Annotated in this window: 103 protein-coding genes, 1 rRNA gene and 1 riboswitch (1 of these 105 running past the window's edge); of the genes, 40 read left to right on the top strand and 64 right to left on the bottom strand. The window is 34.6% G+C overall.

Features of this window, described 5'->3' with window-relative positions:
• On the top strand, positions 1 to 363 hold the 3' end of the coding sequence (locus tag MQX03_RS10810) for a TlpA family protein disulfide reductase (protein ID WP_242803122.1). It extends 1053 nt beyond the left edge of the window; only the last 363 of its 1416 coding nucleotides appear in the window; the start codon falls outside the window, past its left edge; the stop codon is at positions 361 to 363.
• 220 nt (positions 364 to 583) lie between these two features.
• Here the strand turns inward: MQX03_RS10810 and MQX03_RS10805 are convergent, their stop codons facing one another.
• Both MQX03_RS10805 and MQX03_RS10800 read right to left on the bottom strand, forming a co-directional pair.
• Positions 584 to 1315, bottom strand: coding sequence for a hypothetical protein (locus MQX03_RS10805; protein WP_242803120.1), 732 nt, complete (start codon positions 1313 to 1315; stop codon positions 584 to 586).
• A gap of 135 nt (positions 1316 to 1450) precedes the next feature.
• The gene (locus tag MQX03_RS10800) at positions 1451 to 2215 is read right to left on the bottom strand and encodes an enoyl-CoA hydratase/isomerase family protein (RefSeq protein ID WP_242803118.1); all 765 of its coding nucleotides are present in this window, start codon (positions 2213 to 2215) and stop codon (positions 1451 to 1453) included.
• 222 nt (positions 2216 to 2437) lie between these two features.
• On the opposite strand from MQX03_RS10800, the gene MQX03_RS10795 reads away from it, so the two are divergent.
• The 7 genes from MQX03_RS10795 (at position 2438) to MQX03_RS10765 (ending at position 7515) form a co-directional block, all read left to right on the top strand.
• The gene (locus tag MQX03_RS10795; protein WP_242803116.1) at positions 2438 to 3166 is read left to right on the top strand and encodes a hypothetical protein; all 729 of its coding nucleotides are present in this window, start codon (positions 2438 to 2440) and stop codon (positions 3164 to 3166) included.
• Positions 3167 to 3381: 215 nt separating this feature from the next.
• Positions 3382 to 3822: a hypothetical protein gene (locus MQX03_RS10790; RefSeq protein WP_242803114.1), complete on the top strand. Its 441-nt coding sequence runs from the start codon at positions 3382 to 3384 to the stop codon at positions 3820 to 3822.
• 74 nt (positions 3823 to 3896) lie between these two features.
• Entirely contained in the window at positions 3897 to 4622 is a 726-nt protein-coding gene (locus MQX03_RS10785; protein WP_242803112.1) for a sensor histidine kinase, read from the top strand.
• The gene (locus tag MQX03_RS10780; protein ID WP_242803110.1) at positions 4612 to 5286 is read left to right on the top strand and encodes a response regulator transcription factor; all 675 of its coding nucleotides are present in this window, start codon (positions 4612 to 4614) and stop codon (positions 5284 to 5286) included. Before MQX03_RS10785 ends, MQX03_RS10780 begins: the two co-directional genes overlap by 11 nt.
• A gap of 239 nt (positions 5287 to 5525) precedes the next feature.
• Positions 5526 to 6074, top strand: a complete 549-nt coding sequence (locus MQX03_RS10775) for a phage tail protein (protein ID WP_242803108.1) — start codon at positions 5526 to 5528, stop codon at positions 6072 to 6074.
• 41 nt (positions 6075 to 6115) lie between these two features.
• Positions 6116 to 6658, top strand: coding sequence for a phage tail protein (locus MQX03_RS10770; RefSeq protein ID WP_242803107.1), 543 nt, complete (start codon positions 6116 to 6118; stop codon positions 6656 to 6658).
• 29 nt (positions 6659 to 6687) lie between these two features.
• Entirely contained in the window at positions 6688 to 7515 is an 828-nt protein-coding gene (locus MQX03_RS10765) for a T9SS type A sorting domain-containing protein (RefSeq protein ID WP_242803106.1), read from the top strand.
• A 130-nt stretch (positions 7516 to 7645) separates the two neighbouring features.
• Here MQX03_RS10765 and MQX03_RS10760 read toward each other — a convergent pair whose 3' ends face one another.
• The 19 genes from MQX03_RS10760 to MQX03_RS10670 all read right to left on the bottom strand — a co-directional run bounded on the left by MQX03_RS10760 (position 7646) and on the right by MQX03_RS10670 (position 25394).
• The gene (locus tag MQX03_RS10760; RefSeq protein WP_242803105.1) at positions 7646 to 8410 is read right to left on the bottom strand and encodes a methyltransferase domain-containing protein; all 765 of its coding nucleotides are present in this window, start codon (positions 8408 to 8410) and stop codon (positions 7646 to 7648) included.
• A gap of 100 nt (positions 8411 to 8510) precedes the next feature.
• On the bottom strand, positions 8511 to 9215 hold the full coding sequence (locus tag MQX03_RS10755; protein ID WP_242803103.1) for an SMUG2 DNA glycosylase family protein: 705 nt from the start codon (positions 9213 to 9215) through the stop codon (positions 8511 to 8513).
• 1 nt (position 9216) lies between these two features.
• On the bottom strand, positions 9217 to 9951 hold the full coding sequence (locus MQX03_RS10750; RefSeq protein ID WP_242803101.1) for a DUF4241 domain-containing protein: 735 nt from the start codon (positions 9949 to 9951) through the stop codon (positions 9217 to 9219).
• A gap of 44 nt (positions 9952 to 9995) precedes the next feature.
• Positions 9996 to 10532, bottom strand: a complete 537-nt coding sequence (locus tag MQX03_RS10745; RefSeq protein WP_185145188.1) for an SMI1/KNR4 family protein — start codon at positions 10530 to 10532, stop codon at positions 9996 to 9998.
• Between the two features lie 347 nt (positions 10533 to 10879).
• Positions 10880 to 13375 carry a phenylacetic acid degradation bifunctional protein PaaZ gene (gene paaZ, locus MQX03_RS10740; protein WP_242803099.1) on the bottom strand — a complete coding sequence of 832 codons (2496 nt, stop codon included), beginning with the start codon at positions 13373 to 13375 and terminating at the stop codon, positions 10880 to 10882.
• A gap of 88 nt (positions 13376 to 13463) precedes the next feature.
• Positions 13464 to 14291, bottom strand: coding sequence for an alpha/beta hydrolase (locus tag MQX03_RS10735; RefSeq protein ID WP_242803097.1), 828 nt, complete (start codon positions 14289 to 14291; stop codon positions 13464 to 13466).
• Positions 14292 to 14310: 19 nt separating this feature from the next.
• Complete coding sequence (locus MQX03_RS10730) at positions 14311 to 14904, bottom strand: acyltransferase (RefSeq protein ID WP_242803095.1); 594 nt, start codon at positions 14902 to 14904, stop codon at positions 14311 to 14313.
• A gap of 147 nt (positions 14905 to 15051) precedes the next feature.
• Positions 15052 to 16260, bottom strand: a complete 1209-nt coding sequence (gene pcaF, locus MQX03_RS10725) for a 3-oxoadipyl-CoA thiolase (protein WP_242803093.1) — start codon at positions 16258 to 16260, stop codon at positions 15052 to 15054.
• Between the two features lie 139 nt (positions 16261 to 16399).
• A complete protein-coding gene (locus MQX03_RS10720; RefSeq protein ID WP_242803091.1) occupies positions 16400 to 16813 on the bottom strand; it encodes a PaaI family thioesterase in 414 nt (137 codons plus the stop codon).
• Positions 16814 to 16822: 9 nt separating this feature from the next.
• Positions 16823 to 17239: a hypothetical protein gene (locus MQX03_RS10715; RefSeq protein WP_242803089.1), complete on the bottom strand. Its 417-nt coding sequence runs from the start codon at positions 17237 to 17239 to the stop codon at positions 16823 to 16825.
• Positions 17240 to 18373: a 3-hydroxyacyl-CoA dehydrogenase NAD-binding domain-containing protein gene (locus tag MQX03_RS10710; protein ID WP_242803087.1), complete on the bottom strand. Its 1134-nt coding sequence runs from the start codon at positions 18371 to 18373 to the stop codon at positions 17240 to 17242. It lies immediately after the preceding gene.
• 100 nt (positions 18374 to 18473) lie between these two features.
• Positions 18474 to 19274 (bottom strand): enoyl-CoA hydratase/isomerase family protein, encoded by an 801-nt coding sequence (locus MQX03_RS10705; RefSeq protein WP_242803085.1) that lies wholly within the window; start codon positions 19272 to 19274, stop codon positions 18474 to 18476.
• A 121-nt stretch (positions 19275 to 19395) separates the two neighbouring features.
• A complete protein-coding gene (gene paaD, locus MQX03_RS10700) occupies positions 19396 to 19860 on the bottom strand; it encodes a 1,2-phenylacetyl-CoA epoxidase subunit PaaD (RefSeq protein WP_242803083.1) in 465 nt (154 codons plus the stop codon).
• 177 nt (positions 19861 to 20037) lie between these two features.
• Complete coding sequence (paaC, locus tag MQX03_RS10695) at positions 20038 to 20787, bottom strand: 1,2-phenylacetyl-CoA epoxidase subunit PaaC (RefSeq protein ID WP_242803081.1); 750 nt, start codon at positions 20785 to 20787, stop codon at positions 20038 to 20040.
• On the bottom strand, positions 20787 to 21068 hold the full coding sequence (paaB, locus tag MQX03_RS10690) for a 1,2-phenylacetyl-CoA epoxidase subunit PaaB (RefSeq protein WP_034679196.1): 282 nt from the start codon (positions 21066 to 21068) through the stop codon (positions 20787 to 20789). Before paaB ends, paaC begins: the two co-directional genes overlap by 1 nt.
• Positions 21069 to 21179: 111 nt before the next feature.
• Positions 21180 to 22118 carry a 1,2-phenylacetyl-CoA epoxidase subunit PaaA gene (paaA, locus tag MQX03_RS10685; protein ID WP_242803079.1) on the bottom strand — a complete coding sequence of 313 codons (939 nt, stop codon included), beginning with the start codon at positions 22116 to 22118 and terminating at the stop codon, positions 21180 to 21182.
• An 87-nt stretch (positions 22119 to 22205) separates the two neighbouring features.
• Complete coding sequence (locus tag MQX03_RS10680; RefSeq protein WP_242803077.1) at positions 22206 to 23291, bottom strand: 2Fe-2S iron-sulfur cluster-binding protein; 1086 nt, start codon at positions 23289 to 23291, stop codon at positions 22206 to 22208.
• Positions 23288 to 24607, bottom strand: a complete 1320-nt coding sequence (locus tag MQX03_RS10675) for a phenylacetate--CoA ligase family protein (RefSeq protein ID WP_242803076.1) — start codon at positions 24605 to 24607, stop codon at positions 23288 to 23290. The genes MQX03_RS10680 and MQX03_RS10675 overlap by 4 nt, the downstream gene beginning before the upstream one ends.
• Positions 24608 to 24818: 211 nt before the next feature.
• Positions 24819 to 25394: a TetR/AcrR family transcriptional regulator gene (locus MQX03_RS10670; protein ID WP_129535014.1), complete on the bottom strand. Its 576-nt coding sequence runs from the start codon at positions 25392 to 25394 to the stop codon at positions 24819 to 24821.
• Between the two features lie 361 nt (positions 25395 to 25755).
• Between MQX03_RS10670 and clpB the strand changes: the two genes are divergently transcribed.
• Positions 25756 to 28350 carry an ATP-dependent chaperone ClpB gene (gene clpB / locus MQX03_RS10665; protein WP_242803074.1) on the top strand — a complete coding sequence of 865 codons (2595 nt, stop codon included), beginning with the start codon at positions 25756 to 25758 and terminating at the stop codon, positions 28348 to 28350.
• A gap of 237 nt (positions 28351 to 28587) precedes the next feature.
• Here the strand turns inward: clpB and MQX03_RS10660 are convergent, their stop codons facing one another.
• From MQX03_RS10660 to MQX03_RS10650, 3 genes are all read right to left on the bottom strand, one after another.
• Positions 28588 to 29292 carry an FKBP-type peptidyl-prolyl cis-trans isomerase gene (locus MQX03_RS10660; protein WP_242803072.1) on the bottom strand — a complete coding sequence of 235 codons (705 nt, stop codon included), beginning with the start codon at positions 29290 to 29292 and terminating at the stop codon, positions 28588 to 28590.
• A 91-nt stretch (positions 29293 to 29383) separates the two neighbouring features.
• On the bottom strand, positions 29384 to 31249 hold the full coding sequence (locus MQX03_RS10655; protein WP_242803070.1) for a M1 family metallopeptidase: 1866 nt from the start codon (positions 31247 to 31249) through the stop codon (positions 29384 to 29386).
• A 132-nt stretch (positions 31250 to 31381) separates the two neighbouring features.
• Positions 31382 to 33754 (bottom strand): outer membrane beta-barrel family protein, encoded by a 2373-nt coding sequence (locus MQX03_RS10650; protein ID WP_242803068.1) that lies wholly within the window; start codon positions 33752 to 33754, stop codon positions 31382 to 31384.
• A 144-nt stretch (positions 33755 to 33898) separates the two neighbouring features.
• Here MQX03_RS10650 and MQX03_RS10645 point away from each other — a divergent pair, with 144 nt between their 5' ends.
• Entirely contained in the window at positions 33899 to 35218 is a 1320-nt protein-coding gene (locus tag MQX03_RS10645; RefSeq protein WP_242803066.1) for a sensor histidine kinase, read from the top strand.
• The gene (locus MQX03_RS10640; RefSeq protein WP_242803064.1) at positions 35208 to 35894 is read left to right on the top strand and encodes a response regulator transcription factor; all 687 of its coding nucleotides are present in this window, start codon (positions 35208 to 35210) and stop codon (positions 35892 to 35894) included. The genes MQX03_RS10645 and MQX03_RS10640 overlap by 11 nt, the downstream gene beginning before the upstream one ends.
• A gap of 220 nt (positions 35895 to 36114) precedes the next feature.
• Here MQX03_RS10640 and MQX03_RS10635 read toward each other — a convergent pair whose 3' ends face one another.
• From MQX03_RS10635 to MQX03_RS10620, 4 genes are all read right to left on the bottom strand, one after another.
• Entirely contained in the window at positions 36115 to 36942 is an 828-nt protein-coding gene (locus MQX03_RS10635; RefSeq protein ID WP_242803062.1) for an endonuclease/exonuclease/phosphatase family protein, read from the bottom strand.
• Between the two features lie 159 nt (positions 36943 to 37101).
• Positions 37102 to 39300, bottom strand: coding sequence for a M1 family metallopeptidase (locus tag MQX03_RS10630; RefSeq protein ID WP_242803060.1), 2199 nt, complete (start codon positions 39298 to 39300; stop codon positions 37102 to 37104).
• 74 nt (positions 39301 to 39374) lie between these two features.
• Positions 39375 to 40256, bottom strand: coding sequence for an SDR family oxidoreductase (locus tag MQX03_RS10625; RefSeq protein WP_129535027.1), 882 nt, complete (start codon positions 40254 to 40256; stop codon positions 39375 to 39377).
• A gap of 274 nt (positions 40257 to 40530) precedes the next feature.
• Positions 40531 to 40941, bottom strand: a complete 411-nt coding sequence (locus tag MQX03_RS10620) for a DUF1573 domain-containing protein (RefSeq protein ID WP_242803058.1) — start codon at positions 40939 to 40941, stop codon at positions 40531 to 40533.
• 170 nt (positions 40942 to 41111) lie between these two features.
• On the opposite strand from MQX03_RS10620, the gene MQX03_RS10615 reads away from it, so the two are divergent.
• The 4 genes from MQX03_RS10615 to MQX03_RS10600 all read left to right on the top strand — a co-directional run bounded on the left by MQX03_RS10615 (position 41112) and on the right by MQX03_RS10600 (position 46733).
• A complete protein-coding gene (locus MQX03_RS10615) occupies positions 41112 to 42365 on the top strand; it encodes a sensor histidine kinase (protein ID WP_242803056.1) in 1254 nt (417 codons plus the stop codon).
• Positions 42366 to 42375: 10 nt separating this feature from the next.
• Complete coding sequence (locus MQX03_RS10610; protein ID WP_242803210.1) at positions 42376 to 43056, top strand: response regulator transcription factor; 681 nt, start codon at positions 42376 to 42378, stop codon at positions 43054 to 43056.
• Between the two features lie 86 nt (positions 43057 to 43142).
• Positions 43143 to 45440 (top strand): GH92 family glycosyl hydrolase, encoded by a 2298-nt coding sequence (locus MQX03_RS10605; RefSeq protein ID WP_242803054.1) that lies wholly within the window; start codon positions 43143 to 43145, stop codon positions 45438 to 45440.
• 285 nt (positions 45441 to 45725) lie between these two features.
• Positions 45726 to 46733: an aldo/keto reductase gene (locus tag MQX03_RS10600; protein ID WP_242803052.1), complete on the top strand. Its 1008-nt coding sequence runs from the start codon at positions 45726 to 45728 to the stop codon at positions 46731 to 46733.
• 5 nt (positions 46734 to 46738) lie between these two features.
• Here the strand turns inward: MQX03_RS10600 and MQX03_RS10595 are convergent, their stop codons facing one another.
• Positions 46739 to 46885, bottom strand: coding sequence for a hypothetical protein (locus MQX03_RS10595; RefSeq protein WP_242803050.1), 147 nt, complete (start codon positions 46883 to 46885; stop codon positions 46739 to 46741).
• Between the two features lie 160 nt (positions 46886 to 47045).
• On the opposite strand from MQX03_RS10595, the gene MQX03_RS10590 reads away from it, so the two are divergent.
• Positions 47046 to 47942 carry a helix-turn-helix domain-containing protein gene (locus MQX03_RS10590; protein ID WP_242803048.1) on the top strand — a complete coding sequence of 299 codons (897 nt, stop codon included), beginning with the start codon at positions 47046 to 47048 and terminating at the stop codon, positions 47940 to 47942.
• Here MQX03_RS10590 and MQX03_RS10585 read toward each other — a convergent pair.
• On the bottom strand, positions 47939 to 48316 hold the full coding sequence (locus tag MQX03_RS10585) for a winged helix-turn-helix transcriptional regulator (RefSeq protein ID WP_242803046.1): 378 nt from the start codon (positions 48314 to 48316) through the stop codon (positions 47939 to 47941). The genes MQX03_RS10590 and MQX03_RS10585 overlap by 4 nt on opposite strands.
• Positions 48317 to 48426: 110 nt before the next feature.
• Here MQX03_RS10585 and MQX03_RS10580 point away from each other — a divergent pair, with 110 nt between their 5' ends.
• Complete coding sequence (locus MQX03_RS10580; protein WP_242803045.1) at positions 48427 to 49029, top strand: FMN-dependent NADH-azoreductase; 603 nt, start codon at positions 48427 to 48429, stop codon at positions 49027 to 49029.
• Between the two features lie 185 nt (positions 49030 to 49214).
• Here the strand turns inward: MQX03_RS10580 and MQX03_RS10575 are convergent, their stop codons facing one another.
• Entirely contained in the window at positions 49215 to 50555 is a 1341-nt protein-coding gene (locus MQX03_RS10575) for a dihydroorotase (RefSeq protein ID WP_242803043.1), read from the bottom strand.
• Positions 50556 to 50677: 122 nt separating this feature from the next.
• Between MQX03_RS10575 and MQX03_RS10570 the strand changes: the two genes are divergently transcribed.
• From MQX03_RS10570 to ribA, 8 genes are all read left to right on the top strand, one after another.
• Positions 50678 to 52132, top strand: coding sequence for a lipopolysaccharide biosynthesis protein (locus MQX03_RS10570; RefSeq protein WP_242803041.1), 1455 nt, complete (start codon positions 50678 to 50680; stop codon positions 52130 to 52132).
• Positions 52133 to 52154: 22 nt separating this feature from the next.
• Positions 52155 to 53174 carry a sugar phosphate nucleotidyltransferase gene (locus tag MQX03_RS10565; protein WP_242803039.1) on the top strand — a complete coding sequence of 340 codons (1020 nt, stop codon included), beginning with the start codon at positions 52155 to 52157 and terminating at the stop codon, positions 53172 to 53174.
• Positions 53175 to 53262: 88 nt separating this feature from the next.
• Complete coding sequence (locus tag MQX03_RS10560) at positions 53263 to 54108, top strand: DUF4292 domain-containing protein (protein WP_242803037.1); 846 nt, start codon at positions 53263 to 53265, stop codon at positions 54106 to 54108.
• A complete protein-coding gene (locus tag MQX03_RS10555) occupies positions 54105 to 55658 on the top strand; it encodes a murein hydrolase activator EnvC family protein (protein WP_242803035.1) in 1554 nt (517 codons plus the stop codon). Before MQX03_RS10560 ends, MQX03_RS10555 begins: the two co-directional genes overlap by 4 nt.
• 27 nt (positions 55659 to 55685) lie before the next feature.
• Entirely contained in the window at positions 55686 to 55901 is a 216-nt protein-coding gene (locus MQX03_RS10550; RefSeq protein WP_129535039.1) for a twin-arginine translocase TatA/TatE family subunit, read from the top strand.
• Positions 55902 to 55915: 14 nt separating this feature from the next.
• A complete protein-coding gene (locus MQX03_RS10545) occupies positions 55916 to 56527 on the top strand; it encodes a DUF4254 domain-containing protein (RefSeq protein ID WP_242803033.1) in 612 nt (203 codons plus the stop codon).
• Positions 56524 to 56985, top strand: coding sequence for a hypothetical protein (locus MQX03_RS10540; RefSeq protein ID WP_242803031.1), 462 nt, complete (start codon positions 56524 to 56526; stop codon positions 56983 to 56985). Before MQX03_RS10545 ends, MQX03_RS10540 begins: the two co-directional genes overlap by 4 nt.
• Positions 56986 to 56996: 11 nt before the next feature.
• Entirely contained in the window at positions 56997 to 57590 is a 594-nt protein-coding gene (gene ribA / locus MQX03_RS10535) for a GTP cyclohydrolase II (protein WP_242803029.1), read from the top strand.
• A gap of 91 nt (positions 57591 to 57681) precedes the next feature.
• On the opposite strand, the gene MQX03_RS10530 is transcribed toward ribA, so the two are convergent.
• Positions 57682 to 58233 carry a hypothetical protein gene (locus MQX03_RS10530; RefSeq protein WP_242803028.1) on the bottom strand — a complete coding sequence of 184 codons (552 nt, stop codon included), beginning with the start codon at positions 58231 to 58233 and terminating at the stop codon, positions 57682 to 57684.
• 115 nt (positions 58234 to 58348) lie between these two features.
• Between MQX03_RS10530 and MQX03_RS10525 the strand changes: the two genes are divergently transcribed.
• The 5 genes from MQX03_RS10525 to MQX03_RS10505 all read left to right on the top strand — a co-directional run bounded on the left by MQX03_RS10525 (position 58349) and on the right by MQX03_RS10505 (position 63573).
• Positions 58349 to 60079 (top strand): glycoside hydrolase family 3 protein, encoded by a 1731-nt coding sequence (locus MQX03_RS10525; protein ID WP_242803026.1) that lies wholly within the window; start codon positions 58349 to 58351, stop codon positions 60077 to 60079.
• Between the two features lie 60 nt (positions 60080 to 60139).
• The gene (gene bshA / locus MQX03_RS10520) at positions 60140 to 61288 is read left to right on the top strand and encodes an N-acetyl-alpha-D-glucosaminyl L-malate synthase BshA (RefSeq protein ID WP_129535045.1); all 1149 of its coding nucleotides are present in this window, start codon (positions 60140 to 60142) and stop codon (positions 61286 to 61288) included.
• A gap of 178 nt (positions 61289 to 61466) precedes the next feature.
• On the top strand, positions 61467 to 62741 hold the full coding sequence (locus MQX03_RS10515) for a DUF2851 family protein (RefSeq protein ID WP_242803024.1): 1275 nt from the start codon (positions 61467 to 61469) through the stop codon (positions 62739 to 62741).
• Positions 62734 to 62955, top strand: a complete 222-nt coding sequence (locus MQX03_RS10510) for a PspC family transcriptional regulator (protein ID WP_034678114.1) — start codon at positions 62734 to 62736, stop codon at positions 62953 to 62955. The genes MQX03_RS10515 and MQX03_RS10510 overlap by 8 nt, the downstream gene beginning before the upstream one ends.
• Positions 62956 to 63060: 105 nt before the next feature.
• The gene (locus MQX03_RS10505; RefSeq protein WP_242803022.1) at positions 63061 to 63573 is read left to right on the top strand and encodes a GNAT family N-acetyltransferase; all 513 of its coding nucleotides are present in this window, start codon (positions 63061 to 63063) and stop codon (positions 63571 to 63573) included.
• A gap of 15 nt (positions 63574 to 63588) precedes the next feature.
• Here the strand turns inward: MQX03_RS10505 and MQX03_RS10500 are convergent, their stop codons facing one another.
• The 3 genes from MQX03_RS10500 to MQX03_RS10490 are packed head-to-tail and all read right to left on the bottom strand — an operon-like array spanning position 63589 to position 65945.
• Positions 63589 to 64398, bottom strand: coding sequence for a hypothetical protein (locus MQX03_RS10500; RefSeq protein ID WP_242803020.1), 810 nt, complete (start codon positions 64396 to 64398; stop codon positions 63589 to 63591).
• The gene (locus MQX03_RS10495; protein ID WP_242803018.1) at positions 64395 to 65192 is read right to left on the bottom strand and encodes a carboxypeptidase regulatory-like domain-containing protein; all 798 of its coding nucleotides are present in this window, start codon (positions 65190 to 65192) and stop codon (positions 64395 to 64397) included. The genes MQX03_RS10500 and MQX03_RS10495 overlap by 4 nt, the downstream gene beginning before the upstream one ends.
• A 6-nt stretch (positions 65193 to 65198) precedes the next feature.
• A complete protein-coding gene (locus tag MQX03_RS10490) occupies positions 65199 to 65945 on the bottom strand; it encodes a carboxypeptidase-like regulatory domain-containing protein (RefSeq protein ID WP_242803017.1) in 747 nt (248 codons plus the stop codon).
• 158 nt (positions 65946 to 66103) lie between these two features.
• Between MQX03_RS10490 and MQX03_RS10485 the strand changes: the two genes are divergently transcribed.
• Positions 66104 to 69265, top strand: a complete 3162-nt coding sequence (locus tag MQX03_RS10485) for a UvrD-helicase domain-containing protein (protein WP_262916934.1) — start codon at positions 66104 to 66106, stop codon at positions 69263 to 69265.
• 179 nt (positions 69266 to 69444) lie between these two features.
• Here MQX03_RS10485 and MQX03_RS10480 read toward each other — a convergent pair whose 3' ends face one another.
• From MQX03_RS10480 to MQX03_RS10460, 5 genes are all read right to left on the bottom strand, one after another.
• Positions 69445 to 69954, bottom strand: coding sequence for a ferritin (locus MQX03_RS10480; RefSeq protein WP_242803013.1), 510 nt, complete (start codon positions 69952 to 69954; stop codon positions 69445 to 69447).
• Between the two features lie 138 nt (positions 69955 to 70092).
• Positions 70093 to 70554 (bottom strand): hypothetical protein, encoded by a 462-nt coding sequence (locus MQX03_RS10475; protein ID WP_242803011.1) that lies wholly within the window; start codon positions 70552 to 70554, stop codon positions 70093 to 70095.
• Between the two features lie 184 nt (positions 70555 to 70738).
• Positions 70739 to 71743, bottom strand: coding sequence for a hypothetical protein (locus MQX03_RS10470; RefSeq protein WP_242803009.1), 1005 nt, complete (start codon positions 71741 to 71743; stop codon positions 70739 to 70741).
• Positions 71744 to 71884: 141 nt separating this feature from the next.
• The gene (locus MQX03_RS10465; protein WP_242803007.1) at positions 71885 to 74536 is read right to left on the bottom strand and encodes a 4-alpha-glucanotransferase; all 2652 of its coding nucleotides are present in this window, start codon (positions 74534 to 74536) and stop codon (positions 71885 to 71887) included.
• A gap of 129 nt (positions 74537 to 74665) precedes the next feature.
• A complete protein-coding gene (locus MQX03_RS10460; RefSeq protein WP_242803005.1) occupies positions 74666 to 75829 on the bottom strand; it encodes a T9SS type A sorting domain-containing protein in 1164 nt (387 codons plus the stop codon).
• Positions 75830 to 75927: 98 nt separating this feature from the next.
• Here MQX03_RS10460 and MQX03_RS10455 point away from each other — a divergent pair, with 98 nt between their 5' ends.
• Positions 75928 to 76479 carry a hypothetical protein gene (locus MQX03_RS10455; RefSeq protein ID WP_242803003.1) on the top strand — a complete coding sequence of 184 codons (552 nt, stop codon included), beginning with the start codon at positions 75928 to 75930 and terminating at the stop codon, positions 76477 to 76479.
• A gap of 99 nt (positions 76480 to 76578) precedes the next feature.
• Here MQX03_RS10455 and cysS read toward each other — a convergent pair whose 3' ends face one another.
• From cysS to folE, 3 genes are all read right to left on the bottom strand, one after another.
• The gene (gene cysS / locus MQX03_RS10450) at positions 76579 to 78045 is read right to left on the bottom strand and encodes a cysteine--tRNA ligase (RefSeq protein ID WP_242803001.1); all 1467 of its coding nucleotides are present in this window, start codon (positions 78043 to 78045) and stop codon (positions 76579 to 76581) included.
• A 150-nt stretch (positions 78046 to 78195) separates the two neighbouring features.
• Positions 78196 to 78627, bottom strand: coding sequence for a DinB family protein (locus MQX03_RS10445; RefSeq protein ID WP_242802999.1), 432 nt, complete (start codon positions 78625 to 78627; stop codon positions 78196 to 78198).
• A 10-nt stretch (positions 78628 to 78637) separates the two neighbouring features.
• Positions 78638 to 79306 (bottom strand): GTP cyclohydrolase I FolE, encoded by a 669-nt coding sequence (gene folE, locus MQX03_RS10440; protein ID WP_047447041.1) that lies wholly within the window; start codon positions 79304 to 79306, stop codon positions 78638 to 78640.
• Between the two features lie 99 nt (positions 79307 to 79405).
• Here folE and MQX03_RS10435 point away from each other — a divergent pair, with 99 nt between their 5' ends.
• Together MQX03_RS10435 and MQX03_RS10430 are read left to right on the top strand one after the other, a co-directional pair.
• The gene (locus MQX03_RS10435) at positions 79406 to 80560 is read left to right on the top strand and encodes a hypothetical protein (protein ID WP_242802997.1); all 1155 of its coding nucleotides are present in this window, start codon (positions 79406 to 79408) and stop codon (positions 80558 to 80560) included.
• A gap of 18 nt (positions 80561 to 80578) precedes the next feature.
• On the top strand, positions 80579 to 81064 hold the full coding sequence (locus tag MQX03_RS10430) for a hypothetical protein (protein ID WP_129535056.1): 486 nt from the start codon (positions 80579 to 80581) through the stop codon (positions 81062 to 81064).
• Positions 81065 to 81120: 56 nt separating this feature from the next.
• On the opposite strand, the gene metF is transcribed toward MQX03_RS10430, so the two are convergent.
• The 6 genes from metF to MQX03_RS10400 form a co-directional block, all read right to left on the bottom strand.
• Complete coding sequence (gene metF, locus MQX03_RS10425) at positions 81121 to 82077, bottom strand: methylenetetrahydrofolate reductase [NAD(P)H] (RefSeq protein WP_129535057.1); 957 nt, start codon at positions 82075 to 82077, stop codon at positions 81121 to 81123.
• Between the two features lie 81 nt (positions 82078 to 82158).
• Complete coding sequence (gene metH / locus MQX03_RS10420; protein WP_242802995.1) at positions 82159 to 84825, bottom strand: methionine synthase; 2667 nt, start codon at positions 84823 to 84825, stop codon at positions 82159 to 82161.
• 94 nt (positions 84826 to 84919) lie between these two features.
• On the bottom strand, positions 84920 to 85930 hold the full coding sequence (locus MQX03_RS10415; RefSeq protein WP_242802993.1) for a homocysteine S-methyltransferase family protein: 1011 nt from the start codon (positions 85928 to 85930) through the stop codon (positions 84920 to 84922).
• Between the two features lie 206 nt (positions 85931 to 86136).
• The gene (locus MQX03_RS10410) at positions 86137 to 87342 is read right to left on the bottom strand and encodes an O-succinylhomoserine sulfhydrylase (RefSeq protein WP_242802991.1); all 1206 of its coding nucleotides are present in this window, start codon (positions 87340 to 87342) and stop codon (positions 86137 to 86139) included.
• 39 nt (positions 87343 to 87381) lie between these two features.
• Positions 87382 to 88923: an ACT domain-containing protein gene (locus tag MQX03_RS10405; protein WP_242802989.1), complete on the bottom strand. Its 1542-nt coding sequence runs from the start codon at positions 88921 to 88923 to the stop codon at positions 87382 to 87384.
• A complete protein-coding gene (locus MQX03_RS10400) occupies positions 88924 to 89862 on the bottom strand; it encodes an alpha/beta fold hydrolase (RefSeq protein WP_242802987.1) in 939 nt (312 codons plus the stop codon).
• 60 nt (positions 89863 to 89922) lie between these two features.
• Positions 89923 to 90035: riboswitch (SAM riboswitch) on the bottom strand.
• Between the two features lie 187 nt (positions 90036 to 90222).
• Here MQX03_RS10400 and MQX03_RS10395 point away from each other — a divergent pair.
• From MQX03_RS10395 to MQX03_RS10385, 3 genes are all read left to right on the top strand, one after another.
• Positions 90223 to 92835, top strand: a complete 2613-nt coding sequence (locus tag MQX03_RS10395; RefSeq protein ID WP_242802985.1) for an MGH1-like glycoside hydrolase domain-containing protein — start codon at positions 90223 to 90225, stop codon at positions 92833 to 92835.
• A gap of 237 nt (positions 92836 to 93072) precedes the next feature.
• The gene (locus MQX03_RS10390) at positions 93073 to 96186 is read left to right on the top strand and encodes a DUF7619 domain-containing protein (RefSeq protein WP_242802983.1); all 3114 of its coding nucleotides are present in this window, start codon (positions 93073 to 93075) and stop codon (positions 96184 to 96186) included.
• 493 nt (positions 96187 to 96679) lie between these two features.
• Positions 96680 to 98362, top strand: a complete 1683-nt coding sequence (locus MQX03_RS10385; RefSeq protein WP_242802981.1) for a T9SS type A sorting domain-containing protein — start codon at positions 96680 to 96682, stop codon at positions 98360 to 98362.
• Positions 98363 to 98432: 70 nt separating this feature from the next.
• Here the strand turns inward: MQX03_RS10385 and MQX03_RS10380 are convergent, their stop codons facing one another.
• The 9 genes from MQX03_RS10380 to MQX03_RS10340 all read right to left on the bottom strand — a co-directional run bounded on the left by MQX03_RS10380 (position 98433) and on the right by MQX03_RS10340 (position 106556).
• Complete coding sequence (locus tag MQX03_RS10380; protein ID WP_242802979.1) at positions 98433 to 98852, bottom strand: OsmC family protein; 420 nt, start codon at positions 98850 to 98852, stop codon at positions 98433 to 98435.
• Positions 98853 to 98860: 8 nt separating this feature from the next.
• Complete coding sequence (locus MQX03_RS10375) at positions 98861 to 99517, bottom strand: phosphodiester glycosidase family protein (protein ID WP_242802977.1); 657 nt, start codon at positions 99515 to 99517, stop codon at positions 98861 to 98863.
• A gap of 81 nt (positions 99518 to 99598) precedes the next feature.
• Entirely contained in the window at positions 99599 to 100921 is a 1323-nt protein-coding gene (locus MQX03_RS10370) for a DUF58 domain-containing protein (RefSeq protein ID WP_242802975.1), read from the bottom strand.
• A 54-nt stretch (positions 100922 to 100975) separates the two neighbouring features.
• Positions 100976 to 102004 carry an AAA family ATPase gene (locus MQX03_RS10365; RefSeq protein ID WP_394801744.1) on the bottom strand — a complete coding sequence of 343 codons (1029 nt, stop codon included), beginning with the start codon at positions 102002 to 102004 and terminating at the stop codon, positions 100976 to 100978.
• Positions 102005 to 102094: 90 nt separating this feature from the next.
• Entirely contained in the window at positions 102095 to 102562 is a 468-nt protein-coding gene (gene tnpA, locus MQX03_RS10360; RefSeq protein WP_242802973.1) for an IS200/IS605 family transposase, read from the bottom strand.
• A gap of 86 nt (positions 102563 to 102648) precedes the next feature.
• Positions 102649 to 103806, bottom strand: coding sequence for a DUF4350 domain-containing protein (locus MQX03_RS10355; RefSeq protein ID WP_242802971.1), 1158 nt, complete (start codon positions 103804 to 103806; stop codon positions 102649 to 102651).
• A 12-nt stretch (positions 103807 to 103818) separates the two neighbouring features.
• Entirely contained in the window at positions 103819 to 104628 is an 810-nt protein-coding gene (locus MQX03_RS10350) for a DUF4129 domain-containing protein (protein ID WP_242802969.1), read from the bottom strand.
• Complete coding sequence (locus MQX03_RS10345) at positions 104621 to 105583, bottom strand: DUF4013 domain-containing protein (RefSeq protein WP_242802967.1); 963 nt, start codon at positions 105581 to 105583, stop codon at positions 104621 to 104623. Before MQX03_RS10345 ends, MQX03_RS10350 begins: the two co-directional genes overlap by 8 nt.
• Entirely contained in the window at positions 105567 to 106556 is a 990-nt protein-coding gene (locus tag MQX03_RS10340; RefSeq protein ID WP_242802966.1) for a stage II sporulation protein M, read from the bottom strand. The genes MQX03_RS10345 and MQX03_RS10340 overlap by 17 nt, the downstream gene beginning before the upstream one ends.
• A gap of 27 nt (positions 106557 to 106583) precedes the next feature.
• Between MQX03_RS10340 and MQX03_RS10335 the strand changes: the two genes are divergently transcribed.
• Both MQX03_RS10335 and MQX03_RS10330 read left to right on the top strand, forming a co-directional pair.
• Positions 106584 to 107327 carry an RDD family protein gene (locus MQX03_RS10335; protein WP_242802964.1) on the top strand — a complete coding sequence of 248 codons (744 nt, stop codon included), beginning with the start codon at positions 106584 to 106586 and terminating at the stop codon, positions 107325 to 107327.
• A gap of 146 nt (positions 107328 to 107473) precedes the next feature.
• Positions 107474 to 107764, top strand: coding sequence for a GNAT family N-acetyltransferase (locus MQX03_RS10330; RefSeq protein WP_129535070.1), 291 nt, complete (start codon positions 107474 to 107476; stop codon positions 107762 to 107764).
• Here MQX03_RS10330 and MQX03_RS10325 read toward each other — a convergent pair.
• The 5 genes from MQX03_RS10325 to smpB all read right to left on the bottom strand — a co-directional run bounded on the left by MQX03_RS10325 (position 107753) and on the right by smpB (position 112780).
• Complete coding sequence (locus tag MQX03_RS10325; protein WP_242802962.1) at positions 107753 to 108724, bottom strand: glycosyltransferase family protein; 972 nt, start codon at positions 108722 to 108724, stop codon at positions 107753 to 107755. The two genes, MQX03_RS10330 and MQX03_RS10325, sit on opposite strands and share 12 nt — an antisense overlap.
• 93 nt (positions 108725 to 108817) lie before the next feature.
• A complete protein-coding gene (locus MQX03_RS10320) occupies positions 108818 to 109642 on the bottom strand; it encodes a UDP-2,3-diacylglucosamine diphosphatase (protein ID WP_129535072.1) in 825 nt (274 codons plus the stop codon).
• A gap of 284 nt (positions 109643 to 109926) precedes the next feature.
• On the bottom strand, positions 109927 to 110667 hold the full coding sequence (locus MQX03_RS10315; RefSeq protein ID WP_242802960.1) for a YebC/PmpR family DNA-binding transcriptional regulator: 741 nt from the start codon (positions 110665 to 110667) through the stop codon (positions 109927 to 109929).
• Positions 110668 to 110762: 95 nt separating this feature from the next.
• A complete protein-coding gene (locus MQX03_RS10310; RefSeq protein WP_242802958.1) occupies positions 110763 to 112244 on the bottom strand; it encodes an OmpA family protein in 1482 nt (493 codons plus the stop codon).
• Between the two features lie 77 nt (positions 112245 to 112321).
• Complete coding sequence (gene smpB / locus MQX03_RS10305; protein WP_129535075.1) at positions 112322 to 112780, bottom strand: SsrA-binding protein SmpB; 459 nt, start codon at positions 112778 to 112780, stop codon at positions 112322 to 112324.
• Positions 112781 to 112895: 115 nt separating this feature from the next.
• On the opposite strand from smpB, the gene MQX03_RS10300 reads away from it, so the two are divergent.
• Positions 112896 to 114518 carry an ABC-F family ATP-binding cassette domain-containing protein gene (locus MQX03_RS10300; RefSeq protein ID WP_129535076.1) on the top strand — a complete coding sequence of 541 codons (1623 nt, stop codon included), beginning with the start codon at positions 112896 to 112898 and terminating at the stop codon, positions 114516 to 114518.
• Positions 114519 to 115221: 703 nt separating this feature from the next.
• Here the strand turns inward: MQX03_RS10300 and rrf are convergent.
• Positions 115222 to 115329 (bottom strand): 5S ribosomal RNA (gene rrf, locus MQX03_RS10295).
• Between the last annotated feature and the right edge of the window lie 14 nt (positions 115330 to 115343).

The following is a 115343-nucleotide window of genomic DNA, read 5'->3' as shown; positions in this document are numbered from 1 at the left end:
TCTAATCATAATTCTAAATATTATTTATTAGATTTTTGGGCTACTTGGTGTATTCCATGCTTACAAAATATAGAAGCAATGCATAATATGGATTTGCCAAAAGACCTTGAATTAATATACATTAGTATGGATAGAACAAAAGATAAAGAAAAATGGATAAAGAAAGCTCAAAATTTGCATCTTTCTAATTCTTATTTATTTGCTGAAACATTGAACAACAAAAATATCATTAAAAGAGTCAATTTGAATCAACTTCCTCGATATATCTTAATTGACAAAAATTATAACATTATAAATCCTAATTTAGCTACACCACAAGAAGCTGATTTTTTAAAGGAGTTAAAAATATATATGAAAGATTAGCAATGCTAATCTTTTCTTTTGATATATATCGTAAGCTGTTCTTGAAGTTGAATACATACTCTAAAATTCAAATTATTATGAAATCACGTAAAGAATTCATCACAATTATTAAATAACTGTGTTTTTATTATTTAAAAACAATCAGATTTATAAACGAGAACCCATTCTGGCTTTCAGAATGGGTTCTCGTGATTTGCATTTAGTTTTAATGCATTTTTCTTTAGTTAGGAAGTTTGGTTCCCGAAATTTCAAATGGGAAACTTACTCTTTGTCCGCCATCATCCAAATTTACCCATGTAGAGCCTGTAACTACAAACTGTTGCGCATTGTTTACTTTACCTGCATCATGAGGCAATTGTGGGTAGAAATGAATTCCTGTAGAAGTTTTTGAACCCCATTTTATCCAGTAAGTACCTGCTGCCAAATTAAGATCAGGTGAATTAATTTTCATCTTATAAATTTTTCTGTTCGTATTATCCGGTTGCCCTTGCAATATTCTGTACCACTTAGTTTCTTCAGATGAGGCGTATCGGTTTGTGGTTATATCGCCGTACACTTTCACAGCTCCTGCAACAGAGGGATCAGAAGAGTATATTTCAAAATAAAATTCACTTACAGGAAATGTAGTTAATGAAAAACCAGTTTGATAGGCATAGAAATAGAAGTTTTGTATATTCCATTTTTCACCTGCGGGAACCTGAAAATCGTCTGCAAGCATACGGTCAGTAATAGTTCCGCTAAGCCCCCAAGTACTCTGAGGTGCTTTCACTTCGCTCCAAGTATATCCTGCGGGTGCAGAAGTTCCTGCAACAGATGTATTCCCAGTACTCATCCCCGTTACCGCACTGTAAGTAAATGCTTCCGGCTGTGGTACAACTTCGTCATCGTCATTCTTACAGCTTATAACTAAAGTGACGATAGACATCAGGCATAAAAAAAATCTTGATTTCATAATAAAAAGTTTTATAAATTATTTGATACAAAACTACTTTGCCTGACAGCCTCATTATATAGGAAAACCACCCTTTTTATGGGGTGGTTTTCTTGTTTATTCAGTAATGATGGTTATTCTACAACCATTTAAAATTTATTTTGCTCTTAATTTTTCTTTGATTGCCTCGATATTTTTCTTGGCAGAATCTTCCAAAATAAGACTTGCACTCATATGGATTCTTGCAGGCATCAACTCATTAAAGTGCTCTGTGCCTTCCCAAGAAACTTTCTTGATTAGAGCTAATGCATCTTCGCTTCTTGAAGCCAAATTATTCAAAAACTTCTCTAATCTCGAATCCATTTCTGCAATGGTTTCAGAAACTGAATGATAAATATTATGCTGCTCTGCCCAATCTGCCGATCTGAAATCTGCATCAATTGCCATTGCTGAAAACTGAGATTTCCCGATTTTTCTTTCTACGTAAGGCCCAATTACAAAAGGACCGATTCCTAAATTGATTTCAGTTAAAGCTAATGCAGAATCCTTGGTTGCAAAACAGTAATCTGCACCACAAGCCAATCCTACTCCACCACCAGTGGTTTTCCCCTGAACTCTTACGACAACGATTTTACCACAATTTCTCATAGCATTTAAAACTTTAGCAAAACCTCCGAAGAATTTAGTGGAAGCTTCCAGTTCGTCAATTGCTAAAAGTTCGTCAAAACTTGCACCGGCACAGAAAGCTTTTTCACCTTCGCTTTTTACAAGAATTGCTTTCACTTCTTTCTTCGCGCCTTCTTCTAAAATTGTTTCAGCTAATTTTTCAAGAATTGCTCCAGGAAGAGCATTGCTTTTTGCAGTTCCGAATGTAATTTCGGCAATATTATTTTTAATTTCTGATGTTACAAAGTCACTCATTTCTTTTAAATATAGTTTGAGATTTAATAATCGCAAAAATAGTGTAATCTTGTTAAAATAATAAACAAACTTCTTTTTTTATTATTTAAATTACAATAAAACTATATATATAATATTATGATCCAATTTAACCAATAACACCCACTATATTATCAAAAAATTAAGGATAAATTATTGTTTTAAAAATTAAATTTATCTACTTTTATCGCTAAAACTAAACCTATGCAAAAAATGAATTATGAAGCCTATCTGTCAGCAATTAATGAATGGGATAATACCGTTTCAAACTTTGCTGAAATTGAAAGACTCATCCCTTTACCTTATGTTTTTGAACTTTCTGCAGAGCAGATTGAGAAACTGAACGAAGACGATGAATATCCTAAAAATTTCCGTCTGGATATGGGAATTCTAAAAGATCAGGTTGTTCTTATTTTAGTACCGAGAGATTCTAAAGGAGAACTAAAAACAACCGATTACAGTTATTCAGTTTTGGGAAGTCTTGAAAACGATATTGAATTAAAGGAAATAAAGCAATATACTCTGGTTAACAGAAGTATTCTTTCGAAGGATCTTACAAAAACTTCTACAGATTCAGATATGAGCTTTCCAATTCTCAGCCAACCGGCTGTAGAACAGCAGGTAGCGGTAAAAGAAATTGAAGACTGGAGAGAAAGTGGTATGGAATGGTTCCAGAGAGAAGATCAGGATTTTGAAGGAAAAAGAGTTTTCAGACGTTTTTTCATTTCAAAAGATGATCTCCTGCATGATCAGAGCAGCACAACAAACATTATCTGCTCTTTTGCACTTAAGTTTTCAGATATTTACCAGAGAGTATTGGTAAGTCTTGTTTTCATTTCTTTTCAGAAAAATTTACTTGGGGGTGAAATCAGTTCCGACTTCAGCATATCAAACACTTACAATTATGCGAGGCCATGTCCTCCGGTTTGCTAAATAATGGGATTGTATAAATCATGAATTATTTTTATTTCACTTCCTTATATATCTCTTATGGGCTGTTGGTTTTTGCATTCATATCCGGGTTTAAGAAATATCTTTTGTTGGGAAATAAAGAAAAATGGTATCTATACTATTGCGCTTTTTTGCTTTTAATAGAAATAGCCACAAATACATTGATTGAAGTGTTTGGTTTTAAAAACACTTCTTTCATGTATCCCATATTTATTGGTGGAGAGTTTTTTATACTGACCACTTTATACATTAAGAAATTGTCTCTGTCTGATTGGTGGTTACTACCGACAGCAATTTTAACAGCAGGACTTTTGATTATTAACCAATGTATTACTCTGACCAATGATTATATAAAGGTAATCTCTAATATTATCATTATTTGTTTTGCAGGATATACCTTACTGCAGGAAATAAAAAATGAGAAAAAGGCGAATCATTTTTTATCGGTTGATGCCTTTATTTTTATGTATTATACGGTTTCTGTTTTTATATTTGTTCTTCAGAATCAGTTGCCTTCATTGTCTGAAAGTACTTACTTTGTTATTTTGAGTACTAATAATATGTTGCTGATTGTATTTTATGCATCTTTACTCTACACATTTTCACGCTTGAAAAAAAACATATTAAACCAAACATAAATTATTAATTTTAAATATTTACAATTAAAGACATTACCCTTAATATCAGCTTTTTCATCTATTTAATTATCGTCTTGGTAATTATTATCACGTTTGTTTTACTGGCTTATAAGTTCTTTATCGACAGAATTATAAAAGAGAAAAGCATCCAGCACAAGGCAGAAATTCAGCATCAGAAAAACCTTACTCTCGAAAGCACAAAAACCCAGGAAGAAGAAAGAAAAAGAATGGCGATTTTGATTCATGATGATATTGGCAACAGGCTTAATATTCTTTCGCTTTGGCTTCAAAATCTAAACGCAGAGAACAAAGAAACTTCTGAAAAGATAATTTCAAATCAAATTTCTGAGCTTATAGACTCGGCGAGAAGTATTTCACATTCACTTTACCCTGTCAATCTCGAAAAATTAGGACTTGTTTTGTATGTTGAAGAATTGATTACCAATCTTTCGAATAAGATTAAAATCAATCTGCATGTGGTTCAGGAATATCAGAAAAAAGATATTTTTACAGAAGTGCAGATTTATAGAATTATTCAGGAATTTACAACCAATGTTATCAAGCATTCTAAAGCCGCTGAAATGAGTATCTATATAAAGGATATCAAAGAAAACAGAATCGTAATTTTATCTGATAACGGAGAAAGCTTTGATTACGACAATGCAAGCAAAGGAATGGGCTTGAAAAACATAGAATCGAGAATAAAATCGCTCAACGCCCGCTTCAAATGGAAGAATACAATAGGAAAAGGCAGCAGGTTGATTATCATAATTCCACAAAACAACGATCATGAAAATTAAAATAGCCTTAGTAGATGACGAGCAGCTTATTTTAGAAGGTGTAAAACTTTTGCTTTCTATTGAAAAAAGCATCTCTGTGACCATAACATCAAACAATGGCTCGGATTTTTTAGAAAATTTAGCCACTTTTAATTCTGAAGAGTTCCCGGATATTGCTCTTATCGACATTCAAATGAAACCAATGGACGGGTTTGAACTTGTAGAAAATTTAAGACAAAAATATCCTGCACTCAAAATAATCATTCTCTCTTCTCACTATAAAAGCAGCATCTTGGGTTACATGGTAAAACTAGGTGTTTCTGCATTTTTGCCTAAAAACTCTGATAAAAAAGCTTTCATCGAGGCTATAACAGAAGTCCATACAAAAGGTTTGTATTTCACCTCAGAAGATTACAAAATGCTTTTCTCGTACATGAATAATCCGCCGAAAACAAAATCATTGTTTGATCTGGAAGATGAACTTAGTGATCGTGAGAAAGAAGTCGTGAAATTGATCTGTGAAGAGATGACCAATCATGAGATTGCAGAAAAACTTTTCCTTAGTCCCAGAACAATTGAAAGTCACAGGCAGAGAATTTTAGATAAAATAGGTGCTAAAAACACAGTGGGCATCGTAATCTATGCTGTAATTAATGACATCTATTCTCTTCCGGTAAAGCTTTAATTATTTATACTTTTATTAAAAAATCAAAGCTTTCAAAAATATATTAAACCTTCAAAATTTGAAGGTTTTTTTATATCCCCAATTCTGATTACGTATAAATACTGAATGGCGCATTTGGTAATTTATACTCTACCATATTTCCTGTTTTCATTGTTCCTTTGGGGTATAATTAAAACGAAAACACATCAAGTTTGTTTTAAAAAAATCACATCAATATAAACCTAAAAACAAATATCATCATGGAAGAAATGATCGGAATAATCAAGTCATTTGCAGGAAACTTCGCACCTAGAGGATTTCTATTTTGCAACGGAGCTTTATTAAGTATTGCTCAAAACACTGCACTTTTCTCTATTTTAGGCACAACTTACGGAGGTGACGGTATTACAACTTTTGCATTACCAAACTTAAACGGACGTTACCCATTGGGAACAGGAGCGAACGGACAACAAACATATGTATTAGGCGAGATGTCAGGAACTCCACAGACTACCCTTTTATCTGCAAACTTGCCAAGTTTTTCAAGTCAATTAAAAGTTTCGAAATCTAACGCAACTTCATCTTCCCCAACTTCCACTTCATCGATTGCAGTGCCGGGAACTACAGTAGGAAGAGACTTTACAGCGATACCAAGCTTTGTAGACAACGCAAATCCCTCTACTGTTACCTCAATCAACCCACAATCTGTAATCTTTATGGGTCAAAATCTGCCTGTTAATAACATGCCTCCTTATTTAGGAATGAATTACATCATCTGTGTAGAAGGAATTTATCCTTCAAGACCATAATTAAGTGCAAATAAATTAATAACTAAAAAAACAAATATATCATGGACGAAATGATAGGAACCATTAAGATGTTTGCAGGTGATTTTACACCAAGAGGCTTTTTACTTTGCAACGGAGCGATATTAAATATTGCGCAAAACCAGGCTCTTTTTTCAATTTTAGGAACTACATACGGAGGTAACGGTACGACAACTTTTGCTTTACCCAACCTAAACGGACGTGCTCCTATCGGTGCAGGAACATCTAATACAGGGAAATCTGTTGTTCTTGGAGAAATCGCGGGAACTCCTACAACAACTCTTCTTAGTTCTAACATGCCTAGCATCATGAGCCAATTAAGAGTTTCCAGATCAAATGCTACGTCTTCATCTCCTTCCCCAACTTCATCAATTGCAGTGCCGGGAACGACTGTAGGAAGAGATTTTACATCTATACCAAGTTTTGTAGATGCAGCTCCTGATACGGCTATCAATGCTACTTCTGTATCATTTACAGGAGCAAATCAGCCGATTAACAACATGCCACCTTATCTGGGGATGAATTATATTATTTGTGTTCAAGGAATTTTTCCTTCAAGACCATAGAAAAAAATAAAAATTTAAAACCTAAAATTATGAGAAGTACTATATTCTTTACAATCTGCAGTCTTTTCATTTCGATCTTTTCATTTGGACAGACCAGTACAGAAGTTTTTGAAACTGAAAGTAACGGAAGCACCAGTTTTACTGACAACGGAGTGATTTTTAATATTCTTTCCCAAGTCGGAGGATTTGCCATTCAGGAAAGTTTCCCCAATACAGGATGGAACGGAACAGCGAATGACAATCGCTACATTGATAATAACGGAGCAGCAAATGTTACCACAGGAGCATCATTCAGTATTAAAACAACATCAAATCTTTTTAAAGTAAACAGATTCTGGGTGTTTTTATCTGCTAATAATCTGGACCAAACAGTTGCAGGAACTCTTACTGTAACAGGGAAATTATCCGGAGTAACCAAATATAGCCAAATTAAAACCACAGGCTTTGCGACGGGTCTCGGATCTACCAATGGATTTACTCTTATTGATCTAACAAACCTTAACGGTCAGAATTATAGTAATATTATTATTGATCAGCTTCAGGTAACTATAGGAGGTGCTTATAATTACTTTTGTCTTGATGCCTTCACTTGGGTAAAAGATACGGGTCTTGTATTGTCGACTGACGAATTAAAAAAATCAAAAAGCAATCTGTCTCTTTTCCCAAATCCTACGACAGGTCAGTTTTCTATAGAAACATCAGAAGATTCTAAAGCTCAGCTTTATGATCAATCCGGGAAAATCTTGAAAGACTTTGAGCTTAAAAAAGGAATTAATAAAGAAAACATAGCAGAACTTCCATCAGGAACGTATTTGCTGAAAACGTCTTCACACTCTAAAAAAATCATTAAAAGATAGTCTTATTTTAACAAAAACTAACCACCATGAGAACTCTTTTAGACTATAAATGATTTCAAACACGATTCTATCACACAATGATTAAACCTTTGAAAAACTTCAAAGGTTTTTGTTTTGTTATAAAAAGTATTTATTTTTTTCCATAAAGCAGCAATCTCTTGAATGCATACATTGCAGGAAAATTTTTGAAGTGCCCGCCAATTCTTTTTTTGTATTCTGAAATAAAATTCTCTTTGCTCACCTCATCCAATCTCTCAACATACGGTATCAAAGCAGAACCCGAAATAAACTGATACAATTTTTCAGCATCGTCTGCGAGAATCGGATACACTTTTACTGAAATATTTAAATCTTTTAAGCCATTATCAAACATGATTTGAGCGTATTCGTCAATACTCAGAACAAGTGAAACTCTGTTCCAACCATCAAGTTGGGTACGAAAAGATTCCTCCGAAGCGAGCTGGAATAATATTTTATTTAAAACATTCTCAGCCTGAATGGGCATCTGTACGGCAAACTGTCCGTTTTCGCTTAATAATGAAATTAATTTTGGGAATAATGTTTCATGATCATCCGACCATTGCAATGCAGCATTACTGAAAATCAAATCCCATTTCCCCTCAGTTTCGGTAAAATCTTCCACCGGCATTTGCTTAAAGCTCAGTTTAGCATTTTGAAACTGATGGGCTTCGGCTAGCATTTCTGCAGAAGAATCAATTCCCAGAAATTCTGCATCATCAAATTTTTCTGAAAGAATATGAGTTTGTTCGCCCGTTCCACAGCCTACATCAATTGCTTTCCTCAGATTTTCTGATGAAATTAAATTCATCAAATCAAAAAATGGCTGATAGCGAATGTTTTTAAATTGGTTATAAATTTCAGGATTCCAAGGCATAATTTTTTGATTTCAAATTAATATTTGATTGGTCGACTATTCTACATTTCAGATTACTACACAGATTACATTCTACGGAATGCACCTTCGATACTACGATTCACGCCTTAGCATCTATTTTTTTCAATGCCAAGATATACTTATCAATATACAAATCTTTTTCTTTCGATTTATACTGTTGAATATATCTCGGATGTTCCAAAACCGTCATTTTATCAAACAATTCTGCTTCTACATTTAATTTAGAAATAAAATCTGCATTTTTCTTTCCTAAAACAAAAACTTCTGATGTATCTAGAACTAAACTGATATGTTTCTTTAAAGAATCGATCATAGAATCTTTCACATCATTGAAAAGCTCTTTATCATCATAATAATTGGCATTGACCCAATTACCCTTTGATTTTCTTACGATTGCCAAAGGAAAAGGAGAATTTATATAAAAATCTCTGTAAAATTCTGCGCCGCCGCCGTAAGCTGAAATCATGTCGTATATAAAAACGGAAGAAATTTCATGTGTATGAGCAGATTCCATTTTAATTCCGCAGACCGTTTCCAATCGCTTAGTATCGGTAAACGGAACTCCGGTAACTCCCGCTCCGTGACGGCTGGGATTAATTCCAATCACAAATTTCCTTTGATTGGAATCATTATAATATTTCTGATAAAACTTTTGCATGACAACCAGCGTTTCAGGATTATCCAAATACGGATTCAGAACCTGAAAATCTTTAGGAAGATTTCCTTTAAAATTTAATTTTTTATTAAATTCAACTACTTGATCTGCAAAAGTTTTATCACACATTTTATTCTACATCTTCATCGTCTCCATCTTCACTCAATGCCAATTCGACATCGATAAACTGAATGTACAATCCACAAATTTCACCATGAGTATCGTACGCAAAATATACAGGATAGCTGCCGTCACCAAACCCGCTTGCAAACATCGGAATCTGATAGGTTGTATTGGGAACTGTCCAATTGATCCAGTCTCCGGCATCTCTCTGATTGTTGGGATGATCTTTGTAACTCTGTGCGAAAATTTCAGCAAAATAATCATCGTACACATTGTCAACATCTGTTATAGCAACAAATTGATCTACAGAAGGAAGAACTTCAGCATCGGTAATACATCCCAAACCTGCGTCTACACTGAAACCAAAAAAATCGTCTTCAGTTACATCTTCCAAATCTTCAATTCCAATCAAAGCTTCACGATAAACAACCGGTTTTTCTTTGGTAAACTCAACTTTTACGACAGCATACCGGTCTCCCCAATCTTCAGATTTTACCACAGCAATCGTAACTGGGAAATTTCCTTTCGGAGCCTGAATGAAGTAAGGTTTTTCATCAGAACTCAGATAAACAAGCGGATCTCTCACCACTATTTTTCCGGATGGTAGCGAAACATTTCCTATTTCCACCGTCTCCATTTTCTGTCCCAGAATTTCATTCGAGGTAAAATATGTTTCAAGATCTGTAGGACAAACTAAAACATCTTTTACTTCTTCCCAGTTTTGCAGCCAGTTTTCTTTCATAATCATTGATGATTTAATTGTAATTATTAAAATTCAGGTTTTTTTTATTCTCCCTCAAATCCTTCTTCAACTTTCAAACCTTTTATAAAAGTTTCAAAATCTTTAGCCAAAAAAGTTTTCTTAAAATCATTTTCCTGATCTACATGTACCACTTCCGGTTCGCCATCTTTACCACAGTTTGAATAATCAAATAAAATCATATCATGCCCTGCTGACGGGCAGTCTGCAAAATACACACCGATTGCAGGATAGCCCCATTCATCAATCATAAACTGACTCCCCATTTCTCCGCAAAGAGAATAAATACGTTCTCGCCCAATTCCCATAATACCATTTATTGCCACATGGTCATCTGCCCAAGAATTGGCTTCAGTGGTAGGGAAAACAGATTTGTTTGCCAATCCACCGTTCTGTGTTTTCATCATCTGAATGTAAGAGCCGGGAAGTTTATACCCCAATTCTTTTTCAACAGAATCAATCATTTCATCATCAGCAAAACCACCGATATAGTCTCTTGCAGAGTAGCTGCATTCACTCCAAAAATTCTTAAAGTCGAAGTTCTTGAAAAATTCTGTTATCATAATATTTTTAAATTAAAAAAGGAGCCATAAAAAGCTCCCCCAAATATCCTTATTTTATTTGAAAAAATCAATCAAAATCACGTAAAAGATGTGTGAATTATTTTAATCTTAAAAGTTTAATTATTTATTAACATAATAAAAAAATGAATTTTTAAAATAAAGCGGATGATTTTAAATCATTTTTCTAGTGGTTTGATTGGAATAAAAATCTCCCTTGGCAAGTTTAAAATTCAATTAAATAAATCTCAGACCAGGAAACATTCTTCATTCAATTATTACACTTTACAAAAAAAATGTAGCAGTTTATTGTCAAACTGCTACATTGTTATATTGATACATTTTAAAAATTAAATCAATCCAAATTGCTCAAAATGATGCGTAAAATGCTTTATTTGGAAAAGCTCCATCATCTCTTTATTTAAATGTCCAAATCTTGGATTGTAATGTTCCGCAAAAGGATTTTCTTTGAAATAAACGGTAAACTCTTTCAGGGTTTCTACTAATTTTGTTTTAGCTTCGTCCAGATTTTTATTTTTATTCTGAGGAACTTCACCTTCTTTCCATAAAGGATATTGCGCTCCCGGACGAATCTTTTGCTCGGTATACAGCCAATCCTGAAGTTTTTCTAATTTCTCGGCAGGAATCTCAGGAAAATCTTCTGGCTTTAAATTTCCGAAACCATTTCTCAAAACTTCTTCCAAATGCTCCACCATCAATTGCGGAGTAAGATCTCCAAAAATAGGTTTGGTGTTTTCAGTTAAACTATTCAATTTTTTCTGAATATTCTGAACTTTAAAATCTATAAAAGGAGAATGTTTAGCAACCAATGTTAAAATTGTAGCAACACAAACAACCTCATCTCTTTGATTGATTACTTCAACCAACCATTTCACAACTCCGGAAGGAATATTTCTTCCTTTTACTCCACGGTTGATTTTTTCTTTCGCCATTAAATAAACCGTAATTGTATCTCCTGCATAAACAGGTTTAAAGAACGAACAGTTTTCTAATCCATAATTCGCAATTACTGGTCCTTTTTTCCCTGAAACAAACAATCCAGCCGCCGCAGAAAGGATGAAATAGCCGTGAGCAACTGTTTTATCGAAGATAGTTCCCGTTAAGCTCGTTGCATCTGTGTGTGCGTAGAAATGATCCCATGAAACATTAGAGAAATTAACGATATCTGCATCCGTAACCGTTCTTCCTGCTGTTTCCAAAGAATCTCCAACCTCAACATCTTCAAAATATTTTTGGAATGGATGTTTGTCAGCATATTTTTTCTCTGCTCCCTGCTGATATACTTTTGTGATCGCCGTCAAAACATCCGGAGAACCCTGAATCGCTGTTTTTTGAAGGAAGAAATGAAGACCATTCAAGCCACCCATTTCCTCACCGCCTCCTGCTCTACCAGGACCTCCATGCATCAATGTCGGAAGTGGCGAACCGTGACCTGTACTTTCTTTCGCATTATCTCTGTTTAACACGAAAATTCTTCCGTGCTGAGAAGCCATTTTCCATGAAGTTTCTGCTACAAATTTCTCGTCATGAGAAATGATTGAGCCCACCAAACTTCCTTTTCCTTTTTTTGCCAAAGCAGCAGCTTCTTCCGCATCTTTATAAGGCATCAACGTAGAAACCGGACCGAAAGCTTCGACATCGTGAGAGATATTTTTGGTGAACGGAGAATCATTTAAGAACAATTTTGGTGACATAAATGCACCATTTTCGTAATCTGCATCTACAAGCTCGTGCTTTCCGTCGTAAATCAATTCGTTTTCAGTTTTCAGAATATCTACTTTTCTTAAAACCTCGTCGTACTGCTGTTTTCCAACCAAAGAACCCATTCTGGTTTCTCTGCTTAATGGGTTTCCGATTTTAGTTTGATCTAAAGCTTTAGATAAAGCATTCTGAACATCACCAATTAAGTTTTCAGGAACAATGATTCTTCTAATCGCTGTACATTTCTGACCCGCTTTTGTTGTCATTTCGGTACGAACTTCTTTGATGAACAAATCAAATTCAGGAGTTCCTGGTTTTGCATCCAAACCAAGAATCGAGCAGTTCAAAGAATCGGCTTCCATATTGAAACGAACAGAATTTCCTGAAACTGAAGGTAAAGCTTTTAATTTTCTACCTGTCGTTGCAGAACCTGTAAACAATACAGAATCTCCATCCTGAACATAATCCAGAATATTTCCCGGCTCACCACAAACCAATTGAAGAGCGCCTTCAGGAAGAACTCCACTTTCAATCATATCCTGAAAAACAGCATTCGTTAAATAAGATCCATAAGGAGATGGCTTCACAATGGACGGAACACCTGCCAACAATGAAGTTGATAGTTTTTCCAACATTCCCCAAACAGGAAAGTTGTAAGCATTGATTTGCACAGAAACTCCTTCACTTGGCGTTAAAATATGAGTTCCTAAGAAAGTTCCGTTGGCAGAAATTTTCTGAGTTTCCCCATCTACCCAAAACGGAGTATTCGGAAGCATTCTCTTTGCCAAACCTGAATACGTGAAGAATGTACCAAAACCTCCCTCAATGTCAACCCAAGAATCTGCGTGAGTTGCCCCTGTTTTATATGATAATTCATAATATTTTTTCTTTCTTTCTAAAAGATAAAGCGCCACTTTTTTCAACATTTCTCCACGATCGTAGAACGTCATCGAAGAAAGATTTTTGTAACCGACTGTTCTTCCGAAATCTAGAGCCTGCTCAAAATTCAGCCCTTCAGTATCAGAAACAGCAACCTGCTCTCCCGTCACGGCATTGTACAAAGGAATTCCGTTTCCGGTACCTTCTACCCATTCGCCGTGAATATAGTTTTTTAACTTTTCCATAAAATATTTTATATTTTAATTTAACAATGTATCAATGTAACAGATTACCAATCTTTAGAAGAATTTTACATTAGTATATTGTTACATTTTATTTCGGTTCTTGATATGGAAACAATTTCACCAAACCTTCATACAAACTTCTGTGAAGAATTGTTGCATGATTGTCTGTTTCCATCATTTTATATTCTACCGTCCAATTTTTTTTACTTGATTTTTTAAGAATATCATAAAAACTTTCGGCATCTTTTATCATCACAGGATGTTCCCCTTTTCCTACAGAAACATAAACGAATTTTTTAGTATCTGGAATTTTAGATAATAATTGATTTGCCTGTTTTAAAAGACTTTCGTCATCCCACCACAAACTCGGACTGATGATAAAATAATTATTAAACATTTCAGGTTTTTTCAACAAAATTTCAGTTGCTAAAAGTCCACCCAAAGATTGTCCGAATAAATAAGTATCAGTCGTTTTAAACTGACTTTGGATGTAAGGTTTTAATTCCTTCTCAAGAAAATTAATGAACTGATCTGAATGTCCTGTCGTAGGATAATCTTTTTGTAAATCTTTTAAATCGGTATGAAATGTGAAATCTCTTTTTCTGTCAATATTGGCAATTCCGACAACAATTGTTTCCGGCATTGCATACATTAAATTGAAAAACTGCACCAATCCCGAAACATGGATAAAATCTTCATTCATGCTTCCATCCAAAAGATAGATAATAGGATAAGATTTTGTTTTATCAAAGCCTTGGGGAAGATAGATATTTAACGTTCTTTCTTCATTTAAAATCTTAGATTTTAATGTTCTGATTTCTCCAATAGTTAATGGTTTTACATTTCCGTTTTGCGCTAAAATCACATTTTGAAATGCAAACAAAATACTACAGAAAATGAGAAGTTTTTTAATCATAATTAATTTTAATATTGAATTATTTAACATCATCCCAAATGCTGTAATCAACAACTTTAGTTGGTATCTGCTGAACATATTCCGTAAACGGTTCGCAAGGTAAAATCGCGTCTTTTCCTTCTCTTGCCAATTCCTGATAGAGTTTTGTTCCTTCTGTTTTCCATTTAATCATTTCATCAGAAACATCACGGATGATTCTTGCCGGACTTCCAACAATTAATTTTCTCGCATCACATTTGAAATTTGCAGGAACAAAAGCCAATGCGCCGATGATACATTCATCACCAATCACTGCCTTGTCCATTACTACAGCGTTCATTCCAACCAGACAGTTTCTACCAATGTGCCCAGAATGGATAATTGCACCATGACCAATATGCGCAGATTCTTCTAAAATCGTTTCAATACCGGGAAAAACATGAAGTGTACAGTTTTCCTGAACATTTGCTCCGTCTTTGATGATAATTTTACCCCAATCACCACGAATTACCGCATTTGGACCTATATAAACCTCTTCGCCGATTTCAACATTTCCGATAATCACCGCTTGTGGATGAATATAAGCGGATGGTTTGATAATGGGACGGATGCCGTGATATGAGTAGATATTCATAAATTTTTAATTCAAAATTTAATTTAACAATGTATCAGTTTACCAATGTACCAATTAGATGCTTCGACAGGCTCAGCATGACAAAGCGCACAAATATTGTTAAATCGGTAGACTGTTATATTGGTACACTGTTATACTGTTATACTGTTACACTTTTTCAATTACCATTGCATAGCCTTGACCAACACCGATGCAAAGGGTACACAAAGCATATTTTTTATTTTGTTTTTGAAGTTCTAAAGCTGCAGAACCAATGATTCTAGCTCCGGAAACTCCAAGTGGATGACCAATGGCAATGGCTCCTCCATTTGGATTGACTCTTGAATCATCATCTTGTAATCCTAAACTTCTTGTTACCGCTAAAGATTGAGCTGCAAACGCTTCATTTAATTCGATAACGTCCATATCATCTAATGAAAGATTTAATCTTTTTAAAAGTTTCTGAGTCGCTTCAACGGGACCAATTCCCATGATTCTTGGTTCAACACCAGCAACTGAAGATCCTAAAATCTTAGCTTTTGGCTGTAATCCATATTTTTTTACGGCTTCCTCACTTGCTAAAATTAAAGCTGCAGCACCGTCATTCATTCCTGACGCATTTCCTGCCGTAACCGTTCCGCCTTCTTTTCTAAAAGCCGGACGAAGTTTTCCTAAACCTTCCATTGAAGAAGTTGGCTTGATGAATTCGTCTTTATCGAAAATTTTTGGTTCGCCCTTTCTTTGTGGAATTTCAACTTGTACAATTTCTTCTGCCAATCTTCCGTTTTCCTGAGCTTTTGTAGCTTTTTGTTGAGACCATAGAGCAAACTTGTCCTGATCTTCACGGCTGATATTGTGCATTTCTGCTAAATTTTCAGCAGTGTCGCCCATTGCGTCAACGCCATACATTTCTTTCATTTTGGGATTTACAAATCTCCATCCGAAAGTCGTATCAAACATCTGGCTATCTCTTCCGAAAGCTGTACTTGGCTTTGACATTACATAAGGAGAACGAGTCATATGCTCTACTCCACCAGCAATGTAAATTTCTCCTTCTCCTGCAGCAATCGAACGGAAAGCATTTGCAACCGCCGACATTCCTGAAGCGCACAGTCTATTTACCGTTTCACCTCCGATTTTGTAAGGAAGTCCTGCCAATAAAAGTCCCATTCTTGCTACGTTTCTGTTATCTTCACCTGCCTGATTGGCGCATCCGAAAATAACGTCTTCAATTTCCTCAACAGGAACTTCAGGGTTTCTTGCAACAATTTCTTTTAAAACGATTGCCGCCAAATCATCGGCTCTCACTTCTGATAATCCTCCACTTAGTTTTGAAATGGGAGTTCTGATGTAATCTATGATGTATACGTTGTTCATGATATTTCAATTTAACAATCTAGTAATGTAACAGTGTAACAATACTAAATGCCTTGGTTTTTATTTAAACTTGTACTTAATATTTTATAAATGATTTTTCCTAATTCTGTAATCTGAATTTCTAATTTTTACATTGAGCCTAAAGCTCCATTACTTTTTTTCCAATCTTATAAACTGTTCCGACGAATTTTGCAATCAAGTCGTTGTTTTGATTGGTGATTTTAATGTCGTAAACAGCAGTTTTTCTAGTGTCATTTACCAAGATACTTTCTGCTCTGAAAACATCACCTTCTTTTCCGGCTTTCGTGAAATTAATGATACAGTTCAGCGCAACAGCCGCATCTCCTGTGTTGTTGGACGAAAATGCCAATGCAGAATCTGCAAAAGCAAACGTAACACCACCATGAACGGTTTTTAAGCCATTAATCATTTCCTTTTTAATGGGCATTTCTATTAAACAATAATTTTCTTTTACTTCAATCATTTTGATATTCATCCATTGGGAAAAATAATCCTGATCGAACATATAATCGGCAACTTGTCTTGGATTCATAAATCTTATTTAATAATCATCAGCAATCAAATAAAGACTAGTTTCATTTTTGATGACTGACTCACATATTTTTATTACTTCATTATATTCTTTTCCGAATAAGTTTTCATCAACATTACTTTTATTGCTTTTGAGATAACAGTAAAAATCTTCGATATCAACAATTAATTCCTCATTTCCTGAAGCCCATGCATTCTCTTTAAAATCTCTGGAATATTTATACTTATAGATTGTACTTTCTGGTATTTGACTTAGATAATCATTGTTTAAATCCATTATTAAATCAAAAGAATTTGTAGCTAAAAGTAATTCAATAACGACATTATTATGAGAATCTCTTTCTCTTAATACAACTTCTCCCAAACCGAAAGCAAAATGTTTCTGCCAATCAGATAACAAATCTATTCTAAGAATTTCTTTATCCAACTAAATAAGTTTTCTCAATAAAGGGCTTTGTCTGTATCTTTCTTCCTGATATTCTTCATAAAGATTCTGCAACGTTTCGGAGATTTTCGCATATCCGATTTCTTTTCCCCAGGCCAATAAGCCTTTTGGATAATTCACTCCTTTTTGCATTGCCAATTCTAAATCTTCGTCGTTCGCAACGCCTAATCTTTTCGCTTCAACCGCTTCATTGATGAGCATTGAAATAATTCTTAAAAATATTTGTTGATAAAGAGCATCGTCTTTTACAGGTTCTGGTTTTACAGTACCTTCAGCATAATCGTAGAAACCTTTTCCCGTTTTTCTGCCGTGAAGTTTGGCTTCAGACATTCTTTGTTGAAGAAGAGATGGTTTGTATTTTGGGTCGTAGAAATAATCCTTGTAAACTGTTGTTGTTACTGAGAAATTTACATCAACACCAATTAAATCCATCAATTCAAACGGTCCCATTTTGAAGTTTCCGATTGTTTTCATGGCTTCATCAACTTGTTCTATAGTTGCAATATTTTCTTCAACAATTCTCAATCCTTCACCGTAGTAAGGACGGGCAATTCTGTTAACGATAAATCCAGGAATATCTTTAGCAATCACAGGAACTTTACCCCAATCTTTCATGAAGTTGTACATTTTTTCGGCTAAAGACTTTTCTGTGAGTAATGAAGGAATAATTTCAACCAAAGGCATCAAAGGAGCCGGATTGAAAAAGTGAATTCCTATGAACCGCTCCGGTTTTTGTAACTCTGCACCGAGAGAAGTGATTGAAATGGATGATGTATTGGAAGCAATCACACAGCTTTCAGAAACGTGTTTCTCTAATTCTGTGAAAACTTTGGTCTTGATTTCTTTATTTTCAATGATGGCTTCGATGATTAATTCGCAATCTTTGAAGTCCTTCAGTTCTGTAGCGATGGAAATATTAGATAAAATTTCAACCATTTTTTCTGATGAAATTTTCTGTTTGTCAACCAATCTGGTTAATGTTTTTTCCAAACCTACGGTTGCCGTTTCTACTTGTTTTGCGTTGGCGTCATAGACCCAAACTTTGCATCCGTTCGTTGCGGCTACTTGTGCGATGCCAATACCCATCGTTCCGGCACCGATAACTCCTATATTCATAATCTAACAGTGTATCAATGTAACAATGTAACAATTTAATTGAATTCCAATAATCTAATAATTAGTAAACTGCTACATTGGTACATTGTTATATTAATTCTTATTTTCCTTTATATTCAGGTTTTCTTTTTTGTAAAAAGGCTTGTACACCTTCTTTGAAATCTTCCGTTTCGGCCGCTTCCTGTTGTAAATCTCCTTCTAATTCTAATTGTTCTTTCAATGTATTATTATAAGAACTGGCGAAAGCTTTTTTGGTTAATTTTAAACCAACAGTAGGCATATTCGAAACTCTTTCTAAAATTTCCATTGATTTTGAATTAAATTCTTCTTCAGTGAATACCTCAGCAACCAAACCGTAAGATTTTGATTCTTCAGCCGATAATTTTTTTCCTGTAAATGCTAAATAATTAGCTAATTGTCTTCCTAATAATTTGGGTAAGAAATACGTTCCTCCTGTATCAGGAATTAATCCGATATTGGAGAATGCTTGAGAAAAATAGGCTTTATCATTCGCTAAAACAAAGTCACAAATCAATGCCAACATTGCACCAGCACCCACTGCAGGACCATTTACCAAAGCAACTACAGGCTTTTTGCAACGGGTAATTTCCAACACCAAAGGATTGTAATAATCGGTTACAATTCTTCTGATAATATCGTCATCATGATGATCGTTACCCTGAACGAAAGCATCATCTAAATTCTGACCAGAACAAAACGCTTTTCCTCTTCCAGAAATGGCAACACATCTTACTGCGGGATCATCACTGCATTCTTTTACGAAATCTTTTAAATCTGATAACGAAGGCTTGGTTAAAGCATTCATAGTATCCGGTTGATTAAGGTAAGCAATTTTTAATTTTCCTCCAAAATGCGATTCAATATCAAGTTGTGTATACATAGTTTTAATTTTTATGATTAATGTAAATTTACGTATAAAAATCTAGCAATGTATCAGTTTACCAGTGTAACAATATTTACTGCATCCTAAATTGTTACATTGCTAAATTGTTACATTAATCTTAGTGGCATTTAAAATAATCAAACGGCTCTAAACAGTCTAAACATTGATAAGAAGCCTTACACAAGGTAGACCCAAATCTACTGATCTGTTTTGAATGCATAGACCCACAGCGCGGACATTTTTTCGGCTTCCCGATGTGATGTTCGTCTGCTCCTTTTTCGGGAGGTGAAATTCCGTAGACACGGAGTTTTTCTCTCGCTTCATCTGTCAGCCAATCTGTCGTCCAAATCGGAAACATTTTGGTGACTACTTTTACATCCCAACCATTTTCTTTCATCAATTTAATGATGTCTTCCTCAATGGTAAACATAGCGGGACAGGCAGAATAAGTCGGCGTAATCGTTACTTCGCAAGAATTCTCGCTCGTAATTTTCGCTTCTCTTACAATACCTAATTCCACGATATTGATTACCGGAATTTCCGGATCGGGAACGAGTTCTAATATTTCTAAAGGATTTTTCAATCTTTTTTAATCTGATTTTTTTTAACGCAAAGTGCGCAAAGTTTTTTTGACTACTAAATGTTTTTAAGTTCGCAAAGGCGTTTCACTTAGCAAAGTCAACAAAGAATAAAATTTTTAATGATAGTTTAACATTTCACTTTAAAATTGTTACATTGATAAACTGATACATTCAAAAACCTACCAAGTGCAACCCGGATATGCTCTCTGCATATACTGCAATTCGCAAAGCATAAATCCGAAATATTCTGTGTGATATCCTGTTCTTGATTTTGGCTGCATGAAAGGATTTGCCGGATATTCTAAACCGAAGTCCTGAAAATCTTTTTGTGTAATAGAAAGGAAATCTTCATACAAAGCGTCAACGTCTGGAGCGATATTTAAAGCAATTAAATCATCCTCGCCTTCTGTTTTTGCAAATAGACCTTTGGTGTATTCCCAGATATTTTCAAGACTTCTTTCCAGACGCATTTTGCTTTCTTCTGTTCCCTGTCCGAAAATTTTCATCCAAGAAGAAGCATGAGTATAATGATATCTTACTTCTTTCAAAGATTTTTGGGCAAGCGCAGAAAGTTCTTCATCTGCAGAATTTGATAATGCCTCGTACATCAATTTCTGATACACCGCGAAAACATAGACTTTAAGAATAGTCTGCGCATAATCTTCATTTGGAAGTTCAACCCAATGTGCGTTTACATATTCGTGCTCGTATCTTAAAAATGCTAAATCATCTTCACTTTTACCGTTATCAGCAACTCTTGAAGCGTAAACATAAAAATTGTTTGCTTGTCCAAGCTCATCCAATGCGATGTTTGTCAATGCAATATCTTCCTCTAAATAAGGACCTTCACCACACCATGCAGACAATCTTTGTCCCATGATGAAACTGTCATCAGCAAACTTTAATAAATAATTGAATAGTGCGCTCATTACATGTTTTTTACATCGTTAGGAATATCGTAGAACGTCGGGTGACGGTACAATTTATCATCAGCCGGATCAAAGAATGCTTCTTTATCAATTCCTTCTGAAGTCACAATATATTTACTTGGAACTACCCAAACAGAAGTTCCTTCTTTTCTTCTTGTATAAACGTCTCTTGCGTTCTGCAAAGCCATTTCTGCTGTTGGCGCCTGTACAATTCCAACGTGTTTGTGAGATAATCCCGGTTTAGTCTGAATAAACACTTCCCACATATCTAAATTTGCCATAGTCAAATTAATTTAACAATGTAGCAATGTAGCAGTTTACCAATGAGATGCTTCGACAAGCTCAGCATGACAGTGATTGTTACATTTTTACATTGGTATATTGTTACATTATTATATTACTTCTTTTTGTTGTTTCTCTGCAAAAGCAATCGCCGCTTCTTTTACCCAAAGGTTTTCCTGCTGCGCTTTCACTTTTGTCTGTAATCTTTTCTTGTTACAAGGTCCGTTTCCTTTTAAGATTTCCATGAATTCATCCCAAGGAAGTTCTCCGAAATCGTAATGTTGTCTTTCTTCATTCCACTTCAGATCTTTATCCGGCATGGTTAATCCTAAAAATTCAGCCTGAGAAACCGTAACGTCGATAAATCTCTGACGAAGACTGTCGTTACTTTCTCTTTTTACTCTGTAATTCATAGAGATTTTAGAGTTTGGCGAACTGTCGTCATTTGGTCCAAACATCATTAAAGCCGGCCACCAGAAACGATTTAACGAAGCCTGAGCCATTTCTTTCTGCTGTTTTGTACCACGACAAAGTGCCATCAAAATCTCATACCCTTGTCTTTGGTGGAAAGATTCTTCTTTACAGATTTTCACCATCGCTCTTGAATAAGGACCGTAAGAATTTCCCATCAACATTACCTGATTCATGATCGCTGCACCGTCAACCAACCAACCGATTGCGCCGATATCAGCCCAGCTTAATGTCGGATAGTTGAAAATACTTGAATATTTTGCTTTTCCTTCCAACATATCATCGTAAGTCGCATCTCTATCAGCTCTGATAGTTCCGTTTCCTAGAGTTTCAGTAGCAGAATAAAGGTACAAACCATGACCTGCCTCATCCTGAACTTTAGCTAAAAGAGCCATTTTTCTTCTCAATGAAGGTGCTCTGGAAATCCAGTTGGCTTCCGGCAACATTCCGACAATCTCAGAATGGGCGTGCTGTGAAATCTGACGAACCAATAGTTTTCTGTAATCATCGGGCATTACGTCTTTTGGTTCTACTTTATTTTCGTCGTGTACGTATTGTACAAATTTTTCTAAATCCATAATTTTTCCAATTTAACAATGTATCAGTCTAACAATGTACCAATGATTGTTACACTGGTAAATTGATATATTGTTACATTAATTTAATTAAACATCATAATTAAGCATCACCACATTCGTTGTCGGGTGACATTGACATGTCAGAACGTAACCTCTGGCTACCTCATCTTCGGTAAGCGCGAAATTTTTCTCCATGAAAACTTCTCCTTCCAAAACCTGTGCTTTACACGTACAACAAACTCCTCCTTTGCAAGCAAAAGGTACAGGAAGATTGTCTTTCAATGCTTTATCTAAGATACTCTCTTTTTTAGAATTAAGGTGGAACGAATATTCATCATCATCAATAATGACCGTTACCATACTTTCTAAATTGGCAATTGCCTTGAATTCATCGCTCATTTCTTCAGAATTTTCTTCGTCAGGAGCAGTGAAATATTCAAATAAAACCTGAATTGCAGGTACTTTTTTCTCTTTCTTTAAATAATCAGCAATCCCTTTAATCATTTCCGCAGGCCCGCAAATGAAGAATGTAGATTCTTTAACATCGATATCTGCATATCTTTCAAATAATAAATCTAATTTTTCGGGAGAAATTCTTCCTTCAAAAATCGGATCTTCATGTTGCTCACGGCTTACTAAATAAACGACTTTCAGTCTTCCGTTAAAAGTTTCAACTAATTTATCGATCTCAGCCTTTTTCATCACATGATTCATGCTTCTGTTGCTGTAGAACAAATAAGCATTTGAATTTGGCTCCTGATAAAGACTTTCTTTAATATTTGATAAAACTGGAGAAATTCCGCTTCCTGCCGCCAAACCAACGTAAGTTTTTACGTTTGTCGGGTGATAAGATGTGTTAAAACCGCCCATCGGAGGCATCACTTCAAGAACTTCATCCATGTGAAGATGCTCGTTAAAATAACCGGAAACTTTTCCGTTTTCTAACAACTTAACCAATACTTCTAGCGTGTTGCTTTTTTCACTCGGAGCGTTGCAGATAGAATAAGAACGCCTTTCTTCGTTTCCGTCGATCATCATTCGGAAGTTAAGATACTGCCCCTGCTTGAATCTGAATTTATCTTTCAGTTCCTCAGGAATTTCAACGGCTACATTGACTGCGTCGTTGGTATCTTTCTGAACCCTTACCGTTTTTAATTTATAAAATGAATTCATTTTGTTTTTAGTATTCTATTAATTTTTCCACCTTCGCACTTAGGCAAACTGTCCTGAGCATGAATTTTCACTTTCGTGGTGATTCCTACTCGTTTTTTTATTTCGTTTTCTATACTTTTTGCAAAGTTTCCGACAAAAATAGTATAATCATCGGTATTAATTTCAATTTGTTGGGCTTTCACAAATTCATCATCAATTTCCAGATCGATATCCAATGCTACACACATTTGTTCTTTCTCAATCGGTGTTAAATAATAATTCGGAATTACACCTTCCACATGAGAAAATGCTTCTTCAACCTGACTCGGATATACATTTACGCCTCTTACAATTAACATATCATCAGCTCTTCCAAGAATTGGTTTCATTTTAACCATTGTTCTTTTTGAGTTTTCCTCATAATAAAGACTTGTGATATCGTTCGTCCAATAACGTAAAAGCGGCATTGCTTTTTTCGTCAACGTTGTAATCACCAAAACTCCTTCTTCTCCGAATGGAACAGGTTGTTTTGTAATCGGATCTAAAATTTCAGGATAAAAATGGTCTTCCCAAATGTAAGAACCTCCTTTTTCCTCAAAATCCTCCATCGAAACTCCAGGACCGATAATTTCACTCAACCCATAAATATTGGTTGCATGAACGCCTAATTTTTCCTCAATATGATGTCTGATCAATTCCGTCCAAGGTTCTGAACCTAAAACGGCATATTTTAAACTAATTTCGTCTGCCGAGATTCCTCTTTTAGCAAATTCATCAGCGATTGTTAAAGCATAAGACGGTGAGCAACAGATAACTTCCGGTTTAAAATCCATGATTAAATCAACCTGTCTCGTTGTCATTCCTCCTGAAATTGGAAGAACGCTCATTCCTAATTTTTCTGCTCCGTAATGAAGACCAAGTCCGCCCGTGAAAATTCCGTAACCGTAAGCATTATGTAACTGCATTCCCGGTTTTGCTCCGGCTGCATTCAACGATCTTGCTACTACTTCACTGAATAAATCAATGTCTTCTTTTGTATATCCTACCACCGTTGGTTTTCCCGTTGTTCCGCTTGAACAATGAATTCTTTGTAATTCATTTTTTGGAACGGTAAATAATCCGAACGGATAATTGTCTCTTAAGTCTTGTTTGTATGTGATCGGTAGTTTTGAAATATCTTCAATTGTCCTTACTTCCCTAGTTGATATTCCTAATTCATCAAATTTTCCTTTATAAAAATCCGACTTCTCTTCAAGATAACTCACCAAATTCTTCAATCTCTCGGACTGAAGAGTTCTCAATTGGTCAAGTTTTAAATATTCAACATCAAACTTCATTACTAACTAACATTTGTTAGGTGTAAATTTAAAAAAGATTTTCTAACTGACCAAATTTTAATGACTTTTGTCATATTTTGAATGGTTCTAAATTGTTTTTAGATTGAGACAAGCCTTGCATTTAGATGTTGTTAAAGGTGCGAAGCGGAGTGAAGAATTTCTAATAATAAAGTTGAGATTCTTCCTTCGTCAGAATGACAAAAGAAGTTTATTATTCGTGATTTCCGAGAAGTCCAAAAAGAATTTTATCTCTGATTTCCTCTTTGATATCAACAGAAGATTCTGTATTTCTTTTGAACCAAAAATAAGAATTGTTTAAAGTATGAAGAATAAATCTTGTTGTGAACGTCGGCGATTTCAGTTCCCAATTTTCTGCTTTGTAGATCTCGAGCAATAATTGTTCGACCTCTAGCTGATAGTTTTTTCTCATTTCTATAAATTCTGGAAGCCGGCCGTCTAAATGTTTCCATTCGTTTGAATAAATGTGGGTCACATCACGGTTTTCGAGAACCACTGATAAATGTTTATCAATAAATAAATTCAATTTATCTTTTGGAGGAAGATTCGTGTTTTTGATTTCCTGAAGCTGGGCGAAGAATTCGTGAGCAATTCCGAAGCAAATCCATTCCAAAATTTCTTCTTTTGAACGAATGTGCGCATATAAAGAAGCGGCTTTTATATTCAGTTTCGTTGCTAAATCTCTTACCGAGCTGCCCATATACCCTTTCTCTTTGAAAAGTTCTACCGCAACGTCTAATATTTTCTTTTGTTTTTCTTTAAGCTCCATGATATGATTGCAAAAGTAATTATTCTGATTTAAATCTTGCCTCGACAAGTTTAAAATAATGAAGAGGTCAAAATGTACATCTAATATTTAAATTAATAAGCACTTATCGGAAAATTTGGCAACAAAAAGAATTCCAGAAATACAATATTCGGAAAATTTGTCTTATAAATTTATAAATTCAACAATAGAATACTTTTTGCGATAAGTTAACCGAATTAAATGATTAAATAAGATTGAGAACATCAGAAATTAGAACAAACAGCTTTGAAAATTAGCACTTATCAGACTCTTATGGTCTGAAATCTGATGTTTAAAATCTTAAATTGACAAGTAAAAATTAAAGAATCAAAATACACATCATATGAACTTAAACCAATATACCGTAAAATCACAGGAAGCCATTCAGGCCGCTCAGCAAGTGGCAATGGAATTTGGCAACCAGCAAATAGAACCTCAACATCTTCTGGAAGGAATCTTTCAAATAGATGAAAATATATCGCCTTTCTTACTTAAAAAATCTGAAGCAGATGCAACCTTGGTAAGAGAGCGCAACCGTGAAAATTTAGAAAAACTTCCGAAAGTACAGGGAGGAAATATTTACCTATCACAATCGGCAAACAAAGTTTTGTTGGATGCTCCCAACATCGCCAAAAAAATGGGCGATGAATTCGTTACTATCGAACATTTATGGCTTTCATTATTAGAAACCAGTTCAGAAGTTTCGAAGATGCTGAAAGATATGGGCGTGACCAAAAGTCTTTTGGAAGGAGGAATTAAAGAATTGAGAAAAGGTAGTACTGCGACATCTGCAAGCTCAGAAGAAACCTATCAATCTTTAAAAAAATATGCTAAAAACTTCAACGAATTAGCTGCAGAAGGGAAATTAGATCCTGTAATTGGTCGTGATGAAGAAATCAGAAGAGTTTTACAAATTCTTTCGAGAAGAACGAAAAACAATCCGATCTTAATTGGTGAGCCAGGTGTCGGTAAAACGGCAATTGCAGAAGGCATTGCACACAGAATTATCAGCGGGGATATTCCTGAAAACTTGCAGGATAAAACTTTGTATTCTTTGGATATGGGCGCATTAATCGCCGGCGCAAAATACAAAGGTGAATTTGAAGAGCGTTTGAAATCTGTTGTGAATGAAGTTATCAAATCAGAGGGACAAATTATTCTTTTCATCGACGAGATCCACACTTTAGTAGGAGCCGGAGGTGGCGAAGGTGCAATGGACGCAGCTAATATTCTTAAGCCTGCTTTGGCTAGAGGAGAATTGAGAGCGATCGGTGCAACCACTTTAAATGAATATCAAAAATATTTTGAAAAAGATAAGGCATTAGAAAGACGTTTCCAGAAAGTGATGGTGGAAGAACCGGATACAGAATCAGCAATCTCCATTCTTCGTGGAATTAAAGATAAATATGAGGCGCACCACAAAGTAAGAATCAAAGACGAAGCGATTATTGCGGCTGTGGAAATGTCTCAACGATATATTTCAGACCGGTTTTTACCGGATAAAGCGATTGATTTGATTGATGAAGCGTCTGCAAAATTGAGAATGGAAATCAATTCAAAACCTGAAGAATTGGATGTTCTCGACAGAAAACTGATGCAGATGGAAATTGAACTGGCTGCCATTTCAAGAGAAGGAAGCCAGACGAAAATTGACCATTTAAAAGAAGATATTTCGAAAATTTCTGAAGAAAGAAACGAAATCAACGCGAAATGGCTGAAAGAAAAACAAAAATCTGAGGATTTAACTTCGATTAAAAAAGATATTGAATCCCTAAAACTCGAAGCAGAAAGAGCTTCAAGAGCAGGAGATTACGCAAAAGTTGCTGAAATTCAGTACGGAAAAATAAAGGAAAAAGAAGATGCTTTGCAAAAACTTGAATTGGAGATGCAAAACCATCAAAATGAATTGATTAAAGAAGAAGTTACCGCAGACAACATCTCTGAAGTGATCGGAAAATGGACAGGAATTCCTGTTACCAAGTTGCTTCAATCTGAAAGAGAGAAATTATTACATCTTGAAACTGAACTTCATCACAGAGTGGTCGGTCAGGAAGAAGCGATTGAAGCAGTTGCAGATGCGATCAGAAGAAACAGAGCTGGATTGAGCGACGAGAAAAAACCAATCGGAAGTTTCTTGTTTTTAGGAACAACCGGAGTCGGTAAAACTGAACTAGCAAAGGCTTTGGCGGAGTTTTTATTCGATGATGAAAACAATATGACGAGAATTGATATGAGTGAGTACCAAGAACGTCATTCGGTGTCAAGATTGGTTGGTGCGCCTCCGGGATATGTTGGATATGATGAAGGTGGTCAATTGACGGAAGCTGTTAGAAGAAGACCTTATTCGGTCGTGCTTTTAGATGAAATTGAAAAAGCACACCCAGATGTTTTCAACACGTTATTACAAGTTTTGGATGACGGAAGGTTGACGGACAATAAAGGTAGAGTCGTGAATTTTAAAAATTCGATTATCATTATGACTTCGAATTTAGGTTCGCACATTATTCAGGAGAATTTTGAAAATATTACTGAGGAAAACCAGGATGAGATTGTTGCTAAAACTAAAATTGAAGTTTTCGATTTACTGAAACAAATGCTTCGTCCGGAATTCCTGAACAGAATTGATGAAACGGTATTGTTCCAGCCTTTAAGAAAAAAAGAAATCGGAAAAATCGTGCAGTATCAGTTGAGAGGTTTCAATGATTTGTTGCTGAAAAGAAATATCATTATGACTGCAACGCAAGATGCATTGAATTACCTGACAAACAAAGGGTACGACCCGGTTTTCGGAGCTAGACCTTTGAAAAGAGTGATTCAGCAGGAAGTTTTGAATAAATTATCCAAAGAAATCCTCGCTGGAACCGTGAATGACGGTGACAGAATTACGCTGGATTATTTCGAGGAGACAGGTTTGGTTTTCAGACCAACAGAAAAATAAGTAGTTTTTTTTTCATATATATTATTTTTAAAGAATTTCCGCAGACAAAATCTGCGGAAATTTTCATTTGTAAAACATCATCTGTAAAATAAGCAAATTCAATTGTCGATATCTTACTCTAGTCAAATCGTATTTTCTTACGAAATGGAAATTCGGAGTCACCATCTACAAATCAGTGATTTAACAAAAAAAGAAGCCTTTCAGCTTCTTTTTTTAAATATTGTTTGAAAAATATCTCTATTTTATATTCACTAATTCTACATCAAAGATAATGGTAGCACCTGCCGGAATTGCAGCACCAGCTCCGTTATCTCCATAAGCCAGATCTGAAGGAATGTAAAATCTGTATTTAGATCCTTTGCTCATCAATTGAATACCTTCTGTCCAACCTTTGATTACGCCGCCAAGATTGATATCCATGGGTGATCCTCCATTTTTGTCAGTAGAGTCGAAAACAGTTCCATCCAGAAGTTTTCCAGTATATTTTACCTGTACAACATCTGATGCTTTTGGCTTTGTTTTACCATCACCTTCCTGCAACACCTCGTACTGCAAACCTGACGCTGTGGTTTTCACTTTAGGGTTACTTTTATTTTTCGCAAGAAAATCTAGACCTTTTTTCTTATTTTCTGTTGCTTGCAATCCCGCCGCTGCTTGCTTTTTTTCATGCTGCTTCTGCATAAAGTCTTGCATAAAGGCAGTCATTTCTTCAGCCGGCATCAACTTCTTTTTCCCATCCATTTCTTCTTTGATAGCCTGAGCCAAAAGGTCTGCATCTACCTTGAAACCTTCTTGTTTCATGTTTTGGGCAATACTTAAACCTATGTAATAAGAAGCTTTTTGGTCATCCGTATATTTGCTATCCGCCTTAGTCTCACTTTTCTGAGCACATGAAATACTAAATATTGCTATGCAAAATAATGCGATAGTCTGTCTTTTCATTTGATAATTTTATTATTTATGATGAACGAATTAAATCGGTGCAAATCTATCATTTATTACAGAAACTTTCCTGCTCTAAATAATTTTTCTACTATAAATTTTTCAAGTTATCTTCCGGTGTATAATCCATAAAAAGCCCACCATCAAGCATTACAGATTTTACTTTCTTTTTTGTTGAAATAGAAATCATTGCTTTTTTCTGATCATTTTCCCAAATTTGAGGAGTAAAATGAGTTTTCTCAACCGACTGATCTTCGTAAGTCACAACGACATCAAAAGGAACTGCAAAACCTCCTACATTATCAACCTTAACGACTAATTTTCCTTTCTGCTGAGTGGCATTTGTGATCTTTAAATCAATATAATAATTGGTATAAAACCAATTGTTGAAAAACCAATTCAGATTTTTCCCAGATCCTGTATTCATCGAATAAAAATAATCCCACGGAATCGGATGTTTTCCGTTCCAGTTATCCATATAATGATGTAAAGCTTTTTTAAATAAATCATCTCCCAAATAATCTTTTAATGCTAAATAAGATAGAGATGATTTCACGTAAGAATTATTCCCGTAACCTGCTCCACTCACCTGCGTGCTCATCGTGATGATGGGTTGATCTTGTTCTGCTGAAGCATCATTGATCCATTTTTTGACACGGAAGTTTTTATAAAATTTTTCGGCGGCATCTTTTCCGTTCTCATCAATTCCTATTAAATATTCCAAAGTGGTTGCCCAGCCTTCATCCATAAAGGCATAACGGGTTTCATTAATTCCCATATAAAAAGGGAAATAAGTGTGCGCAATTTCATGATCAGCCGTCAGTCTTGCATCCTGCAAATCATCCGGAATACTTGTATCGTTGATCATCATTGGATATTCCATATCGGCATACCCCTGAATTGCCGTCATCACAGGATACGGATATTCTACACCCGGCCAGTTTTTTGAAAACCAATCGAGATTATAGCGCATCCATTCTACATAATGTTCAAAATCTTTTGCGCCCGCTTTGTAACCGGCCTGTACGCTTGCTCTTTTGGTTTTAAGCTGAACGCTCGAGCCGTCCCAGACATAATGATTACTCAAAGCAAAACAGAAATCTGTGATGTTATTGGCTTTAAATTTCCAAATATTCCATTTGTTATTTTTGGTGACTTTACCAGATTTCATCTCTGCTTCATTGGCAATGTGAATGATCTCATTGCTCGTAAGAGAATTTTTAAATCTATTCAAATATTCCGGTTGCAGAACTTCTTCAGGATTCAGAAAATCACCCGTAGACCAAACCACATAATTTTTCGGAGCAGAAATGGCAAAAGAATAATCATTAAAATCATTATAAAACTCTTGTCGGTCGGAATGAGGAAGCATATCCCAGCCATTGTAATCATCATACACAGAAATTCTTGGAAAAGAATAGGCTACATAAAAAGTCTCAGAATCGATCTGTCCTTCCCTTCCGCTTTGTACTGACAAAGGATATTCCCATTCAATTTTCACCTCAGCTTTCGATTTCGATTTTAAAGCGGTCTTAAGCTTTACTTTTTCCACCGTTCCCCAACTTTCACTGTTGACATAGTATGCAGAACCATCGACGATGAAAGATTTAATTTTTAAACCTGATGATAAAAAATCTTTTGAAACAGAACCAGATCGTGGAGATTCGGGTTTATGAAGATTGTTGACAAATCGTATTGCCAATTCATTTAAATCGTCCTGACTGTTGTTGCTGTAAACAATCGTTTCGTTTCCTGAAACAATCTTCGTTTTAGAATCTACTTTTACCTCAACATTATAAATTCCTTTGTTCTGCCAGTAGTTTTTTCCCGGTGCTCCGGAAATATCACGAGTTCCGTTTTCGTATGCTTTTTTAATATTTCTCGGCATGTACAATTCCTGAGCGGAAATATGTATAGATAAAGCCATGGTGACCAATCCCAAAAGAAATCTATTCATGTTTAATTTTTAAGTAATGAATGTCAAAAATAGGGAAAATGTAATAAAGACTTTTGAAAGATTAAACAGGCAATTAAAATAAATTAACCGAATGAAATTGTTATCAAATGTACAAACTGAGCTGGTGAAAATTTACATTCTTCCCTGTTCATCGGCTTTTTTAATTGCCTTAGCATTTTTCACGGATTGATTTCCAAAATTAAATTTCACAGAAACAGAAACACTTTGTGTATCCCGGTAGTCGATGAAATAATTATCCTGATTGGCATATTTGGTACTCACCTTTTCACCTGATGTTCTGAAAATATCATTGAAAACAAGACTCGCCTCAAGCTTTTTGTTGAAAAACTTTTTATTCATGACCAAATAGGCAGATGACGAACTAGAAATTCTAAATGTACCCTGAATGGATGGCGAATTGTACCGATGACCCAATTCTAATTTCCAATCGCTGTTTTTGTCTAAAGTAAAACTTGTGGAAATATCCGAAACCCAATTCCATACCTTGTTTTTATACAAAACATCATCAATTCCGATAAAATAATTTTCGTTGTGCTCAAGGTTTTCAGACAAACTCAGACTCCACCAAGGTTTGATTTGAAAATTTTTGTATACACTTAAACCAAACGCCTGTCCTTTCTCGATATTTGTAAAATTATAAATCAAATTATTGGTACTTGGCTCCTGAAAAGAGATTTCCATCGACGGGAAAATTTCTTTTCTATAATAGAAATCCAGATTCCATTCTTTCCAAGTGTAGGTAAAATTGAGGTTATGGATAATAGTAGCTTTCAATTTCGGGTCACCCTGAAAATAGGAGAACAAATTATAATATGATTTAGCCGGATTTAGCCATGAATAAGAAGGTCTGCTAATGCGTTTTCCATAAGATATCCCAAACTGATGATTATTGGCGGTCGTGTATTGTGCATAGAGTGTAGGAAATAATTTCCAGTAATTGTTTTTATTCACTTCAAACGGCTCTGAAACTACTCCTTCCAAGTCGGTTTTTTCTGCCCGTAATCCTGCTTTGAAATTCCATTTCCCGGGATTATAGGTCAATGAAGTATAGAGTGCAAAATTGTGTTCTTTGTAATCAAAAACATTACTTTTATCATATCTGTATTGTAATTCTCCGTTTTCGTTATCTGAAAAATCGAGTCGACTGTTGGTTTTCACAAAGCTGTATTTTCCACCGGATTCTACTTCCCACTTTTCATTTTTCCATTGATAATCTGCCTGTGTGGAGTAAAGTTTGACATCACTTTTATTATTGGTTACAAAATTATTTTCTGTTGGAGACTGGTTCACAAAATCAAGATAGGTTAAGACATCCTGATATTTCTGTGCATTGTTTCCAGCAAAATAATTCGTCCAGGTTAACTTGCTTTTTGCATTTAATTTTCTGTCTACCTGAAAGCTTACCGAATTATTGATGCTCCTAGAATGATGATCGTTGATGGTTGTATAATTCGATTCAACTTCATTTTGGCTGTTATAAATTAAAGTCGGCACGTTGTAAGTTCCAAACGATTTTGGACTAAAAAATCCTGAATAATTTAAACTCACATTGGTCAGACTGTCAATTTCATATTCCAGATTAAAATTGACCGTATTCTGGCTCGCGTTCTTATCTTTTCTGTTCATTGTACTAATCCATCGGGTCTGATCTTCAGCATAATTTACATAATCTGTACCTTCACGATAATAGGTTCCGCTTCCGAAATAATAACTTCCCATCACCGAAAGTTTATTTTTTTTATAATACTGAGAAATCCCAGCCACGCCCTTTGCATATTGACTTTGAATATATTTTGAGCTCAAAACACCACGATATCCTTCAATTTTATTTTTTTTCATGACGATGTTGAGAACTGCACTTCCCGAAGCTTCGTATTTTGCGGGTGGATTGGTAATAACTTCTACAGATTTCACTTCATCACCCTGCGTATTTTCCAATAAATTTTTCAGTTCGTCACCCGTGAGCATGACTCTTTTATCATTAATTGTTACGACGATACTCTGACTTCCTTTGATTGCCAAAACATCATTTCCCGATGTAACTCCGGGAGTTTTTTTAAGAATCTCCCAAGCATTAAGTGACGAGATATTGCTGTTTTCTACATTAAATTCTAATCGGTCTATTTTTCTTTTCACCAAAGGTTTCTGTTTGGTCATTACCACTTCCTGAATTTCCTGAATATCTTTTTTAAGGATAATCTGTAAACTTTCTTTTTGCTCATCCAAGTTTAGATTTTTTTCCAACTGAGCATATTCTAAATCTTTGATGATTAATTTTACATTGTTTTCTGTGATTCCATCCAATACAAAATTTCCGTTTTCATTGGTAGTTATAGTTTTTAATAAAATATTTTGAGAATTGTAAACTTCTACAGAAACCAATGGCAATTTTTCTTTCTGAATGTTCGTAATAGTACCTTCAATTTTACTTTTTTGCGAAAACAAAAGAGCCGGAAAGAATAATAAAATGAGAAATTTATACATGAGGATTTATTTAGATTTTAGTAGTCAGAATTTTTTTTCTTCTCGTACAAAAGTCTGCAATGCTCAAGAGAATTTAGGTTAATGGAAGGTTAACGAAGGGTTAATGTCTATTGGGGAAAAGATGAATGCTTTATCTTTGTTTTAATGATTTCAAAAAGCAAAAATCTTATCACTCTGTTTGCTACTTTATTCCTGCTTCTTTTGGGGATTCAGGGGTATTTCATGTACAAAACCTATCAGGTAAAAGAACGTGAAATCTACCGCGAGGTTCATAAGACATTGACAGAATACACTGATCATCTTGAAGACAAAGGTGGAATGAAAAGAGTACACGATGATACAGTGCAAGCCATTTTAGTTCGGTTTAAAAACAAAGAAATTACACATGATGAATTTCTGAATCTTTTCGATAAAAACAGAATTGCTACCGAAAAAGAATTTAGCAAATATGTAGATGACCAATTTAAAGCTGAAGGGTATGAGGTTGCAGTAAAAATTGAATATTCGTCAATTATTTTTAATCCTACAAAAACAAATCTCATTACAAAACCCATTGTTATCTACGAAACTAAAAAAAAGGTAAAGAAAGCCGGAATTTTAAATACCGGGACTTGGGAAACCACTTCTAAATCAACTGATACTGATGACAAAACACTCACCAGAAATGACAGCTTCTCTTTAAAGAGTACCACTGGATATGAAATTTTAAATATAAAAACAGTGGTTTTCAGAGAATTGACTCTGCTTATTTTATGTTGTATCGCTTTGCTTGCAAGTGTCCTGATTTTATATATTTTCACGATTAAAAACCTCATCAAACAACAAAAACAGATTGAAGTTTTACATACCATCGTTGATAATATTTCACATGAGTTCAAAACACCGATTGCTACTTTAAAAATTGCCTCAAAAACTCTGAAAAAGAATCTTAATACGGAAACATTACCCTTAATTGACCGACAAGTTAACCGATTAGAAAACCTATTACTTCAACTTCACAAGGATGAAAATACAGCGGAAACAATTTTTATACAACCCGAAGATTGGGATTTTTTTATTCATGATCTGGCTTTTACATATCCTGAGCATGCATTTAAGTTTCAAAATGACATTGAAAAAGAGATGCCTTTTGATAAAAATTTAATGGAAACTATCGTTAAAAATCTCTGCGAAAACAGTGTAAAATATGGTGCTTCTGAAATCGACATCAATATAATTGGCCAAGAAAAACATTTAGAAATAAACATTTCTGATAACGGTGAAGGAATTGCAAAAAAAGAATTGAAAAGTATTTTTGAAAAATTCTACAGAATACAATCCAACAATATTCACAACACAAAAGGTTTAGGATTAGGACTTTATTTTGTGCAGAAAATAGTTTCAAAATATCACGGGAAGATAGATGTGAAAAGTGATATCAATATCGGAACACAATTTAAAATCAATTTGCCGTATGAACACTAAAATTCTTTTGGTAGAAGATGATTCAGACTTTGGGATGATTCTGAAACAATATCTTGAATTAGAAGATTTTGAGGTTGTCTGGTTTCAGAATCCGGAAGATGTTGTGACTATTTTAGCTTCAGATTTCCCGTATCACATCGGGATTCTAGACATTATGATGCCTAAAATGGATGGCTTTTCGCTCGCAAAAATCATTTTAAAACAGAAACCACAGTTTCCACTCCTTTTTTTAACCGCTAAAAATCAAAAAATCGACCGTCTTACAGGTCTGAAAATCGGTGCAGATGATTATCTGGCAAAGCCTTGTGATCCTGAAGAATTAATTTTAAGAATTAAAAACATTCTGAAAAGGACAACATCGAATATCCCAAACACTCAGCAGAAAATCGGAGATTACATTTTAGATTCAGACAAGTTGCTACTCATTCATCCCACAGGAAATATCCGTTTAACCATCCGTGAAAAAGATCTGTTAATTTATCTTTTACAACATAACAATCAGATGATTAAGCGTGATGATATTCTCGATAATTTATGGGAAACTAACGATTATTTTACCGGAAGAAGTCTCGATGTTTTCATCAGCAAACTCAGAAAATACCTGAACAACGACCCTACCATAAAAATTCTGTCAGTAAGAGGCATTGGCTTTGAAATCAATTTCCCTGAAAGATAAATTTAGTGAAGAATAATTTGAATATTCATTATTAATCATATTGCTTAATTTTTAACGCAAAGTGCTCAAAGATTTTTTAACTACTAACTATTTTTAATGTTACACAAAGCGGTTTCACTTATAAAAGCTCACAAAGTTTTTTTCATTTATGACAAATTACGGGCAATCAAAAAAAAGCTTCATCCAACTGAACAAAGCTTATTTTCTATTTTGAATTTATTTAAAATTGCAGATCAACCAAAACCGGAAAATGGTCTGATGGATAGAGCAGATTTTCTCGTCTGTCGTTGATGTGTCTGTGAGATTTTATTTTAAAACCTTTCGTGAAAATATAATCGATTCTGTCTTTCGGAACTTCATTGACGTTAAATGCTGTGAACGTCCCTACCGGACCATAATGTTTCTTTTCAGCATTGTAGAAAGTATCTTCCAGATTTTGAGAAAGAATTTTTACAGGCTCTGAATCTTCCGTTAAATTAAAATCACCCGTTAAAACTAAAGGCAAATTTTTCGGATTTAATTCTTTGACTTTCTTTAAAATCAATTCTGAAGATTTTACTCTTGCAATATTTCCGATGTGATCAAAATGAATATTCATTGCCAGAAATTCTTTCTTTGAATCTTTATCTTTAAAAATTGCGTAGGTACAAATTCTATTCAAAGCCGCATCCCAACCTTTTGATGGTTTTTCGGGAGTTTCAGAAAGCCAGAAGGTTCCTGATTTTACAATCTGAAGTTTTTTAGTATCATAAAATATTGCCGAAAACTCACCTTTCTCTTTGCCGTCATCTCTTCCAACTCCTACATAATCGTAATTTCTCAAACCTAATTTAATATCTTTCATCTGTTCGGGAAGCGCTTCCTGAACACCAAAAAAGTCTGGGTGGTAATAAGTCAACAGATCTGCAACATCTTGTTTTCTCTGTGGCCAGGCATTCTCCTTGTCGGAATCAACATTCAGTCTGATATTAAAACTCATCACTTTAAGATCCTGAGAAAAACCTAATGCGAAAAACATCACCAATACGATTGAAAATCTGAAATTCATTATTATTTCATTTAAAATTAAAAAACAAAAATAAAACTTCTGATTTACAGAGAAGCTATATATATGAAAGTTCACTGTTAAATTAAATTCATAAAAAACTCCGGAAAATTTCCGGAGCAATTATTTTATATTTTAAAATTTAAAAAGATGATTGGGAATTTATTCTTTAGTAAACTTAAATTCTCTACCGCCTTGTTTAAAACTGATGGTCTTTTTATCCTGGCTAAATGTCAGTGATATTTTTGCCTGCTCGAATGTAAATGTGTTATTCCCAATATATTCGAGATCAAATTCCGGCTGTCCGGTTGCCTGACCAAAGAGCTGATTATTTTTTTCGATAAACTTCAGTTTTACCGGAAGATCTTTGCTCCCAAATGTTCCGGTAAAATCTTTTGCATTGATTTTCTCCACCATTTTTGCATCTGCAGAAGACCATGTGTTATTTTTAGGGTTTATATCAGGAATTTGAGATTTAGGATCCAATTTTACCTCTGCAATTTCTTTGGTTGAGTCTACTTTAAATGTCCACTCTGTATTTCTTTTCCAGATTTCTACAGGTAACTTTACAACTTGCTCAGTTCCGTCTTTAAATTTTAACTGAATAGTGGTCGGCATTGGTAATTGACCCAAATTTTCTACGGTAATCTGCGCTCCGTTTTTGAAATCGCCATTGACGTATTTCACATTTTTTACGGACTGATCGATTTTCCATTTGTTGATAAACCAACCTCTCCAGAACCAATTCAGTTCTTCTCCCGAAACATTTTCCATAGTGTGGAAGAAATCCCAAGGTGTAGGATGCTTGAATGCCCAACGCTCAATGTATGTTCTGAAAGCTTTATCGAATTTTTCAGGTCCAAGGATAGATTCTCTCAAAATCCCCATTCCCATTCCTGGTTTGTAATAGGCTAAAACTCCTATATTATTCTCCTTCATATTATCAGGTCCCACCATAATCGGTTCAAATTGATCACTCATCAGAAAAGCTCCGGTCTGTGCAATATTTTTCTTTGAATAATATTCGCCTTTATTGAAAGCTTCAGTAGATAATTCATTGATAAATGTGTTGAAGCCTTCATCCATCCATGCAAAAAGTCTTTCGTTTGATCCCACAATCATCGGGAACCAATTGTGCCCGAACTCATGATCGGTAACACCCCAAAGATCTTCTCCTTTAGAATTCATATGGCAGAAAACGATTCCGGGATATTCCATTCCGCCTTCGTTTCCTGCAACGTTGGTTGCCGCTGGGTAAGTATATTCATACCATTTGGCGGAATAATGTTCGATAGCCGCTTTGGTGTATTCTGTAGACCTTCCCCAAGCGCTATTTCCTGCACTTTCAGAAGGATAAGCCGAAATTGCCAATGATTTTTTGCCACTCGGAAGATTGATTTTTGCTGCGTCTACAATAAATGCCGGAGAAGATGCCCAAGCAAAATCTCTAGTTTTATTGATTTTAAACTTCCAGGTTTTTGTTCCTGAGGTATTATTTTTTCCAATCTCAGCTTCCGGTCTGATTATGACTGTTTTATCTGAATTTCTTGCCTGCGACCATCTGATGTTTTCTTCTTTTGAATACACTTCTTTTTCATTTAAAAGTTCTCCCGATGCAACAACATAATGATTGGCAGGAACTGTAATATTTGCAGTAATATTACCATATTCAAGATAAAACTCTGAGGCTCCTAAATAAGGCATCGTGTTCCAACCCAAAACGTCATCATACACGCACATTCTCGGATACCATTGTGCTATCGTAAAGATTTTACCGTTTTTAGTATCCTGAACGCCCATTCTGTCTGATCCGTATTGTGGAGACAAGAAGGTATATTCAATTTTAATTTTTGCTACTCCACCTTTTGCTTTTAATTCTTGTGGCAAATCAATCTGCATTCTGGTGTCTGTAACCGTGTATTTCACATCTTTGCCGTCGTATTTTACCGATTTAATTTTATATCCGCCTTCGAAAGTCTCCCCTTTTGCTCCGTTTCTGCTCCCAGAAAGAGGTACAAGCGCATTTCCACGGGAATCTTTTTCAAATAAATTTTGATCCAGCTGCAGCCACAGGAAACTCATCTTATCCGGACTGTTGTTGGTGTAGGTAATTTCAGCCGTGCCTGTGATTTCATTTTTGGTATCGTTTAAGCTGACGTTGAGATGATAATCTGCAGAATTCTGCCAATAAGCATGTCCCGGCTGACCGCTTGCTGAACGGGTTTCTGTTCCGGTTTGAGAATAGAAAAACGGTTTAAAGGCTTCTACATAATCGTATTTGGGAGCTTCCTGAGCATACACAGAATTGGCAAAAAGCATCACTGCTATCGTAGAAATAATAGTGGGAAATTTAAAATTCATTGAAAATATTTTTTGATTCGTAAAAAAACTCCTGAAATTGTTACAATTCCAGGAGCCTAATTTAGTTATTTTAATTAATTTGATTTTTTTGATTTAATCATAGCCTCCAAAGTATCCCACATTTCCTGCGGAATATCTTCAAGCATATTAAATTCACCTGCGCCCTGCAGCCATTCTCCGCCATCAATAGTTACCACTTCTCCATTCACAAAAGATGAAAAATCTGAAACAAGGTAAGCCGCAAGATTTGCCAGCTCCTGATGTTCTCCCACCCTTTTTAACGGGTTTTTTTTAGCCAAATCAAATTGGTCTTTCATATCTCCCGGAAGTAATCTGTCCCAAGCTCCTTTTGTAGGGAAAGGTCCCGGCGCAATCGCATTAAAACGAATATTATATTTTCCCCATTCCACGGCTAAAGATCTTGTCATTGCCAACACGCCTGCTTTCGCACACGCTGATGGAACGACATATGCAGAACCCGTCCAGGCATACGTAGTGACAATATTCAAAACAGTTCCCGGTGTTTTAGAATCAATCCAGTGTTTTCCTATAGAAAGGGTACAGTTTTTTGTTCCTTTTAAAACAATATCTAAAATGGAATCAAAAGCAGAATGCGTCAGTCTTTCCGTTGGTGAAATGAAATTTCCGGCTGCGTTATTTAATAAAATATCAATTCTCCCAAATTCTTTTAACGTGGCTTCTTTCATTGCTTCCACTTCATCCCAGTTTCTGACATCGCACGCAACACAAAGTACTCTTCCACCGGTTTGGTCTTCCAGTTCTTTAGCGGTTCCGTAAAGTTTTTCAAGGTTTCTTGATGTGATCACCACTTTTGCTCCCAACTGAAGAAAATATTTGGTCATTGCTTTTCCAAGACCGCTTCCGCCGCCGGTTACAATCGCTACTTTTCCTTTAAGAGCATCTTCCCGCAACATGGGTTGTGTATATTGATTCATATATTTTATTTTTCTTAAAAATAATAAATATTAAACGGATAGAGCGTAAAATCTATGGATAAATGATGTGATAAATAATATTCTGTGCATCGCAATATTTAATTTAACCAAAAAGCTCCAAAAAATTGATAAATAAAATGATAAAGTCCACAAAAATGCCAATAATTTTGATTTAAAAGTAAAACAACCTTGTAAATGAATACAAGGTTGTTCTTATTTATTTGAAATACTGATTTGAAACCAATAGCAAAAAGTAATTGTTATCAGAATATAATTATGCCGTAACTATTCCTTTGAAAGAAAGAGTTTTAGGCGTTTTGCTATCGCTTGTTGTTACATTTACGGTCTTAATAAATGGACCAGCACTTGCTGCATTGAAACTAGCTTCTACGAAACCTTTCTTACCAGGAAGAATTGCCTTCTTACTGTAATCTGCTGTAGTACAACCGCAAGATGGAGCAACATTTTCAATAATAATTGGTTTTTTTGATGTGTTTGTAAACTCAAATCTAATCAATTTCGGTTTTCCTTGAGGAATATTGCCAACGTCAATAGATTCTGATTTCCACTTAGCTGCTTCTGCAATTACTTTTACGATAGGAGTTCCTTCAACTGGAAATACATTAGCATAAAATGGTGAAAATGCCATAACTGCAAGTAATGCTGTAATTTTTAAATTTTTCATGAATATAAATTTTTATAGTTAATAATTCAAAGAAATTGACTCTTCTTCTTCGATAGAGCAAATGTAAAGACGAAAATCATGAGATATTGTTAACCGCTATCAAACATTTGTTAACAAGTTGTTAATGATAAAAGATAAATAGATATTTTTGGATAATATTGCTTCTGAAAATGGAAATCAAAAAACTCAATATCATTATCACCCTGGGGCTCGTTGCTATCATCGGAATTCTGATCGCTCAACTTTTGTGGACGAGACAGGCGTATAATCTTGAGGATAAAAAATTTAATCAAAAGGTCAATATCGCTCTTCTTGAGGTGGTAGAAAAACTGTCGGGTGAACAGACGTCTTTCATTCAAAGTCCGGTACAGAATGTTGATAACGATTATTATGTCGTCAATATCAACAACGAGTTTGATCCTACGATTCTTGAATATTATTTAAAAACTGAATTCACCAGATTTCAGATCAATACCAATTATACGTACGCAGTTTATAATTGCCATAGCGACAAAATGATCTATGGAAAATACATTTCTGCGCATCAGGAGACTTCAAAAAACAAAACCATCAATTTTCCGAAGCACGAAAATCTGACGTATTATTTTTCCATACGATTTCCTGATAAGATGACGTATATGATTGGTTCGCTGAAGTTTTGGTATATCCTTACCTTCGCGCTCATCATTATTCTTTTGGTTTATGTTTATTCAATCTACACCATTATTCAGCAAAAGAAATTCTCAGAATTGCAGCGTGATTTTATCAATAATATGACCCACGAGTTCAAAACTCCCTTGTCGTCAATTTTATTGGCTACAGAATCTTTGAATAAGCAGGAAATTGTAAGAGAAAACTCTAAACTTCAGACTTACACTTCGATTATCATTAATCAAAGCAACAAACTGAATAATCACATCGAAAAGATATTAAACATTGCCAAAAACGATGCTGCAGGACTTTCTTTAAAAACAGAAAAAATATTGCTTCTACCTTTTATTCAAGAAATTGCAGAGACCATGCAGCAAAAAAATGCAAACCTGACAATTGATTTGAATATTGACAACAATACTTATGTAATTGCAGATAAATTTCACTTTACGAACATCATTTACAATCTTTTAGACAATTCAATTAAGTATTGCGAGGCGGCTCCTCATGTTATCATTTCCACAGATAAAGATTCAAAAGGCTTATATTTAAAGTTTAAAGACAACGGAGTTGGAATTCCGACTAAAAATATTCCTCAGATTTTTGATAAATTTTACAGAGTTAATACTAAGAAAAACAGTGAGATCAATGGTTTCGGATTGGGTTTATTTTATGTAAAAAAAATCGTTCAGCAACATCACTGGAAGATTTCTGTGGAAAACAATCAAGACCAGGGAATTACCACAACGCTGTTTTTGCCTTTTTCAAAATAATGTTTACATGATGGAGAAATCTAAAATTTTGTATGCCGAAGACGACCAGACTATTGCTTTCCTGATTCAGGACAGTTTAGAACCGTACTATGATATTGATTATCATGCCAACGGAAAATCTGCAATGAATGCATTTGATACGGAAAGTTATGACATTTGTCTCCTCGATATTATGATGCCTGAAATTGACGGTTTTGAACTGGCAAAACACATCAGAACGCATAATTCAGAGATTCCCATTATTTTTATTTCTGCCAAAGCTTTAAAAGAAGACCGCATCAAAGGTCTAAAAATTGGTGCCGATGATTATCTGGTCAAACCTTTCAGCATTGAAGAACTGATTTTAAAAATTGAAATTTTCTTAAAACGTACAAAAAAGACGAATATTACTCCTGCAAAATATAAAATCGGAAAATATAATTTCGACCCAAAAAATTACACTTTACAGGAAGCAAACAACATCATTACCCTTACCCAAAGAGAATCTGAACTGCTTTTATATTTTATCACCAATAAAAATTCTGTTCTTAAAAGACAGGATATTTTAAAAGCCGTTTGGGGCGATGACGATTATTTTATGGGCAGAAGTCTGGATGTTTTTATTTCAAGGTTGCGCAAAGTTTTTGTGGATGAAGAGAACATCACCATAGAAAATCTTCACGGAATTGGTTTTCGCTTTTCTGAAAGCTAAAAGATGACATTGGTCGTATTAAAATTTTAATCAACAATAATTATCTTTTGATTTTAATTAAATTTATGCTTTCCAAATCATCTCTAATGAAAAACTCTGCAGTAGTAAATCTTATCTTTTTTCTTTTTTTCAGTTTAAATTGTAAAGCTCAACACTTCGAAAAATTAAATCAGTACGTCAATCCGTTAATCGGAACCGAGAAAATGGGACACACATATCCTGGAGCAACTGTACCTTTCGGAGCCGTTCAATTGAGTCCGGAAACTGATACAATTTCTTATGAACTCAACGGAAAGTACAATGGTGAAGTCTATAAATACTGTGCGGGTTATCGATATGAAGACAAAACAATCGTAGGATTTAGCTCTACCCATTTCAGCGGAACAGGTCATTCTGATTTGGGAGATTTTCTCATTATGCCAACTGTCGGCAAATTACAGTTGAATCCCGGAACAGCTTCCAATCCTGAAAGTGGTTACAGAAGCAGATTTTCGCATCAAAACGAGAAAGCTGAAGCAGGATATTACAAAGTAAAATTGGATGACCACAATATTTTAGCGGAGTTAACATCAACAACAAGAGTTGGCGTTCATCGTTACACTTTTCCAAAATCTGACCAAGCTCACATTATTTTAGATTTAATGGCCGGAATTTATAATTATGATGGTAAAAATGTCTGGACTTACGTTCGTGTAGAAAACGGAAATACAATTACTGGTTACCGACAAACGAACGGTTGGGCAAGAACAAGAACGGTTTATTTTGCGATGAAATTTTCAAAGCCGTTTAAGTCTTATGGTCAGAAAAATTATGATGGGAAGCAGGTTTACAATGGTTTCTGGAGAAAATTTGACCAGACCAAGAACTTTCCTGAAATCGCTGGGAAAAACCTAAAAATGTATTTCGATTTTAATACGAATGAAAATGAAGTAATTGAAGTTAAGCTTGCCATTTCACCTGTAAGTCAATCGAATGCATTAGAAAATTTAGAAAAAGAAGTTGGAAACTTATCTTTTGACCAGGTCAAAGCACAGACTCAGGAAAATTGGAATAAAGAATTAAATAAGATCGTTATCAAAGGTTCTGAAACAGAAAAAACAAATTTTTATACGGCAATGTATCACACTTTTATCAGTCCGACAACTTATACAGATGTCAACGGAGAATATAAAGGTTTAGATCAAAACATTCACAAAGCTGAAGGCTTTACCAATTATACAACATTCTCAATTTGGGACACCTACCGTGCACTTCATCCATTTTTTAATATCATTCAGCCAAAACGGAATAATGACATGGTGAAATCGATGATGGCGCATTACAATCAGTTTTCGATGAAAATATTGCCGATTTGGTCGCATTATGCAAATGACAATTGGTGCATGAGCGGTTATCACAGCGTAAGTGTGGTTGCCGATGCCATTATTAAAGGAAATTATGACGGTGATGCAAAAGAAGCCTTGAATGCCTGTGTAGAAACTGCCAACAAAAGAGATTACGAAGGAATCGGGTTTTATATCGACAAAGGTTACATTCCGGCGGAGAAAAGCGGAACTTCGGTTTCCAATACGTTGGAATACGCTTATGACGATTGGGCAATTGCTCAGTTGGCAAAACATTTAGGTGAAACAGAAATTTACAATCAATTCATTAAACGTTCGGAAAACTGGAAAAATAATTTTGATAAAACAACAGGATTTATGCGTCCTCGATTAGCAAACGGAAGTTTTAAAAAAGATTTTAATGCACTAAGCACTCACGGGCAAGGCTTTATCGAAGGAAATTCCTGGAATTACAGTTTCTTTGTTCCTCAAAATCCTGACGAACTCATGCAATTAATGGGTGGGAAGAAAAAATTCGCTTCAAAATTGGATGAATTGTTCACGATGCATTTACCAGACGAGTTTTTCGCAGACACAGAAGACATTACCCGAGAAGGAATTATCGGCGGTTACGTTCATGGAAACGAACCGGCGCATCATGTTGCCTACTTCTATAATTGGGCAGGCCAACCTTGGAAAACTCAGGCGCAGATCAGAAGAATTTTAGAGATACAATACAAAGCAACTCCCGATGGATTGGGCGGAAACGACGATGCCGGACAAATGAGTGCGTGGTATATTTTAAGTTCGCTTGGTTTTTATCCGGTGGCTCCAGGATCGGAAGATTATGCGATTGGAAGTCCGGCAATTGATCATGCTGTTTTGAATTTAGAAAATGGGAAAACTTTTGAAATTGAAGCGATTAATCAGAGTCCGAAAAATGTGTATGTTCAAAAAATTCTTTTGAATGGAAAAGAAATTAAAAACTTCACTTTGAAACATTCCTATATAATGAATGGCGGAAAACTAAGTTTTTATATGAGTTCTAAACCTAGGAAATGATTTTTTTAAACACAAATTCCACCAATATTTTTCACTAATTTTCACAAATAAAGCTATCATTCAGAATAAAACGAAAGCATAGTCCAGAATATCCTCAAAGTTTGTCATTCTGACGAAGGAAGAATCTCTATGCATAAAGTAGATTCTTCACTCCATTCCATTTCGTTCAGAATGACAGAAATGGATTAAAATTCATTCATCCGTAATTTGCATACGACAATCGTTGTTTTGCAAACTTCATATATTTAATTTCTGCTGAATTTTGTATCAATAAAAATCAACAATATGAAATTGAATCAGGTGAAATTAGGAAGTCAGGGATTAATCATACCCAATATCGGTTTGGGATGTATGGGAATGACAGGTTTCGGAGATGCAGATATGTACGGCAAAACTGACGAAAAAGAAGCCATCGCAACGATTCACCGCTCTTTGGAATTAGGCGTAAATTTTCTCGACACGGCAGATTTGTACGGCCCATTTACGAACGAACAATTGATTGCAAAAGCGATTGAAGGAAATCGTGACCAATATATTCTTGCTACAAAATTCGGGTGGGAAATTGATGACAATGAGCAAGTGACTTGGAAAATCAACGGAACAAAAGATTATGTAAAAAAGTCTGTTGAGCGTTCGTTGAAAAATCTAAAAACAGATTACATCGACCTTTATTATATGCACCGTCTCGATAAAAATGTTCCGGTTGAAGAAACTGTAGGAGCAATGAGCGATTTGGTGAAAGAAGGAAAAATCGGTTATATCGGTTTGTCTGAAGTTTCTTCTGAAACTGTGAAAAGAGCACACGCCGTTCATCCAATTTCGGCGGCTCAAAGTGAATATTCTCTGTTTGAAAGAACAGTTGAAGAAAAAGGCGTCATCAAAACATTGAACGAATTGGGAATTGGTTTTGTGGCATATTCTCCGCTTGGACGAGGATTTTTGTCAGGGAATATTAAAACAATCAATGATTTGCCGGAAAATGATTTCCGAAGAGGGATTCCACGTTTTCAAGGAGAACATTTCCAAAAAAATATTGAATTGGTAGAAGCGATTGAAAATATGGCGAAGGAAAAAGAAATTACATCTTCGCAATTGGCTTTGGCGTGGATTATCAGCAAAGGAATTGTTCCGATTCCGGGAACGAAACGCAGAAAATATCTTGAGCAAAATATTGAAGCGAGCAAAATTGTCTTGAGTGAATCTGATATTCAGAAGTTGGAAAGCATTGTGCCTTTGGGAACGGATACAGGGGCAACTTACGATGAATTTGGGATGGGGCTATTGGATTATTAATCTTTTTAAATAAGATATTTTAGCCGTTTGTCATTCTGAACATAGACTGAGGGTCTACGAACGTAGTTCAGAAATGTAGTGAAGAATCTCAATTCATATCTCAGAGATTCTTCCTTCGTCAGAATGACAAATTCTGAAAGTTTATCAATCATAAAGTTGGAATGCAATAAGATTGCAGCCCGACTTGAGCGGAAATCCTTTTTTGCTTGGTCTCAAATTCTATTGAACTGAAAATCCTCTGCAAAAAAGATTGGAGCGGAAGGCGGATTAAGCTGCCCAAATTATTACCTTTAATATTTAGAATTTCAAATTATGAACACGATACAATCTATTTCGGCTTTTCACAGATTATTGTCGCTTCCAGAACCAAAACATCCGATGGTGAGTGTCATCAATCTTTCTGAAAGTATTTTTATTGAAGATGAGGTCTGGAAGGGTTTTGTTAGCCGATATTATTGTGTTGCACTGAAGCGAAATGCGACCGGAAAAATAAAATACGGTCAGCAGCATTACGATTATGACAAAGGGGTTCTGAGTTTTACAGCGCCGAATCAGGTGCAGTATCTCGATTTGAAGACAATGGATTGTGAAAATACGGGTTACCTGTTAATTTTTCACGAAGATTTTCTTCTAAAACATTCTTTGGCAAATACGATTTTGTCTTACGGATTTTTCTCTTACGCAGTGAATGAAGCTTTGCATCTTTCTGAAGATGAGGAAAATGATTTGCTTGAAATTCTGAATAAAATCGATAAGGAATGTCAGCACATTGACCAGCATACGCAGGAAATCATCTTGTCGCAGATTGAGTTGCTGCTGAATTATTCGAAGCGTTTTTATGAAAGACAGTTCATTACCAGGAAAAGCGGAAATCATCAGCTTTTGACAAAATTTGAAACGTTTTTGAATGATTATTTTGATAAAGAATCTTCTGAAAAAGGACTTTTGACGGTTCATCAAATTGCTGAAGCAATGAATCTTTCTGCGAATTATCTGAGTGATCTTTTGCGAGTGCATACCGGACAAAACACGCAGCAACACATTCACGAAAAGCTCATCAGCAAAGCAAAAGAGAAACTTTCGACCACCGAATTATCGGTAAGCGAAATTGCTTATGAACTAGGATTTGAGCATTCGCAGTCGTTCAGTACACTTTTCAAAAAGAAAACGAAAATGTCACCTTTAGAGTTCCGGCAGTCTTTTAATTAAAACAAATCTTGTTTAATATTATTTTTATGCGTTCTTCCCCACTCAGAAAGCGCCGTAATTACCGTTTTCAAAGTCTTGCTGTAATCTGTGGAAATATATTCTACCACGACAGGCGTTTGCTCGCTGTGAACAATTCTTTTTACAAAACCATTTAATTCTAAATCTTTCAACTCGTTCGAAAGTACTCTTGCAGATATTCCGGTAACGATTCTCTGAAGCTCATTGAACCGAATATTTCCATGTTCCTGAAGAGCAATAATAATCTTGAGTTTCCATTTTCCGCCAATGACATAAATCGCATCTTCCACTGAGGAAAGATGATTTTGGCAATTTATTTTGGTAAACGGTTCTTCTAATTCAATATTATTTTCCATAAAATTTAACCTTAAACTAACCAAAAGGTTACTACTAACCTTTTGTTCACTACTAACTTTTGATAAGCAAATGTACATAATTTTGTCAAAGAAATTTTAAAATTTAAAACATGAAACAAATTTTGCACATTATCTCAAGCCCGAGAGTAGAAGTATCTGCCAGCAGAAAATTAGGAAATGCTGTACTGGAAAAAATTCAGGAGAAATATCCTGACAGCATTGTAAAAGAGCGTGATCTCACGAAAAATCTTGTTCCTCTTTTAGAAGATGTACACATCAATTCATTTTTCACACCGAAAGAAAGCCGTTCTCCCGAACAGGAAACTATCAACCAATATTCCGAAGGTTTGATTTCAGAGCTGCAGGAAGCAGACATTATCATTATAGAATCTCCGATGTATAATTTTTCAGTGCCTGCTACACTGAGAGCTTATTTTGATTACACTTCGAGAGCAGGATATACTTTCAGCTATGACGAAAACGGACCAAAAGGACTGCTCAATAATAAAAAATTATACATCGCTTTCTCGTCAGGCAATGTTTATTCAGAAGGTCCTTACCAGATGTATGATTCTAATGTTCCTTATGTCAAGAATGTTTTTAGTTTCTATGGCGTAACTGATGTCAGTGTTTTCCGTGCAGAAGGTCTTTCGATTCCGGGAATTATGGAAAACTCTTTAGAAAAAGGGATTGGAAGTATCATAATTGATTAATTTCAAGTGATTGGTAGATAATTTTCTCTCGCTGATTGAGCAAATTTTGCAGATGATTGCGTTTAAAATCTGCTTCATCTGCTCAATCTGCGAGAGATTTAAATTTTGGCTAAAGCCACTTTCTATTCTTAAATAAAAAAACGGGCTAAAGCCCGTTCCTATTGATACAATTATTTCGCTATAATTTATTCCTGAACTTCAAAAAGCAATCGCTCTCCGAATTTCTCTTCATTGATTTTTCCGTTGTCGTAAACCAGGTTTCCATTCACAAAAGTATGGGTCACTTTAGAATTGAAAGTCATCCCCTCAAGCGGACTCCAACCACATTTGTACAAAATATTTTCTTTGGCAACTGTCCAGTTTTCTTCTAAATCTACCAAAACCAAATCGGCTTTATACCCTTCTCTCACAAAACCTCTTTTCTCAACTCTGAAAAGTATTGCCGGATTGTGGCACATTTTCTCAACGATTTTTTCTAAGGTGATTTTTCCGTTTCTGAAATTTTCCAGCATCACGACCAAAGAATGCTGAACCAAAGGTGCTCCCGAAGGACATTTTGTATAAACATTTTGTTTTTCTTCCCAGGTGTGAGGTGCGTGATCGGTTGCAATGACGTCAATTCTGTCATCCAACAAAGCTTCCCAAAGTCCATCTTTATCTTTTTGAGTTTTTACCGCAGGATTCCATTTGATTAATCCACCTTTGGTATCGTAATCCTCATTGGTAAAAGTCAAATGATGTACACAAACTTCTGCCGTTATTTTTTTATCTTTTAAAGGAATATCATTTCGGAAAAGTTCCATCTCCTTCGCTGTAGAAAGATGGAAAACGTGAAGTCTGGCTCCTGTTTTTTCAGCCAATTCAACTGCTTTTGAAGAAGATTTGTAACAAGCCTCTTCGCTTCTGATCAGATGATGGAATTTCACAGGAATATCTTCACCATATTCATCCAGATATTTCTGAGTATTTTCTCTAATCGTTGCTTCATCCTCACAATGAACAGCAATCAGCATTTTGGTATTGCTGAAAATATTTTCCAAAGTTTCAGGATTGTCAACGAGCATATTTCCTGTTGATGAACCTAAGAACAATTTGATTCCGGGAACATTTCTCGGGTTTGTCTTTAAAACTTCCTCTAAATTATCATTGGTTCCACCCATCATAAAACCGTAATTGGCATAAGCTTTTTGAGAACCAATTTCATATTTATCCGCCAACAATTCCTGAGTTACGGCATTCGGAACAGTATTCGGCTGATCGATGAAACTTGTTATTCCACCTGCGATTGCTGCTTTTGATTCTGTTTCAATGTCACCTTTATGCGTCAAACCCGGTTCACGGAAATGCACCTGATCATCAATAATTCCAGGCAAAAGATATTTTCCGGAAGCATCAATAATTTGGTCAACATTTTCTTCAGAAATATTTTTCGAAATCTCAGAAATCAAATCATTTTCAATCAGAATATCACTTTGGAAAACCAGATTTTCATTTACGATTTGGGCGTTTTTTATTAGAATTTTCATTTTTACTTTTTATATATGAAGATTTGTATTGCACAAATTTAATATTTTCATTAATGATTTTTAAGCATAAGTCAGAAAATTGTGAATTCTAATATTTACATTTGCACTTTAAAAAAATTAATTTGTACAAGAAATTATTTGGGCAAACTGCGGTGTACGGACTGAGTTCGGTTTTGGTGAGGATCTTTCCTTTCCTGATTGCACCCATCGTTACCAATGCATTCGGGCCTTCGGCATCATCACCTTTCGTAGATTGGTATTCGATTGCCGGAGTCATCACGGTTTTTTTGACCCACGGAATGGAAACCTCTTTTTTCCGTTTTGCTCAGGAAGGTGACATTGATAAAAAAACTTTAGTCTCTACTACGGCATTGAGCATTTTAGGAATCGGTTTGATTTATCTTATTTTAGGATATGTTTTCAGGCAGGAACTTGCGAATGCTTTTGAAACTCCGGATCAGGTCAATTATCTTGTCATTTTTCTATTCATACTTTCTTTTGACGCTTTTGCAACGATACCCTCCGCAGTTTTAAGATTAGAAGGTAAACCTGTTTTATATACAATTTCAAAGGTTGCAGGTTCATTGGTTTATTATTTTCTAATCGTATTTTTCATCAAGTGGCTTCCTCATTACCCAAACGGAATTTTAGGTTTAAAGTATGATCCGGAAATTGGTGTAGGATATGTTTTCATTGCCAATTTGGTACAAAGCATCATCACATTAGCAATTGTAGGAAAAGAATTCGTCAACTTCAGTTTCAGAAAGTTTGATTTTAAACTTTGGAAAAGAATTATGAGCTACTCATGGCCGGTAATGGTTGCGGGATTGGCTGGAGTAATCAACCAGACTTTAGACCGACAGTTTTTAAAATATTTACTTCCAAAAGAAGAAGCCAAACATCAGATTGGTGTTTACGGTGGAGTTTATAAAATAGCAACATTCATCACGGTTTTCCGACAGGCATATCAGTTGGGAATTGAACCTTATTTCTTTTCAAGTTTTAAAGATAAAAACAATCACAAAACCTACGCAGTTTTGATGGATGTATTTGTGATTTGCAATTGTCTCATCTACATCGGATTGATGGTGAATCTGCAATGGATTTCTGAAAAATACTTAGGAAACCCTCTCTATTTCGAGGGAATTGAAATAATTCCTTTCGTGATGCTCGGAGCATTATTTTTAGGGATTTATCTTAATCTTTCTATTTGGTACAAATTGTCTGACCAAACCAGAGTGGGCTTATACATTTCTTTGATCGGAGCGGCGATTACCATAATTATCAACTTTACTTTCATACCAAAATACGGATATTGGGCAAGTGCTTTCGCAGCACTTATTACCTATACAAGTATGATGGTTATTTCCTATATTTGGGGGAAAATACAATATCCTATTCACTATAACGTTAAAAAAATAGCAGTCTATCTAACGCTTTCGATCGCCATTTCGATGGTTTCGTTTTACTATTTCAGATATAATTATTTTATAGGAAACGGAATGTTCATCTTCTTCATCGCATTTTTATTATATAATGAAAGAACGATGATCAACAAAATACTCAGAAAATCATAAAATTTAAACTATACAATATCAAATGAAAATAATTGTTCCTATGGCTGGGCGTGGTTCCAGATTACGTCCACATACATTAACGGTTCCAAAACCATTAATTCCTATCGCAGGAAAACCTATCGTACAAAGATTGGTAGAAGATATTGCTAAAGTTGCAGGAGAGATGATAGAAGAAGTTGCTTTCATTATCGGTGATTTTGGTGATGAAGTTGAGAAATCTCTTCTTCAAATTGCCGAAAGATTAGGCGCGAAAGGAAGTATTTATCATCAGGAAGAAGCTTTGGGAACGGCTCACGCAATCAAATGCGCAGAGCAATCAATGACAGGAAATGTGGTTGTAGCTTTTGCTGACACCCTTTTCAGAGCAGATTTTACTCTAGATACTAACTCTGACGGTGTAATTTGGGTTAAAAAAGTAGAAGATCCTTCAGCTTTTGGAGTTGTAAAATTGGATGACTACGGTTTCATTACCGATTTTATTGAAAAACCTAAGACTTTCGTTTCAGACCTTGCCATTATTGGAATTTACTATTTCAATTCTGGAGAAAAATTGATGGACGAGATTAATCACATCATGGATAACGATATCAAAGTGAGCGGTGAATATCAGCTGACAACGGCATTAGAAAATCTTCGTCAGAAAGGCGCAAAATTCACTCTTGGAAAAGTAGATGACTGGATGGATTGTGGAAACAAAAACGCTACCGTGGAAACAAACAGTAAGATTTTAGCTTACGAAAGGGAAGAAATGTCTCACTTCACCGCTACAGCTACAATTGAGAATTCTCTGATTATTCAGCCTTGCTTTATCGGTGAAAATGTGAAAATTTTAAATTCAAAAATTGGTCCCGGAGTTTCTGTTGGAAACAATACGGTAATTATCAATTCAAATATTGAAAATTCTCTGATTCAGGAAAACACAAAAATCAACCACGGAAACCTTTCAAATTCAATGATTGGAAATTCTGCGCAGTATTTTGGGGTTTCAAGAGAAATTTCTTTAGGTGATTATTCTGTTCTGGATTTCCTAAATAAAGATTAATTTTATAAAAAATAAATTGACTTCAAACCACACAAAATGTTTTGTGTGGTTTGGCGTTAATATTGTAAAGTATTTATATAAAGAATTTATGAAAAAATGGATCACGTTATTGCTGGCAACAATGGTTATACTTTCATGTAAAACCAAGAAAAACGCTATGCAGAACGCTTCTGAAAATGACAGCATCAAAATAGAAAATTCAGACGATAAAGACAAAATTGATGAAGGAAAAAACATTTCAGACCGATTGACTTTTTACGAAAACATTTATATCCATCCGAAATTTGATCAGATTAAAATCAACAGTAAAATCACAGCAGATAATATCAGAGTAAGCCCTCTTGATGCAACAATTTATATTGAAAGTGATAAAAAAATATGGTCAAATATCAACTTCTTATTCTTCAATGCTGCGAGAGCAATCATAACACCAGAAGGTATAAAAGCTGTTGACAAATACAATAAAAATTATATTGATTCTGATTTTGATTATTTAAATAATTTATTGAATATCAACTTTATCGATTATAAAACTTTAGAGAAAATCCTTTTGGGACGTACTTTTCTTTTGGTAAGTAACAGAAATTCAAGCATTACAAAAAATGAAGACGGATATCAATTGGCATCAATTGTAAATCAAAAGATTGTTACTAATGACGTTGAGCGTGAGTATAAGATCAATATGAGATATTCTAATGATTATAATTTAATTTACGTTAAATTGCAAGATGTGAAATCCGATGACGCAGTTGAAATCGTATATGATCAATGGGAGACTTTTGACAATAATCTCAAATTGCCGCAAAGTGTTAAAATAATTATAAAAGGTTCGAAAACGAGTCAGATTTTATTGGAAAACACGAAATTTGGCTTCACTAAAATGGAAACACCTTATTCAGTTCCAGCCAATTATAAGAAAATTGAGATTAAATGATTAAAAAATTTAGCTTTTTAATAGGAATTCTGCTGTTCTCGTTGCACTTTGGGCAAAAGAAAGAGCAATTACAGCAACAAAATGCCGAGCTTAAAAAACAAATTGCAAAAATAAATACTGATTTAGCAAAAACAAGAAATGAGTCTAAACTCTCCATATCTTATCTCACAAGTGTTAATCAGAAATTAGCCTTAAGAGAAAAGGTTTTTAACAATACTCAGAAAGAGAAAAGATTTATAGAAGATGAAATTTATCTTCGCCAACTTGAGATCAATAGACAGAATCGCGAATTGGCAGTTTTAAGAAAAAACTACGCTCAGGTTCTGGTTAATGCTTACAAGAATAAAGGCGTTCAGAATAAAGTAACTTTCATCCTTTCATCTAAAGGTTTTGGTGAAGCGATGAGGAGAGTACAATATTTGAAACAATATTCTGATTATCAAGACAAAAAAGCTGCAGAAATCACTAATGCAGCAGTTGAGCTGAAAAAATCAGTTGAGAAAAAGAGACGATCTGCAGTTGAAAAAGAAAATCTTTTGGTTAATCAGCAAAAAGATTTAACAACCATCAGTGTTGAGAGAAAGCAGAAAGAGCAGCTGGTAAATGAGTTTAAGAAAAATGAAAGCAAACTTGCTGGCGAATTAAAACAAAAGCAAACTCAGTCTAAAGCTCTTGAAGGACAAATACGATCAATTATTGCTGAAGAAATTCGTAGAGCAAAAGCTGAAGAAGAATCTAGAAAAAAAGCTGAAGCAGAAAAAATTCGTTTAGCAAAAATAGCTTCTGACAGAGAAAAAGCCAGAATTGACGCTGAGAACAAAGCAAGAGCCGAAGCCTTGGAGAGAGAAAGAAAATTAGCCGAAGTTGAAGCTAAAAGGGCAGCAGAATTTGCAGCAAAAAGAGCCGAAGACGAAAGAAAAAGAAATGAAGAAGCAGCAAGAAGCGAGGCAAGTGCAAAAGATGAAGCAAGAAAAATTGCTGCTAAAAAAGCTTCAGATGATGCCGCTCTAAAATCAAGAGAAGCTGCTAATAAATTAGCCGCTGCAAAAGCTGCCGAAGCTGCATTAGAGAAAAAAACAGATGACGATAAAAAAGCTGCAGAGACCAAAGCGATGACCAATTATGGTGTTTCTACATCAGCAGGAAATAGCTTTGCAGCAAATAAAGGGAGACTATCAATGCCTGCCTACGGTACAATTACCCACCGTTTTGGCAGACAGCCTCACCCGGTATTTAAAAATATTGTGGAAGAAAATAACGGAATTAAAATTTCTGTAGCAAAAGGAACCAGCGCAAAAGCAATCTTCCCGGGAACGGTTTCTCAGGTAATGCCGGCAGCGGATGGAACAAAAACAGTTTTGATAAAACACGGAGATTATTTCTCTATTTATTCAAACCTTAGCAGCAATACAGTTTCGAAAGGTCAGCAAGTTTCTGCAGGAACTACTTTAGGCACTGTCGCTCAGGATTTTGACGGATCATTTACCTTAGATTTCCAGATTTGGAGAGGAGATACACCAGTAGATCCGTTAGGTTGGGTTTCAAATTAAAATATTAACTTTGTAAAAATTTTAGACATGTACACACTTACAATACTGTCATTATCTTGGCAACACCTACTGATTGTAGCAATTATCCTTTTAATTCTTTTCGGAGGAAAAAAAATTCCGGAAATGATGAGAGGTTTGGGTTCAGGTATTAAAGAATTTAAAGACTCTGTGAAAGAAGACGAAAAACCAGTAACTAAAACTGAAAATCCTACTTCGAACACAACAAACAATACCAGCAACTAATATTTTCAGTTAAAATGAATTTTACTGACACCGCTTGGGAAATCTTCAATACATCAATTGAAGACTACCATGTTTTAGATAATATAGAAACTCCTATTAATAATACGTATCCTACTGATAGTTTGGAACGAATTTTGTATGCTAAAAATTGGATTGATACCGTTCAATGGCATTTGGAAGATATTATCAGAGATGAAAACATAGATCCCGTGCATGCACTTCAACTTAAGAGAACAATCGACGCTTCTAATCAGAAGAGAACAGATTTGGTTGAGTACATAGACAGTTGGTTTCTTGATAAATACAAAAATATTACTCCAAAAACTGATGCAAAGATAAATACTGAAACTCCCGCATGGGCAGTTGACAGACTATCTATTCTTTCGCTGAAAGTTTATCATATGTCGTTGGAAGCTCATAGAGAATCGGCTTCTGAAGAACATCGCGCAAATTGCAAGGCAAAACTCGATGTACTTCTAGACCAGAAACAAGATTTAACTACTTCAATAAGTCAATTGCTTACTGATATTGAGAACGGTGATGTTAAGATGAAAGTGTACAAACAAATGAAAATGTACAATGATGAAAGTCTTAACCCAATCCTTTATCAAAAGGAGCAAAAATGAAACGACTATATTTTTTCGGATTACTATTAATAATTATTATTTCCTGCGCCACAGAAAAGCCCAATGTTTCTCCGTTGTCGACCAGTTTTTACAGTGAAGCAAAAAAAGCGGAAGCAGAGGCCGGAGCAAGCAGTAGTTTTTCTATCAACATTAACGAAAATGTAAATGCTGCAGAAATTTCTAATCTGATTGCTACTTTTCCAAAATTTAAGAATACAGCATTGAACGAGGAAATAAATACGTTGAAATATTCTTTACAGAATTATTTATACGCCATAGACGCAGGTAATACTTCCGGAAAAAACAAAACCCTTAAAAGTTTAGAAAAATCTTATAAAAAAATTCAGAAGCTCAGATCTTATCTTACAAAAGATGACGATGCAGTTCTCAACAGATATTTGGTAAGATTAAAAACCAATGTTACTTTTATTGAAGACTCAATAAACAGTAAAAAATAACTTACAATTAAATGATTAAAATTCAGGCGGAAGCTAACGTCCCTACAGATCATGGGAATTTCCGAATGATAGCTTTTTCGGAAGAATCAAGTGATTGGATGCCTCATATGGCAATCATAGCCGAGCATACAGATTTTTCAAAACCTATCAATGTACGTTTCCATTCTGAATGTATCACAGGTGAAGTTTTTCACTCACAAAAATGCGAATGCGGACAGCAATTGGATGCAGCAATGAAGTACACCCACGAAAACGGAGGAATTATTGTTTATCTGCGTCAGGAAGGAAGAAATATAGGCATCATCAATAAACTGAAAGCTTATTCGCTTCAGGAAAAAGGTTTCGATACCGTTGAAGCCAATTTAAAATTAGGATTACCGGCTGATGACAGAAACTTCTCAGTAGCTATTGATATTTTAAATATTCTCAACGTAAAAAACATTAATCTTTTAACAAACAATCCTGAAAAAGTGAAGTTTGTAGAACAAAGTAATATCAATCTCAATTCAAGAATTCCTTTACAGATTCCAGCGAACGATTCGAGCCGTGGATATCTTCAGACAAAGAAAGACTACTTCGGACATCTTTTGGATGAACAAGATTAAATCAATTTCACATTTAGATAAAAAAAAGCAAAGCTCTGGAATTACTTCCAGAGCTTTTTAATTATAAAAAACTGAAAAGATATATTTCCTATTAATTTACTTTTGAAACCGGTACATTAGTATCGTTTAAGTTATAATATTTAATAACAGCGTTATAGTCATTGTAATCAACTGTATTTGCATTCTTTCCTGCAACTGTTGGAATTATAACAACTCTGAACATCTGATTATTTAAATAGGCATTAGTTTCTGCTGCAGTCATTTGAGTAGCTTGATTAAAATTTGCTTTTGAAGTAATCTCAACATCTACAGTTGTAAAATCGAAATTATAATCTAATTCTCTATCTGCAGGAAATGCTATATTGTCATCTAGATAATATGTTTTAGGAATTAATTGCCAAACTGCGTTAGCACCTGTACCAGAACCAACATTTCTATATACCAAAACAACATCAGTTACAGGAATGCCAATTGGTACGGATAAAGTATAATTATTTGAGGAGTTTAAATTTCCCGTAAAATCTTTCACTGCAGGGTACTCATATTGTTGTGTATTATCAACAACTACATCATCATTATTATCACAACTATATATTAGTAAACTAGCGAAAGCAAGTGTTAAAATTGGAAGAAATTTTCTCATTGTATAAAATTTAATATTATTAGTAACTACTCCCAATCAAAACATATACCAAAAAATTCAAAAACTTTGTTTCTGCTGTTTTTTTTAGTTGTATTTTTGTTCTTATTCAAAAATTATGAACAAAGTAGCTTTTCAATTACTCTTCATTTTACTGTCTATCAATTCACAAGTTTCAGCTCAGTATCAGCCGAAAAACATTTCTCAGCAAGATCAAAAAAAAGCCCAGAAATGGGTCGACAAAACCTACAATTCGCTTTCTCAGGACGAAAAGCTAGGACAGTTGTTTATTGTTGCTCTTTACACCAATAAAGACGAAAACCACATCAATCAGGTTAGAAACATTGTCACCAATGATAAAATTGGAGGATTAATTCTGATGCAGGATGATGCAGCAAGAGAAATTAACTTAGTGAATGAATTTCAGCAAAAATCTAAAATCCCATTAATGATTGGGATGGATGCTGAATGGGGACTATACCAAAGAATTGCGAAGGCACATAAATTTCCTTGGGCGATGACTTTGGGAGCTATTCAGGACAAAAATCTGATTTATCAGATGGCAGCCAAGATTGCTGAAGACTGCAAAAGAATGGGTATCAATTGGGATTTCGCTCCGGTTGTAGATGTCAATACCAACCCCAACAATCCGATTATCGGAAACAGAAGCTTCGGTTCAGAAGTTTCTAATGTTACTCAATCCGCCCTCTCCTACTCTAATGGTTTGCAGGACAATAATATTTTAGCAGCAATCAAGCATTTTCCGGGGCATGGTGATACGAATACCGATTCACACCTTGATCTTCCGGTGGTTTCACACAATTTAGAAAGATTAAGCTCAATAGAATTAGCACCTTTTAAAGCTTTGATGGATAAAGGAATTGGCGGTGTGATGGTTGCACATCTTTACGTTCCAAGCTTAGAATCAGGAAAAGGGATTCCGGCTTCAGTTTCAAAAAATATTATTACAGGTTTATTAAAAGAGAAATTCGGATATAAAGGTTTGATTATTACAGATGCTTTAAATATGGGAGCAGTTGCCAACAAATATAAACCAGGCGAATTAGATGCATTAGCTTTCAAAGCCGGAAACGACATCATGCTTTTCTCACAAGGAGTTGCTGAAGGTAAAAAGCTCATTCAGAAAGCTATTGATAATGGTGAAATTCCTCAGGCAAGAGTGGAAGAAAGTGTAAAGAAAATTCTACTGACTAAATATTTTTTAGGCTTAAATCAATACACTCCAAAAAATCCTGAAAACGTTAACCAAGACATCAATAATGATTCTCACAAAATATTGGTTCAGAATCTTTACGCAAATGCTTTAACTTTAATAAAAGACGAAAAAAAATTACTCCCTCTGAACTGCAAAAACACTTGTTATTATGTTCCTTTGGAGGAAGCTCCATATCAGACTTTTGCAGATCAACTCAATTTAAATTCAACCGTTATCATTAAAAAAGCTTCGGAAATAAAAACAATTCCTGCAAATTCTACAGTGATTGTTGGCTTCCATAAAGATAATTCGACAGCGTACAAACCTTATAAAATTTCAGCTGAATCTAAAAAGGTTTTGGAAGATTTAGCTAAAAATCAAAATGTGATTTTAAATGTTTTCGGAAGTGCTTATGCTTTAAAAGACATTGATTTGTCTAAACTTTCAACCGTTTTGGTATCTTATGAAAATAATGACGACTCGATGACCGCAACTGCAAACGCCATCAACGGAAAAACAAAAATCTCAGGAAGACTTCCGGTTTTGGTCAATGATCAACTGAAAGCGGGAATGGGAATGACTTTAGAAGCTCCACAGTTTTCAAAATCAACAGAATTCACCACATCAAAATAAAATTAAACTAATGAGACGCTGTAAGCGTTCCATCTGACAACCAAAAAATAAAATATACAGATGAAAATAGGCATACTTTGCTACCCAACATACGGCGGAAGCGGAATCGTGGCAACAGAACTCGGGATGTCTCTCGCCAACAAAGGATATGAGGTACACTTCATTAGTTCGGCACTTCCGGCAAGATTAGATATCACCAATCCGAATATTTTCTTTCATAAAGTCAATGTTCAAACCTATCCGCTTTTCCAGTATCAGCCTTATGATATTGCGTTGAGCTCGATGATCTACCGTGTTGTGAATCTTTATAAACTAGATTTGCTTCATGCACATTATGCGATTCCTTACGCTTATGCGGCGTTTACGGCAAAGCAAATGCTGAAAGAAGACAATAACGACATTCCTTTGGTGACAACGCTTCACGGGACTGATATTACGTTGGTTGGACAACACCCAAGCTACAAACATGCGGTAGAATTTTCTATCAATCAGTCGGATGCGATTACTTCCGTTTCTGAAAGCCTGAAGAAAGATACCCTGCAGTTTTTTAATATTAAAAAAGAAATTCAGGTCATCACCAATTTCATCGACAATTCTGAGTTTGATGAATTGAATGAATGCCAGAGAACTCAATTTGCGAGTCCGGACGAGAAAATTCTTATTCACGTTTCCAACTTAAGACCGGTAAAGCGTGTGGAAGAAGTACTGCAAATATTTAAAAGCGTTGAAAAGAAGGTTAAATCTAAATTAATCATCATCGGTGAAGGCCCAGATATGGAAAAAGTAAACTCTTTCTTAGAAGAAAATCCAGAATTAATTTCTAAGATTCGTCTTTTAGGTAAAGTGAATGATCTGTACAGAATTTTACAGCTTTCCGACGTGTTCTTACTTCCTTCCGAGCAGGAAAGTTTTGGTTTGGCAGCTTTGGAAGCGATGGCAGCATATACGCCTGTTATCAGTTCAAATGCCGGTGGAATTCCGGAAGTAAACATTCAGGGCGAGACAGGATTTTTAGCGGAAATCGGAAACGTAGAAGCCATGAGTAATTACACGATTAAACTTCTCAGCAACGAAGAATTATTAGCTCAAATGAAAATCAACGCAAAGGAGCAGGCGATTAAATTTGACCTAAAAAATATCCTTCCTATTTACGAGGAAATGTATAAAACGACGATTGCAAATTTTGTGAAGGAAACGGCAAAAGTTTAAATCTTCATTAAAATATAAAATAAAAATCAGGGCAAGCTGCTCTGATTTTTTTGAAATTAAACTTTTCTAGAACGCTCACTAAAGTTTCCGGAGAAGAAATAATTTTCACGTATTTCATTTTAATCAACTTTTCAAATTCAAATTTTTCTTAAATTAGTGGCAACACAAAACACCACCGATGAACGAAAAATTATTACAGTATCTCTGGAATTTCAAAGTATTCACCCATTATAACTTCACAGATTTAGACGGAAATCCTATTGAAATAGTAGATTTTGGGAAGTGGAACAAAGATTCCGGACCGGATTTTCTGATGGCTAAAATCAAGATCAACAACGTCATATTAGCAGGAAATATAGAGTTACACGTACGATCTTCCGACTGGATTTTCCACCAGCATTCTAAAGACCCGAATTACGAGAATATCATTCTACATGTTGTCTTTCAAAATGACGCAGACATTGAAGAACTCTGTAAAAAGAATATTCCAACCTTAGAATTGAGAAATCATATTGATGAAAGTATTTTCGGAAAGTATGAGAAACTGTTGAAAGAAAGTCAGTTTATTGCCTGTGAAGATCTATTTAACCCTTATAAAATTCCGGTTCATTTTCATGAAGAAAGTTTATTACAGAAACTTGAAGAGAAATCTGCCGAACTTGAAAAAGATCTTGAAATTCATAAAAACAACTATGAAGCAGTGTTATTTCACAGCCTCGCCTATTCTTTTGGGTTGAAAGTAAATGCGCATCTGTTTAAACAAATCGCTGAAAGTATTAATTTCACGGTTTTCAATAAAATTCGTCAGAACAAAAAACAAGTCGAAGCTTTATTGTTTGGGATTTCCGGCTGGCTTGAAAAACCTGACGATGAACAAATGAACATCTGGAAAAGAGAATTTGATTTCCTAAAAGCTAAATTTGATATTTCTGATCTGATTATTCGTCCGAAATTTTTAAGACTGCGGCCTCCCAACTTTCCTACCCTTCGTTTATCGCAATTGGCAGACCTTTATTATCTGCATCAAAATTTATTTTCAAAAATCATCAATGCTAAGAACACTGATGAATTGATGCATATATTTAAAGATGTAAAGGCTTCTGATTATTGGGACAATCATTTTAATTTCGGGAAAGTTTCAACTGTTAGCCAACCGAAAGTTTTAACTAAAGACTTCATTGAGCTCATCATCCTCAACAGCATTCTACCTTTAAAGTATACGTATCACAAATATCACAATGAAGAAATTGCGGAAGAAACTCTGGCATTTTACAAAGAACTTTCGGCAGAGAAAAATTCAATTGTTGATGGCTGGAAAAATTTAGGGCTAAAAATAAAAAATGCGCTGCAGACGCAAAGTCTGATTTATCATTACAAAAATTACTGCACACCAAAAAATTGCTTAAATTGCAGCATCGGATTTAAAATTTTAAAAGAAAGCAATCATGTTTGATAACCTTCGTCACAAGATGGAAAGAGAATGGTTTGGGGTACTCACAAGAATGGGCGCCAAATTGGGAATTCCCGTTTCTAAATTGCGGGTTTTCTTTATCTACTCTACTTTTGCGACCGCAGGTTTTTTCTTTTTAATCTACCTCGGGTTGGCTTTCACGCTTTGGATTAAGGATATTTTCATCACCAGAAGACCTAGTGTTTTTGATTTATAGTGTACTGCTATTGTCAATTGGCTTTTTGCTGGTGGCTTTTTGCTGGTGGCTTTAAAATCAGTGTCATAAAATCAAAGGTTAACGATTAAATTATTACAACTATTAATGGAATTTTTACAAATTACTTCGCCTGACGATTACCGCGTACAGCAGATTTATGACTCTTATGCTTCAAGTTTCCCTGAAGATGAAAGACGAGATTGGTACAAGTTTGTGCGTTTGTTTGAGCACCCGCAAGTGAAAGTAATTTCTGTTTTACATGAATCTGAAAACATTGGTTATCTCGTACTTTGGGAACTGAAGAATCATGTGTTCGTAGAACATTTTGAGGTTTTTGTGGAGTTTAGAAATCAAAAACTCGGTTCGCAAATCACCGATTATTTATTTAAAAATCATCCGAGAATTATCTTGGAAATCGAGCCTGAACATTTGAACGAAGATTCAAAACGACGTTTTTCGTTTTACCAAAAAAATGGCTTCAATTTGATAGACGAAATGTATATTCAGCCAAGTTATGGTGAAGGTAAAAAACCACTTCAGCTGTGGCTTTTATCCAACTATCGTCCGGAAAATCTTGATGAAGTGAAAGATGAAATTTATGATGTTGTTTATCATTAATTGTGATTGGCTTTACTATTCTCCGCTTAATTTATTCAGCTTAGAATATTCTACAAACGCAGTTTTTAATTCATATTCTATTTCTAAAGGTTTGAAGGTTTTTCTGAATCTTTTTGAAAGATGATTTACTCGTTCAGCATAATAAAGAAAATGGTCAATTCCTTCTTCATTCATACCATATTTTGTAAGAAAAGTTAGGTCGATTTCTTTTTTCACTCTACTTAAAAAATCCTGAGTTTCACCAAAAGTTGGTGCTGTAATTTTGGGAGCCGATGCTTTTTTGATTAAACGTACCGCTTCGCCGATCACTTTAATTACATTAACCTGCCCTGCATTAAAATCATGACCTTGAAATGTTTTTGGAACTTCATTCTTCGGAATTGGAACCGACATAGGAGCTTTTATATATTCTTCCATTGAGGATTTCAACTTCGCTACTTTCCTCGAATCACTCATATGCTTATTGTCTCTTTCTAGATTCCCACTCGGTTTGTACTCAATTTTCACTTCGGGAATTAACGTTTCAACTCTTAAAAGAACCACATTCATTGTAGTATAAAAACTCTCTTTTTTGATGATTTTATCCGTTCTGTAATAGCTTTCTTTTATAAATCGCAGTTCATCATTCTCATCAGATTCAATCGTGAAATTTCCTGAAACATCACTTGCTGAACGGATATTTTTAGTAACATTTAAAACTAAAACTGCATTTAAACCCAACTGTTGATCGTCCGTAATTTTGCCGGAAACTTTTTTTTGCCCGAATATTTGAGCAACGATGAAAGAAAAAACAATGATTAGACTTTTGGTAAAACTAGTTTTCACTTGGCAATATTTTTTGTTTGAGATTTCACTCTTTCATTAAACTTAGGAATTGCTTTTTCAATTTCGAAAATTGTCCCGTTAATATTCTTGGACTTCACAAAATCTAATGATCTTGGGTTTTCGAGAAAAGCAAACTCCAGAAACTCTCTAATTCGCTCTTCGGGAATTCCCAAACTCACAAAATATTCCGCATCAAGCCTGCTTATCACCCATTTCAAATGCCTTTGTAAATCTTCATATTTATATAAAGTCTTCATTCTTCGGGCATCTCCACTGATTACTTTGTACAAAGCATCAATATTAATCGCCGCCGCCGGAAAACCAATTACAAATGCATCTGAAAGTTCAGGAGCTTTTTCTCTCGCGACTTCAGGAGGTCTTGGAAGACCAATATCTTTTTGCAATCTTGCAACTTTATCATCTTTGGAAAGTCTTTTAGAATCTTTATTTAAATCTCCCGTAAGATTTAAAATTTCAACTTCTTTTATTTCTTCCGGAATTCTAATTAGAACAACATTTAACGAGGAATTATAATCAAAAATACGTTTTGAAGCTCTCTCGTAACTTATTTTTGAAAATCTGATTTCGTCATTTAAAGAAGCTTCAATTTCAAAATTTCCAGCAGCATCACTATACGTTTTTTTATCATTAGAAATATTGACCACCAAAACATTGGTAATGACCATATCATTTTCGCTGATGATTTTGCCTGAAATTTTCTGTTGTGAAAACAGATTACTAAGTGAAAAGAATGTAAGAATCAAAAAAAATATTTTTAAAAAATATGATTTCATCACCTTCTATTTTTGTGTTAGTGGAGCTTTATAATTAGAAATCCTCGTTAAAACAGCTCTCTGAAATCGCATCAAATCGGCATCGCTGACAAAACCGTACTTTAAAATACTTCTCCGTTCAAAACCGCCTGCCAATACATAGCCAATGAAATGCTGAACCTGAGAATTTTCTATTTTTAAATCATTAAAATACTCATAACCCAAAGCACTTACCAAATAATTCATAAAATCGATATCGTCCCATTTATCTTTCACTTTCCCGATGGCAAAGCCTTGTCCTTTTGGCTGTACAAAATCGCCGGGTCTCGCAGCCAGAATTCTCGGGTCAGATTTTTGCTTAATATAAATCGCTAGATCTTTCTTCAGTTTCTCAACCTTTCTTGGCGGATTTAAAGTCTTCGTATCAATTTTCAAATCGCCGGTCAATGATTTTTTAATTTCAACTTCATCAATCAGTTGCGCAGATCTTGTCAACTTAATATTGATGGGTGAAGCGATATTTTCTTTAGTAACACTGGCATTGACTCTGTCGTAACCGATTTTGATGAAACGTAGATTATCGCCTTGTCTTCCCGAGATCATAAAATGTCCGTCTCGATTGGTTTCCACGCGTTCATCTGTTCTTATGTTGATAACCGTAACGTCAGGCATTTCTATATTTTCTTCAGAAATTACCTTCCCAAAAATATATTCCTGAGCATTGATGCTGACAAAGAAAAATAAGGATAGAATAAAGAGTAATTTTAATTTCACAGATTATTGTTTTATAGGGCAAAACTAAAGTAATTTTTGTTGAATTTCAGAAGTTTAACCACCGTTAACGCTTTTAGTATTATTTTTTGAATTTTTCTTTTTGAAACTGTTAAAAACCAATCTTTAATTGTTAAAATTTCATTTATATTTTAATTAAATTGCAGACTCAATCTCTGCAAAACATGAACAATTCTTACACGGTCATCAATGCCTCTGCTGGCTCCGGGAAAACCTATGCACTCGTGCAGCGGCTTCTGATGATTTGTCTGCGATATCCCAATCAGCAGCATTCTATTCGCAATATTTTGGCGTTGACGTTCACCAACAAAGCAGCGAATGAGATGAAAGAAAGAATTTTGTCGTGGTTGGGAAATTTTACCGCAGACAATTATGCTGATAATGCAGATTTAAAAAATATTCAGACCGCTTTTGAAAGTGAAGGCATAAAAATTACGATTGATGAACTTCATTTCAGATCAAAAAAATTGCTCGATTACGTTCTTCATAATTATTCAACATTAAATATCGGGACTATTGACCGTTTCAACTCTCGGTTGGTCCGAAGCTTTTCTTATGAATTAGGCTTAGCTCAAAATTTTAATCTTGAAATTGACGCAGAACCTTTTTTGATTGAAGCCGTCGATAAAATGCTCGACCAGATTGGCGAAAACGATAGTATCTCAAATTCATTTATGGATTATGTGGATTACAGTCTTGAAAATAACGAGCGAATTAATTTAAATAAAAACCTTTACGATTCTGCGAAAGAGTTTGTAAAAGACATTCATTACGAGCACCTTAAAAGCAACAAGAGTTTTGATGATAGCAAATATGAAGACATTAAAAATACGCTTCGAAAAGAAATTGTCACCAATAAAAAACGTTCAGTAGAAATTGCAACACAGTCTATCGAACTTTTTAAATCAAAAAATATTGAAGTTGAAGATTTTTCTCAAGGCAAAAATGGGATTGGCGGATTTTTTACTAAAATTATAGATTTCTATAGCAAAAAAAGACCCGGATTTCCTTTTCCGACAAATGAAGAAAGTGCTTTAAACAATATTCAAAAAGGAGCGGCAGCAAAATCAAAACATAAAGAGTCCGAGATTTTTGAAATTCTCGAGCAGCTTTTGGAAAACAGAATGCAGCTGATTCTTTTATTTATTGAAACTCAGAAAAAGGAGAAGATTCTGTCGGCTTTGCTTCCTTTGAAAGTTAATAAAGACATCCAAGATGAGTTGAAAAAAATTGAAGATGAAAATGATTTGGTCCTGCTTTCAAAATTCAACATTCTTATCAACGAAAACTTAAAGAATGAACCTTCAGCTTTTATTTATGAAAAAGTAGGTTCGCAGTTTCAGCATTATTTCTTTGATGAATTTCAGGATACATCAGAACTGCAGTGGCAGAATTTCATGCCGTTGAGAGATCACAGTGTTTCGACAGAAAACACTTCTTTCACTTTGGTTGGCGATCCGAAGCAGAGTATTTACCGTTTCAGAGGTGGCGAGAGTAAGCTCATGCTTGATATTATCAATAAAAAAGAAATTTCTCCTAAAGAAGCTGAATTATTAGTTTTAAAAGACAATTGGCGAAGTGCGAAGAATATTGTTCAGTTTAATAATGAGCTTTATCAATTTCACTCAATCGATTTAGAAGAAGAACATAAAAATATTTTTGGAATTGATGCTGAGCAAAATTCAAAATCTAAAATTGACGGTCGTGTAAAAGTTAATTTAATTGAAAACCTTACGAAAGAAGATTTTTACAATGATGTTTCCTACAAAATGCAGAAAGATATTCAGGAATGTCTCGATAACGGATTTAGATTTTCAGACATCACGATTCTCTGCCGTGGTAACTTTGATATTTTCAGTTATTCTCAGAAATTAGGTAATTTAAAAGTAAACTACAGAGGTGAAGAAACGAATATCAAAACTATTTCCGACAAAGGTTTGACCTTAGAATTATCGAATACTCTGCAGGCGGTCATTCAGTTTTTGAGATGGGAAACTAATCCTAAAAACAAACCTCATTTGATCATGCTGATGTTTTATCTGAACCGTTTGGGCAGAATTACGATGGCTGATTTCAGTTTAGATATCAAAGAGATTCTAGCTATCAATACTCACGAAGAAATTTTAGAATTTATTCAAAATAAATATGCTTTAAAACTGAAACAGGATAACTTCCCAAAATTTAATCTCTACAATTTTGTTGAATACTACATCAACGAATTTGCGGTTGAGAACAAGGAAACTGATTTTCTTTTAAATTTTCTGGAAATGCTTTTCAATTTCACTCAAAATGCAGGTGCAAGTACTAAAGAATTTTTGAAATACTGGGATGAAGAAGCCTCAAAACACACCATTCAGGCTTCTGAAAACATTGACGCCATTCAGATTATGACGATTCACAAAGCGAAAGGTCTGGAATTTCCGGTGGTTTTTATTCCTTTGGAAAACAAAAACTCTGACAGTCAGTTTAATAATTGGTTTGATACCGACGGCGATGAAGCCCTGAAGTCAGTGAACATTAATCAGTTTAATAAAAATCTCGAAGCCTACGATCCGGAAATTGAAAAATTTAACAAAATTAATTCCTACAAAAATTTCGTTGACCGACTTTGCCTGCAATATGTTGCGACAACAAGACCAGTGGAACAGCTTTTCTTTTATCTTCAGAAAGCCAATAAAACCTCGAATAATCTGGAGATTTTAGAATTTATTCAATCAAAGAATTCTGAAAATCTCGATGAGTTTGATTTGTATGAAACAAAACCTGAAATGCTGGTAAAACACACCAAACACAAAACTTCATCTTACAAAACCAAAGACATAGAGAATCTGAGTAGCAAGCACGAAAAAAGCACTTCTATCAAAATTGCGACACCTTCGAAAACCTACCAGGAAAGAAATAAAAAAGTGCGAACCGGAATTTTTGTCCACGAATTATTATCTAAAATAAATACTGAAAAAGACATCGAGAAAGTATTAGAAGCTTACACTTTGGAAGGTCAGATTACTTTAAAGGAAAAGGAAGAAATTCACCTCGCTTTAAAAGAAATTATTACAAAACATTCTGAGTTTTTTGATGAAAAATGGGAAGTGATTAACGAAAAAGACATCATGATTTCCGAAAGAGGAATCAGTAAAATTTACCGTCCAGACCGTATTTTAAAAGGCGACAAAGGTTGTATTATTGTAGATTTTAAAACCGGACAAGAATCTGAAAAGAATGAAAAACAGATTGAAACGTATAAAGCTGTACTGGAGAGTTTGGGAATGAAAGTTTTGAAGACGCAGTTGATTTATTTGTAACCTGATTTCCAAATTACCTTACAAAGTATCGGGGGGACCATTTGTGGCGCCCCTAAAAGTTTTTATTAAAAAAAAAAATAAAACATAGTATTTTTTTTTAAACCTTTTTTAAATTTAACCTTAAATTTTTGGGGGGGCTGTTTGGGGCCCCCCGATACTTGTTTATATTCCTAAATAAATTAAGCCTTCGTATCTGGTACAAAAACTCTCTGTGCCAGCTCCTGATCAAAAAGATACAATGCTGATGGATTATCACAAACCATCTTAATTTTGGTCACGTACTGTGATGCACTCGCTTCCTCTTCCACTTGCTCGTTAATGAACCATTGTAAGAAAGAAGTTGTAGCAAAATCTCCCTCATCATTTGCATTTTTTACGATGTTAAAAATACTTTTTGTTACTTTTTTCTCGTGCTCAAGAGCTTTTTCAAAAATATCAACTGCATCATTAAATTCATAAGGTGGTTTTGCAATTTCACCAATGATGATTTGACCTCCTACATCGTTTAGAAAATCAAACATTTTATCTGCGTGCATCAATTCTTCTTTACATTGAACTCTGAAGTAATTGGCAATTCCATCAAGATCTTTTGCAGAAAACCATGCAGACATTGAAAGATAATATTGAGCAGCATATTGCTCGTGAGCTATTTGTTCGTTTATTAACTGTGCTATTTTTTCGCTTACCATAATAAAAATTTATACTCAAAATTACGCATTATAAGGCGAATTGAAAAGTTTTCAGCCAAATTTAGATTTAGATTGAATACAAAAAAGGATGGAATTGCTTCCACCCTCATAACATTAAAAAATCAAAATTATAAACTATCAGTTTACTTGGGCTTGAGGTGCTGGTTTCAAACCATGTCTTATTTTTCTGTCACCCTTAAAACCTTTTTCTTTCATCATCGCTCTTCTTTCTTCCATTTTTGCTTTTTTTCCGGCTTGCCATTTATCATATTGTTCCGGCGAAAGAATCTTTTTCATATCATTATCCATCTGCTGTCTTTTTGCCTTCATCTGTTCCATTCTCGCTTGTCTCTGCTCTTTATTTTTTTCGAAGTCATTCTTCATTTCAGCTTTTCTTTTTTCATGAAGACCTTTGATTTGAGCAATTTGACTTTGATTTAAATTCAGCTCTTTCTGCATTTCAGCCATTCTTTCCTGCTCTTTTTGCTGCATCTTCTGCTTCATTTCCTCTCTGTTTATTTTTTTATCCTGAGGAACCTGTTGAGCCATTGCAAAACTTCCCATTCCGATAAACGCTATTGCTAATACTAATTTTTTCATTTTGTTTTAAATTAATTAATTGTTTTGTTATATCTATTTGATATGCATTTTTAAGTAAAGTTAAATGCTAAATTCATAAATAATGTTAAATTTTAATATTAATATTTTTATAATTTATATTAAATAAAAGGAGATTAGGTAATAAAACCCAATCTCCACACCACTCAAATATAATATATGAAAACTAATTTCTAACTAAGCTGTTTCTGAAGCCACCTGAACTTCTTCCTTCACCTCCACTGTTTTGTTGTCTTGGTGTGCTATTTTGTCTAGGGCTGGCACTTTCGCCTCTTTGCTGAGATCTGAATCCTCCGTTTCCTCTTGTACCATTATTTTCAGACCTTCTCGGTTCAGCAGCTCTCGGTGTACTCGCTTCGGATCTATTATTATTTCTAAATCCACCGCCGGCATTTTCGTTTCCTCTCATTCCACCATTTCCGTTATTACCTCTTACGCCGTTATTACCTCGAACTCCATTATCAGAATTTCTGAAACCACCACTATTTCCATTATTTCCTCTCACTGCATTATTTTGATTTCTAAATCCACCGGAATTATTGTTATTTCCATTTCTGAATCCTGAATTTCTAACTACATTCAAAGTAGGGTTATCATTTCTTCTGAAACTGTTTCTGTCTACTCTGTAAACATTAATATTTACATTTCTGTATCTTGGCATTACCCTAAACCTCGGCGAATAATATGTTCTTCTATAGTTTTGGAAATAAACAATCGGACTTTGTCTGTGATAATAATTGTTTTGGAAAACAACAAACACTCTTGGTCCTAAAATTCTTTCCATGGCATAGAATCTGTCATAATACCATCTGTCTGGGTTATATCTGTAAAAATTATTCCATCCGGAAAAGCTTGAGTACAGGTTGTTCAAATATAAAATCTGATCAATTTGCCAACGGTTTAATCTATTTTGCTGGAAGAAAACATTCCAATTGATATTGACTATACTATTTCTATAATCGCTGTACTGACTCTGATAATAATCTTGAGGATAATAATCCTGAGGATAATTGTAGTAATAATCGTCCGGGAAATAGTTTTGATCATCCTGATCAGAGTAATATCCGTCATTATCTCCGTATCCGTCATTTCCATATCCGTTATTTGGATATTGCTGAGCAAACGACAAAGTCGCTAAAGTCAAAGCAAATCCCAAAAGTATTTTTTTCATTTCTATAAGCATTAATTAGTTAATTGTTCAGAACTCTCATTCTTGTCTTTTGGATGTAAAGAAAAAAAAGAAGTTAAACCCTAAAGTAAAACTTCTTTTATAAATATTTTAATCAACTGATAATCAATACCATTATTTTCATCAAGCACGACCACTGTCTTTGTTCCAATCTGAAATTTTTTGATTAAAAGATTCATTTTCCGTTAAACTTTCTACATATAAATGCATTCTGTACCGCCAATAGTGCGGAAATACTGAAGGATTATTAATTCTTTCATTATCCATATTGGGATTGGTCAATTTTTCATCTGTTGCAAAGAATTCCTGAATCGGAAAAATTGCAAGCATCGCATCATTGTACAGATGTTGTTTCATAATGATTTCAGCCAAATGAGGTTCTAAATTCTCAGGAGTTTTACCATACTGCATCAATTGCTGATTATAAAATCGCTGAGTTAATTCAGAATTTTCTTTCCACCATTGTCGCAGTGTTGAACTGTCGTGAGATGAAGCTGTGACCACATTCAGATAACCCGCATTTTTAGGATTGTAAAAAGGAATCTGTTCTGATGGCATTCTCTGAACTTTCAAAGCAACAATCGCCAATTCATCCATCACTTCAGGAACACAATCCGGAACCATTCCTAAATCTTCTCCGCAAATCAACATTTTTGTAGAGTTTAAAATGACCGGAAGCTTTTCCATTGCCTTTTCTTTCCACATAAAATCTTGTCTCTTGAAGAAATAATCCTGATACAATTCATAAATTGCCTTTTTCTCCCAATCTGAAAGATATTTATACGATTCAGTTTTAAATGCATTAAATCTCGGATGATACACCGTTTGCTCATCTCTTTCCTCAGTTAAAAACAAAACATTGGCACAAAGCAAAATCAATTGTTCTTCTATAGAACCCACAGTTTTTTTCTTAAAATAGTCTGCAAGCTTTCTTTGAGTATCAAATTCTTCTTTGAAAGAATAGGTTCCGTCTAAATTATTATTTAAAAATTCTAAAGCCTTATTACTTTGCTCTCCGAAATAATTCCAAAGTATCAAATCGTTGATAAACGGCTTACAGTATCTGTCGAAATCAAAAGGAATATGCCTTGCTTTAAATTCTTCCAAGACAACAGGAATAGCCGGGTAAAAATACCCTAAAATCCCTTGCGTTGCAGAAATTGGCATTCTCCAAATTCTGAAAAACCCGAGAATATGATCGATTCTCATCGCATCAAAATATTGCTCCAATGCTTTAAATCTGTTTTTCCACCACTGGAAATCATCAGCTTTCATAGCATCCCAATTATAGGTCGGGAATTCCCAGTTTTGTCCAAGTTCAGTAAACTGATCTGGCGGTGCACCTGCCTGAAAATCCATTCCGAATAATTCAGGTTCCGTCCATGCTTCTACAGAATGTCTGTAAATACCAATTGGCAAATCTCCTTTTAAAGAAACTCCTAAACTATGAATATAGTCGACAGCATCTTTCAGTTGTTGATGAAGTTGAAACTGCACCCAGGCATGAAGCATTGAAGCATCATAATCTTTACTCTTAACAGAGAAAAATGGCGCTATTTTTCCTGCGATATATTTTTTATGGGTTTTCCAGTTATTGAAGTTTGGTGTTTTATATTTATCTCTTAAAACGCAAAAAGCCGAATATGGTAAAAGCCAGGTTTCATTATCCTTTAAAAACTTTTTAAAGTTTCGGTCTTTATAAATCTTTTCTTTTTCTAGATTAAAAACCGCTTTAAGATATTTCCATTTACAAGAAATCATCTTTTCATAATCAATTAAATCTAAAGAATTTAATTCTGATTGTTCAGCCTCAAATTCTTTAACTAAATCCTTAGGTAATTTGTAATCTAAATTTTGAATTGAAATATACTGCGGATGTAAAGCATACACAGAAACTGCAGCATAAGGATAAGAATCTGTCCAAGAATAGTTTGCTGTTGTATCATTGATCGGTAAAATCTGAATAATACCTAATGACGTTTCATTAGCCCAATCTGCCAATTTTTTTAAATCTGAAAACTCACCAACTCCAAAACCCTCCTCACTTCGCAAAGAGAATACAGGAACCGCAACTCCCGCATCGTGGTACATTTGGTAAGACTTAAATTTAAAGTAATGATCTGCACAAATTTGTAAAACATCTTTCTGAAGATTAGGAATCGTGTACCTGTTTTCTCCGCTCTCTACATCAATGACTTTTCCTGCATCTTTGTCAAAAATCGCATATTTGTATTGAATTAAATGATTCTCAGGGATTTCTACAGACGTTTCCCAAATACCAAAATCAGTCTGGGAAAGATGAACGGCTTTGTTATAATCCCAATTTCCTAAAGATTCCGCATTTCCAAACAAGACGATTTCCCAATTTGGATTGTAAATAGGTGCTTCAATTCTGAATAAATGACTATGCTTCTTAAGAACAGATAACTTTTTCGGACCAAACTGATTGAGTTTATTATGTAATATTTTATTATTGAGATAATTTTCAGGGAAGTTTTTACTGTTCCACTGATCAAAGATCAAAAACTCTTTGTAGTTATGAGGAAAACCCAATTCATGAGAAACAAATTCTTGTCTTACGACATTATTTTTATCGTCAACAAGCTGATAATGGTAAGAAATTGATTTTGAAAAATAATCTACTTCGCATTTCCAAAAGCCATCTTCTGTATAAAACATGGCGTGAATTTTAGACGCATTGCCATTTTCGCTAATCTTCAACTGCAGATTTTCACCAGCTTTTGCCCGATAGCTAACGTTAAAATATAATTTCATCTATCTATTTTTTGATAAAAATACAGTTTTAAAATTGAAATACAAATGGTTACAATGTCAAATTATCATTAAAAAAACCTTTTTTCAAGTTTGAAAAAAGGTTCTTCTAATCATTTAAAAAATCAAAATTTATTCTGTTACAAGAATTTTTTTATTCAATAAAGCTTTACCGGCTTCATCTGTAATATTGACGAGATACGAACCACTTACTAAATTTTTAAGATCAACCTGTTGGTTTAATTGACCTTCTTTCACAGATAATTTCTGCGTCAAAACAGCTTTTCCTGACAAATCAAAAACATTTATTTTGATGTTTCCTTTTACCGATTTGTCATTCACATTGACATAAATGAAATGCTCATCAACTTTCGTCGGATATACATCTAAATTAGCAAAAACAGTTGCAGAAGCTGCTCTGTCATTGACAAAATACTTACTTGCCAAATCGTAAATATGCAGGTTAGTTTCGCCAGGAAGTTGTTTTGCTTCAAGATTATCAAGGCTTAGTTCGTATAAAGCCGCTCCTTTTGCACTTGCAATTACCACTTTACCTTTAGAATTCACGGCTGCTCCGTTTACAGAATACGTTTCAGGAAGTCCTGATATTTTGCCGACAAATTTTGCCTTTAATTCTTTCGTTGAAACTTTAAAAACGTTTCCTGCAGTTGAGAACACATAGAAATTATTATCTCCGTCAGCAATCATATCTCCACCAAAACCGCTTTCCATAGCTGTGAAAGAATTCTTACCATTTGCAGCATCATCTTTGATAATTCCAAGGTCGTTTACAATGTACTGATTGTTCTTTTTACTAATCTGAATAAACTGAGTTCCAGCATTGTTGATGGCATAAATATTTCCATCATAACCGGTGGTCATCCGGGTAATGTGAGAATTGATATCACAAGATGTTACTGTGGCAATCTTATTTTCTACCAATGTAATTTCCTTCGTTTTTTGATTTAAAACGTAAACATTGGAGGAAAACATCGGCATATACACCAAATTGTTACCAGAAGAATCATAAGCCAAAGCCGCTAGAGTCATCGACTGGGCATGATTGTATGACGTTTTATCTTCTGTAACCGAAGATTTTCTTTCCTGAGACATCACATGAGCTTCAGAAGAAACGCCAAAAATACTTTGACCGGAAGTTCCGTCTGCATTCATTGCACGGAAATCACTGAACTCAATTCTTGGAGAATCCTTACCTGCCAGCGCAAAAAAATCTTGCTGTGCATTAACTGTATTTCCAAGTAATAAGAGAAGAATAGGGAATAAATGTTTTTTCATATGATAAATATTTTATTTGTAATTGTTTTAGTGTTACTAAGTTAAACAATTTTTTATTTGGTTAAAAAAATAATTATTTAAATTTGAAAAAAAATAATATGAAGAAAATCTATATTTTTTTTATTCTTTTTTCAATATCTGTTTCAGGTCAAATGGAGAATTTCATTGTTGAAAATTCGCAAGTTAGTTGGCGAAAAATTTATTCCACATCAAACACTCAAGAAAAAATTATTGCATTGATTAAAAAACGAAATAATTTATTGATTACAGAAATAAAAGAAGACATTATTGAAGGACACGTTTCAAATCTTGTTATGGATCATAAAAAGGCTGGTTATTCACTGTTAGGAACACCTGAAGCCTTAAGTGATGATGTAAGATTTTCTGGATTTTTTAATATTGAATTCAAAGATGGTAGATATCGTGCGACAGCTCGCAGTATAACATCACAAGGTGGAGATTATACATTATTAATAGGAAACATACCTGTTACCGGAAACCAAAACTCTTCACTCGAAGACATTGCTTTAGACAAATATGGAAAGATTAAAAGCAATTTTAAAAAATCAAAAGCCAAAATAATAGATGTAACTTTTGATAATCTTTTCGACTTCACCCAAACTACTGAACAAAAGATTAATGATTGGTAAAAAAACTCTCGCAGATTTTGCAGATCAAGCAGAAAATTTTGTTTAAAAATCTGCGTAATTTGCAAAATCTGCGAGAGATATAATTTGATAAACTTTTTCCTAATTTAACACGTAAGAAGTTCCGCCTCTTCCGTCTTTCAACTCAATACCTTCAGCCAAGAGTTTATCTCTGATCTGGTCTGAAAGTTCGAAGTTTTTAGATTTTCTAGCCTGATTTCTTAGTTCGATTAAAACCTGCAATGTCTGATCCAATTTTTCATTATTGTTTTCTTCAATTGCCTGAAGTCCCAATACATCAAATATCAAAGCATTTAAAGTTGATTTTAACTCTGCTAAATCTTCAGTTGAAACTGTTTCTTTTTCATCTTTTAAAGCAAAAATAAATTTTACAGCTTCAAATAAATGCGCAATCAAAACCGGAGAATTGAAATCATCAGTCAGCGCGTCATAAGCTTTAGTTTTCCATTCTTTAAGATTAAAATCAGATTCTTTCTGGTCATTTGGAGTAATTGAATTTAATATTTTAATTGCCTCCATTAATCTTGTAAATCCTTTTTCGCTGGCGATCATTGCGTCATTAGAAATATCTAAAACACTTCTATAATGTGCCTGTAGAAAGCAGAAACGAACGATTGTTGGATGAAAAGGTTTTTCGAAGAAATCATTGTCTCCTGAAACCAATTGTTTAGGTAAAATATAATTCCCTGTAGACTTACTCATACGCTGAGAATTCATCGTCAGCATATTGGCGTGCATCCAGTAATTCACCGGTTCTACATCGTTGCAAGCTTTCCCTTGTGCTATTTCACATTCATGGTGAGGGAATTTCAAATCCATTCCACCTCCATGGATGTCGAATTTATCGCCCAGATATTTAGTACTCATCGCTGTACATTCAAGATGCCATCCCGGGAAACCTTCTCCCCAGGGAGAATTCCAACGCATGATGTGTGCTGGGGAAGCTTTTTTCCAAAGCGCAAAATCCTGTGGGTTTTTCTTTTCTCCCTGTCCGTCAAGATCTCTGGTGTTGGCAAAAAGTTCTTCGATATTACGTTTTGACAACTCACCGTAGTTCAGCCCTCTTTTATTATACTCTAAAACATCAAAATAAACCGAACCGTTACTTTCGTAAGCAAAACCTTTTTCGATTAATTTCTGAGTCAATTCGATTTGTTCGACAATGTGACCTGTAGCTGTAGGTTCAATATTCGGAGGAAGAAGATTAAACATCTCCAAAACTTTATGAAAATCGACCGTGTATTTCTGCACGATTTCCATTGGCTCCAATTTCTCCAACCGTGTTTGCTTGACAAATCTGTCGTTGTTCACGTCTCCATCATCGGTAAGGTGTCCTGCATCAGTAATATTTCTTACATATCGTACTTTATATCCCAAATGCATTAAGCTTCTGTAGATAAAATCGAAAGAAAGGAAAGTTCGCACATTTCCCAAATGTACATTGCTGTAAACGGTTGGTCCACAAACGTACATCCCGACGTTTCCTTCTAAAATCGGAGTGAATATTTCTTTTTCCGCTGTAAGCGAATTGTATATTTTTAGTTGCATCGTTTTTGTTTTTGATGTAATGATTTTTAATCTAGTCTTAAAGTTTTTAAATTAATTGAAAGATCAGAATCTTTCAACAGCAAAATCAGCAACAACAAATAATTGTCATTACAAAAATCTTATCTGAAACTTTTTTAAATTTTATCATTACTAAATAGCTTTTAAATGATGTTGTAAATGATCAATATAATCTTTGATAATAAATTCTAAGGTAAAAACCTGAGGCTCAACTTTTGTCATGTCACAAGTTCTCTGCAAAGCTTCATCAGGAATATTTTCGACCGTATGTACAATTTGAAAATTCAGAAATTTCCATAAATTGATAATATCTAAGGTCGGAACATTCTGATAATTCTGAGCTTTTACCCAAAAATTCTGGTCATAAACAATATTGTCATTTTCTTTATACTGAGTAATCACAAATCTTCTGATATTCGATAAAGCACTATCACAAAGATGACCCAAAATTTCTTTTTTTGACCATTTTTCAGGTGAAATTTTATGCGACCATTCTTCTTCAGAAATGTTTTCAAATCTATGAAGTTCTTCGTCTATTATATTTTTAAGTATTTGATAATCCATTTACAATAAACTAATAATCAAGTTTAGCATGACTTCCCACATAATGCAGAAACTCTTGCCTCGTAATAGGGTTGGTTCTGAAAATCCCGCTTAATTCGGCTGTGATGGTTGAACTTGCGGTGTCTTTTATTCCTCTGCAATTTACACAAAGATGTTTTGCATCAATAATACAAGCAACATTCTGAGTTCCTAGCGCATCTTTCAAAGCATCAACAATCTGCATCGTTAATCTCTCCTGAACCTGTGGTCTTTTTGCATAATAATCTACAATTCTGTTGATCTTAGAAAGTCCGATCACATCACCGCTTGAAATATAAGCAACGTGCGCTCTTCCGATGATTGGCAAAAAGTGATGCTCGCAGAAAGAATATACGGTGATATCCTTTTCCACCAACATCTGGCGGTATTTATATTTGTTTGAAAATGTAGAAATTCCGGGTTTATTTTCTGGAAGAAGTCCTCCGAAAATTTCATTCACATACATTTTAGCAACACGTTTCGGAGAATCTTTCAAAGAATCGTCGGTCATATCAAGACCAAGAGTTTCCATGATTTCTCCAAAAAGCTGGGTAATTTTTTCTATTTTTTCTTGTGGCGATTTCTCAAAAGCATCTTCACGAATCGGCGTATGCTCTTTCCCTGTGAAAATATCATCATCGTTATCGGTAAAATCAACCATTTTTATTTATTTTGCAACAAAAATACGGATAAAATTAATTCTATATTTTAATTTAGCTCAAATTTGAATTACCTTTCACATCTATTATTCTAAAATATTATGGTCATTGCAGAAGAAGTACTGAATAACGCACAAAAGAAAGAGTTTCTGGAGTTTCCTGCCAGACTTTACAAAGGCGATAAATCGTATATCCGACCATTAGATAAAGACATTGAGAGCGTTTTTGACGACAGTGTGAACAAATGCTTTGCAAATGGTGAAAGCAAGCGTTTTTTATTTAAAAATAAAGACGGTGAGACTGTAGGAAAAGTTGCCGTTTTTGTGAATAAACAGTATATCGAAAAGCAACCTACAGGTGGCATTGGTTTTTTCGACTGTATCAATGATCAGGAAACAGCCAATTTTATTTTTAGCCACTGTAAAAACTGGCTTCAGGAAAGAGGAATGGAAGCGATGGATGGCTCGATTAATTTCGGAGAACGTGATAAATTCTGGGGAGTTCTGATTGAAGGCTTTTCTGAACCTTTGTACGGCATGAATTACAATTATCCTTACTATAAAGAACTTTTTGAGAATTACGGATTCGAAATTTATTTTAATCAGTTATGTTTCAGCAGAAAGGCTCACGCTCCTACTTCAAGAATTTTCAATATCATGCACGCCAAGCATTCTAAAAATGAAAATTTTTCTTCAAAACGTGTTACAAAAGCGAATATAAATAAGTTTGCAGAAGATTTTTATACCATTTACAATAAATCCTGGGAAAGCCACGGTGGCGGAAAGCAAATGTCGCTGAATGACGTAAAAAAGCTTTTCAACAACATGAAACCCGTGATGAACGAACACATTGCGTGGTTCGCTTACGAAAGTGGAAATCCGGTTGCGATGTGGATTAATATTCCTGATCTCAATCAATGGTTTAAATATTTAAATGGAAAATTTGGGATTTGGGATAAACTGAAGTTTTTGTATTATAAAACTTTTAAGCACAATTCTAAGTTCGTTGGTTTGATTTTTGGAGTTCTTCCGGAGTGGCAAAACAAAGGTGTTGAAGGCTACCTCATCGTAGAAGCCGCCAACCACTTCCGTGTGGCAACGAAATTTGAAGATTTTGAAATGCAGTGGATCGGTGATTTCAATCCAAAAATGCTGGGTCTGGCCAAACATTTGGAGACTGAAGTGACCAGAAAACTGGCGACTTTTAGGTATTTATTTGATCAAACCAAAGAGTTTGAGAAGCACCCAACGGTTTAAATTTAAAAAAACATAATTATGGATTCATTAGTATTTTTCTTTATTGTATTTCTCTTTTTCATCTTATCTATTCCTGCAATTATTTTTCTGATTGCCTATTTAGCTGCGCAAAGCAGAAAGAAGAAACAAAAAATTCTTTTGGAACAAATTGGAACACCCGAATATTATGCCTTTGTGCGTTACAATATGGGAAATACTCAGGATCAATTTTTTAAACTGAAAGCATTTCAGGGAAGCGGAATTATTTATGTAGAAGAGCGAAAGATTATTTTCAGAGATACTTTAAATCAAAACCCGCACACCTTTAATTTAGATGACTGTTCGATTAAATGGGAAGATATCAATCTTGTGAATGGTCTATTGAAATGGTTTTCGGTAAGCGACGAAACAAAGAAATACTTTTTCAACATCGACAGCGGAATGTTTATTTTTAATACCAACTCTTCAAAACCGACAACAAAAAGTGTTTTTGATCAACTTTTGAAATATCAAAACGAAATATAAACAATAGGGCTTTAGAAAAATTTCTAAAGCCCTATCTCTTCACTTTTACTAACTATTTAAAACAGCTCTCCAGCCACTTTTTTAATATTATCACTTTTACCCATCGAGTAAAAATGCAGGACGGGAACGCCAAAATCAAGCAATTCTTTGCATTGGCTGATTGCCCACTCTACACCGATTTGTTTTACGGCTTCATTATTTTTTGCACTTTCTACAGCATTGATTAAATCTTCGGGTAAATCTATTTTGAAAACCTGAGGCAATAGTTTCAAATGTTTTTTTGTAGCAATCGGTTTAATTCCTGGAATAATTGGAACAGTAATTCCCATTTCACGGGCTTTAGTAACAAACTCGATATATTTTTTATTATCAAAAAACATTTGGGTTACGATGTAATCTGCACCTGCATCTACTTTTTGTTTCAGCCATTTCAGATCGTAATTCATTGACGGAGCTTCCATGTGTTTTTCAGGATAACCCGCAACACCGATGCAGAATTTGTTGTGATCATCACAAGCCTGATCGTCATGAAGATATTTCCCTCTTCCCAAATTATTGATCTGGTTTACCAAATCCATCGCACTTGCGTGACCTCCGGGAGTCGCTTCAAAATACTGATGCCCTTTCATCGCATCCCCACGAAGTGCCATAATGTTGTCGATTCCCAAATACATACAGTCTACCAAAAGATATTCGGTTTCTTCTTTTGTAAACCCACCACAAAGTAAGTGTGGAACGGTATCAACATTATATTTATGCTGAATTGCCGCACAAATACCTAAAGTTCCGGGGCGCATTCTTGTAATACGACGCTCCATCAAACCATTTCCTTTGTCGATGTAAATATATTCTTCTCTTGAAGTCGTCACGTCGATAAATGGAGGTTTAAATTCCATTAAAGGGTCGATGTTAGTATATAAATCTTCAATCCCGATTCCTTTTTGAGGTGGAACAACCTCTAAAGAAAATAAGGTTTTGCCGTTGGCGTTTTTTATATGATCTGTGATTTTCATTTAATAAATAGTAAGTTTTAATTTTTTAAATAATTTTTATGATTCGGCGGCGGCAAGCCGCCGCCGAATCATAAACCAAATCTAAATTCCGTCTGCTAAATTCGGGTTCAGCCATTTTCTCGCTTCCTTCAAAGAAATTCCCTTTCTTACAGAATATTCTTTTAATTGGTCTTCCGAAATCTTCCCCAAACCGAAATATTTGGCGTGCGGACTTCCAAAATAATATCCGGAAACAGCTGCTGTTGGGAACATGGCTAAACTTTCAGTAAGATAAACCCCGATGTTTTCTTCCACTTTCAACAAATCCCAAATTGCGTGTTTTTCCAAATGATCCGGACAGGCTGGATAACCTGGCGCAGGACGAATTCCTTTGTATTTTTCAGCAATTAAATCTTCATTGCTTAAATTTTCCTGATTAGCATAACCCCAATATTCTGTACGCACTTTTTTATGTAAAAATTCAGTGTAAGCTTCAGCAAAACGGTCGGCAATCGCTTTTACCATGATGGCATTGTAGTCGTCATTGTCTTTTTCATACTGATCCGACAATTCATCAGTTCCGAAACCTGTGCAAACGCAGAAGGCACCCATGTAGTCGGTTTTTCCTGAGCTCTGAGGCGCAATAAAATCGCTTAATGCGATATAATCTTTGCCTTTTGATTTCTGAACCTGTTGTCTCAGCGTTAAAAACTTAACTTTTCCCTGATCATTTTCATCATAAATTAAAATATCATCAGTTTCGTTAGAATTGGCTTTAAAAATTCCAAAAATCGCTTTGGCAACCAACAGTTTTTCATCAACAATTTTCTTTACAATTTTCTGACCGTCTGCAAATAATTCTTTTGCCTGCTCACCCACAACCTCATCATCAAAAATGTTCGGATATTTTCCATGAAGATCCCAACTTCTGAAAAACGGTGACCAGTCGATGAACGGAATCAATTCTTCCAAATCCTGATTTTCAAAAACCTGAATTCCTAAATTATTTGGAGTGAAAATTTCTTCATTTTCCCAATCGATTTTAAACTTATCTTTTCGGGCATCTTCGATCGAAACGTAGTTTTTATCAACCTGCCTGTTCAGGAATTTTTCTCTGAAATCTGAATAATCACTTTTCAGATCATCTACGTATTCCTTGTTTCGGTCTCCCAGCAATGAACTTACCACATTCACCGCTCTGGAGGCGTCATTCACGTGAACGACTGCATTTTTATATTTTAAATCAATCTTTACTGCGGTATGTGCCTTTGAAGTTGTTGCACCACCAATCAGCAAAGGAAAATTCAAGTTTTGTCTTTCCAATTCTGAAGCGATGTACACCATTTCATCCAAACTTGGGGTAATCAATCCGCTCAAACCGATGACATCTACATTATGATCGATCGCTGCCTGAATAATTTTCTCGGCAGGAACCATCACTCCCAAATCGACAATATCGTAATTATTACAACCCAACACTACACTCACAATATTTTTTCCAATATCGTGAACATCGCCTTTTACGGTTGCCATCAAAATTTTTCCGTTAGGTTTCTGGGCCACATCTTTTTCAGCTTCAATAAACGGCTGCAGATAAGCTACGGCTTTCTTCATTACCCTCGCTGACTTCACCACCTGCGGAAGAAACATTTTTCCGCTTCCGAAAAGATCTCCGACAACGCCCATTCCGGTCATCAGATTGACTTCGATAACGTGAAGTGGTCTTGCAGACTGCAGTCTGGCTTCTTCTACATCTTCTTCTATAAAACGGTCAATACCCTTCACCAAAGAATGCGTGATTCTCTCCTGCAAAGGATAAGTTCGCCATTCTAATTCTTCAACTTTTTCTTTTTTAACTGATTTATTTCGTTCAGAATAATCTAAAAGTCTTTCGGTAGCATCTTCTCTTTTGTCGAGAATTACATCTTCTACAAGCTCGAGAAGTTCCTTATTAATTTGATCATAAACCTCAAGCAATGCCGGATTTACAATTCCGATATTCATTCCGGCCTGGATGGCGTGATAAAGGAATACCGAATGCATCGCTTCTCGCACTGTATCATTTCCACGGAAAGAAAATGAAACATTGGAAACTCCTCCACTTACCGAAGCATACGGAAGATTTTGTCTTACCCATCTTGTTGCTTCAATGAAATCGATTGCGTTGCGACTGTGTTCGTCCATTCCTGTTGCAACGGGGAATATATTTAAATCGAAAATAATATCTTCAGCGGGAAATTTAACTTCGTTGACCAAAATATCATAAGATCTTTGCGTGATTTCTAGTCTTCTTTCATAATTATCGGCTTGTCCGACTTCATCAAAAGCCATAACGATAACCGCCGCTCCGTATCTTTTGATGGCTTTGGCGTGTTTTACAAACTCTTCTTTCCCTTCTTTTAAACTGATGGAATTCACCACGCATTTACCCTGAACAACTTGAAGTCCTGCCTCCAGAATTTCCCATTTGGAGGAATCGACCATAATCGGAATTTTGGAAATATCTGGTTCGGAGCCAATCAAATTCAGGAATTTGATCATGGAAGCTTTTCCATCGATCAAACCGTCATCAAAATTCACGTCAAGGATCTGAGCTCCGCCATCCACCTGATCTCTTGCAATATCTAAAGCTTCAGAAAATTTTTCTTCTTTAATTAACCTTAAAAACTTTTTGGATCCGGCAACATTCGTTCTTTCACCAACATTGATGAAATTACTTTCGGGAGTTATAATCAAAGGCTCGAGGCCTGATAATTTTAAATATTTCATATTTATAAATGTAACAATTTACCAATGTAACGATTTACCAATAACGGTTTTAATATCATTTAATAATGAAACTAATTGCTACGTTGATAGATTGTTATGCTGTTACATTAAATTTCCTTGGCTCGTATTTATCTACTAAATCGGCGATTGCTTTGATATGTTCCGGAGTCGTTCCGCAGCATCCGCCGATGATATTAATCAATCCTTTTTCTACATATTCTCTGATCTGACTTGCCATTTGCTCAGGCGATTCGTCGTATTGACCGAATGCGTTGGGTAATCCTGCATTTGGATATGCTGAAACACAGAATTCTGAATTATGAGCCAACGTTTCTAAATATGGTGTTAACTGATTTGCACCCAAAGCACAGTTGAATCCTACACTCAATAAATTCAAATGCGAAACTGAGATTAAAAATGCTTCCGCAGTTTGTCCGCTCAAAGTTCTTCCAGAGGCATCTGTAATCGTTCCCGAAACCATGATTGGAATTTCAATTCCCCTTTCTTCCTGAATTTCGTCGATGGCAAACAACGCAGCTTTTGCATTCAGAGTATCGAAAATTGTTTCTACCAAAAGAATATCTGAACCTCCATCAAGCAAAGCTTCTGACTGCTGTTTGTACGCCAATCTCAATTCTTCGAAAGTAATCGCGCGGTATCCAGGATCATTGACATCCGGACTTAAACTTGCCGTTCTGTTTGTTGGCCCAATTGATCCTGCAACAAATCTTGGCTTGTGCGGATTTTTTGCGGTGTATTCATCACAGACTTTTCTGGCGATTTTTGCAGATTCATAGTTGAGTTCGTATACCAGATCTTCCATGTGGTAGTCTGCCATTGCGATGGTTGTTCCTGAGAATGTATTGGTTTCCAGAATATCTGCTCCTGCTTCGAGGTACTTTCTATGAACTTCTTCAATCGCTTCCGGTTGTGTGAGTGAAAGAAGGTCGTTATTTCCCTGTACGGGATGCTCCCAATCTTTAAAACGTTCGCCACGGTAATCTTCTTCCTGAAATTTATATCGCTGAAGCATCGTTCCCATCGCTCCATCGAGAATGAGAATGCGTTCTTGCAATACTTTATATAATAGTTCTGAATTTTTCATTTTTATTATGACATATTTTATTGATACCATTTTCAAGGTTTCGTAGCCCGAAAACGTTCTTTTGTTGTTGAGCCGAAGAACAAATCTTCAATATAGCCCCGATGGAAGCGGCATCCTTTTTTGTTTTCTCAAAACAAAAAAGATATAGCGGACAGCGGGTAAGACTTTTGTATTGAAAACTGCTCGTCTTGCTCCTAATTTTACTTTTAATCTTCCGCCAAAGCTTGTTTTAAATCATTTATAATATCATCCACATTTTCTAAACCTACCGAACAACGAACCAAACCTGCTGTAATCCCTACTTCATTGCGCTCGTCATCCGTTAATTTTGAATGTGTTGTCGATGCGGGATGCGTGACAATCGTTCTTGTATCTCCGAGGTTTGCAGATAGTGAACACATTTTTATTTTATCTAAAAAGTTTCTTCCGCCTTCAATTCCGCCTTTAATTTCAAAAGCGACAACATTTCCGCCTAGCTTCATTTGTTTTTTGGCAATCTCATAACTCGGATGTGACTTTAGAAACGGGTATTTTACCAATTCAACATTCGGATGATTTTCTAAAAATTCGGCGACCTTCAAAGCATTTTCGCAATGTCTTTCCGCACGAATTGCCAAAGTTTCTAAGCTTTTTGACAAAACCCAAGCATTGAAAGGCGACATCGCAGGACCTGTATTTCTGGCAAAAAGATAAATTTCTCTGATTAAATCTTCTCTACCAACCGCTACTCCACCCAAAACTCTACCTTGGCCGTCAATCAGTTTCGTCGCAGAATGCACTACCAAATCAGCACCATATTTTATCGGCTGCTGAAGGTAAGGTGTTGCAAAACAGTTGTCCACGATGAAAATCAGATTGTGTTTTTTGGCAATTTGACCGAAAAACTCTAAGTCTAAAATTTCAATCGCTGGATTTGTAGGAGTTTCCAGATACAGGATTTTTGTATTGGGTTTGATATACTTTTCTAAATTTTCAGAATCCTCAGCTTTGAAATACGTGGTTTCGATATTCCATTTTGGAAAATATTTTGTGAACAAAGTGTGCGTAGATCCGAAAACTGACTGACAGCTTACAATATGATCTCCTGCATTGAGCAATGTTGCAAATGTGGAATAAATTGCAGCCATTCCTGTTGCGAACGCATAACCAGCTTCTGCACCTTCCATTTTGACAATCTTATCTGTAAATTCTGTAACATTAGGATTTGAAAATCGACTGTACAGATTTTTTGATTTTTCTTCGGCAAAACTCGCTCTCATATCTTCTGCATCTTCAAAAACAAAGCTTGAAGTAAGATACAAAGGTGTAGAATGCTCATCAAACTGAGATCTCTCGGTTTGAGTTCTTATGGCTAAAGTTTCAAAATTGGTTAATGGTTGATGGTTTTCAGTTGTTCGTTTATCTTGGCTCATTTTTTTATATCTTGGTTCTTAAATCTTGTCTCTCGGGTCTTATTTTGCTTCGCTCAGTCGTAAAATATCACCAAAAACTCCTCTCGCAGTAACTTTTGCTCCCGCCCCGGCTCCCATGATGACGATCGGATTTTCACCATAACTTTCGGTGTAGATTTCAAAAATTGAATCTGAACCTTTTAACTGTCCTAAAGCGGAAGTTGCAGGCACAGAAATTAGCTTTACATCCAGTTCACCTTTTTCTTTCTGCAAATCTCCATGCAAATCACCAACGTATCTTAAAACGTGATTAGGCTCCTGATTTTTCTTGATTTTGTCGTATTCGTCATCAAGTTCTTCTAATCTGGAAAGAAACTCCTGTTTTGAAACAGAAAGTAAAGCCTCCGGAACTAAATTTTGAATATTGATATCCGTAAATTCATTAATTAAATCTAATTCTCTTGCCAAGATCAATAATTTTCTCGCTACATCATTTCCAGATAAATCTTCTCTCGGATCTGGCTCTGTAAATCCTTTTTCTAAAGCTTCATTAACGATCGTTGAAAATTTATCGTTTCTTAAAGAAAAATTATTGAAAACATAACTCAATGTCCCTGAGAAAACACCTTTAATCCTTGTGATATTTTCACCGGAAAGGTGTAAAAGTTTTATTGTATCAATCAATGGCAAACCTGCTCCAACATTGGTTTCGTAAAGATATTTTTTATTGTTTTTGTTCAACGTATATCTTAGTTTACGATATTCTTCAATCGGAAGTGTGTTGAAAATTTTGTTTGAAGAAACCAAATCAAAACCATTTTCTGCCAACGCCTGATAATTTTTCACAAAATCAACGCTTGCTGTATTATCGACAACAATCAGATTTTCAAGCTGATTTTCTTTTGAGAAATTAATTAACTCGTCAACATTTGAAGTTTTTTCGGCTGCAAAAACCTCATCGCTCCATGTATTATCAAACCCTTTTTTATTAAAAGCAATTTTTCTGGAGTTAGCAACTGCCACAACTTTCAAGTGTATATTTTTTCTTCTTTTAATTTCTTCTGAAGAATGTAAAACCTGCTCAATTAAAGTCTTTCCAACATTTCCATGACCAATGATTGCTAAGTGAACCGTTTTTGGCTTTTTGAAAATTTCCGATTCAATAATATTTTTACTTTTCTCATCCTGCGAAGAAGTTACAACAATATTGATGCGCTTTTCGCTTGAGTTTTGATTTAAAAGTAATGGGAAAACATTGTTTCTCGCCAGTTCAGAAAGTATTTTATTTAAATCATCTGCCACAAAACCAATGACAGAAACATTATTGATGCTGTAAATCTGAGAAACTTTGCCTGATTTTCTTTCAGCAGCAAATTCTTCGATCAAACAATTGACTGCTTTTTCAGAATCTTCTTCATGTACCAAAATTGACAATCCGTTTTCCACAGCTTGTTGAGAAATCACTCCTACACTGATTCGCGCCAAAGTAAGCGCTTTAAAAACTCTACCGTCAATCCCGATTTCACCTAAGAAATCTGCTCCTTCAAATTTGATGATTGATCTGTTTTTTAAAAATTTTATTTCGTTTGCATTAGCTTTCATCTACAAAATATTTTTTATGATATAATTTAACTGTTCGTATTCCATTAAAAAGGCGTCGTGGCCATGAATTGATTTGATCTCGTGATAGAAAACATCCTCTTTGTCAGTTTTCAGCTTTTTAAAACACATTCGGATTTCAGAAGCCGGGAAAAACAAGTCGGTATCTACAGAGATCATGTGCATTCGTGCTTTGATTTTACCTAAATCTTTATCGTTTGCATTAATGTTCATGAGTAAATGATTCATCAATTGATAAGATTTTAAACTAAATCTTTCGGCAAGAGATTTCCCGTGATAATTCAGCCAGTCTACAGATTCTAACTTTTGTTTTTCCTGATTAAATTTATTTTGAAATCTTTCATTCAATGACTGAGGTGTTCTGTAACACAGCATCGCATGAATTCTGGCTTTCTGAAGTGGCTCATCATTTCCGTTTAATAAAAACTGCTGAACGAGACATTGGGCGTACAACCAATCATGAGTTTTAGAATCGCAGGCAATTGGTATAAAAAGCTCTGCTAAATTTGGATTTTTAACAAGCATCTCCCAACCAATTCCACCTCCGAGAGAGCCTCCAATAATAGCGTATACGTTTTTAATATGTAAAGATTCTAAACCTTTCAGAAATATATTCGCAATGTCTGAAGGGGTGAAATCTGAATATTCATCAATAAAAAAATCATCATATCCGTTTCCGGGAATGTTGAAACAGAGAACTGTATATTTATTTGTATCAATAACCTGATTTTCACCAATTAATTGTTTCCACCAACCTTTTTCTCCGGAAACATTTGAGTTTCCGGTTAAAGCATGATTGACCAAAATAATGGGTGCAGAAAACAAGTCTTTCCCAAAAAGCTGGTAGCTTAATGAGATATGATATTCCTTTTGGGAATTGGTTTGATACAAAAAATTAATATGTTGCAGTTCTGTTTTCAATTTTATATTATTAAAATAAATTTGAAAATGCCATGAGAAATGGCTGAAAAGAACTTCAGTAAGTTATCTGTCCAAAATAAAATTTTATTTGGTAGAACGTAGCACCTTCTTCGCTTGCGCAAAGGGTTGCTAAGGTTTCACAGGGTCTATCCCTCAACCTTTCTTGATAACATTTTCAATATGTAAATGAACGAATGGTGCAAAGATAATACATTTCTCTTAAAAAAATAAATAAATTTTATTTATCGTTAAAAATCCCTTCATTAAAAGCATTTCTGAAGGATGTTAAGAATTATTAAGCTTAAAAAAATTGGTTTTTTTTGTCAAAAAATCTACCTTAGCAATGAAAAATGATGTTATATGAGTGTTGAAAAGCAAAGACTAAAGGATAAAAACTGGTTGAACTGGGGACCTTACGTAAGCAACAGACAGTGGGGAAATGTACGTGAAGACTACAGCCCAAACGGTGATGCGTGGCGCTTTGCCAATCACAACAATGCCGAAAGCTATGCTTATCGCTGGGGCGAAGAGGGTATCGCCGGAATCTCAGATACCAAGCAGCTTTTTTGTTTTGCGCTCTCATTTTGGAATAAGAATGATGAAAGAATAAAAGAACGATTTTTCGGACTGAGCAACCCTCAGGGAAATCACGGTGAAGACATCAAAGAAATTTTCTACTATTTAGATAATACACCCACTCATAGCTATATGAAAATGGTGTACAAATATCCCATCAATAAATTTCCTTACGAAGATTTAGTTGCCGAAAACGGAAGACGAAGCAAAAAAGAACCTGAGTATGAAATCATAGACACAGGAATCTTCGATAAGGATGAATACTTTGATATTTTTATTGAATATTGCAAAGGGACTATTGATGACATTCTGGTACGAGTTACGGTTTGTAATCGAAGTAATCAAGATGCACCGATTGTCGTTTTACCGACTGCGTGGTACAGAAACAACTGGAAATGGGGTTATAATGAATATCAGGGACAGCTGGAAGATTCTCATGAAGGATGTATCAACATCAATCACGACAGTATTACTTTAAAAAAGTTTTATTCTAAAAACAGAAATGCCCAGCGCGTATTTTGTGATAATGAAACTAATAATTCTAAACTTTACGGAAGTCCGGAAGTTGAGAATGCCTATTATAAAGACGGAATCAACGATTTTGTAATTCATCAAAAAAATACAATTAATCCTGAGAAAAAGGGTTCCAAAGCATCATTTATTGTTGAAGCAGAAATAAAAGCCGGTCAATCTGAAGTTTTTGAATTCCGGTTGTCTTCAAATGATTTAGATAATCCATTTTATGATTTTGAAAGTATTTTTAATACAAGACTTTCAGAAGCGAACGAATTTTACGAAGATATTCAGCAGGATGTTCCGAACGAAGATGAAAGAAATGTGCAGCGACAAGCCTTTGCAGGACTTCTTTGGAATAAACAATTTTACCATTATAATGTTGGAAAGTGGCTGAAGGGTGATCCGAATCACGAAGCTCCGAGAGATTTTAATCATTATGTGAGAAATACCGAATGGGAACATCTTCATAATAAAGATATCATCTCAATGCCCGATAAATGGGAATATCCTTGGTATGCGACTTGGGATTTAGCATTCCACTGTGTACCTTATGCAATCATTGATGGAGATTTTGCTAAAAACCAACTTCTTCTTTTGACTAAAGAATGGTACATGCATCCAAATGGACAAATGCCCGCTTACGAATGGAATTTGAGTGATGTAAATCCACCCGTGCATGCTTGGTCTTGTTTCAGGGTATTTAAAATAGATGAAAAAGCAAATGGTAAACCTGATCTTTTATTTTTAGAAAAAGTTTTCCAAAAACTACTTTTGAATTTCACATGGTGGGTCAACCGAAAAGATAAAAACGGGAAGAATATTTTCGGTGGCGGATTCTTAGGACTCGATAATATCGGAGCTTTTGACCGCAATATGGAACTGAAAGATGGTGAACATCTTGAGCAGGCCGACGGAACGAGCTGGATGGCAATGTATGCGCTGAACATGATGCGTATCGCAATGGAATTGGCTCAATACTATCAGGTTTATGAAGATATGGCGATTAAATTCTTTGAACATTATCTGTACATTGCTGAGGCAATGGAAAATATGGGAGAAGACAAAGAAGGTCTTTGGAACGAAGAAGATGGTTTCTTTTATGATGTTCTTCAACTTGGAAATGGCGAAAGTGTTACACTAAGATTGAGAAGTATTGTAGGATTGATTCCATTATTTGCTGTGGAAATTATTGATCATCATCTTTTGGATAAAATGCCGAATTTTAAAGCCAGAATGGATTGGGTTTTAAAAAACAAGCCCGAACTCGCCAATCTTGTTTCTCATTGGGACGAAGAAGGCAGCGGCAGAAAACATTTAATGAGCATCCTTCGTAAGACAAGACTTAAAAAAGTATTGACAAGAATGCTTGACGAAAAAGAATTTCTAAGTTCTTACGGAATCCGTGCGATGTCAAAAGTGTATGAAGAAAATCCATTTGTATTTACTGTTCATGGCAATAAAAATGTAGTGTATTATACTCCGGCAGAAAGTGACAGCAGAATGTTTGGAGGTAACAGTAACTGGAGAGGCCCTATTTGGTTTCCTATTAATTTTTTGATTGTAGAAAGTCTTCAGCGTTTTCATTTTTATTACGGAAACAGTTTGAAAATTGAATTCCCGACCGGAAGCGGAGAACAGAAAAACCTTGATGAAGTAGCATCAAATATCAGCAACAGACTTTGCTCAATATTCTTAAAAGACGAAAGCGGGCAAAGAGCTTTCAATGGCGGAAATTATAAATTTAATTATGATCCTAATTTTAAAGACTACATTACATTCTTTGAATATTTCCACGGAGATAACGGTCGTGGTGTAGGTGCTTCCCATCAAACAGGATGGACGGCTACAGTTGCAAAGTTGATAAAACCTAGAATGATATAATTTAAAGCCTCTTTTTTAAAGAGGCTTTTTTTATGTCTCAAACAAAAATAATTATATAATTATTTTACTTATAAATTTTTACCATTTAGAAAAAATAATGAATTTAGTTTTTGAAATTCATTATTAAAACCATTCTTTTTTACAAATCACATAAATATAACACATTATAAATAAGACTGTTATAGAAACGTCATTATTTATAATATTCTACATTTGCGCATTAATAAATACACAAATATGAATACAAAATTATTTTGCTTGTTAACTTTCCTTTGGCTCAGTTTGGGAATAAAGGCGCAGATTATTAACTTTCCGGATGCCAATTTTAAGGCAGCATTAATGTTATCCAGCCCTACACAACATATTGCGAAAGATCTGAATGGGAACTGGGTGAAAATAGATACCAATAACGATGGTGAAATACAACAAAGTGAAGCAAATAATATAAGTTATCTATTTGCAGGCAATTATTATAACACACAATCGGTTACAGGCATAAAAAGCTTTGAAAATGTTACTGAATTACTCCTTCAGGGATCTTCTTTGGTTTCCATAGACCTATCTAATATGACAAGTCTTGTCTCTCTTATTGTTGGCGGAACTTCAGCGACTAATATTAATTTATCTGGTTTGACCAATCTTGAATCGTTAGAATGTAGTTCACATCATTTTACGACGTTGGATTTAAGTGGTCTCAATAAACTTAAAATTTTGGTTGCTAATTATGGAAACTTATCATCAATTATTCTTCCTACATCCGGAGCTCTTGAAGGAATAAATGTAACTAATAATCATTTAACAGCTTTAGATCTGAGTCAACAAACTCAGTTAAGTACTCTGAATTGTAGTGAAAATCAAATTTCAAACCTTAATGTTGTAAATTTAAATCATCTGGAGTGGATGTTTGTGGATAAAAATGAATTAACGAATTTAAACTTATCCGGATGTATCAATTTAGTCAATCTTTATTGTTCTGATAACTCATTAACTACTTTGGATATAAGCAACAAGCCTAATCTGAAAAATGTATATTCAGGTCTTAATCAATTGCAAAGCCTTAACATCAGCAATTCCACTAATATAGAATATCTTGATCTTTATAATAATAAGTTTACAGGATTTTTGGATTTATCTTCTCTCAATAATGTTTTAGGAATTTCTGTAAGTAAGAATCTAATCACAAAACTTGATGCAAGCAATGGTAAATACTACAACAGTATGGGTAGTAATAATTACTTATATATCAGTGATAATCCGAATCTGGAAACACTTATTTTCAAAAATATATCTCCTGAATCTTCTTATATTGAGGGAATATTCGAGTCTACCGGATTAGCCAATTTACCATCACTTAAATATATCTGTAGTGATGAGAACAAAATGGACTATTTCGATTATGTACTTACACTACAAAATTTAAAGAAAATTATGGTTGTTTCCGATTGTAATTTTACGCTTAACTGCACTCAAAATATAACTATCCCTGATGTTAATTTTAAGCAGTATTTGGTAGAAAATTTTGATTATAATAATGACGGAGAAATCTGTGACTCTGAAGCAGAGAAAGTTTCATTTATAAAATGTCCAAACCTTAACATTGGATCTGTAGAAGGTCTTAGCTATTTTACAAATACAAAGGTTTTAAATATTTCTAAAAATCACATCTCTAATTTAGATGTAAGCAATCTTAAGAATTTATTTACCCTCAACTCTGCTTATAATAATCTTACATCATTGGATACTTCGGAGAATATAAATCTATATGACCTTAAATTTAATAATAATCCTTCTTTACAAAAACTTTTCATTAAAAACGGAAAAGATCAGTACATTGCAGAATATGTAGGACCCTCAGAAATATATCCTGATGATAACTTCTTTAATACGGATATAAAATATATTTGTACTGATGATTCTGAGTTAGATATGCTCAATGCTATTTTAGCCTACGAAGGAAAAGCTGCCGTTGTGAGTTCTTATTGCACCTCATCTCCAGGCGGAAATCACAATATCATCACAGGAACCGTAAGATTCGACGAAAACAATAATGGTTGCGACATCAGCGACGAAGTTTTCGAACACATGAAACTCAAAATAAATGACGGAACCACAACAGGAGAAACTTTTGTGAAGAGTAATGGAAAATATGATTTCTATACTCTGACAGGAGATTTTACCATAACCGCAGAGCCTGAAAATACTTCATTATTTACTGTGACGCCTTCTACCTTCACAACAAATTTTGTTGATAGCAATAATAACACTTTGACCCAAAATCTTTGTGTTACCAAAAACGGAAGTATAAAAGATCTGGAAGTGGTTTTTGCTCCTGTAACGGATGCCAGACCTGGTTTTGATGCTACTTATAAAATCATTTGGAGAAATAAAGGAAATACTACTCTTTCAGGAAACGCAACGCTTAGTTTTAACCCTGCAAAAATGAGCTTTGTTTCTTCTGTACTGCCTTCTTCCGTTACAGGAAATCTTGTTACGTTTAATTTCACTAATTTAAAACCTTATCAGAATACATCTTCGGAGATTACTTTTACCATAAATACTCCTACAAATCCAACTAATCCTGTGAATAATGGCGATATTCTAAATTTCACTGCAGGCGTAAATCCTGTTTTAGGAGATATTAATCCTGATGACAATCAGTTTATTTATCAGCAGACCGTGGTGGGTTCTTATGATCCCAATGACATTACTTGCCTTGAGGGAAATCTTATTCCACTATCAATGGTTGGGAAGTATCTTCATTACATTGTAAATTTTGAAAATACAGGAACTGCACCTGCAACGAATATTGTTGTGGAAATGAATATCAATCCTGATGATTTTGATATTTCTTCCCTGCAATTGCAAAATACTTCGCACTCCTCATACACAAAAATTACAGGTAACAAAGTAGAGTTTATGATGAAGGATATCAATCTTGTGGCTGCAGCTCATGGAAACATTATTTTAAAAATTAAGTCTAAAAATAATCTTATTTCCGGAGACAGTATCATGAATCAGGCGAATATTTATTTTGATTACAATTATCCGATTGCAACTAACGAAGTCATAACCAACATTGGAAATAATTCTACATTGGCTGTAACAGATGTGGCTAAAGACAAAGTTGTTTCTATTTATCCCAATCCTACAAAAGGAGACATAAACATTGATTCTGAATCCAAAATAAAATCAGTCGAAATCTATGATGCGCAGGGAAGAATTATTCAAAAGCAAATAGGAATCAATTCAAAAAGCGCCAAAATTACTATCAAAAATAACACCTCAGGAGTTTATCTTTTTAGAATAAATACAGAAAAAGAAACTTTCACAAAAAAAATAATCAAAAATTAATTTTTAACCAAATAATTATTAAAATTAGCAACAGACTTTGTTCCATATTCTTAAAAGACGAAAGCGGACAAAGAGCTTTCAATGTGGAAATTATAAATTTAATTACGATCCGAATTTCAAAGATTACATTACCTTTTTTGAATATTTCCACGGAGATAACGGTCGTGGTGTAGGAGCATCACATCAAACAGCATGGGCGGCTACAGTTGCAAAATTAATGAAACCTAGGCTGGCGTAATCATCTCTTTAAAGAAGAAAATTAAACCGAAACTTTGGAAGTTTCGGTTTTTTATTGTGAATATTTTTTAATTTATTAATTAAAAACAAGATTTAAAGTGAAAAAAAATCTAAAAACCCAACAAGACGATTCAAAATATAATATAAACAACAATAAGAATCAAAATGCATAAATTTGATAAAATTTCATTAATTACATTAAATAAAATACATCAATTTCACTATATTAGCACTACAAACGACAAATAAATTAATAATGAAAACAAAGCTACTCTTTAAGGGTGCCATTGCAGTGGCGCTCCTAATCTTTAATCAGGTTGATGCACAAGAATATCAGGCAATTACTATTCAAAGTGGTTTTAATGCTGATGTTATTGCGAATGGTGTTGGTGCGTCGGCAACATCAACAAATAATGATGTAGATGGTGTAAGCTATGCTTTTATATCTACAGATTTTAAACTTACAGCGGCAGACCCAGGATTGAGTTACGGTTTACCTACTACTGGCATTATCAATTCAGCTGTCGGTTCTACCGCAGGGCTCAATTACACAATGGCTCCTTACAGTTCTAATAATTCTTTACGGTTACAAAACACTAATGATTCTGGTACTCTGACTTTTGCTACTCCTACACCTGCATTAAGTCTTTATGTGCTTGCAACAGGTGGAAGTGGTGATACAGCAGTGGATGCTGTTGTCAATTTTTCAGATGGAACAAATCAGGCGTTTACGTCTTTAGATATATCAGACTGGTACGGTGGAAGTAATTATGCTATTCAAGGTATTGGAAGAATTAACATTACAAACAACAATCTTGAATCAGGAAACGGAACAAATCCAAGACTATATCAAATCCCTTTATCAATAGATGTTGCTAATCAGTCTAAAAATATAGTAAGCGTAACTTTTACAAAAACCGGAAATGGAGGAATTCCTAATATTTTTGCGCTTTCTGCGGATGCTTACAATCCTTGCCCAACCCCTACTAATGTAACTGCTACAACGACCGTTAGTGATGCAATTTTAAGCTGGTCAGCACCTTCCAGTGTACCATCTTCGGGATACCAATACTATTACAGTACATCTTCTACGGCTCCTACAGCAACTACTCAACCAACTGGGAATGTTACTTCAGGAACGTCAGTTACTTTAAATAATCTTACAACCGGACAAACCTATTATTTTTGGGTAAGATCTAATTGTGGTGGTTCTTCACAAAGTTTCTGGAAAATGAAAGAATTCACTCCTGGGCAGATCTCTGCAACATATACTTTGGGAGATATCAATACAGACTATGACGATATCGGAGTTGATACTTCATCCACCACAAACTGTCCTGGAAGTTTGTCCGTAACTATCCCAGCAGGTTATAAAATTTCTTCGACTTCTGTATCTTATGCTATGTCTACCGCAAGCAACGGTTGGATGTCGGAGCAAGAAAGCTTTTTGGTATGTACTACCAATGGTACAGCCGAAGCAAGTGTTAGTGAAGGATCAGGGAACGGTGGAACCTATTCATACAACAGAACAGGGCTTACTATCGCTAATAATCTTACAGGAACAGTAAACTTCGACTTAAGAGCATGGAGAACTTATGGAGATACATCCAACGGCTGTACTGCTAATTATAACAAAGTTGACAACAATACTTGGAAAGTGACCGTTACGTTAGAACCTATAGCACTATCTGCTAACGAAACAGCTCCTAAAACGAAAGAAAGATTAGCTTATCCCAATCCTTTCCAGGATGTTTTAAATATTGAAAAATCAGAAAATATCAAGCGTTTAACGGTTATGGATTTATCAGGTGTCACTGTGAAAACTGTTGAAAATCCTACTTCTACTTTACGTCTTGAAGGTGTAAAATCAGGAGTTTACATTTTGAGCTACATTATGAAAGATGGCAGTCTGAAAAGCACCAAAATTATTAAGAAGTAAAAAATCAATCTTCATAAAAACGAAAAAACCGGATAGCTTATCCGGTTTTTTTTATTGTAAATTTTGCTTGCTAAACTTTCTCTCCATTCACATAAACTTCATAACCAATTTCTACGTTGGGCTCTAAAGTTTTTGAAACTGAACAGTATTTTTCGAATGACAATTCTGATGCCTTTAAAGCTTTTTTAGGATCAATCGTTCCTTCCAAAAAGAATTTAACCAGAATTGATTTAAACGGTTTTGCATCTTCTACAGGAACTCTTTCGCCCTCCACCTCAGCTTTGAAACCTGTAATTTCCTGTCTTTGTTTTTTCAGAATTGAAACAACGTCTATTCCACTGCATCCTGCAACCGCCATCAATACGCTTTCCATTGGGGAAACCCCTTTTGCGCCGGGTTGTGATGTGTTATCTAATAAAATTGAATTTCCTTGTGAGTTGGTGCATTCAAATAAAAAATCGTCGTTTATTCGGTTGAGTGTTATTTTCATTTTTAAATTTATTTTTTTGATTCAGTTATTCCAATCATAACTCCAAAATCACCATCCTTTTGAATCCAATTTCCTTCAGGGTAGTAAGTTCTTGAAACAAAACCATCCAAATACAAAGCTTTTTTGCAGCCTAATTGCTTAAATATAGAAGCAAAATTATAAAAATTAACTTCATTCTTCGACATAACAAAAACTACATTTCCATTTTTTAAAATCCCTACTCCATTCCTGATATTAAGATTTTTGGAATTTTTCTTAAAAATTGGATTTATTTGGTCATTAATTAACAACATCGGGCCAGATTGAGTTGCATACTTGATGTTTGAATCGTGCTTGAATTTTTTTGTTTCAATTAATTCAGCATCATTATTTTTTGTCAGATAAAAGATTCCATTGGGATTCAGGTAGAAATTTCCTTCGCCGGATAATGTATCTATTTTGTTTAATTTTTTAAAATCTTCTATGTAAAGGCCTTTGGGGAAATTATTTTTTGCGAACATTCCGCCATTCATTACAAACTTCAAATTCTTATCTTCCCGTTCAACTTTCTTCTTTAGATTGTCGATACTTCTTAAAACTTTTCCATCATTGTCTTTCCAATAGAACGAAATATTTTCAACTTTGGGATTTGTTTTAAAAATCACAAAATCGTTTTCATTATTCAATTTTTCATTACAAGAAAAAAAGAAGTAAAAACACAGGATGATTATTGGGATTTTCACTTTAGATATTTAAGTTTAACCAATTTACAAAATCCCTCTCGCTTTTATCTCAAGATATTTATTAATCACCTCCACATTCAGATTTTCCGGAAGCGTGTAAACAGAGTAAATTCCGTACTTTCTTAGTTCCTGAATGATGAGTTTTTTTTCAAATTCAAATTTTTCAGCAATTACTTCATCATAAATTTCCTGCATACTTTCAGGATTTTTGTGAAGTAAAGTTTGTAATTCAGAATTTTTAAAGAAAACCACGACCAGCAAATGGTTTTTGGCAATTCCGCGGAGGTATTTCATTTGACGGTTTAAAGCGTCTAAGGTTTCAAAATTCGTAAACAATAAAACCAAACTTCTTTGGTTCACAGAATATTTTACATCCTGATACAATCTGTTGAAATCACTTTCAAAAAAATCTGTTTTAATATTATAAAGCGCTTCTGAAATTCTTCTCAACTGACCAGATTTATTATCGGCAGCCACTTTATTTTCTGTTTTTTTGGAGAAAGTCATCATTCCGGCTCGGTCGCCTTTTTTAAGAATAATGTGCGATAACGCCATACTCGCATTAATGGAGTAATCAAGTAGACTTAAACCTTTGAAAGGCATTTTCATTGTTCTACCCTTATCAATCAGCATAAAAATACGTTGCGATTTTTCATCCTGAAACTGATTCACCATCAGACGATTGGTTTTGGAAGTCGCTTTCCAGTTGATCGTTCTGATATCGTCTCCGGGAACATATTCTTTGATCTGCTCAAACTCCATCGTGTGCCCAAGCTTTCTGATTCTTTTGATACCGCCAAGCAAAAATTCATTTTGTAAAGCCATCAGTTCATATTTTCTGAGATGAACAAATGACGGATACGCTGGCAACATTGCATCTTTTTGAAAACTAAATCTTTTTGATACAAAACCCAAAGGTGACGACGCAAAAATATTTAAAGCTCCGAAGCTGTATTCTCCTCTTTCCTTAGGCTCAAGAATATATTGAAATAAAGTATTTTTACCTGACTCAATATGTTTTTCAATTAAAAAATCTCTCTTCTGAAACTGAAAGGGTATTTCATCAATAACTTTTGTACTGATTTTAAAACTGTAATTATTCTTAATATCAACTTTCACCGGATTTTGATCGCCGTTGGACAGTTTTTCAGGTAAAATTCTTTGTGCTAAGACCCCATCTTTTTCTCTGAACAAAAGTAAATAATCAACCATTGCTGCTAAAAAAACCAGCAACAAAACAACATGCCCAACAATCATTAAAAACGGAAAGAAAAACGCAAAAACATACAGAATTCCCACTCCGATGAGTGTGAAAAAAAAGCGGTTATTGATGAATAGGTTTTTCATTTTTTATTCAGTTAAAAAGTTTTCAGACAATCAAATCTAAATTCTTTTTGATTCTTATCTTGGGATTTCTATTCCTTCTAAAATTTGTCGGATGATTTCATCGGCGGTTAACCCTTCCATTTCTCTTTCAGGCGACACAATCACTCTGTGTCTCAAAACTGCATAACTTGCTTCTTTAATATCTTCAGGAGTCACAAAATCTCTTCCTCTCAGTGCAGCAAAAGCTTTTGAAGCTGTCAACAAAGCTAAACTGGCTCTTGGCGAAGCACCTAAATATAAAAACTGATTTTCTCTTGTATTGATGATGATTTTAGCAATGTATTCTATCAGTTGAGATTCAACGATGATTTCTTTTACTAATTTCTGGTAATTGCCTAATTGTTGCGCACTAATCACAGGCTTTACAACATCTGTTTTGTCCTCTTGTCTGCTTTCATGCTGGTTTTTGATAATTGCAATTTCCTGTTCAAGATTCGGATATCCAACATTTATTTTAAATAAAAATCGATCCAGCTGTGCTTCAGGAAGCCTGTAAGTTCCTTCATGCTCAATCGGGTTTTGGGTTGCAACCACTAAAAACGGAGCTTCCATTTCGTACTGCCTTCCATCCATTGTGATTTGTCTTTCTTCCATCACTTCAAACAAGGCAGATTGTGTTTTGGCTGGCGAACGGTTGATCTCATCAATCAAAACAAAATGAGAAAATATCGGGCCTTTTTTAAATTCAAATTCAGAATTCTTCATGCTGAAAACTGATGTTCCCAAAATATCAGAAGGCATCAAATCTGGCGTGAATTGTATTCTGCTAAAATCTACATCAATCGTTTTCGCCAAAAGTTTTGCCGTAATGGTTTTTGCAACTCCCGGAACACCTTCAATCAAAACGTGACCGTTTGACAGCAAAGCCACCAATAGATGCTCAATCATATCATGTTGACCAACGATTACTTTACCGATTTCAGATTTTACTTTTTCTAAACTTTCACGCAGTTCCATCATATCAATTCGTGATTGAAAATCATTTTCTTTCTCTAAAATGATCGGAATCGGTGGTGGTGTATTTTGGTTTTCTTGGTTTTCCATATTTTGTTCTATTATTTAAGCTCCGTAGGAGCGAAATGTTTGTAGTTTTCAGTTGGTAAAATTGGGTGGAGCTCCGTAGGAGCGGCATTTTTAACCGTCATAAAATTCAAACACATATTTTTCCTCGTATTGTATTTCAAATTTATTTAAAAGTTCAAGATACTCTTCTTTAAAACTTCTCTTTTTATGATGTTCTTCCTGATTAAGAATATAATTAACAACTTTATCAATCTGACTTTTAGAATATGAAAATGCACCATAACCTTCCTGCCAGTTAAATTTTCCATTTAGCCATTTTTGTTCATTAATAAATCTTGAAGAATTTGATTTAATGTCTCGCACAAAATCTGAAATTTTCAGATTCAAACTCTTAAAGCCTACAAGAATATGAACATGGTCTGGATTTGCATAAACAGCCAAGAGTTTTTGACTACTATTTTCAATAATTCCAGACATATATCTTTGTAAAACTTCTCTATTTGAAGGAGCAATCAGATTTTGCCTTCCCTTTACAGCGAAGATAAATTGAATATAAATCTGAATATAAGTATTTGCCATTTTTGTATCACTCCTACGGAGTTCAATTTAAAATTATCTGTTTGATCTACAAACATTCCGCTCCTACGGAGCTCGCCATTTTTAGATTACTTTAAAATATCATCTAAAATCTTATTCATTCTTGCCAGATCTTCCTTCATCACACTTGCGTAAGGATCTTGGGCTTTCTTTATTAAAACAACAGCTTCATTAATCAATTCAATATTTTTACCGGTTTTCAACTGAAGCTTTTTTGCAAATTCTTCGTCTAAATTCTGGGTATCAATCAATAAATCCAATCTTACTTTGTTGAGAAAATACTGCGCTTTTTTCGCCATCATATCATGAAAATCGCCTTCCTGAAGATAGAGGTTTCCAATACTTTTCACAAAATCGACGGAGGTATTTTTTAATGGCTCTAAAATCGGAACGATACGCTGCTTTCTTTTTGCATTAAAAAAAATAAACAAGATCAGTCCGCCCAACAAAAGCCACCATGCATATTTCAAGGCTGGATTTCCTAAAATAAATCGCATAAAAAATCGGGACTCTTTCGTATTTGCTTCAACAAACCACAATGTTTCTTTATCATCAAGATATGAAAAAACATCCTGAGCATATTTTGTATTTCCAGATTGTAAAAGATAGTAATTGGTTAAAAAAAGTGGCTCGCAATGCGCATAAATAGTTCCTTTACCGAATTTTGTTTTAATGAAATTAACTTGGTCTGTATTTTCATCTTCAACCGTTTTTCCTAGAGGCTGAACTTCTGGCTTGATATAAGAAAAACCTCTCCCTGACGGAAATTTATCCAATTTTATAAAATCATTCTGGTACTTTTTATCCGTAAGCTTAAGAACATTTTTGTCTTCAAATGAAATCTGAGAATCATAAAAACCAATACTGTCTGAGATTTCTTTCGGCATTTTGCTCATAATCAGCATTGCATTAGAACCATTTGAAACTTCATCAAGAATTTTCTTCCAGGATTGGATGTCGATATCACTTTCAATCACAAGAATATTATGCGGTTTCTTTTTATTTTGATTGTAATAATCGTATGCTGTAACGTCTATTTTTTTAAGATTATTTTTAAATAAATCTTTGACTTCTTGATTAAAAACGTATAATCCAAAAGGCGATTTTTCATTCACATCAAAATTTTTCCGCCAGTCTACAACTTCTTTTTTGTTAATTTCAAACAATGCCAAAATCACCATGATAATGATGAAAATTAAAGCATATATTTTGAAAGTTTTGTTCATTTTAAAATTTAATTAAGGTTTGAATGACTGATATTGTTCTTTAAATTTTGCATAACTCTGCTCATCGATGCTAAATTCACCATACCAAACATAATCGAAAATATAAGAGAGATTTGAAAATTCGTTTTTTAAATTCGGAGCTTTCAATTCTGCCACGTAATCTTTATTTGTTTTTTCAAGATTCCAAAGGATGAGTTTTTTGTCGCTGAGCTTTTTCAGAATATATAAAAACTGATAACGAACTGCCGAACGGTAATCTTTTGTGCGTTCAAAAGTAGCAATGCTTTCAGGGAAATTGATTTCATGGATGTTCTCATGAAGTTCCTCCTCATTGATGATGACTTTTTTATTTCTCTTCCCAAAAATGAAATTTCCATTTCTGCCGATGATAAATTTAACGATAAAATACAACAGAAAACCAACCAGAATAATTGCAAAAAGACGAATAATAACCGTTGTAATCTGTGCCGAACTTTCTAAACTTGTCTCTCCGAAAATACTCTGTATGATTTTCAGAACTTTCTTCATCAACTTTTCCCAGAAAGATTCTCGAGGTTTGGAAGTGGAATAATCAAACTCTTCACCTTTGTATCTCGACTTTATGTTTTCTTTAAATTTTTTAGGATAAACTTTATTTTCAGAAACAGGATTTTGAAGCAAAACAGAATCTGCAGGATACATATTTTTATAATGCCCAGTACTCAAAGAGTCTTCATAAGATTCTTCATAATAATCATCATAAACAACTGTGCTGTCTAGATCTTGGGCATTTGAGAACCCAAAAGAAAATAGAAACAATATGAAGAACAAGAATTTATTCATTGCTGCCAATCGTATCTATTTCTGCCAATTCTACCTGCTGATGAAGATCTCTTCTGCTGTCGTAATAGATCAAGCCGGAATTCACATACATTAAATTGGAAAGGAAAAATGAAACCAACAATGAAAATCCGTACATCACAAAAAACAATATTCCCATTGTTCCTGAGAACGGATTTTGTTCAAAGTTACCATCAGGTTCTGTCGTCATCATCGTTGCAAAAAATATAATCATCGGAATCATCGTAAAAATGGTGGTAATTACATACATGATGATAAATAGAACCAGCGTGGCACCCCAATATTTCCAATACGGAGATTTTTCTCTTCCGTTAGCGTAAGAAAACTGGGCGCGGATAGAATAGCTTAAACTCTCAAAGAAACCTCTGTTGCTGTTGAAGACATCGTACATCAGAAAATTCACAATATTCATCACCGTCGGAAAAACAAATAACATAATTGGAATTCCAATCAAAACGAGAACCAATGCATACGAAACCCCCAAAACAATAAAAGCAGGTGGAGTAACAATAAAAATCATCCCTAAACAAAGAATTGCAATTTTCTTACTATTGTTTTTAAAGTCATTTAAAATATTATCCATGCTGATTTTTGTTTCACCAGCCGCCAATCTTTTTAGATAAAAAACAGGATACAGATAATTGACAATCATCAAAACAACGAAGAGGACAAACGTCAGTAAACCGACAACGATAAACATCCCAAGATTGTCTTCAAAATAATTTTCAAGGTAAGAACTATTTCCACTCATATTCGACCCGAAAATCTGCATCAAAAGTTCTCTGTAACCGAAGATCACCACAACAACCATCAGAATAAGCAAAAGCCCATTCAGAAGAATATAGTTTTTAAAATAATTTTTACCGTATAATCTAAAAAATCCGAAACTGTCGCTGATGAAAGTTCCGAAATCTCTATTTTTATAAAACTGCATCATGGGCTGTCATTGCGTTATTTAGTTTTTTATTAACGATAAAAGGATAAACAAAATAGTAGAATCCTATGATGGTTAAACATCCGAAGATGATGATTAAATTTAAAAATTCGGGCATTTTTAAAGCGTGTCTTGTAACATATCCTTCAATAATTCCCGCACAGATGGTGAATGGAATGGTGCTTAAAAATATTTTAAATGAATCTTTCAATCCAATCTTTAAAGATTCAAATCTCGACAACGTTTTTGGAAAAAGTATGGATGTTCCCAAGATCAGTCCGCACATCGCTTCTACAACCATTGCAAATATTTCAAAAACTCCATGCAACCAAATTCCTCTTGCACTGTCTTTTAAAGCCCCATAATCGTAAAAAAAGTACTGAAATGAGCCCAACATCACAGAATTGGAAAGAAGAACATACAAAGAACCAATCCCTCCAAAAATTCCGTAGAGGTACATTTTTGCACCAACGCCAATGTTATTTAAGGTAATTCCTATCGTACTTCCCCACGTCGAACCGCTTTGATAAACTCCGACGGCATTCCCTGCTTTGATATTTTCGATGGTCGTATTTACATAAGATTCACCCAAAATAATATTGGCAAAATCTTTATCGTAAATCGCCGACAAAACGCCCATCGAAGTAAAGAGGATGAAAAATATAAAAGCGTACATCAAATATCTTCTGTACTGATACACCAAAAGCGGAACTTCAGTCTTGAAAAAATACAGCATTCTGTTTTCTTCAACTCTTTTTGTCTTATAAATTTTCTGGAAAATCTGAGATGAAAGGTGGTTAAGGTAAACCGTCGTATTACTTTTCGGGTAATACGTCTGGGCAAAAGAAAGGTCATTAATCAGATTAATATACAGTGAAGACAGGTCGTCAGGATTTTTTTTAATTTTCCCTTGAATAACCTGTTCGATTCCCAACCATTTTTCTTTATTTTGTTTAATAAAATAAACTTCTCTCATAATTGTAAGGCTAAAATAATAAAAATTATGTCTCAAATTGCGATTAATACCTCACAAAATGTAAATATTAACTTTAACATTTCAAGTATTGGTGAAAGATTTCTTGCCTTCCTCATCGATTCTGTGATTAAGATTGCTTACGGCATTGCTATTTTGTATCTTTTTTTCAGCGTTTTTGATTTGGGATACATTCTAAATGATCTTGATTACTGGTCACAAGGCGCTGTTTACAGCATTCTTCTTTTCCCGACGGTTATCTATCCCGTTGTTTTAGAAAGTTTAATGGAAGGACAAACTCTTGGTAAAAAAGTGATGAAAATTCGTGTGGTGAAAATTGATGGTTATCAGGCAAGCTTTGGAGATTATCTGATTCGCTGGGTTTTCCGAGTGATTGATGTTTCTGTTCTGATTGTTGGCTTCATTACGATGATTGTTACCAAAAACAACCAACGTTTTGGTGATATTGCTGCCGGAACCGCTGTGATTTCATTAAAAAATAACATCAATATTTCCCATACTATTTTAGAAAATCTTCAGACTGATTACATTCCTACTTTCCCACAAGTGATTGGTTTGAGCGATAATGACATGAGAATTATTAAAGACAATTATTTGAAAGCTTTAAAAATTGATGACCGACAAATCATTACCAAACTTTCTGACAAAATAAAAGGCATTTTAAAATTGGAAGTTGACCCGACAAAAATGACCGAAAGACAGTTTATTGGAGTTGTCATCAAAGATTACAACTATTACACAGGGAAAGATTAGCTTGAAATTTCGTTACGAATTAATTGTTTTATTCAAACGAATTTTTAATCTGATTTGTGTTATGAATATTCGTCAATTAGTGCCAAGAAAATTAGTAGTCTACAAATCGGTTCAATTTTTGTAAATTTTAAAACAAAATCAAACGTATGCAATTCGAAAATAATAAATCAGGAAACGGCGGAGTGATTACCCTCAGCAACGAGATCAAAGAAGTGGGAAGATTAACCTACACGATCTTTCCGGAAGAGAATAAGCTGATTATTTCATTTGTACTCGTTCACCCCGAATTTGAAGGTCGTGGAATGGGAAAATACTTGGTGGAAGAAGCCATTAAATTTTCTAGAGAAAACAAATGGAACGTTTATCCACACTGTTCGTACGCCAGATCAGTAATGAAAAGAATGAATGATGTGGAAGATATTCTTTTAGAACGTTAATACTTCATTTAGAATAATGTCCTCAATATCGTCAGGATAATTTACTTTAAAATGAATATCAGAATGTACCCAATTTCTAATTTCCTTCACATTCAGGATTTTAGAATTGGGAATTCCCATTTTGTCTAAAGCGCAGGCATTACATTCCTGTTCATATTGATTGTGAATAGGGATTACAAATAATTTTTTATCCATGAAAAGTGCTTCGGCAGGACCTTCAAAACCTGCATTACAAAGTATTCCTTCACAACTTTCAAAACATTCTAAGAAATGAGTTTCGTCAATCGGATAAATTTCAATATTGTCTGTTTTACTGTGAATTTTAGTATACTTCGAAAAGACTTTCCACTCAACAGGAATCTGATTTAAAACTTTCGTGATATTTTCATCAGAAAAACTGGGAAGATAAACCACGTAAAATCCTTTTTTGGCAGGATTTAAATTTCTGATTTTTCTTCTAATAACAGGCTTTTTGATTTGAGAATGATATGTGTCAAAATGAAACCCTATTTTATCTTTACTCGGACAGTAATGTTTTAAAACCATTTCACCAAAGAAATCTTTCTTGTTGGGTTTTGGCGTTTCCTTAAAACTCATTGATGCCTGATGGCTTAACTCAAGCATTTTTAAATTTCTCAATTTACAAGCCCATCCTGTAAGCGGTTCGTAATCATTAATAATCAAATCATATTGACTCAACTCAATTTGTCTGATTGTATTGATGGCTTCGAGGAAATTATTTTCAAAAAGAATCTTTTTATATGAAATCCCACCTGTTTTATTATAGAGAAGTGAGACTCCACGATGTTTGAAATCTATAGGAAAATCTGTTTTTAACTGTGATTGATGACCACTTATCAATGTATCTACAGATGCATATTTTTTTAAAATAGGAATGATCTCCTGAGCTCTCGCAACATGGCCGTTTCCTGTTCCTTGAAAAGCGTATAAAATTTTCATCTATAAATGTTTACTATTTTCATGTGGTCAAATGAAATCCTCAAATAAAAATATTTTCGGATCAAGAATATTTGAATTGTTCTCGATTTCAAATTAAGTAAATTGAGTAACTATTTTTAAAAGATCAGAATTATTCATATCCTGAATTTCTTCGGTTTCATCGTCTTTCAACAAATGTTGGTGCTCTTCATAATGAAAGATTTTCCATTCGCCATCATTGTATTCTAAAGCGGAAAGATTCTCAATCCAATCACCTGAATTTAAATAGGTACATGAACCTTTTTTAGTAACAACCTCACGGATTTGCGGCTGATGAATGTGCCCGCATATTACAAAGTCATATCCATTATCAATAGCCAGCTCAGAAGCTGTTAATTCAAAATCTCCAATATATTTAACCGCTTTTTTAACGTTGTTTTTGATCTTTTTTGAAAATGAATATTTTTCTTTACCCATTTTATCTAAAAACCAATTCACAACATTATTAATCACAATTAAAAGATCATAGCCTTTTCCGCCAAGTTTCGCAATCCATTTTGAATGCTGCACAGATGCATCAAAAACATCACCGTGAAAAATCCAGGTTTTCTTTTCGTTTAAATTTAAGCAAAGTTTATTAATGACTTTTAGCTTACCCAATTCAAAATCGGTAAACTTTCTGAACATTTCATCGTGATTGCCAGTGATGTAGTATACATCCGTAGTTTTTGTGGCAAATGAAATGATTTTTTTTATCACTTTTAAATGAGGCTTAGGGAAGTAAGACTTTTTGAACTGCCAGATATCAATGATATCACCATTTAAAACTAATGTTTTCGGTTGAATAGAATTAAGATATCTCAACAGTTCTTTAGCTTTACATCCGTAAGTTCCCAAGTGTACATCCGAAATGACAACCAATTCAACGTTTCTTTTCATTTGCAGACTGCTTTATAATCAAATAAATATTTTCATTATCGATTCTATTAAATCAATAACGATTCAAATATGATTTTATGCAAAGAAACTACATGAAAATGAATTGTATATGAATGCTATATTATTTTTATGACTCTCAGCTACTGATAGGCATAAAATAGCCACGAATATACAAATGCAATCTTGCTATTTTCCTTTGAAGAAATTTCTAATGGATTCAAGATTTGATAATTCGTGTATTCGTGGCAAAAATTATTAGTCGCAGACGGATAATCACATTATTTTTATAGTGAGCCAAGCAACTCATCTGTAATTTCCATATTGTGATATACGTTTTGTACATCATCATCTTCTTCAAAACGGTCAAGCATTTTCATATTGGCTTTAAACTGTTCTGCTGTCACTTCTTTAATATTGTTTGGAATTCTTTGAAGTTCTGCAATTTTCACTTCAATTTTCAATTCATCTAATTTATGAGACAATGATCCGAAATCTTCGAATGCTGTCGTAATCATCACTTCCTCATCATCTTTTTCTACATCTTCAGCTCCAGCGTCAATCATTTCCATTTCAAAGTCGTCCCAATCCATTTTAATCTGCGACAAATCGATACTGAAAATTCCTTTTCTATCAAAAATAAAAGCCAATTCACCATTCTTTCCTAAGTTACCATCAAACTTGTTGAAAATCGCTCTTACGTTGGCAACAGTTCTTGTGGTATTATTCGTAGTGCATTCAACAAAAAATGCAACGCCACCTTGTCCGTAACCTTCATAATTGATCTCTTCATAGTTCTCAGCATCAGCACCACTTGCTTTCTTGATAGCTCTCTCTACATTATCTTTAGGCATGTTGGCACCCTTTGCATTTTGGATGCATCTTCTCAATGCCGGATTTGCTTCCGCATCAGGACCGCCAGCTTTTACCGCTAAGGCAATATCTTTACCAATTTTAGAAAAAGTTTTGGCCATTTTATCCCAACGTGCCATTTTCGAAGCTTTTCTATATTCAAATGCTCTTCCCATTTTATATTTTAAATTTTCACAAAATTACTCAAAATCAACAACAAAAAAAATACCCCCAGAAAAATCTGGAGGTATTTATTATTTAGAAAAATTAATTATTTTTTCTTTTTAGCAGCAGCTTTTTTCTTAGCTGGAGCTTTTTTAACTGGCTTAGAAACAGTCATATCATTTTTCTTCATAGTTTCCCATTCAGAACCTGATACTGCTCTTACGATAACTTTTCTATCGCTCATTCTTTCAGCATCTGTAGCCGTTTCTGGAACTTGAGCTTCTTGCTCACCGATACCAATTGACTTCAAGATTACTGGGTTTACACCTCTAGCTTCTAAAGCAGCAACTACAGAAGCAGCTCTTTGCTTAGAAAGATTCAAGTTGTAAGAATCACTACCTTTTTTATCTGTCATACCAACAACGACAAAGTTTTCAGCAGGAGCATCTTTAATAATCATAGCAGCTTTATCTAATCTACCGCTAGATTCTGGTCTGATAGTAGCTTTGTTGAAGTTGAATAAAATTTCTTTTAATTCTTCAGTAACTACATCAACAGTTTTTGGTTTAACTGGAGGAGGACATCCGTTAAATTCTGGAACTCCAGGAACAGTAGGACAAGCATCATCTTTATCTAAGATACCATCGTTATCTGTATCTGGCCAAGGACAACCATTGTTTTCTGCAGGACCAGCAACTGTAGGACAAGCATCATCTTTGTCGATAATACCATCTCCATCAGTATCTGGCCAAGGACAACCGTTGTTTTCAACTGGACCAGCAACATCTGGACACTGATCGTCTTTATCTGGAACTCCATCTCCGTCAGTATCAGGACATCCTTGGAATTCTGGTAAACCTGGTGTATCTGGACATAAATCGTCTTTATCTAAGATACCATCCTTATCTCTGTCTCTGTTTCCGAATCTAAAGTTCAAAGAAGCAGAAGCTTGCCAAAAGTTAGCAACACTTGATTTGTCACCAGGAGTTGAAACGTAATCTCCTTGTACACCAAGACCAAAGTTCTTAGTCAACCAGAAGTTCACACCAGCACCTGTAGCAACTGCAAAGTGATTAGCTTTACCGTTTTCGTTACCTCCGTCACCGTTAGATACAGTTTCACCTGTCCAGTCAGTTCTTGGGAAAGTAAGAGCAGTGTAATCATGTCTAAGGTAGTTAGCACCTACTCTTAAATATGGATCAAACCAAGACTCTTCATTCCAAAGTAGACCTGCAGCTTTAGCTTGGAAACCAAGACCAGTCATTAACATGAACTCTTTACCCATGTTAAATCTTTGGTTATCTACGTTACCAACAGTAGTCTGCCAGTCGATTACCAAACCTTTACCGATGTTTCTCGCAACAGTAAGTTTAGATAATGGTGGAGTGATTGAGAAGTTGTTCATGTTGAACATAGTCTTCGTCAAATTTGTAGCAGAGAACGTATTACTGAAGTTACCTGCCTGTGCTTTATGGTTCTCTGCGTGAGCACCAACTCCGATCAACCACGGGTTGTTGGTAGTCTGAGCGAACACAGTAGAGGCAACAGTAAGCGCCAATGCTGAAATTCCTAATTTTAGATTTTTCATAGAATTAAATGATTAAATAATTGATATTGCAAAATAAATATAATTTTTCTTTATAAACAAAGTTTTCAGGATGATTTTTAACTTTTCTTTAATATTCTATCGAGGGTTCGTTTACTTTCTCTATCTTTTATTGCTTCTCTCTTATCAAAAAGCTTTTTCCCCCTTCCCAACGCTATCAGCACTTTAGCTTTGCCTTTATCGTTGATATATAATTTTAAAGGTATAATCGTGTTACCTGCATCTTTGAGTTTTTTTTCGAGTTTTAACAATTCTCTTTTGTGCAACAGCAACTTTCGTTCCCTTTTTGTTTTATGATTGTAAAAAGTTCCTAATTTATACTCATCAATCATCATGTTAATGATATACAATTCCCCATCAATAAACTGACAGAAGGCTTCTGTGATTGATGCTTTAGAAGAACGTAAAGATTTTATTTCGGTTCCGGTAAGCACCATTCCGGCCTCCAATTCTTCAATAAATTCATATTCAAAACGCGCTCTTCTGTTAAATATATTAACTGTTTTTTCGATCTTCATATCTAAAATTTCATTAATGTAATATACAAAATTACCTTACATTAAAAACTTGAGTATTACAATATTATAAATACCCGATTTCTTTTCGTAATTTTGCGCCAAATTTACAAACTATATGTTAACAGTATCTAACTTATCTTTACAATTTGGGAAAAGAGTTCTTTTTGACGAAGTAAACATTATGTTTACCAAAGGAAACTGCTATGGGATCATCGGAGCAAATGGAGCAGGAAAGTCTACATTCCTTAAAATACTAACAGGAAAGCAAGATCCAACTACAGGACACATATCTCTGGAACCAGGGAAAAGAATGTCAGTTTTGGAACAGGATCACTTTGCATATGATCAATTTACAGTTCTTGAAGCTGTTTTAAGAGGAAATAAGAAATTATTCGAGATAAAAGAAGAGATGGATGCTTTGTATGCCAAAGAAGACTTCTCTGATGCAGACGGAATCAAAGCAGGTGAGCTTGGTGTTGTCTACGAAGAAATGGGTGGATGGAACTCAGAATCTGATGCGCAAACCATGCTTTCTAATGTAGGCATTAAGGACGATATGCACTGGCAAATGATGAGTGAACTTGAGAATAAAGACAAAGTAAAAGTTCTTTTGGCTCAGGCGCTTTTCGGAAATCCTGATGTATTGATTTTGGATGAACCTACGAATGACTTGGATATCGACACCATCGCTTGGTTAGAAGATTTCTTGGCAGATTATGAAAATACAGTAATCGTTGTATCTCACGACCGTCACTTCTTAGATACCGTTTGTACACACATCGGAGATTTAGATTATGCTAAATTAAACCTTTATACAGGTAACTACTCTTTCTGGTATCAGGCTTCACAATTAGCGACAAGACAAAGAGCTCAGGCTAACAAAAAAGCAGAGGAGAAGAAAAAAGAACTTCAGGATTTCATCGCAAGATTTAGTTCAAACGTTGCGAAAGCTAAACAAGCAACCGCAAGAAAGAAAATGATCGATAAATTGAACATCGATGATATTAAACCATCTTCAAGAAGGTATCCCGCAATTATTTTCGAAATGGAAAGAGAAGTTGGAGATCAGATTTTAGATGTTAAAGGTCTAGAAAAGACAAAAGACGGAGAATTATTGTTCTCAAACATTGATTTAAATCTTAAAAAAGGAGATAAAGTTGCCATCATTTCAAAAAACTCTTTAGCAATTACAGAATTTTTTGAAATTTTAGCTGGAAATAATCAGGCAGACAAAGGAAATGTAGCATGGGGAGTTACGACAAACCAATCTCATATGCCTTTGGATAACACAACTTTCTTCCAAGAAGACATCAATTTAGTAGATTGGTTGAGACAATTTACCAAAAATGATGAAGAACGTCACGAAGAATTTATGAGAGGATTTTTAGGAAGAATGCTATTCTCAGGAGACGAAGCTTTAAAGTCTTGTAAGGTACTTTCCGGAGGTGAAAAAATGAGATGTATGTTCAGCAGAATGATGCTTCAGAAAGCCAACGTATTGTTATTAGATGAGCCTACCAACCACTTAGACCTTGAAAGTATTACAACATTGAACAACTCATTGTCAAACTTCAAAGGAAATCTTCTATTATCGTCTCATGACCACGAAATGCTACAAACAGTTTGTAACAGAATCGTTGAATTGACACCAAAAGGAATAATCGACAGAGAAACAACTTACGATGAATATCTCGCAGATAAAAAGATTAAAGAACTGAGAGAAAAAATGTATTCTTAATTAGAATTACATTAAAATATTTAATCAGGGTAGATTTTTCTATCCTGATTTTTTTATTAATTTAATGTAAATAATTGACTTGATGAAGTGCGAAAATAATATTTTGAATTTCAAATAATTCTTTAAAAACAAACATTTTCAAATTCCAGGAGCTTGATCCAGCTCTGCACTATATCTTTTTTGTGCCCGTGCTTTTACCGGATAACAAAAAAGGATGCCGTTGCGATCTGGGCTAGGGGTGACTACATTCTTTGATTATCTGTCAAAAAAACAATGATTTTTTTTATTTTCAAAGCTTGATTTTGATGAATGATGAATGATGAATGATGAATATTCAAAATTACATTTGTGTGGGTATTTTAATATGAATAAAAATTATCTTGTATTCATATTAAAATGAAGCTTATGAATCATCTTAAAACAATTACAATATATAATTTTCCAAGACGTGTAGTTGTTTCCAAAAGCTAAACACTTAAGTTCTTTTACTTTTACCTCAATTTCTAAAATTCAGAACAAGAAAAGTCTCCTACAAATCCATGCATGAGGCTTCTAAAGGTTAGTTAGTTAGTTAGTTAGTTAGTTAGTTAGTTAGTTAGTTAGTTAGTTAGTTAGCTAGCTTTAAACTTAGATTCTAAGGTTTAGGTCAGGTTTAGGACAAAAAAAAATCCTCAATCAAGTAAATGATTGAGGATTTAAAAAAAACTGGCGGCGACCTACTCTCCCGCTTTCGCAGTACCATCGGCGCTGGTGGGCTTAACTTCTGTGTTCGGAATGGGAACAGGTGAGCCCCACCGCTAAAACCACCCTAAAGGTTGTATATGG

The organism is Chryseobacterium aahli, from assembly GCF_022699665.1.
Lineage (GTDB): Bacteria > Bacteroidota > Bacteroidia > Flavobacteriales > Weeksellaceae > Chryseobacterium > Chryseobacterium aahli.
This window is presented reverse-complemented; position numbering and strand designations above follow the sequence as displayed.

Excerpts from the sequence above, each read along its gene's own strand:
- pcaF (WP_242803093.1), bottom strand. The coding sequence starts at position 16,260 with ATGAACAACGTATACATCATAGATTACATCAGAACTCCCATTTCAAAA.
- MQX03_RS10680 (WP_242803077.1), bottom strand. The coding sequence starts at position 23,291 with ATGAATTCATTTTATAAATTAAAAACGGTAAGGGTTCAGAAAGATACC.
- ribA (WP_242803029.1), top strand. The coding sequence starts at position 56,997 with ATGATTAAAATTCAGGCGGAAGCTAACGTCCCTACAGATCATGGGAAT.
- MQX03_RS10730 (WP_242803095.1), bottom strand. The coding sequence starts at position 14,904 with ATGAATATCTACTCATATCACGGCATCCGTCCCATTATCAAACCATCC.
- bshA (WP_129535045.1), top strand. The coding sequence starts at position 60,140 with ATGAAAATAGGCATACTTTGCTACCCAACATACGGCGGAAGCGGAATC.
- folE (WP_047447041.1), bottom strand. The coding sequence starts at position 79,306 with ATGGTTGATTTTACCGATAACGATGATGATATTTTCACAGGGAAAGAG.
- clpB (WP_242803074.1), top strand. The coding sequence starts at position 25,756 with ATGAACTTAAACCAATATACCGTAAAATCACAGGAAGCCATTCAGGCC.
- MQX03_RS10445 (WP_242802999.1), bottom strand. The coding sequence starts at position 78,627 with ATGGATTATCAAATACTTAAAAATATAATAGACGAAGAACTTCATAGA.
- MQX03_RS10340 (WP_242802966.1), bottom strand. The coding sequence starts at position 106,556 with ATGAGAGAAGTTTATTTTATTAAACAAAATAAAGAAAAATGGTTGGGA.
- MQX03_RS10600 (WP_242803052.1), top strand. The coding sequence starts at position 45,726 with ATGAAATTGAATCAGGTGAAATTAGGAAGTCAGGGATTAATCATACCC.
- MQX03_RS10790 (WP_242803114.1), top strand. The coding sequence starts at position 3,382 with ATGTATCCCATATTTATTGGTGGAGAGTTTTTTATACTGACCACTTTA.
- MQX03_RS10710 (WP_242803087.1), bottom strand. The coding sequence starts at position 18,373 with ATGAATATAGGAGTTATCGGTGCCGGAACGATGGGTATTGGCATCGCA.
- MQX03_RS10775 (WP_242803108.1), top strand. The coding sequence starts at position 5,526 with ATGGAAGAAATGATCGGAATAATCAAGTCATTTGCAGGAAACTTCGCA.
- MQX03_RS10410 (WP_242802991.1), bottom strand. The coding sequence starts at position 87,342 with ATGAGCCAAGATAAACGAACAACTGAAAACCATCAACCATTAACCAAT.
- MQX03_RS10310 (WP_242802958.1), bottom strand. The coding sequence starts at position 112,244 with ATGAAAAATCTAAAATTAGGAATTTCAGCATTGGCGCTTACTGTTGCC.
- metH (WP_242802995.1), bottom strand. The coding sequence starts at position 84,825 with ATGAAATATTTAAAATTATCAGGCCTCGAGCCTTTGATTATAACTCCC.
- MQX03_RS10405 (WP_242802989.1), bottom strand. The coding sequence starts at position 88,923 with ATGAAAGCTAATGCAAACGAAATAAAATTTTTAAAAAACAGATCAATC.
- MQX03_RS10635 (WP_242803062.1), bottom strand. The coding sequence starts at position 36,942 with ATGAATTTCAGATTTTCAATCGTATTGGTGATGTTTTTCGCATTAGGT.
- MQX03_RS10675 (WP_242803076.1), bottom strand. The coding sequence starts at position 24,607 with ATGAAGTTTGATGTTGAATATTTAAAACTTGACCAATTGAGAACTCTT.
- paaZ (WP_242803099.1), bottom strand. The coding sequence starts at position 13,375 with ATGGAAAAGTTAAAAAACTATATTCACGGCGAATGGGTAGAAGGTACC.
- MQX03_RS10345 (WP_242802967.1), bottom strand. The coding sequence starts at position 105,583 with ATGATGCAGTTTTATAAAAATAGAGATTTCGGAACTTTCATCAGCGAC.
- MQX03_RS10705 (WP_242803085.1), bottom strand. The coding sequence starts at position 19,274 with ATGTATACACAACTTGATATTGAATCGCATTTTGGAGGAAAATTAAAA.
- MQX03_RS10380 (WP_242802979.1), bottom strand. The coding sequence starts at position 98,852 with ATGAAAATAACACTCAACCGAATAAACGACGATTTTTTATTTGAATGC.
- MQX03_RS10720 (WP_242803091.1), bottom strand. The coding sequence starts at position 16,813 with ATGAATCCAAGACAAGTTGCCGATTATATGTTCGATCAGGATTATTTT.
- MQX03_RS10350 (WP_242802969.1), bottom strand. The coding sequence starts at position 104,628 with ATGAATAAATTCTTGTTCTTCATATTGTTTCTATTTTCTTTTGGGTTC.
- MQX03_RS10565 (WP_242803039.1), top strand. The coding sequence starts at position 52,155 with ATGAAAATAATTGTTCCTATGGCTGGGCGTGGTTCCAGATTACGTCCA.
- MQX03_RS10480 (WP_242803013.1), bottom strand. The coding sequence starts at position 69,954 with ATGGTAAGCGAAAAAATAGCACAGTTAATAAACGAACAAATAGCTCAC.
- MQX03_RS10585 (WP_242803046.1), bottom strand. The coding sequence starts at position 48,316 with ATGGAAAATAATATTGAATTAGAAGAACCGTTTACCAAAATAAATTGC.
- MQX03_RS10505 (WP_242803022.1), top strand. The coding sequence starts at position 63,061 with ATGGAATTTTTACAAATTACTTCGCCTGACGATTACCGCGTACAGCAG.
- MQX03_RS10735 (WP_242803097.1), bottom strand. The coding sequence starts at position 14,291 with ATGATTAAAAAACTTCTCATTTTCTGTAGTATTTTGTTTGCATTTCAA.
- MQX03_RS10610 (WP_242803210.1), top strand. The coding sequence starts at position 42,376 with ATGGAGAAATCTAAAATTTTGTATGCCGAAGACGACCAGACTATTGCT.
- MQX03_RS10620 (WP_242803058.1), bottom strand. The coding sequence starts at position 40,941 with ATGAAAAATTTAAAAATTACAGCATTACTTGCAGTTATGGCATTTTCA.
- MQX03_RS10355 (WP_242802971.1), bottom strand. The coding sequence starts at position 103,806 with ATGAACAAAACTTTCAAAATATATGCTTTAATTTTCATCATTATCATG.
- MQX03_RS10590 (WP_242803048.1), top strand. The coding sequence starts at position 47,046 with ATGAACACGATACAATCTATTTCGGCTTTTCACAGATTATTGTCGCTT.
- MQX03_RS10540 (WP_242803031.1), top strand. The coding sequence starts at position 56,524 with ATGAAACGACTATATTTTTTCGGATTACTATTAATAATTATTATTTCC.
- MQX03_RS10330 (WP_129535070.1), top strand. The coding sequence starts at position 107,474 with ATGCAATTCGAAAATAATAAATCAGGAAACGGCGGAGTGATTACCCTC.
- MQX03_RS10370 (WP_242802975.1), bottom strand. The coding sequence starts at position 100,921 with ATGAAAAACCTATTCATCAATAACCGCTTTTTTTTCACACTCATCGGA.
- MQX03_RS10525 (WP_242803026.1), top strand. The coding sequence starts at position 58,349 with ATGAACAAAGTAGCTTTTCAATTACTCTTCATTTTACTGTCTATCAAT.
- MQX03_RS10595 (WP_242803050.1), bottom strand. The coding sequence starts at position 46,885 with ATGATTGATAAACTTTCAGAATTTGTCATTCTGACGAAGGAAGAATCT.
- paaA (WP_242803079.1), bottom strand. The coding sequence starts at position 22,118 with ATGGATTTAGAAAAATTTGTACAATACGTACACGACGAAAATAAAGTA.
- MQX03_RS10760 (WP_242803105.1), bottom strand. The coding sequence starts at position 8,410 with ATGCCTTGGAATCCTGAAATTTATAACCAATTTAAAAACATTCGCTAT.
- MQX03_RS10545 (WP_242803033.1), top strand. The coding sequence starts at position 55,916 with ATGAATTTTACTGACACCGCTTGGGAAATCTTCAATACATCAATTGAA.
- MQX03_RS10415 (WP_242802993.1), bottom strand. The coding sequence starts at position 85,930 with ATGAAAAATTCAGAACTATTATATAAAGTATTGCAAGAACGCATTCTC.
- MQX03_RS10780 (WP_242803110.1), top strand. The coding sequence starts at position 4,612 with ATGAAAATTAAAATAGCCTTAGTAGATGACGAGCAGCTTATTTTAGAA.
- MQX03_RS10495 (WP_242803018.1), bottom strand. The coding sequence starts at position 65,192 with ATGAAATCATATTTTTTAAAAATATTTTTTTTGATTCTTACATTCTTT.
- MQX03_RS10645 (WP_242803066.1), top strand. The coding sequence starts at position 33,899 with ATGATTTCAAAAAGCAAAAATCTTATCACTCTGTTTGCTACTTTATTC.
- MQX03_RS10765 (WP_242803106.1), top strand. The coding sequence starts at position 6,688 with ATGAGAAGTACTATATTCTTTACAATCTGCAGTCTTTTCATTTCGATC.
- MQX03_RS10625 (WP_129535027.1), bottom strand. The coding sequence starts at position 40,256 with ATGAATCAATATACACAACCCATGTTGCGGGAAGATGCTCTTAAAGGA.
- MQX03_RS10475 (WP_242803011.1), bottom strand. The coding sequence starts at position 70,554 with ATGAAAAAATTAGTATTAGCAATAGCGTTTATCGGAATGGGAAGTTTT.
- MQX03_RS10745 (WP_185145188.1), bottom strand. The coding sequence starts at position 10,532 with ATGATAACAGAATTTTTCAAGAACTTCGACTTTAAGAATTTTTGGAGT.
- MQX03_RS10300 (WP_129535076.1), top strand. The coding sequence starts at position 112,896 with ATGTTAACAGTATCTAACTTATCTTTACAATTTGGGAAAAGAGTTCTT.
- MQX03_RS10385 (WP_242802981.1), top strand. The coding sequence starts at position 96,680 with ATGAAAACAAAGCTACTCTTTAAGGGTGCCATTGCAGTGGCGCTCCTA.
- tnpA (WP_242802973.1), bottom strand. The coding sequence starts at position 102,562 with ATGGCAAATACTTATATTCAGATTTATATTCAATTTATCTTCGCTGTA.
- MQX03_RS10660 (WP_242803072.1), bottom strand. The coding sequence starts at position 29,292 with ATGAAAAGACAGACTATCGCATTATTTTGCATAGCAATATTTAGTATT.
- MQX03_RS10470 (WP_242803009.1), bottom strand. The coding sequence starts at position 71,743 with ATGAAAAAAATACTTTTGGGATTTGCTTTGACTTTAGCGACTTTGTCG.
- MQX03_RS10515 (WP_242803024.1), top strand. The coding sequence starts at position 61,467 with ATGAACGAAAAATTATTACAGTATCTCTGGAATTTCAAAGTATTCACC.
- MQX03_RS10365 (WP_394801744.1), bottom strand. The coding sequence starts at position 102,004 with ATGGAAAACCAAGAAAACCAAAATACACCACCACCGATTCCGATCATT.
- MQX03_RS10550 (WP_129535039.1), top strand. The coding sequence starts at position 55,686 with ATGTACACACTTACAATACTGTCATTATCTTGGCAACACCTACTGATT.
- MQX03_RS10605 (WP_242803054.1), top strand. The coding sequence starts at position 43,143 with ATGAAAAACTCTGCAGTAGTAAATCTTATCTTTTTTCTTTTTTTCAGT.
- cysS (WP_242803001.1), bottom strand. The coding sequence starts at position 78,045 with ATGCAACTAAAAATATACAATTCGCTTACAGCGGAAAAAGAAATATTC.
- MQX03_RS10650 (WP_242803068.1), bottom strand. The coding sequence starts at position 33,754 with ATGTATAAATTTCTCATTTTATTATTCTTTCCGGCTCTTTTGTTTTCG.
- MQX03_RS10335 (WP_242802964.1), top strand. The coding sequence starts at position 106,584 with ATGTCTCAAATTGCGATTAATACCTCACAAAATGTAAATATTAACTTT.
- MQX03_RS10750 (WP_242803101.1), bottom strand. The coding sequence starts at position 9,951 with ATGAAAGAAAACTGGCTGCAAAACTGGGAAGAAGTAAAAGATGTTTTA.
- MQX03_RS10390 (WP_242802983.1), top strand. The coding sequence starts at position 93,073 with ATGAATACAAAATTATTTTGCTTGTTAACTTTCCTTTGGCTCAGTTTG.
- MQX03_RS10670 (WP_129535014.1), bottom strand. The coding sequence starts at position 25,394 with ATGGAGCTTAAAGAAAAACAAAAGAAAATATTAGACGTTGCGGTAGAA.
- MQX03_RS10800 (WP_242803118.1), bottom strand. The coding sequence starts at position 2,215 with ATGAGTGACTTTGTAACATCAGAAATTAAAAATAATATTGCCGAAATT.
- MQX03_RS10465 (WP_242803007.1), bottom strand. The coding sequence starts at position 74,536 with ATGAAATTATATTTTAACGTTAGCTATCGGGCAAAAGCTGGTGAAAAT.
- MQX03_RS10580 (WP_242803045.1), top strand. The coding sequence starts at position 48,427 with ATGAAACAAATTTTGCACATTATCTCAAGCCCGAGAGTAGAAGTATCT.
- metF (WP_129535057.1), bottom strand. The coding sequence starts at position 82,077 with ATGAAAATCACAGATCATATAAAAAACGCCAACGGCAAAACCTTATTT.
- MQX03_RS10460 (WP_242803005.1), bottom strand. The coding sequence starts at position 75,829 with ATGAAAAAACATTTATTCCCTATTCTTCTCTTATTACTTGGAAATACA.
- MQX03_RS10530 (WP_242803028.1), bottom strand. The coding sequence starts at position 58,233 with ATGAGAAAATTTCTTCCAATTTTAACACTTGCTTTCGCTAGTTTACTA.
- MQX03_RS10325 (WP_242802962.1), bottom strand. The coding sequence starts at position 108,724 with ATGAAAATTTTATACGCTTTTCAAGGAACAGGAAACGGCCATGTTGCG.
- MQX03_RS10805 (WP_242803120.1), bottom strand. The coding sequence starts at position 1,315 with ATGAAATCAAGATTTTTTTTATGCCTGATGTCTATCGTCACTTTAGTT.
- MQX03_RS10655 (WP_242803070.1), bottom strand. The coding sequence starts at position 31,249 with ATGAATAGATTTCTTTTGGGATTGGTCACCATGGCTTTATCTATACAT.
- MQX03_RS10435 (WP_242802997.1), top strand. The coding sequence starts at position 79,406 with ATGGTCATTGCAGAAGAAGTACTGAATAACGCACAAAAGAAAGAGTTT.
- MQX03_RS10755 (WP_242803103.1), bottom strand. The coding sequence starts at position 9,215 with ATGTGTGATAAAACTTTTGCAGATCAAGTAGTTGAATTTAATAAAAAA.
- MQX03_RS10320 (WP_129535072.1), bottom strand. The coding sequence starts at position 109,642 with ATGAAAAGAAACGTTGAATTGGTTGTCATTTCGGATGTACACTTGGGA.
- MQX03_RS10640 (WP_242803064.1), top strand. The coding sequence starts at position 35,208 with ATGAACACTAAAATTCTTTTGGTAGAAGATGATTCAGACTTTGGGATG.
- paaB (WP_034679196.1), bottom strand. The coding sequence starts at position 21,068 with ATGGCAAATTTAGATATGTGGGAAGTGTTTATTCAGACTAAACCGGGA.
- MQX03_RS10575 (WP_242803043.1), bottom strand. The coding sequence starts at position 50,555 with ATGAAAATTCTAATAAAAAACGCCCAAATCGTAAATGAAAATCTGGTT.
- smpB (WP_129535075.1), bottom strand. The coding sequence starts at position 112,780 with ATGAAGATCGAAAAAACAGTTAATATATTTAACAGAAGAGCGCGTTTT.
- MQX03_RS10510 (WP_034678114.1), top strand. The coding sequence starts at position 62,734 with ATGTTTGATAACCTTCGTCACAAGATGGAAAGAGAATGGTTTGGGGTA.
- MQX03_RS10395 (WP_242802985.1), top strand. The coding sequence starts at position 90,223 with ATGAGTGTTGAAAAGCAAAGACTAAAGGATAAAAACTGGTTGAACTGG.
- paaC (WP_242803081.1), bottom strand. The coding sequence starts at position 20,787 with ATGAGCGCACTATTCAATTATTTATTAAAGTTTGCTGATGACAGTTTC.
- MQX03_RS10315 (WP_242802960.1), bottom strand. The coding sequence starts at position 110,667 with ATGGGAAGAGCATTTGAATATAGAAAAGCTTCGAAAATGGCACGTTGG.
- MQX03_RS10770 (WP_242803107.1), top strand. The coding sequence starts at position 6,116 with ATGGACGAAATGATAGGAACCATTAAGATGTTTGCAGGTGATTTTACA.
- MQX03_RS10430 (WP_129535056.1), top strand. The coding sequence starts at position 80,579 with ATGGATTCATTAGTATTTTTCTTTATTGTATTTCTCTTTTTCATCTTA.
- MQX03_RS10795 (WP_242803116.1), top strand. The coding sequence starts at position 2,438 with ATGCAAAAAATGAATTATGAAGCCTATCTGTCAGCAATTAATGAATGG.
- MQX03_RS10615 (WP_242803056.1), top strand. The coding sequence starts at position 41,112 with ATGGAAATCAAAAAACTCAATATCATTATCACCCTGGGGCTCGTTGCT.
- MQX03_RS10630 (WP_242803060.1), bottom strand. The coding sequence starts at position 39,300 with ATGAATTTTAAATTTCCCACTATTATTTCTACGATAGCAGTGATGCTT.
- MQX03_RS10555 (WP_242803035.1), top strand. The coding sequence starts at position 54,105 with ATGATTAAAAAATTTAGCTTTTTAATAGGAATTCTGCTGTTCTCGTTG.
- MQX03_RS10560 (WP_242803037.1), top strand. The coding sequence starts at position 53,263 with ATGAAAAAATGGATCACGTTATTGCTGGCAACAATGGTTATACTTTCA.
- MQX03_RS10455 (WP_242803003.1), top strand. The coding sequence starts at position 75,928 with ATGAAGAAAATCTATATTTTTTTTATTCTTTTTTCAATATCTGTTTCA.